We start from the raw sequence: 99,723 nt of genomic DNA on the forward strand, positions 1-99,723 counted from the left end.
ATCAATAAGAATTAGTAAATTCCATACCCGAGTTTGGAATTAGTAAGTTCCATGTCGTGTGTTAAAGGGGTGGAATTTAGTTTTACAAGTTACTTTAGATTGCTTTTATTTTGCTTGGACTTATGAGCAGGTTGACTTGGCCACATTATTGTGATATCGTATCCAAGTCTTAATTCATTGGTGGGGTCGCCAAATTATTCAAAAAACATCAAATATATAAACGTTCGGATATAGTGGCTTTTTGCCCTTTTTTCGAATAAAATATAAGGAGAAGAAATTTGATTAAAGATTTAGAAGAGTATGAACATTTAACAATTACAAATAACTTTATTTTCTGCAAAATTATGCAGTATTATCCTGATTTATGTAAGGAATTGGTTGAACTTATTTTAAACAGGAAAATTGGAAGCATAGTTAAGAATGACAGCGAGCATACTATAGAAACGAGCCCGGATGGCAAGGGTGTTCGCTTGGATGTGTATTTTGAAGATGATCTTTCTTGCATGTATGATATTGAAATGCAAGTGATCGATAATAAGGATTTGCCACGCAGATCAAGATTTTATCAAAGCATTATCGATAACAGAGATCTGGAAAAGGGGTATGATTACACACAGCTTAGAGATAGTTATGTGATATTTATATGTCCCTTTAACATCTTTGATGAGTATGGCTACCATATTTACACATTTCAGGCACGTGCAAAGGAAAACACAAACATTATTTTGGAAGATGGGACATCAAAAGTATTTGTTTGTGCAAAAGGATGCAGTGATGATGTTTCCGAGAATATGAAATTATTTTTGGATTATCTTTCCGGTGAACTTAGCGACAATAACTTAGTTAGAAAACTGGATGATGCTGTCAAGTTTGCCAGGAAAAGCAAAGAATGGAGGGCAGAATATATGCTTACACAGCAAGACAAATTGATAATGCAGCACGAATATGAAGCTCTTCTATCTGAGAAGGACGAAGCCTTGGCAGAGAAGAACGAAGCTTTAGCAGAGAAAGACAAAGCCATAGCAGAGAAGAATGCTGAGATTGCCAGGCTTAAAGCACTCTTGGATAAAAAAGAGTAAACTTAGTATAGTCCAAAAACTATAAAAATCAGGGTGTAACGGAAGGAATGAACCCTTCGCTACACCCTGCATTATTATATAAATACTTAGAGAGAAAACAGTTTATTTACCTTTCAGGATGCAAGAAATCATAGGTCACTTTTCCGTTTTTGCAAGCTATAAGATGTTCTTCGGGATCGGTCTCATCGAGAAGAATTACATATACATGCCTATCATATTTTTTATAAGCAGCATACAATGTTTCACTTATATCTCTCATTGCTTCAACCATGTAATCCCAGGTGGGCTGGTACTTTTCGTCTATTGCAGCCAGTTTTACAAGGTCGTTCATTCCGGTATACCACATCTCAACAACTATACGGTCATCATAGGTTCTGAGATTGTAGCCGCTGCTTTCATCATCATCACAGCTTGATTTAAGCAATTCGTCGGTATAAGCAACAAGTTCATCTAGAGTCATAGCGTCCACTTCAGGACTGATTTCCACAGTGGTTTCTTCTGTTACTGTCCCTGCAGCTGGCTCAGATGCGGATGTTTTTACAGTACCTGTCATTTGATTAGCGGCTAAAACCCTGACTGACGGAGCCATTACTAGTGACATCATTATTGCCAAAGCCGTAAATGTAGCAAGCTTCTTATTGATCTTAACCATAAAAAATCCTCCTAACGCCTAGTCTTTTTCCACGTTACTTATAAATCAATTATATTTTGCAAAGTCTTTTTTTAGCCATAAAAATCCTATTAAATACGCCTGAAAAAGATTTTATATATCAGTAAAAACACCAATAACTGAAACAAATTTTTTACTTTTGCTCTTTTTCCGAATAAAATAGGAGGAGAGGATTTTTTAGAAAACCAATAAAACACAAAAACTCAACTATGGATGTTGTATTTGGGAGCGATTAAGGAGTCGTTATGAGAGTAACCGGCGGACTTGTTTTTGATAATAATTTCAGATTTGTGGAAAAAGATATATTTACCGATGGCGAATTCTTTGTCGATGGGGCGGCTGCTGTGAAGGAATCAGAAGCAACTTATGATGATAAGGTTGTTGATGCATCCGGATGCTATGTTATTCCCGGTCTTGTGGATATTCATGTCCATGGATGTATGGGAAGTGATTTCTGTGATGGAAGTTTGCAGGCTATAGAAAAGCTTCTGATCTACGAGGCGTCCTGCGGAGTTACAGCGATTTGCCCGACAACCATGACTGTTTCAAAAGAGAAGCTCCTGAAGGTGGCTGATGCTACCCGGGAGTTCTTTTTGCATGCTGATTCAAAAGATAATACCGAAGAGTTTGCTAGGAAAAAATCACTTCAAAATATGGCGCATTTTATCGGAATAAACATGGAAGGTCCCTTCATTTCTCCTGAAAAGAAAGGTTCTCAGGAACTGTCCGATATTCTTGCTCCTGATGTAGATTTTGCCAGAGAAATGATAAGAAGAAGTGGTGAGAAAATTTCCCTGATCGACATCGCACCTGAAACCGAGGGAGCCATGGATTTCATAAGAGAACTCGCTGGGGAGGTGACAATCTCCATAGCCCACACGGATTGTGACTATAACACTGCTATGGAGGCGATGAAGCTTGGCGCTCATCATGTAACTCATCTCTATAATGCCATGAGACCATTTCTCCACAGGGCTCCGGGAGTTGTAGGAGCTGCAGCAGATGATCCTGAGTGTATGGTAGAACTCATAACAGATGGAGTTCATCATCATCACAGCGTGGATCGAAACACCTTCAGACTTATTGATAAGGGCAGAATCGTTCTTATAAGCGACAGCATGCGTGCAACCGGACTTCCGGACGGAAGCTACGAGCTAGGCGGTCATGAGGTGCATGTAGAGGGCAAGCGTGCCCTCCTTTCAGACGGAACCATCGCTGCCAGCGTAACTAATCTCTATGACTGTATGATTACTCTTGTTAAGGAGATAGGAATTCCGCTTGAGACAGCAGTGCAGTGCGCTACCATCAATCCCGCAAAATCAGTTCATGCTGATGACAAGCTTGGCAGCATAACTCCCGGAAAATATGCGGATTTTCTTCTTGTTGATAAGGACACACTTGAGCTTAAGGCTGCTTTCTGTAAGGGAAAATGTGTTATCTGATGTATTTAATATATGGATATAGGCACTAATTATGAGATAATTGCCAAGATGCAGCCTGCCTTTGCTATATATTGGTAGTATTCTACAGACAATAAACCAAGATAAAGCTGATTTCAGTTATATATTGGTATTATTTTTGCAAATCTGAACCAAGATATAACCGGTTTTAGAAATATCTTGGTATTACTATGATTGCTGTGAACCAAGATAATGCTGGCTTTAATAATATCTTGGTGCTATCAAAGTAATTCCATGCCAAGATAAATCTAGAAACACAAATATATTGGTTACCCCTCTAAAATCTCGTACCAAGAAAAAGTCTAAACTACAAAAATCTTGGCATGCGTGGCCCGGAGGCTCCTAGCAGGAATCGGTTTGTCACTTTTTACAGTGGGTATTCGTTCTTTTGGAGGCGGATATACAGAGGACTTTGGTTCAGTAACCAATCTTATTATCGGTACTTTTACCCTTGTTGTTTGCCTTGTCTGGCTAGCTTTTGTAAAGGGATATCTAAAACAGCTTTCTGTCTTCCTGATCTACCTCGTCTCAGTTGCAGAGACCATAGGTGATACATCTGCCATGGCTTCAGGCGGTTTAAATCGTGAGGCTACGCAGGATGAAGTTTCCGGATCTCTTGCAGTTGATGGATATGCTTCAGCTATATCTTCACTATTTGCATGTCCTCCTCTTTCATCTTATTCTCAGAATGATTCTTATTGCAGGTGTAGTAGCTATGATACTTAGTTATGTGCTTCCTGAAAATATGGAAATAAAAAATACAGAAAGCAAATAAATTAAAGCGAAAAAAACAGCAGCACAATATAGTATTTATACATAAATTCTTTATCGTTATTTAATATAATCACCAATTGATTTGATGTACCATATATTTATAGATATTATGCCCTCAGTGTCGGAACGACTCCTTTACAAGGAAGGTGAACGTCTTGAAAAATATGCGGAGATCAAGTCAAATCTTCATAGTTTTGCTATGCACCTTCATGGTGTTTATTAGCACTGCTATGTCTTCAAACAGCGTAGCGGCAGCTTCAAAGAAACCGCTTATCGTGGGTGTTCCGGCTGACCGCTGCCCTATGTTTTATGTTGATCATCGGACAAACGAAATTGTCGGTATAGGGGCTGATCTTCTGCGTGAAGCAGGAGATGCAGCCGGCTATGAAGTACAGTTTAAGGCAATGCAGGAAGGAAATATTAAGGCGGCCCTCGATAATGATAAGTATGACCTTGTCATGCCGCTTGGAAGTGCTATTTCAAGCGAGGGTGGTCTGCAAAGTGTCATAACGGATGCCTTGGTAGAGACGCCGATGACACTTGTTACTGTGAGTAATCCGGAACTTCCTGCATTTAACAAGTTAAGAGTAGGTATGCTTAAATCTCAGGCAGGTATTGCGGAGACACTCAAACAGACTGTACCGGGAATGGATATAACTTTATACGAAGATGTTTCTGAATGTGTGAGCGTGCTTAAGGCGGGAAAAGTTGATGCACTTTTGAATAATGCATATGTATGGAGCTACCTGTTTCAAAAGCCATCCTATTCGAATCTGAGGGTTTATCCGACGGAAGTCATTTCCATGGGAGTTTATGCAGGCGCGCCTGATACTTCAAATAGCCGTAAGATTATTGAGAAGCTGAACAAGGGAATAGCAACGATTCCAGATAGTGAAAAGCAGGCTATTATTCTTGATTACACGACAAGAAGGCTGTATAAATATAACCTTTTGGATTATATGTATGCGTACAGAGTGATTCTGGGAATATTCTTTATAGTTGTCGTGGTTGGAGTCATTATGTACTTCAGACTCAGAAAAGCCTACAAGGTCGCAGAGGAAGCTTCCAGGGCTAAGACTCTGTTTCTTGCAAATATGTCACATGAGATCAGAACACCCATAAATTCAATTATGGGTATGGGGGAACTTGTGCAGAGAGAGACGAACGACAAAAAAATCAAGCAGTACGCATTCAATATAAACAGTTCTGCCAATGCGCTTCTGTTCCTTGTGAATGATATTCTTGATTTTTCCAGGATGGAAGAGGACAAGTTAAAGATAAAAAAAGAGTCCTATCATTTATCGAGCATGATTCACGATGTCAATATGATGATTACAGAACGTGCAGAGAGCAAGGGACTTTTCTATAATCCAATAGTTAATCCGAATATTCCAGATGGGCTTATCGGCGATGAATCAAGGCTGAAGCAGGTCCTGATAAACCTTCTTACAAACGGTGTGAAGTACACCATGGCAGGCTTTGTGGAGCTGAATATAGACTTTACAAAGGTTGAAAATGATTGCATCGATTTGAAAATTCACGTCAAGGACTCAGGCATTGGAATGAAACCTGAGGAGCTTGATAAACTGTTTAGTACCTTGGAGAAAATTGAAGAAGGCAATAGAAGATCCCTTGAGGGGATAGGGTTGGGCTTGAGTATTGTCAAACAGATTCTTGATGGAATGGACAGCAAGCTTGAAATTAAGAGTTCGTATGGCGTAGGTAGTGAGTTTTCCTTTGTAGTAAGACAGAAGGTAGCCAACTGGGAGAAGATAGGGGCATATGACAAAATTGATGAGGAAGTTGCTACCGGACAGGGCAATTACAGTCCAAGCTTTATTGCTCCCAATGTAAAAATCCTGGCAGTTGATGATAATGAACTGAATCTTAAGGTTGTTACAGGGCTTCTGGAACGTACAAGGATGACAGTGGATACTGCCCTTAGTGGAAAGACGGCTCTGGATCTCCTTAGCAAAACGAAATATGACATTTTGCTGATAGACCACCGTATGCCCAAGATGGATGGTGTAGAGCTCCTGAAGCATATCAAATACGATGCAGATGGAATAAATTATTACAGCGTTTGCATAGTCCTTACAGCTAATGTTGTCAGCGGAGTAAGAGACATGTTTATTAAGGCCGGTTTTGATGATTATCTGGAAAAACCGGTTAACGGAAAACGTCTCGAGGATATGCTGAAGAAGTATATTCCGGCTGAGAAAATAATTACTCCGGGAAGCGCCGAGGCTAATGCTATTGAACAAAATATTGGTAATGGCTCGGAAGAAACTGAAGGCAGTGACGATAATAACGAAGAACCTCCGGTAGTCAGATCCGACACTAAAAAAGTGCTTAACAGTCTGGAGAAAGAGGGCTATATCGATATCGAAGCAGGAGTGGACTACGCCGGAACGGAGGAATTGTTTGTCGATACACTTCGTTTCTTCAGGGACAGCGTGGATAAGAAATCGGATGAAATAGAAGAGCTTTACTTTAAAGAAGAAATTGAGGATTACACAACAAAGGTTCATGCACTAAAGAGCTCCGCCAGAATAATCGGAGCGAGGGACCTGTCCGAAAAAGCAAGACTTCTTGAGGAAGCCGGAAATCGCGGAGACCTTGATTACATTAAAGATAACAATAGCGAATTGCTTGAAGATTATCGAAAGTACAAGGAGGTACTGGAGCAGTTGTAGTGTCTGTGAGAGGATAAGCAGTGAAGGCAAATACTTATCGGAACAAGAAATACAACCTGCTCGGAGTGGGAACCATTTCATTTGGTATTGCAGTCAATGTGATTATTTCCTATGTGTCCTATAAATTGGACTTACCCATTTTTCTCGATACAATAGGAACCATAATTGTTGCTGCAATGGGTGGACTGTTTCCCGGGATAGTGACAGCTGTAGTGACCAATTTGATCTGCACTGTATTTAATAACATTGCGGTTTATTTTGGATTTGTAAACACTCTGGTTGCTATCTATGTAGCATGGTTTGTAAGAAAAAGATCGTTTCGTAAAATTCAAAATATAATCCTGTTCATACTGGTTTCGGGAATTATAAGCGGCGGAATCAGCGTGCTTATTCAGTGGGGCCTTTTTGGAGGCCCTCAGCAGGACTACACTCTGAGAATCCTTTCTGCGATCGGTGCAGAAGATGAATTTTACAGGTTCTTTATGTCTCTTGTAATAAACATCTGCATGGATATTATTGACAAGAGCATTTCTATAGCAGCAGCGCTTGCAGTTATTCATTTTATTCCATCAAAAGCGCGGGCTATCATGCAGGAGATGGGATGGAGACAGCGGCCACTGTCGCCTGAAGAAATCCGGGAGATGGATGAGCATGCAGGTAAAACTCATCATTCCGTGAAAAGACGAATGACGCTTATGCTGCTGGCGATTTCTGTTGCTACTTTGATGAGAACAATGTCTATCACAGAGGACCCGGTTTTCTTGTGTGTTACATTGTTCCGGTAATATGCCCGATCATCCAGTACACAGCTGTAAGAATGTATAGAAAGAGGATAGCAAGACTTATTTACATTGCACTTACGGCATACATTTTTGTACCAATTGTAGTCGGGATTATTCAGATATTTGCGTATGGTGTTTCCATCGTAAACATGGCAATGGCTGTGGTATCAATACTCATGTATGTGTTCTCTTACCTTGACATTAACGATACGGTTGAGAAGGCACAGCGTGTTCAAATGCACGAACTGCGGGAGGAGAGACGGAGTATGAAGCGCCTCTTTGATCAGACAGCTACTGCGTTTGTGACAGCGGTTGAAAAGAAGGATTCTTTCTCTGTCGGAACTTCCGAGCGTGTTGCGGATTGTGCTAAAAGGATAGCGGAGATTTACGGGAAAAGTGCTGAGGAATGCGATGAGATATATTACGCAGCGCTTCTTCATGATGTCGGAAGAATAGGAATCGCGGATAATCTCATTGATAAGAATCCGATGTCCCGAATGTACAGGTAAACGGCTTCCGCAGCGCATCTACTCAGGGAATAAAGGTTGAAGACGGTCTTAATATCAAATTCCATAGCATGACACTTCCCGATGCGGGCCTTGTGTGGCATTGTCCTTACATAGTTCTTTTCTCCTCCGAGGATGGAAACGTAGGAGGAGGTGGATATAAAGAATATGCGCTTATTAAGATCAACGGCGAGGAAGAGGAAGCAGAGACAAATGCACGCAACAAATTTATTATGAAAAAGAAGGACACCTTCCCCGGGTGGGATACCTGGAAGTCTGAAAATAAGGCAGGAATAGAGAGTGAGATAAACTTTATTAAGCGGGGAAACAAGATTACAACAATCACTGAAAACCTTGGTATTTACATAGAAAACATTACCGAGGTATCGGGACTGGGAGAGAATGTTTACGCGGCTCTCACCGGCGACGAAGTCGCCCTGACTGACATCAGAATACGATAAAAAATATGGCACAGACACCTCTAAGCTAAGAGGAGCTGTGCCATTTCTGCTTTTATAAAAATCAGTTATCAAATGATACATCAAACAAACCACTAGTAATATCTGCTTTAATGTACTTTTCTTTATTATTGTCTGTTCTGAATTTGCGCTCTGTTATAGTGCCGCCAACCTTGATAGTTCCGGAAGTTGCATCTATATTAAAGTCGTAATCGTCTTTATTTCCGGCGATGCCAAGCTTCATATCACCTGAAGTAGACTGAAGATCAGCTTTGTTCACCTTGAATTTCTCAAAGACCATAAGACCGCTTGTCATATCGGCACTGAGTTCATCTGTTTCACAATCTGTAAGGTGCATATCTCCCGAGGTGAGTTCGAGGCTAAGTTTTTCAGTGATGACTTTATCGAGATTGATGTCACCTGAAGATGCGGATACCCTAAGATCTTCGGACTTTATGTTATCAAGCTTTACAACTCCTGAAGATACTTCAACTTTTCCCTTGATATCAACACTTTCGACAGCTATTGTACCGGAAGAAGCCTCGAGTTTGGTATCGATTATTCCGGCATTATCGGGAACAGTAATCTTGTAATACTGCTCACCATCTCTGTCAAAATTGAAGCTGAGAAGTATTCCGTTATGTGAAGGCTGATCAATCTTAAGCTTTTTACCTTTCTGATCCACCTTGGGAATGTTGTCCTTATAGGCGCAGTACTCAAGCTTATAGGAATCACCTCTTACCAGATATGTATTGATTGATGCTGTATCCACGTCCACCTCGTCAAATTCGGAAAGCTTTATAGTATCTTTTACCAGTTCTTTATTTGCTCTTGCGCTCGCGCCGTTTGAGCCGATTGCGATAATGGGGCTGGCACCAAGAAGGATCCCTGCGCCGAGGATTATCGCACCGAAAGCTACCATCACACCTGCTACCATAAATACAATTCTATTATTCATATCGCGTCTCCCTCACTTTCTTATTTCTAAAAATCGAACGGAAAAATGCTTTAACAAATATAATAAGTGCATAGGTAAGTGCTATTCCAAGACCTGCCATGATCAATCCTGCACCTATTGTGAAGAACTTCTGGCCTATTCCGGGAACCATCACGCCCCAGAATATGGAAGCAAAACCTGCTGCTGCAATTGCAACTGCTGTAATTACCAGTGATAAGAGTATGGCCAGTAATGCTATGCCAAGTGCAAACACAACCGCAACTGCTGCAATTCCAAGGGGCAGTGAGAGAGGGAGAGATATTATGCCAAGTATTGTGAGCCATAAAACTGTGGCCTTTCCCTTTACTGTCTTTTGCTCCTCGGTGTTCTCTATGTGCTTTTGCGTGCACTGTTCGATAATACTTTTGGCAACTTCCTTGGGAGTTCCGAGCTTTGCTACAACATCCTCGTCTCCGGTAAGTTCCATGTCGGAAATATATCCATCGTAATACTCGATAGCATCCAGCCTGTCGTCGACAGGGATGAGTCTTAATCTGTTATCGAGTTCATTTAAAAATTGTTCCTTGTTCATTCTGTCATCCCCTCCTCAGAACTCTTGGCGATGTCTGATCCTGTCCCCTTTATCAGACCGTCGATTTTGTCCTTGTACTCGTTCCATTCGCCTTCATAGAATCCAAGCATCTGCCTGCCTTCATCCGTGATTGCGTAATATCGTCTGTTTCGCCCCTGAAATGGAGCATCATAGGTTCTTAGGCACCCTGATTTCTGAAGTCTTCTGAGAACCGGATAGAGGGTAGATTCCGAAATATCCACCACCTGACGCACCTTTTGTGTCAAAGTGTAACCATATGAATCTTCACTTCTAACTATTCCCAGAACGCAGGCATCAAGTAGTGGTGCTGTTAATTGATACGTCATGCTTGTCGCTCCTTTCTATTTTTTTTGATTATACAATATTATATAGCGTATAGTATTATAAAAGTCAACACATTATATAAAAAATAATAATATAACAGGAATAAGGATGAACTGTTTTGGGAATGAAAATAATATGTTATTATATTGATAAGAGGCAAAGACGCTTACATCAGTGGCGTTCTTTGCCTTTTTGTTTTACATAGTGTTTTCTCGCATGGAGGGCTTCGTATGGCAGCATTTGACAGAATATTGTCCGGGATTCCGGAGATGGATAAGGCACTTGATAACATAAGACTTGGAGACAACGTGGTTTTCAGAGTTTCAGAACTCTCGGAGTTTAAGCTTTTCGTGGATCCATATATTGAGCAGGCAAAAAAGGATAATCGAAACATTATCTATTTTAGGTTTGCATCCCATGAGCCTTTAGTGGAGGAATGCCCGGAGGTCAAAACTATCCATATTCCGCTGTCGCATCGCTTTGAGACCTTCACTGTGGAGATACATAACATTATAGATAAAGAAGGTAAAGATGCCTTCTATGTGTTTGACTGTCTTTCAGAACTGCAGATTGCCTGGGCGACCGACCTTATGATGGGTAATTTTTTTAGAGTTACCTGCCCGTTTCTATTCATTCTTGATACAGTGGCCTTTTTCCCGATTATAAGAGGTAAACACTCCTATCATGCAGTTAATAAGATTCTCAATACTACTCAGCTTTTCCTAGATGTTTATTCTGATACCAGAAATGTTTACGTGAGGGCGGAGAAGGTCTGGAACCGCGACTCAGAGACAATGTTCCTTCCGCATATTTATAAAAAGGAGGATGGGACCTTCAGACCTATTCTGGATGGTGTCCAGTCAAGCCGGTTTTACCAGGTGCTTGATAATTTCCAGAGGCCCGGTGAAGATCAGTACATCGATTTCTGGGACAGATTTTTCAACATGGCCAAAATGCAGTTCGACAACCATATGGACATCGAGGAATCCTGCAACATGATGTGCAATATCATGATGACCCGCGATGAGAAGATGAGGCAGATGGTGAAAAAGCACTTTAGGCCGGAGGACTATTTCAACGTTCGAAGTCACATGATAGGAACCGGACTTATCGGAGGAAAAGCCTGTGGAATGCTGCTTTCAAGAGCAATCATAAGGAATATGGCTCCCGAAATTAACGAGGTATTGGAGCCCCATGATTCATTTTTTATAGGTTCTGATATCTATTACACCTACATCGTCGACAATGAATTCTGGGATATCCGCGTCAGACAGAGAACGGAAGAAGAGTACTTCTCCCTTGCGGAGGAATTTGCGGATAAACTTAAAATGGGAGTTTTTTCTGAGGATCTCAGAACTCAGTTCGGACATATTCTGGAGTATTACGGACAGGATCCGTTTATCGTAAGATCCAGCAGCATCCTTGAGGACGGCTTTGGCAATGCTTTTGCGGGAAAATATGAATCGGTATTCTGTGCCAACAGGGGTACTCTTGAGGAACGCCTGACGGAATTCGAGAATGCCATTAGGACTGTATATGCGAGCTCCATGAGTCTGTCAGCTCTTGATTACAGAAAAAGAAGAGGGCTTGATAAGAGAGATGAGCAGATGGCTTTGCTTGTTCAGAGAGTTTCAGGCTCCTATTATGGACAGTACTACATGCCCTGTGCGGCAGGAGTTGGCTATTCCTACAGTCCATACAAGTTCCTCTCGGGCATTGATCCTAAGGCCGGTATGCTGAGACTTGTCATGGGACTTGGTACCTCAGCTGTCGACAGAACCATGGGGTCCTATCCGCGCCTCGTTAGCCTTGATATGCCTGAAGCAACTTCATCTGTTACGATAGCGGAGAAGCACCAGTTTTCACAAAGGGCGGTCGAAGCAGTGGATGTGGGCGAGCATGCACTTAAGAGGCTTGAACTTCGCGAAATCGAGAGCAAGCTCCCGATGTATCTCATAAACACTCTCTTAGAGCACGACTTCGAGGTGGAGGATTCTCTAAAGGAGCGCGGAATCTACCGTGATGTGAGATTCATTTCCTGTAGGGGGCTTGTGAAAAAAGAACAGCTGATGACTCAGATGCAGCAGCTGATGCAGGTTATCCAGAAGGAATACGAGCACGCGGTGGACATCGAATTTACAATGAACCTCTCAGAGAATGGAGAATATTCGATAAACCTTTTGCAGTGCAGACCGCTGCAGATATTCAAGGATACAGCAGCAGTCGAGATCCCTGAGAATATTCCGAAGGAGAAGATCATCCTCGAGAGCGTCGGAGCTTCGATGGGACTTTCCAGAAGCGTTCAAATTGACCTTATCGTCTACGTGGACCCTAAGGCTTATTACAACATGCCCTACGCAGAGAAGTCCGGCATTGCGAACCTCATCGGGAAAGTCAACTGGACTTACAGAGAACAAGGCAGGCGCATGCTCCTCATCGTGCCCGGTCGAATCGGAACCTCCTCACCCGAGCTTGGCGTACCCACAACCTTCGCCGATATCAGTGAGTTTGAGGCTGTTTGCGAAGTTGAGGAAAAAGAAGTGGGCTACAATCCCGAGCTCTCCTACGGAAGCCACATCTTCCAGGATCTCGTCGAGGCTGACATCCTCTACACCGCTGTTTTTGCGAATGAAAAGACTCTTGCTTTCGCTCCGGATAAGCTCTCCGCATATAAAGATATCTCCTCTGATTTTATAAGTGATGAGAAAAATAAAGACATAGCCAGAGTCTACGATCTTAAAGGCAGCGAACTTACTCTGTACTACGACCTTGAGAACAACAAATTGCTATTGGTATAGGATAGTAAATAAAAATTTCATCCCCCGGTAAATAATTTGAACTTTTATTACGATATATAAGTATAGAACAAATTATGAGGGGGATCACATGTACAAGCACAGAATTACTTCACACATTTTATCAGTATGCTTTTCCTGCATGCTTGTTATTACTGCACTTTTCTCATCAAATATCACCGTTAGGGCCGACTCAGCGCCTACATCCTACAACCTCTGGATCGGCAGTACCCAGATCACAAGCGCCAATATGGCCTATATAAAATGCGGAACAGGAAGTGTTTCATTTGATCCTTCCACCAATACTCTTACCTTTAATAATGCAACGGCAATAAGCGGCACTTACAATGGGAAAATTGCTTCAAACTGCATGGTTTACACAGAAATCCCTCTTAAAATTCGCGGCAACGCAAAACTGCTGGCCCCCAATATCACAACTATGATAATCGGATCCTACATGGCTGCGCTCGACATACAAGGTAATTTTGATTTTAGCGGAGGAAAGAACGGCTTCTTCTCCACAGACAAAATTACTATTAGCGGTGGTAATACTTCTATTACAATAAAAAATGCTGACAAAGCGATATCAGGAAGAGGAGGAGTTCTGGTAGATGGCGGAACATTGGAATTCACCTCGGTCAATCAGGGAATCTATACGGATACAGGAGCGCTTGAACTTCTTAGCGGAAAAATAAGCATCAGTGCGAAAGAATCCGCGGTTCTTGCCTATGATAACAATGACATAAATATAGCTAGTGACCTTATATTTGAAACACCCAAAAACTTTACAATAAAAAACATAAAAGTCGGCGATAGCAGCTATAACGTGATTGCAGACGAAGCAGGGAACATTGCCAAAGAACTTCGCGCTGCATCAGCACAGCCTACTACCTATGGAGAATCGCCTGCTCCGGAGCCTGAACCTGAAACAAAACCGGAAGATAATACGAGTAAAACAGGATTGCAGCCCGTAGAGGAAGTAAAGAAAGTTGAAGAACCTGCACCGGAAGGAAAGCAGGAAGGGACAGTTTTTACTGCCACGGAAAAAGCGGCTGAGTTTGTAGTTACTTCCTCTGCACAGGAAAATCCTACGGTTGATTATAAATGTACTATTAATAAGAAAGCAAAAAGGATAACCATTCCCGAGACGGTTACTGTAGACGGAATTACATATAACGTTACGGGTATTGCAACCAAGGCATTTATCGGATGCAAGAACCTTAAGACTGTAACTATAGGGAACAACGTAATTAACATCAGAGCAAATGCATTTAAAGGTGCAAAGAACCTTAATACCATAAATGTCAAATCTACAAAATTGACCAAAGACTCTGTTGCTTCAAAAGCTTTTAAGGGCACACCGAAAAATGTGACAGTAAAGGTTCCGAAGAAACTGAAGAAGACCTATGAAAAGCTTTTCATAAAGAAGGGCTTGGCAAAAAACGCTAAGATCAGGTGATCTCTATGGATGATTCAAAAAGAAGCCATGACTTTTTATGGATAGTGTTATTTCTTATTGTATTCATCAACGGCTTTGAAGCAGGCGGATATCAGGCAAGTCTGTGGAACATCGGGAAAAACTACGACTTGTCGGTTACATCCATGGGCCTGTTTGCTTCTGTTGAGCTTTTTGCGACAATGCTTGCACCGTTGATTCTCGGAGGATGGGCAGACCGAACCGGAAAAGCGAAGTGCATTACAATTCTCTTAGCTCTTCAGATCACGGCAGCAACTTTGATATTCTTTACGGATGCGGAGAAATTCTTCATCGGAGGGGTGTTCTTCCTGGGACTTACCACCAGTGCGCTTCAATTCATTTCCATCGCAGCCCTGATTGATGCATATCCTATAAGCGGAAGTAAGAAGATAGGCTACATCACATCCATGTATGCCTTCGGTGCACTTACGTCGCCGCTTATCGTTAATTATTATCTTGGAAAAGGCCTAAGCTGGCGTACACTTTTCGCGCTTCTTGCAATAGGAAGCATCGTATCTCTGATTGGCCTGTTTAAAACTAAGAACACCGCGACTGAAACATTGGCAGCAGGAGATTCTACGCAAAGTAATAACTCTACCGGTGAGTTTATCATCGGCGGAATTCTGCTTTTGTGCACAATTATGTGTATCTATGTCGGCTTTGAAAACGGCTTTGCCTTCTTTGTAGATACACTGTTTACCGATGTATTAAAATCAGGAATCGGGAAGTACGCTCTGTCACTTTTCTGGGCTGTTATGATTCCTTCGAGAGTTATCGTCGGCCACTTCTCGAAGTATGCGCGGCAAATTCTCCTTACTGCCACTGCTGCAATTCCGATTATCACAATAATCCTCACTAATTCCGAAAACAGCATGCTTGTACTTTTACTTTGCATACCGCTTGGCTTTGCGAGCGGGGCAATCTATCCCTGCGTACTTAATATAATGAAAACTATGGCAGGGAAGAAGACAGCAACAGCAACCGGAATGATCACCACCGCTACAGGTATTGGCGGAGTAGTATTTACAGCCCTCACCGGAAAATTCGGGGATCTTTTTGGACTTCGCAAAGCAATCATGTGTCTTGCGGGCTTCTTTATAATATCTTTTTTGTCAGCATATTTCGCAGGGAAAATTCATAATAAGAATAATATGTAATTCTCATAAGCATTTCTATATGTAAATTTTTTGTAAACAATTTTTTTCTTGCCCTTTAAAATGCCGGTTCAATTATGCCGGTTTCCGCGCTATTTCTGCGCTAACAGAATTCATTTAACAAAAAAGCTCGATAATAAAAGAGGAAACTCATAAAATTCATGTATACTTGAACATATATGCAAAAAGCGCATGATTTTATTTTTGTATGTCTTAATAATTGTATAAAGTGATGAAATTACTAAAAATGCTTGCTATAATCATAGAAACATATTATATTGTAATCGTTTCGTGTAATTGTGATTGTGTTATGGAGAAGAAAAATGTTGAAGAGGTTTAGCAAAGTAATTTCATTCATGCTCGCTATCGCGCTTATGGTAGGAGCGTTCAATGTAAATTCCATCAGTGCTGAGGCAGCAACAATTCAGGGCTATGCAAAAATTAACCTTGTATGGTCCGGAGAAGCTGATCAGGCCGGTGAGACCAAGACATACAATAATAAAAGGAATGTTTGGTACAGATGGAACAGTAGTGATCAACAGAATGCTAGTTCTGTAAACTTTACTACACAGTATAAAGAGTATATTTTCGATCTTCAGGACTGGTATTATGGCTATGATGTTTACCAGATTAAAATTAAGCTTAATAGTCAGACTAAACCAATCGGTATTGTAATGCATGATGATAATACTCTTGGTGATGGAACTAATGATACTCATAAGAATAAGGAAAATCTGTATGATCAGAAAATGGATGAAAACGGCGAGATCGTTATTTATCCTGACTTTTCAGGTAAGTTCAGATATATTGGTTTTGTATCGCAGCAAGCAAATACAAAAATTAGTATTGATTCAGTTTCTATAGTAAAGAGGGCTGTTGGTAACCAGGCATCAACATATTCAGGAACAACAAATAAGAGCACTTACTCTGTACAAAATGGAAAATTGGTGTTCAAAAACATGTATCCGTATGCGGATAGTAAGTATTGGGGATACAAGAACGAAATAAGTGACGGATGCATATATTTTGGAAGAGATTATCAGGAATCCTATTTTAAACTTTATGATGATATTGATATAAGTAAGCTTGTAAATATCAATGTGAAATTTTACAGCTGGGACGCTGACTTAAAAACGCTTGCATTTATATTATATGATGAAAACTTCAATATAATATGGTGCAGATACAATATAACAGGAACCGGGGATTTTGGTGCTGACCCTAAAGCAGGAAAAGCAAGATATTTTGGCGTGATGTCAAATATCGGTGATTATGAGAAAAATTATTACTATACTACTAAAAAGGTAGCTATCAGTGATGTGGATTTTGTATTTGCAGATAAGGTGAATCCGCTTGTTGATCCTACCGATGCAATCAATGAAGCAAAAGAAGCATACGATGCTGCATATACAGCATATTTTAGTGCCGCAACTGCTACAACAAATGTTAATAACAGTCCTTCAGTAGAGACCATAAAAGCTGCCAAGGAAGCGGCAAAGACTGCTGAAAAAGCTGCTAACAGAGCTAATGAAGCAGCCAAGGCAATAAATAAAATATTAAAAAAGATATCTGATTCAAAACAAAAGACCGAGGCTAGTACATGGGCTTCTTATGCAAGTTATATTGCAGCTTATGCAGAAAACGCAGCTCTGGCAGCAAAGTCTGCTGCGGCATCTGCTCAGAAGAAGCTAGATGAAGCAGCAAATAAAGCAGCAATTGCAGCAAATGATGCAGCAACAAAAGCACAAAATGCGGCAAGTGTAGCTGATAGAGCAGCGGCTTCTGCTAATGCTGCTGCAACAATAGATACTATAAATGCGGCAGAAGAAGCAGCAAAAAATGCAAAATCAGCCGCAACTGCTGCAAAAACAGCAGCAACAAATGCGACAAATGCAGCAGATAATGCAACAGTTGGAAGCGATGCTAAGCTGGCAGCAGGTAATGCGGCAGCAGCAGCTACTACAGCATATAATATTGCTACTACAGCTGCGGATAACGCTGAGACTGCAGCTAAAAATGCAAAGAAGAAACTTACTGATGCGGCTGAGACAGCAACAATAGCAGCAACAAATGCTGCAGATGAAGCAAATACAGCAGCACAGAAAGCAAGAGATGCAGCTGCAGCAGCTAATGCAGAGTCCATGAAGGATGTTCCTTCTATAGAAGAGCTTGAAAAAGTAGCTAAGAATGCTGAAGATGCAGCAGAGGCAGCAATTAACAAAGCAAAAGCAGCAACAGATGCGGCTAAAGCGGCAACTGATGCAGCAAATACAACAGATTCTACAGTAAATAAGAATGCAACAGATGCAGCAACAGATGCAGTGAAAGCAGCGATGGCAGCTACAGTTTCTGCGGACGCAGCAAAGGCAGCAGTTGATGCAGCAAGAGCTGTAAAGGTGGCTAAGGAAGTAACTGACGCAGCTAATGCAGTAGGAGATAATCCTTCACCGGATGATGTAGCTGCAGCCAGCGCGGCAGTAAAGAAAGCCGAGGATGCAATTAAATCTGCAGAAGCAGCAAGAACCGCAGCAGATCAGGCAATAACTGATGCAACCGATGAAGACAGCAGGAAGGCAGCAGAAGACGCAAAAGCTGCAGCAGATAATGCTGTAACAAAAGCTACAGATGCTAAGGCTGCAGCAGAAGAAGCTGTAACAGTAGGCCAGCAGAAGCTTGATGATACAGCAAAGGCTGAAGCTCAAAAAGCAGAAGCTGCAACAAAGGCAGCAGACGAGGCAGAAGCAGCAGCAGAAAAAGCTAATAAGGCAGCAAAGGAAGCTGAGAATAAGGCGGCTGATGCCAAAAAAGATCCTACAGTAGAAAAGATTAAAGCAGCAGAGGATGCCAAGAAGGCCGCAGAGGATGCTAAGAGCGAAGCAGAGACAGCTAAAAAGGCCGCAGAGGATGCAGCCAAAGCTATAGCTGATGAGAATAATGCTTCAAGAAAAGATGCTGAAAATGCAGCCGGTTTGGCTGGTAAAGCAATGGATACTGTAGATACAGCACTTGGCGAAGCAGATAAAGACATAGCGGAAGCTAAGAGTGCTCTTGATAAAGCAGCAATGGACCAGGCTGATCAGGCAAAGAAAGCAGCTGATGCAGTTAAAGGTCAGGCAGATGAAGCAAGAGACGAAGCGATTGAAGCAAAGAAGGCAGTTGAAAAAACTGCTTCAGAAGGCAATATCAGTACAGCTAAATCAGTAGCAGATGCAACTGATGCAACTGCTGATATAACAGCTAAAACTGCAACTTCCGTGTCTAATATAGCTGACAGCATTTCGAAGAATCCTTATGTATCAGAAGATACAAAGAAAGCAGCAGAAGCAGCAAAGAAAGCAGCAGAAGCAGCAAATTCAGCTGCCGGAGAGGCAAGAACTGCAGCTCAGGGCGCAAGAGATGCAGCAGCCGATGCTCAGGGTAAATTAAATAAGAAGGCAGAAGAAGATCTTGCGAATGCACAGAAAGAAGCTGAGACAGCAAAAGAAAAGGCTAAAACAGCAGCAACCGGTGCTACTACAGCAGCAGAAGCAGCAAAGGCAGCGGCTGATAAAGCACAGGAGGCAGCAAAAGCAGCTCAGGAGAATCCTTCAGCTGAAACTATTACAGCAGCAAAAGAAGCTATAGACAATGCTAAAACAGCAGCTGATGAAGCAAAGAAAGCTGCTAATGATGCAGTAAACGAAGCAAAAATGGCAAAGGAAGCAGCAGAAGCAGCAAAGGAAGCAGCTGATGCAACCGGTGATCAGACAACAATAGATTCTGCTAAAGCAGCAGAAAACGATGCAGCAAAGGCAATTGCTGCAGCTAATGCAGCTAAGAAAGCAGCTGAAGCAGCAGATGCTGCAACAAGGGCAGCAGAAGCATCAATAGCAGCTTATGAAGCTAAGGCAGCTGTAGAGAATGCTTCTTCTCAGGCTGCAACGGAAGCAGCAATAGAAGCTGCAATAGAAGCAGCTCAGACAGCAGATAATGCGGCTCAGACAGCAAAAGAGGCTGCAAAGGCAGCAGGCGATGCAGCTACTGAGGCAGCCCGCTATACAGATGATAAGACTGCTATAGAGGCAGCAAAAGCAGCAGAGACAGCACAAACTGCAGCAAATACTGCAGCTGGCGCTGCAGAAACAGCAGCAGGAGCTGCAAGATCTGCGGTAGAAACTGCCAGGGCTAATCTTGAAGAAGCAGCAGCAAATGCAGCTAAGAAAGCAGCATCAGAAGCAACAGAGGCAGCAAAGAAAGCAAATGATGCAGCAGATGCAGCAAATGGCATAGTTAATGATCCTAAAGCGGGGTATACACCTGAAGCAGTAGAAGCAGCAAATAAAGCAGCATCAGATGCAGCTGCGGCAGCAAAAACAGCATATGAAAAGTCACAGGCAGCAACAGATGCAGCTGCTAAGACAAATAATGAAGAGGCTAAAAAGGCAGCAAATGACGCAGCAACAGATGCAAGAAAGGCAGCAAATGCAGCATCTCAGGCATCAACTGCAGCATCTCAGGAAGCGATGAGAGCTTCTGAAGGTGCAAAGATAAGAGAAGTAGTAAATAAGACAAAGGAAGCCGCAAACGCAGCCGATACAGCTAAGACAAAGGCTCAGGATGCTCAGAAAGTAGCAGAAGATGTGGCAAATAAGGATGACAATGATCTTACAGAGCAGGCGGTAAAGGATGCTGTCGATGCAGCAAAGACTGCAAGGGCGGAAGCTCAGACAGCTGCAGATAAGGCAAAGAAAGCAGAAGAATTAGAGAAAGAAGCAGCAAAGCTTATCGATTCAGCAAAAGAGGCAATCAAAAAGGCTGCAGAGGAAGCAGAGAACTATCCTGATAGTGATTCAAAGACAGCATGGATCACGAAGATTGGAAAGGCTCAGAAAGCAGCAGAAGCAGCAGCTACGGAAGCATCCGGTTATTTAACTAAGGCTCAGGAAGCAGCTAAGGCAGCAGAAGAAGCTGCCAAGGCAGCTGAAACAGCAGCTAACAGTGCAAATAATAAGTTTAACAAAAAGCTTGGCGAGGAAGCGGCTGCAGCAAGACAGGCAGCACAGGATGCAGCAGATGCAGCTAAAGATGCAGCTGATAACGCAAAGAAACTTGCTGATGATGCGGCTGCAAAGGCAGAGGCAGCTAAGGAAGATAATACAGCAGATAAAATAAAGGCAGCCCAGGATGCAATTGATGCAGCAGATGCAGCAAAGAAAGCAGCTGAGGATGCTAAGAAAGCAGCTGAGGATGCTAAGAAAACAGCTCAGGATGCCGGAAGCACTATTGCTAAGGGTACAGCTGATGAGGCAGCAAGCACAGCCCAGGATGCTATCGATGCAGCAGATGCAGCAAAGAAAGCAGCTGAGGATGCTAAGAAAGCAGCTGAAGAGGCAGCTAAGAAGGCAGCTGAGGAAGCAGCTCAGATAGCCGAGGATGAAAAGAAGGCAGGCGAGAATGGTCAGAATACTGATCCTTCCTCCAAAAATGATCCTGCAAATGGTGATAACGGAACAGGCGAGAATAGCACAGGTAACACCGGCGCAGGTGAGAACGGCACTGGTAACACCGAAACAGGTGAAAACGGAAACGGTCAGGGTGTAGACCCCGAAGGATTGGAAAACGGTGGTAACACCGAAACAGGTAATGGCACAGGTGCCGGAACCGGTGAAGCAGTAATTCCTCAGGATGTTGCCGGGAACAACGGTAATTCCGAAACAGTTCCCGAAAAATCTGAGAACTCAGAAAATGCTAATGAAAGTAATAACGGTCAAGCTAAGTCTGGAAGCAAATGGAGTACTTCTGATTATGAAGAAGATGATAATGAATTTGATCCCGATTTTGCTGACTGGGATGAGGACGAGAACTTCGAATTCAATGGAGTCCTTCCGGCAACTGTTACAATAAGAGGCATCACATACTATGTTGGTGCTGACGGAAGAGCTACAGTTACAAAGATTGGAAAGATTAAAAAGGCTTACATTAACGCTATTACATTAAATGGTGTTAAGTATCCTGTAGTTCAGATCAAGGCAAATGCCTGCAAGGGTAACAAGACTCTTAAGATTCTTAAGATTGGTAAGAACGTAAAGAAGATTGGTAACAAAGCATTCTTTAAGAATACAAAGCTTAAGAAGATAACAATTAAAGTTAACAAGTCCCTCAAGGTAGGAAAGGGCGCCTTTAAGAAGCTTGCCGGTGGTGCAACCATCAAGGTCAAGAGTGTTAAAGGAAAAGCTAAGGCTAAATTTATTAAGAAACTTAAGAAGCAGACAGATGCTAAGATAAAGTAATCATCTAAATAGCATAAGAAAAGACGCAGATAGAGAAATCTATGCTGCGTCTTTTTTATTTATCTTCATTCAAAGGAAAGGGAAAATCCTGAATCTCAGCGAGCGCGTCTGAGAAACGCTTTGTAAGGCTTGCCTCGTTATCGAGAATGTAACCAAGCCTCTGGCACCAGATCTCGTAAAGGATATTCACCATTTTTTCCGGATCATAGCCAAGATCATTTAAAATGGCACGCTCTTTATCGAGAGCATCGTGGTAGTGCTTAAACTGAGGATCATTCTGAAGATCGTCCTTTGCTATATTTATAAGAGAATTTATTTTTAATATATCCATATATTAGTCTCCTCGTTTCTCTATATCTATATTTTAACCCTTTTCATGCTGTGAAAATCTAAAAGTTATCTTAAAAATAGACCAAGTAATCTTTTGAAAAAAGGGCGCAAAAAGACTATAATTTGTATATTCGGTATAGAAAGAAAATACTATATGTAGTGGGAGGAAAAACAAAAATGTCTAAGACAATTACACTGACAATTAAAAAGCAGAAAAATATCGCGCTCATAGCTCACGATGGTAAAAAGGCTGAGCTTATCGAGTGGTGCAAGAATAATGCGGAACTGCTGAAGAAACACTTTTTATGCGGCACAGGAACCACAGCACGCATGATTACAGATGCGACTGATCTTCCTGTCAGAGGCTACAATTCGGGCCCTCTTGGCGGAGACCAGCAGATCGGAGCTAAAATCGTTGAGGGTAAGATCGATTTTGTAATATTCTTCTCTGATCCCCTGACAGCAGCGCCTCATGATCCCGATGTGAAGGCTCTCATGAGAATTGCCCAGGTGTATGACATACCTTTTGCAAACAACAAGGCAACAGCTGATTTCCTTATTCATTCAACACTTATGGATGAGGAGTATGATCACGACATTATAAATTTCAAGCAGAATATTGAGCATAGAGCAGAGACCTTGCTCTGATGCCCGGGAGGAGAAGGAAAAATGGCATCAGGTACACTTAGATATTATTCACTTGCCCAGGGGGGACAGGTTAACATCACTTATTCTATTCCGGCAGATACTCCGGACTTTATGGTGGCAGAGAATCCGAATTTCAAGCGCCCCATGAAGACTTTGTATCTTCTTCACGGCTATTCCGGAAATGAGAGCGACTGGATTTACAGCGGTGTCGCTGAGGATTTAGCTTCTACTTATAACCTTGCGGTTATCATGATTACAGCCGGCAATAATTTTTATCTGGACAGAAAGGCTACAGGTCACCAGTACTGCACCTTTGCAGGTAAGGAAGTGGTGGAATTTACAAGAAAACTGTTTGGCTTATCTGACAAAAAAGAGGACACTTTCATTGCAGGCCTTTCCATGGGAGGCTTCGGAGCTCTTCACACAGGACTTGATTTTCCTGAGACCTTTGGAGGAATTGTAGCACTGTCTTCCGCACTCATCATTCATGAGGTTGGAAACATGAAACCGGGAGAGGGCAATGATGTAGCAAACTACGAATATTACAGCGAGGTATTCGGGGATACCACCAAGGTGGTGGAATCCGATGCCAATCCGGAGGTTTTGTATAAGCGCCTCAAGGATGAGGGTAAGAGTATTCCTCCGATTTATATGGCAGTCGGAACAGAGGACTTCCTCTACGAGAACAATCAGGTGATGAGGAAATTCCTTGAAGACAATGATGCAAACATGAAATACGAAGAAGGTCCCGGAATCCATGATTGGAAGTTCTGGAACAAGTATATTTATAACGGAGTTGAGTGGGTCCTTAACACAGTCGGATAATTGGGGAAAAGTCTGTTGGGGGTTGTATGGAACTGTACTATAACATGATTGTTAATATCGGCTTTCTGATTCTGATTGCCAATATTTTAGTCAGGATTCCGGTAGTAACACAGATAATCTGCGAAGAAAAAAAGCACACGCTTTTAGCCAAGCTGGTACTTGGAGCAATCTTTGGCGGCTTTTGTATTTTTTCGACCTGTACCGGCGCCCAGGTTCAGGGCGCCATACCCAACACCCGTGTTTTGGGTGCCCTTGCGGGAGGTCTCTTATGCGGACCTACCGTGGGGATTCTTGCAGGGCTCATCGGCTCTGTTCATCGTATCCTTTTTGATATTCATGGTGTGACAACCTTCGCCTGCGCTCTGTCCACTTTTATGGAGGGCGTTCTTGGCGCTTTGATCTACACCTTTTTCCAGAAAAGAAATATTGACTTTGAGTGGTACTTCCTGGTGATGATAACCGCTGCCTGCGAGTGTCTTCACATGGTAAACCTTCTCATTTTCGTAAAGCCTTTCAGCCTTGCGGAGAGCATTGTTAAGGTTATAGCCATACCCATGGTGACATTCAACTCAGCCGGAATGGTCTGGTTTTTCTCTGTATTCGAGGATGTCTATACAAAGCAGAATCTGATAGCGGCAGACAAGATGAGGCTTGCTCTGAACATTGCGGACGCCTGCGTATTGAATATCAGGAAAAGTCGTATCACCGATGATGATTATAAGGAGATGGAGAAGACTATCAGCGGCTTTTCCAGGTGCAGAGACGTATTCTTCTTGCCTTACAGTCAGAAGAACAGGCTCTTTGAAAGTGAGTATGAGTTTGGTGAAAGCTTTGTGGAGGGGATGGAAAAAGAGTGTACCACTCAGCTTATCTACAGGAAGGAAAAGCGTCCCTTTGGCTTCAGGCAGGCACTGGTTGCTTCCGGCTGCCGAGTAACAATGGGAAATGAAACCTGGGGATACCTTGTTCTGGTATTTGAAAGACGATATTCATCTCCGGAGGCTGCGGAATGTCTGGTATCTGCTCTGGCAAAATTCTTTTCAACCAATTACGAAGCCTATCAGGTTGAGTACCAGAAGAAGATGAGAGAGCGCGCAGAGTTTAGGGTACTTCAGTCGCAGATAAATCCTCATTTTTTGTTTAACAGTTTAAATACTATCTCCTGTTTTTGCAGAGAAAAGCCTGACTATGCAAGAGAGCTGCTGCTGGCACTAAGCGTTTATTTCAGGCATAACCTTAATTCCAGTAACGATTACATGATAGATATCGCTGCGGAATTCGAGCAGGTGGATGCATATCTGATGCTTGAGAAGGCCCGTTTTGAGGATAGGCTCAGGATAGAGAAGAATATTGAGGAAGATATTCATATGCAGGTTCCAACGCTGATCCTCCAGCCAATTGTTGAGAATGCGATTAAGCACGGAGCTATGAAAAGAGAGATCGGAGAAGTCAGGATAGATGCCGGAATGGACGGCGAGGAGCTTCTGATAAAAATATCCGATAACGGTCACGGCATTCCCGATCAGGTACTCCGCGCTTTCAATGATAAAACGACCAAAGGTAAATACGGACTCCTTAATGTTGACGGAAGACTCCGCAGCATCTACGGAGAAAAGTACGGTCTCGCAATCGATTCATCACCTGAGGGCACAACCGTTACAATCCGTATCCCACCCAGGACACTAATTTGATTATATGCCTTCCCCCACTGGGGGCGCTCGACGTCCGGGGGACGTCGGTTCAGCGCGGACCGAAGCGGAGCGAAGACAGGTGTCTGCGAAGCAGACGGATGAGGGGAAAAAATGACACGAATCCTTATCGCCGACGACGAACGTCCGGCACGCAGCGAACTGCGGTTCCTGCTTGAAAAAATCATAAGACAGCTAAACCGTCCCGATGCCGAGATCCACGAAGCAGGAAGCGGAGCAGCAGTTCTGGAGCTGACAGAAAAAGTGAATTTTGATGTCTGTTTTCTTGATATTGAACTCGGGGACATGAAGGGAACAGAGCTTGTTTTGAAAATCCGAAAGAAAACACCGGATGCCGCAATCGTATTTGTGACGGCTTATGAAAGCTATGCCCTGAATGCATTTGAACTTGATGCCATTGACTATGTCATGAAGCCCTTTGATGAGGTGCGCATAAGGAAAGCTGTTGAGAAACTCATGCAAAGAAAAGTCGCGGTAAAAAAGATGCCGGGCCCCTTTGCGCTTCCGGCTGGAGATCACATGGAAGTGGTTATGGCTGACAGCATCAGTTATATTGAAGCGGTTCACAAGGGAGCTAAGGTTCACTGCCATAAGAGCGTTTACTTTACAGGAGATCCTCTTATTGAATGGGAGAAGAAGCTTTCCTCTGCAGGCGATCAGTTTGTCAGGGTTCATAAAAGCTTTATTGTAAACTTAAATGCCTGTGAAGCCCTTGTGCCCGATTACAATAACGGATATGCATGCAAACTTAAGGATTGCGGTGAGGAGACTATTCCTATAAGCCGCAATATGATCCATGAGATAAAAACTCATTTTGGAGTTTGATTATATAACTGATTTTTATAAGCATATACATTTTAGTACCCATTTTTTGCATTTGAATCCCGGAGCATTGCTTCGGGATTTTCTGCGACTATACTTAAAAGTAGGGAAGAAATGTCTTTCACTAAAGTATAGGAGGGGATTCATATGATCAGCTTTTTGGTATGTTTGTGTGTTTTGGTAGCAGGTTATTTTATCTACGGCGGCATTGTTGAAAAAGTATATGGGCCGGATGACAGACAGACTCCGGCAGTAAGAATCAATGATGATGTTGACTTTGTTGTAATGCCGAGATGGAAACTATTTTTGATTCAGCTCCTTAATATCGCAGGTCTCGGACCGATCTACGGTGCTCTTGCAGGAGCTCAGTGGGGAACATCCGTATTCCTCTGGATTACCCTCGGAACCTTACTTGCAGGTGGTGTACATGACTTCTCGGTAGGTTTCATGAGTATGCGTCATGACGGCGCAAGCGTATCTGAGCTTACAGGTATGTACCTTGGAAACATTATGAAAACCATAATGCGTGTATTCAGCGTAGTACTCCTTGTAATGGTTGGTACGGTTTTCGCAGTAGGACCGGCCGGACTTATTTCACTTCTTATTGGTAATCAGGGTGGTTCGGGACTTCTTACGAACACAACCTTCTGGCTTGCTCTTATCCTTGTTTATTACTTTATCGCAACCTTCGTTCCGATCGATAAGATTATCGGTAAGCTTTATCCCGTATTCGGTATCTGCCTTATAGTTATGGCAGTTGGTGTTGGCATTGGTATTTTCACACATGGATATACAATCCCTGAGATCGAATTATCCAATCTTCATCCCAGCAGTACACCTATATGGCCAATGATGTTCGTATCTGTTGCCTGCGGCGCTATTTCAGGATTCCATGCAACCCAGTCACCTCTGATGGCTCGCTGCTGCAAGACAGAAAAAGAAAGCCATATGGTATTCTACGGAGCAATGGTATGTGAAGGTATAATCGCCCTGGTTTGGGCTGCAGCAGGCAGTGCAGTTTATGCAAGAACCGGCGGCCTTACAGCAGGTCTTACAGAAATGCTTGGAAATGGCCAGGCAGCATGCGTATATGATATCTGCACAAAGACAATGGGCGGCTTTGGTATAGTTCTTGCAATGCTCGGTGTTATCGCTTGTCCTATCACATCAGGCGACACAGCTTTCCGTTCAGCAAGACTTGTTATTTCAGACTGGTTCAAGGTAGATCAGAAGCCTTATATGAAGAGACTTATCCTCTGTGTACCGCTTCTTCTTTCAGGCGCATTTATCAGCCAGCTTAACTACAATGTCATCTGGAGATACTTCAGCTGGTCGAATCAGACACTTGCTATGATAGCTCTTTGGACAGCATCAATGTACTTGTACAGAAATTCCAAGAACTACTGGATTACAGCAGTTCCCGCAACCTTTATGTCGGCAGTATCCGTTACATATTTCTTCTGCGCACCCGAGTGCCTGCATCTGTCGACAATGATTGCTTATCCTGTTGGAATTATCGCAGCGATTGCATTCCTGGGACTCTTCATTGTAAGCACAAGAAAACCGATGGTGAATGACGAAAAAAAAGATGATCACCATCAGCACCTACACACAGCCTGACAGCAGGTGGTGATTTACAGGCAAACTAAAACGGGAGCTTCGGCTCCCGTTTTTTATGCCTTCACCACCGGTATCATAAATTTCGCCAGAAAATAATTCCCTTCAACAGAGGTCTGGAAAATTCCATCGCACTTTGTTATCGTTTCCTCCACAATCTTCAGCCCCAGTCCGTGATTTTCACTGTCGGGCTTTGTGGTCTCGAGGTCCGGATTATTTATTATAGAATCTATATTCGCCTTGTTCCTGATCTCACAGCAAAGATAATTCTGAGAAATCTTCAAGAGAATATGTATGTCCGGAAAATCCACCTTTTCACATGCCTCCATGGCGTTGTTGAAAAGATTCAGGAAAACCGTACAAAAACTCTCATCATTGACCGTGAGGTCACTTGGCAGAGCTATCTCGGTGTAGATTTTTATGTGGTGCTTTCTTGCCTCGGAGATCTTCCTGTTAAGGATATAATCAATCATCAGGTTTCCGGTGGATACATCGGAAATATTGTCGAGTTTTTCACCTATTGAATTGTTAATATAATCGTTTAGCTCATCGTATTTTTTCTCATGAAGGAGAGTCTGAATGAAAAGGTAATTGTTCTTAAGTTCATGGCGCTCTTTTTTTATGCGCTCATCAATTTCCAGGGAATATCTGTACCTGTGGACCTGAGCCCTGGTTTCGGTAAGAGCGTTGTCGAGTTTTCTTCTCTCCTCATAGGCTTCCACCGTGGTTATGAAAAGATCGTAGAGCATGGGAAGTGCCGGAATGATAATAAGTGCCAGAATTGCATCACGAAATACATCAAAATAAGGTATTCCCATTAGATCAAGTGAGTAATAAACCAAAAGCCCCAGAGGAAAATAGGAGAGAAGAAGAAGCCTTCTTCCAACGCTGTTACTTATTATCGGTACTGATTTTCTGAAGATAAAAAAGAAAGCGTATAACAGCACAATGAGTAACACGAATGAAAAAATATCAAGGAATATGTACTTGGATTGTGAGATTACGCCTTCTGCCGAATAGAGAGGACTCCATACAATCTTGTAGAGCTGAAGAAGCGATACATAGAAAAGTGAATAAAGGAGCTTTCCCGCAAAATACCCCTGAAGAAAATATGTTGAGGTTGCAAGCGGAATCGCGAAAAGAATCAGCATGTTGTACCAGTAGTGGTGAGGGTGCGGGGAAATCGGCAACGCATAGGTGCCGTACTGAAGGAGCAGATACAAAGCTATATTCACAGCAAAATAAGTCAGGGTTTCTTTTTCCTGACTTTTGTCCCTGTAAATTATATAGAGGGAGATGAACAAAAAGCAGAATACAACAAAGCCATCGAATTCAGTTATTCTGAAAAGTGTATAGAGCATATTCCGACCTCATGACATCGAATGATTCAAAAAAGCCTGCTTTACGGTTTCGCGAAGATTCCTTGATAATGGCAGCTCGTGACCGTTTTTCAGTAAAACAGAATCCTTTTGTATCCTTGTTATTGCCGACATATTAACGAGAAAGCTTCGGTGGATCTTTATAAAATTACAGTTTTCCAAAGCTGACTCAAGAGACATCAGTTTTGAGCGGATCGTGGTCATGCCTCCGTCTGTTACGACTATGCATTCCTTTCGCTGAGCTTCCACATAGAGGATTGTTCTGACATCAAAGGAATAAACATCACCGCCGGAGGGTTCTTCGATTTTTATGATTTGCTGTTTTCTCTTTTCGAGTTCTGTGATAATTGAGGATACTAGTGATGGCGCCATTTGGGAAAGTTCACTTTTTCTTATGAACCTGAAGGGCTGCACTTCAAAGGTCTGAAAAACCAGAGCTTCTTTATTTGAGATAAAAACCACAAGTGCATCCGGAGCAATCTCTCTGATCCTTCTGCACACAGTGATTCCGTCCATTCCGGGCATCTCTATATCCAGAAAGATTATGTCATAGTGAAAATGCTGTTCGATCATGGGCAGAAATTCTGCGCCCGACATAAAGAAATCAAAAGCAACATCCACGTTTTTTTCGTTAAAGGTCGTGGCGAGAAGCTCCTTGGTACTTTTAAGGAGAACCTCCTCGTCCTCGACTATTGCTGCCTGATACATTTTTTTACACCCTCATAATGTTTATTGTTTACCATTTAATTATATAAAAAAAGACCTTGATTTACTATCATACAAATTTGTGCATTTCGTACCGTATTTTTACATTTCATACCAAAATCCTGAAATCGGGATTTTTTCTGATAGATTAAACTTACACAATTTAACGGGAAGAAAGTAGTCCCCAAGGAGGTAAGTTATGAGTACAAAGAAATTCACAAGAATTTGGACTGTAATAATCGCACTTGTTGCAGTTCTTGCAATTGTGGCAACATTTGTTCTGACCGGACCTTTATACACGGTTATGAACATGTATTTCGGTAAGGGTGATGCAGTAGTTAAAAAGAATCCCGAAGCCGAGGCTCTTGATGCTGAGTATTACAAGGCAGAGCACACAGATGCTGACAGCCTTCTCGCAGCAAGTCAGGAGATGGCGGAGAAGGTAGAGAGCGAAGGAATTGTCCTTTTGAAAAATGAAAACCAGACACTTCCGCTTTCATCATCTGAGACAAACATTTCAATGTTCGGACGTACATCTGTAGATCCTATCTACACAGGTGCAGGAAGTGCCGCAACAGAGAGTAAGCCGGTTGATTATAAGACAGCAATGGAAGCAAACGGCTTTTCAATCAACCAGGATCTGTTCGATTTCTATGCAAATCATGAGATTTCCACTAAGACAATTAAGGTTTCAATGCAGACAGGTATGGGACCTCAGGAAGTTGAGTACACAGGTAGAGGATTCATCTCTTCAATGGGTACAGCGCTTTTCACAGGTGACATCATCGCGGAGGTACCGCTTGCAGATTATCCTTCATCACTTGAGGATACTTATGTAAAGTACGGCGATGCAGCAATCGTATTCATCGGACGAGTTGGCGGCGAGGGCTGCGACCTTCCCACAAACATGAGTGAGTTTACAGATGTTGCAGAGGATAAGGACAAGACATACCTTGAGCTCGACAGCAGAGAAATCGATATGCTTAATTATGTAAAGGCTCAGAAAGATGCCGGAGCAATTAAGAAAATCGTAGTTGTTTTAAATACAGCTAACGCTCTTGAGATTGATTTCCTCAATGATGCTTCTTACGGAATTGATGCTGCTCTCTGGGTAAGCTGCATCGGTGACCAGGGTGCCAATGCTGTAGCTAAGGCGCTTAACGGTACAGTTAATCCTTCAGGTAGAACAGTTGATACTTATGTAACAGATCTCACCAAGGATCCCAGCTATGTAAACTTTGAAAATATCTATTATTCAAACGTTGACGGCGGTATCGGCGGATACGAGTCAGGCTGCTTCAACGAGTATGAGGAAGGCATTTATGTAGGTTACAGATATTATGAAACAGCAGCTGCTGAGGCAATGGATGGCAACTATGCCGGCTTTGACTATGACAGCGCAGTAGTATATCCCTTCGGATATGGTCTTTCTTATACAACTTTCGAAAAGACCTATGAGGGAACTCCTACATATAACAACGGAACTTATACATTCAATGTAAAGGTTACAAACACCGGAGATAAGGCAGGAAAAGATGTTGTAGAGATCTATGCCGAGGCTCCTTACACAAAGGGCGGAATTGAAAAGAGTAAGGTTGTTCTTGCAGGCTTTGCAAAGACAAGTGAGCTCGAGCCCGGTGCATCCGAGACAGTTACAATTACAGTAGCTGATGAGGACATCGCATCCTACGATTATAAGAACAATAAGTGCTACGTTCTTGACGCAGGCACATACGGATTCTACTTAAGTGACAATGCTCACAGCTGGGCAACAATCGATAAGGCTGACGCAGGAAAATTCTTCTCAAATGAGCTTGCAGGAGAAGTTTTCGGAGCAGATAACAAGAGAGATTCAGACCAGGTAGCAGCAACAAACCAGTTTGACGAGGTTTCAGCAGAGTTTGTTGATACTAAGACAGAGGGCAAGCCTCTTAACTTCAGCAGAAGCGATTTCGCGGGTACTTTCCCCACAGCTCCCACAGAGGCAGACATCGCTGCTGAGGATTATATCAAGACAGCACTTGAAACAGTTTTTGATGAGAATACAAATGAAAAGACCGGTAACGTAGAGGGCAGCCTTGTTTACACAGATCAGATGCCTGTAACAGGTGCCGACAACGGAATCCAGCTTGTAAATATGCGTGGTCTTTCCTACGATGATCCCGCTTGGGAACAGCTCCTCGATGAGCTTGATATGGACGGCGTTGCAAACATGCTTGCAAACGCAGGTTACAACACAGCAGAGCTTCTTAATATCGGTAAGCCTGCAACACTTGATTACGACGGTCCTATGGGATGGTCAACATGGGTATCCGCTAACGGAGCAGATGCTATCTGTATCGGATTCCCTGCAGAGGAACTTCTTGCAGCAACCTGGAATGTAGACCTAGCAAAAGAGGTTGGTGAAATCGTAGGTGAGCAGGGACTCTTCAACGGCTTCAACGGTTGGTATGCACCTGCCATGAACACACACAGAAATGCATTTGCAGGACGTAACTACGAGTACTATTCAGAGGATGGTCTCCTTGGCGGTAAGATTGCAGCAGGTGAGATCAGCGGAACAATGAAGTATGGTGTTTACACCTACATCAAGCACTTCGCAGTTAACGATAAGGAGAACGGAAGAAACGGTATCGCTACATGGCTCAACGAGCAGGCGCTCAGAGAGATCTACCTCCGTCCTTTCGAGGTTGCTGTTAAGGAAGCAAAGGCTGATGTTAACTACTATGATGAGAACAACCAGCTTCAGACAACTACAATAGGTGCTACAACAGCAATTATGAGTGCATACAACAGAATCGGTACTGTATGGGCAGGTGCTCAGTACGGTCTCCAGACTCAGATCCTCCGTAATGAGTGGGGCTTCAGAGGTGCTGTAGAATCCGATTACTTCGGTGGCTCAGCTTACATGGATCCTGATTCAGGACTTCGTGCTGGTAACGACCTTATGCTCAACACCTTTGCTGACGGTGGTCTTTCAGACAAGAGCACCGCAACAGGTGTAAACGCAATGAGAAACGCAGCTCACAATGTTCTTTACATGGTTGCTAACTCAAATGCTATGCAGGGTATCGTATCCGGTACAACCGTATCCTACAAGATGGCAGGCTGGCAGAAAGCTCTGCTTGCAGGTGACATCGTAGCAGCACTTATCATCTGCCTCGGAATCACACTTATTGTGAAGAAGAAAAAGGCAGCTAAGGAAGCATAAATAATTAAAAGCCTTCCCCCTCTGGGGGAAGGTGTCAGCGAAGCTGACGGATGAGGGTAATTCATGAAATACACTGACATCATATCCAAAATGACAATCGAAGAAAAAGCCGCTTTCCTTTCCGGAAAGGGCGAATGGCAGACAAGAGAAATCGAACGCCTGGGCATTCCTTCAATCTTCTGTTCTGACGGACCTCACGGGGTCCGCAAACAGGCAGGAGCCGGGGATCACTTGGGACTTAATGAATCACTTCCCGCAACCTGTTTTCCTACGGCAGCTACAGTAGCGAACAGCTGGGACGAAGAACTCGGTGAGACAATGGGAGAGGCTCTCGGGGAGGAGGCTATGGCACTTGGAGTTAACGTGCTCCTTGGCCCCGGTCTCAACATCAAGAGAAGCCCTCTTTGCGGTCGAAACTTTGAATACTTTTCAGAGGATCCTTATCTTGCCGGAAAAATGGCTGCTTCGTATGTCAGAGGTATACAGTCCAAGGGCGTTTACGCATGTCCAAAGCATTTTGCGGTTAACTCTCAGGAGCTTCGCAGAATGGCTATGAATGCAGTGGTGGACGAAAGAACACTTCGCGAGATCTATCTCACGGGCTTTGAAATCGCGGTTAAGGAAGGAAAGGCAAAGACCATCATGAGCGCCTACAACGAGGTGAACGGAGTCTATGCCAATGAGAACAAGCACCTTTTAAAGGACATCCTTCGCGATGAATGGGGCTTTGACGGAATCGTGATAACTGACTGGGGTGCATCAAATGATCACGCTCTCGGAGTTGCGGCAGGCTCTAATCTCGAGATGCCAAATCCTGGACTCGGCTCTGCGAGAGAGCTCATCGAGGCAGTGAAGTCCGGCAAGATATCCGAGACTGATGTTGATGAGAGGGTGGATGAACTCCTTGATGCGGTTATGACTTTGTATGTCAATGCTCAGGATAAGCCTGATACCTTTGATAAGGACGCACACCATGAACTTGCAAGAAGAGTATCGGCTGAGAGTTCTGTGCTTTTGAAAAATGAGAACGGAATTCTTCCTCTGAAGAAGGGAGCAAAGGTTGCTATTATTGGGGACTTTGCCTTTGATCCCAGATATCAGGGAGCGGGCTCTTCACTGGTGAATGTGACCAAACTTGAGACAGTTACCGGGATTGTAGGAGAATATGACCTTCAGGTAGTGGGCATGAGCCGCGGCTATAACAGAAGCGGTGAGGAAGATGCGGCTATGAAAAAAGAGGCCCTTGACCTTGCAGCAGGAGCCGATATTGTTCTTTATTTCTTCGGACTTAATGAAGACAGTGAGTCTGAGGGAATGGATAGAACTCACATGAGAATACCTCAGAATCAGATTACTCTTTTACAGGAGCTCGGACAGGCTAATCCCAATCTCGTAGGTGTTATCAGCGCAGGTTCTGCAATAGAGATGCCCTGGCACCACTATTTTAAAGCTATCCTGCACTGCTACTTAAACGGCCAGGCAGGCGCCGGTGCGGTGCTTGATATCCTGACAGGTAAAGTCAATCCTTCGGGAAAGCTTTCGGAGTCAATCCCCAGAAGACTTGAGGACACCTCCTGCTTCAGATACTATCCCAGCAGAGAGAGAACCTCAGAGTACAGGGAGGGGCTGTACGTCGGCTACAGATACTACGAGAAGAAGGGACTTCCGGTTCTGTACCCGTTTGGGTTCGGACTGTCCTACACCAATTTTTCATACAGTGATGCGGAGATTATTCCGGGTAAAAACGAGACTGCTGATTCTTCAGGTGGAATTCGCGTAACTGTAAAGAACGTTGGTGACACCGACGGCGCTGAGGTTGTTCAGGTATATGTGGGACTTCCCGGTGCAAAGGTGTTCAGACCTGAGAAGGAGCTTAAGGGCTTTAAGAAGGTTTTCCTGAAAGCAGGAGAGAGCAAAACGGTTACAATTCCGTTTGATGACAAGACCTTCCGCTATTTCAATGTAAAAACTGATAAATGGGAAATTGAAGAGGGGACTTATGAAATAAGGGTTGGCGCCAGCAGCGCTGACATAAAGCTGTTCCTGAAGTGCCATGTAGACGGCACTACTGATATACTTCCTTACGATATGGAAAAACTGCCTTCATATTACAGCGGGAATATCGAGAATGTTCCCGATACCGAATATGAGGAGCTTCTCGGAAGAGTAATTCCGGACGGCAGATGGAGCGGACAGCTTTCGGAAAATGATGCCTTTTGTCAGATGTATTACGCGAAGAGCGGACTTGCAAGGCTTGTTTACAAGAAGCTTACAAAGATGAAGAAGAAAGCCGATGAGAGCGGAAAACCGGATCTCAACACACTTTTCATCTACAACATGCCTTTCAGGGCTATGGCAAAGATGACAGGCGGTGCCGTGGACAAGGAGATGGTTCATGGAATTGTGAAAATGGTCAACGGACATTTCTTTAGCGGCCTCGGCAAGGTTATCGGCGGCTACTTCAGAAATAGCAGCAAGAACAAGGCATACGAGAAACTACTAAGTAACACTAAGTAAGGAGTACACATGTCAGACTATAGAAATATATGGGATGAGTTTTCATCCAAACATCCCGCAGCAGCAAAGTGGATAAGAGAGGGCGGACTTTTTGTAATAGTGTCCAATCTCATAACGGTTTTCAAATACCTGATGCTCCAGTTCCTGCCGGGATTATTCAAGGGACTTCCACTGGTGGACTTTGGCTGGCCGGGCAAGGAGATTACTCTTCTTGGTGAGACCTTCAAGTGGAACATTCTGGGATATGACGTTAATCACGGAGGACTTCCATACTTCTGCGCATACATGGTTGCGATGTTTATCGGTGAATGTGTAAACTTCCCTATTCAGAGAAACTGTGTATTTAGAAGTAAAGGAAATGTATTTTATCAGATTCTGTGGTACTTCATAGCTTTTTGCCTTATTACCTGCATCGTCAATTCCATCAACTGCATCTATGTTGCGGTTGCCGGAAAGTTCGTTCCGGATTTCGTTTACAACATCGGAACAACAGTACTTAACGGCGGTGTCAGCATGGTAATATTCTTCTTCGTGAATAAGGTAATTTTCCCGGAAGCAAAGGCTGAATAAAAATAAAGCATCCCCTCATCTGGCACTTCGTGCCGGATGAGGGGATTTTTTTAATTACTTTCAGTTAAGGCTTCAACGATTTTCGTGTAAGCCGGCTTAGGCTGGTAATACTTGTCAAAGAGCCTTGAGTTGGTTGTATCGCCCTCACGGTAATGATCGACAAGACCAAACACGGTGACATTGGTTATGTTTGCTGGACCGCCGTTGTCACTGTCAAGTCTGCAGAGCATTTTGAAAATGCGACCGTATTTATCAGCCTGTCTGTTAAACTGAGAGTCGGTTTCATCATCGACTCCCACTGAGAGTTCTGTTATCTGAATCTCAAGACCGAGCTCGGAGAATTTGCGGATTGCAGATTCTATAACGGCATCCGAAGGATAATCGATGCCCCAGTACCCCTGCATTCCAATGCCGTCTATTAGCCCTTTTTCTTTCAGAGATTCACAAAGTGTATAAATACCTTCAGTTTTGGGTGCCTGATAGGTATTGTAGTCATTGTAGAAAAGCTTAACATCATCTGCGACATATTTTCTTGCGTAGGTAAATGCCATTTCTACGTAGTCCTGGCCGATAGTCTTGTACCATGGATTATCGGCGTTTTCTATTTTGGTTCTGCACATGAAAGCACTGTCAGAGTCTGCGCTGTCGGGATCGACTGCCTCATTTACAACATCCCAGCAGTAAATAACTCCGGGATATTCATCCTGAACATGAGTTACTAGCTGGCGGATATAACTCTCCATTCTAAGGAGCATGGTATCCTTGGAAACATATTCGCCGTCATCTGTGTAACCCTCTCTGAAAAACCACTCAGGAGCCTGGGTGTGCCACACGAGGGTATGTCCTCGCATCTTCATGCCATTTTGCTTACACCAGGAAAGCGTGGGATCTATGGACATAAATGAAAGAGCAGGCTCTTTATTTCCCTCTTCCAGGTTTTTCTGTGATCCGACCTGATCCAGTATGTAGCAGCTTTTCATCAGGTTTGTCATTGTGCAGCTGTTAAAATGCTTCTTGGAGAGCTCCATATACTGCGGAATGTTTAAGGTCTGATTGTCCAAAGTACTTCCGTTTATACCCACGCCGATAGTGAAATAGTTTGCGCACAGATCCTTTAAAATCGCGTCATCCGTAGGTGCGGATTCTTCCTCAGTATCGTCTGTCTCTGTGGAAACCTCACTAACTGCTGTTCCGTTTGTGGTAGGATTGGTATTCCTTCCACACCCACTGAGAGATGAGATAATAAGGGCACTCATCACCAGAGTACAAATGCAATTTTTTCTCTTCATCTTAATTCCCTCACATAATAATGATTTAATATTCTCTTACTATATATGAACTTGACTCTGCTATCTAACCATTAGTTGCCATGATATATGTTCATATTGCGGGAACGACTAACTCCAAACGGAAAAAGGTAAACATTTTGTCCACGAAAACGTAAAAGAGAATTATAATGATTTTAATACAATAAAAAGATGAGGGGATTTTATGATAATTGCAAAGTATTTCGTGGAATTCTTGTTTTACAGTTTCCTTGGCTGGGTTTGGGAGTCAATCTATTGCACAGCTAAGGAGAAGAAGTGGGCGGACCGAGGCTTTTTGTTTGGACCGGTGTGTCCGATCTACGGCTCGTGCGTTGTGGCAACATCAGTAGTTTTTAGCTATTTCAAGGTGCTTTCTTCGCCTGATTTTCCTATATGGGGCATATTTATTATCTGTATGCTCGGAAGTGCTGTTGCCGAGTTTGCGACTTCCTGGGTACTTGAAAAAAGATTCCACGCCAGATGGTGGGATTACAGTACGATGCCTCTAAACATTCAGGGGCGCATATGCGTACCGGTAAGTATTGCGTTTGGAATAGCCGGAGTTTTGATAGTAAAATTCCTGATTCCTGTTGTGGAAGGTTTGCACTCTGTGGCCAATCCTCATATCTATGAGGTTCTGGCAATAGTTCTTGCGATGGTATTCGGAGCAGACTTTGCTCTCACCGAGGCCAGCCTTTCAGCACTTTTGAAGGATGTTGAGAGGATGCACGAAGAGTTCAACATTCGTGCCCAGACCAATTATGAGAAGATGGCCTCAGCTTCCAAAGCTATTGAGCAGAGAATCACGGAAGAGCGCGCGGCGGCCGAACTGCGAGTGGAAGCGCTCTCAAAGGCTTATGTTGAACAGCTCTCTTTGAACCAGAGACGAATACTTCTTGGAATAGAGAGCTTTACATCAAGGAAAAACGAAGAACTTGCGAATCTGAAACTGAAGAATAAGTTTGCGCAGGACCTTAAAAACAAGGTAAGAGAGCGCAGGGCAAAAAAATAATCATCCGGTATTTACAAAATTAAATATGTGTAATAAAATATAACCGACAGCTTGTCGGTTATATTTTTGTCATCAGGTAGTTCGGAAAATGAGAATAGTAAAAAGCGCTGAAGAGAGAAAAAATGAAATACTGGATGTTGCGGAGCAGCTCTTTGCGGAAAAAGGCTACGACAATGCAAGCACTAATGATATCATAGCCAGGATCGGAATTGCCCGCGGCACCTTGTATCATCATTTTGGATCAAAAGAAGAGATACTTGATGCGATAATTGACAGGATGACCCGGGAGGGTATAGCCAGAGCCGCTATGATAGTTAATAACAAAGATATGACAATTGACGAGAAGTTGGTGGGAGTCCTCGCTGCACTAAATGTGCAGAGCAATGTCAAGGATGAAGTCATGGAGCAGATTCATAAACCTCAAAATGCTCTATTACACCAGAAGATGCAGGAGAAGCTGCTTGGCGGTGTGGTTCCTTTGATGACAAAGCTCATAGAGGAAGGAATTTCAGAGGGGCTGTTTAATACTTCATATCCAAGCGAAGCGTCTGAGATGATAATGCTTTATGCAAATACCGCCTTTGATGAGAACGAGAATTTATCACCGGAGCAAAGGATAAATAAAGGAAAAGCTTTTATCTATCATGCGGAGAGAATCCTTGGGGCAAAGCAGGGGAGCATGCTGGAAACGCTGATGAGATTCTTTTAGAATTTACACGGGACTTACAAAAGTGAGTCCCATATATTTGAAACTTTGACCGACAATCTGTCGGTAAGGGCGAGGTGAAAAATGTATAAGAGACTTTTACTTAATGATTTAAAAAAGAATAAGCTTTCTGCTATGGCTACCTGTATCTTTATGGCCGTAAATGCGACGCTTTTGGGACTGTCGATACTTCTGTTTGCCAGTCTGTCAGGTGCCATAGATTCTCTTATGCGCGTTGCGATAACTCCTGATTTTTTGCAGATGCATACCGGAGAAATAAATGACGAGGAACTGAGAGCCTTTTCACATAACAGAAGTGATGTCAGTAAGTGGCAGGTGTGTGAATTTCTTAATCTCCCAAACAGTATGCTGCGTATCGGCGATAAAACCTTTGACACAAACATGCAGGATAACGGCCTTTGTTATCAGAGTGAGGAATTCGATTATCTTGTGGATATGGATAATAACATTATTGATCCCGGGGAGGGAGAGGTCTATGTGCCTGTCTGCTATAGAGATGAGTATGAAGTAAAAGTGGGAGATGTTCTCAGTATCGGCTCAGAGGAACTCACTGTCGCAGGCTTTCTAAGGGATTCTCAGATGAATTCTGTCATGGCTTCCTCCAAGAGATTTCTGGTGAGTAAAGCTGACTATGAGCGCCTGAGATTGATGGGAAGTGAAGAGTATCTGATTGAATACAAGCTTATTCTCGGAAATGATATCAATGCTTTTGCAACAGCCTATAAGGATGCAAATCTCCCGGATAACGGCCCTACGATTTCATATCCTCTTATCAGAATGATGAATGCTCTTTCGGACGGTTTAATGATCCTTATTATTCTGCTAGTCAGTGTGGTGGTGCTTTTTATATCAATGCTTTGTATCAGATGCATGCTGCTGACTCAGCTTGAAAGAGATAAAACGGAGATCGGAATGCTTAAGGCAATCGGAGTGTCGCGAAGAGGAATTCGCACTTTATATATGCGCAAATACATGATCCTTTCCGTGTTTGGATGTATCTTCGGAAGCATACTTGCGGTAGTGATATCGGAACCTCTTTCAGTCCAGATGAAGGCTTTGTATGGAGATGCAGGTGGAGTGGGGAAAATCGGCATTCTGATGATCATTGGAGAGATTTTTCTTCAGGCTATTATCCTGCTGTATGTGAGGTTGACACTTTCAAAAACCGAGAAAGCATCTGCTGTACTGGTTATGAACGGACAGGGGAGTTTCGTGAAAAAGAAGAACCTGTGGATTCCGATTGGAATAATAACCACATTCTCTGTTTTTATGATACTGATACCACTAAATATCAAGAGTACCCTGTGCGCACCCGATTTTGTTACCTATATGGGAATCGGCAAGAGCCAGATCCGCATAGATATAAGGCAGACAGATGGCGGTGATAGCCCGAAAGAACAGCTTCAAAGGAAAATCGGGACAGATGCTAGGGTTAGCGACTTTGTGCTGATGCAGACAAAATCCTATAAGACAGAGATGCCGGACGGAGCATCCTACAATCTTCTTATTGAAAACGGCGACCACGGGAGATTTCCGGTAAGCTACAGCAAGGGGACTTTTCCTTCAAAAGAGGGAGAGATAGCGCTCTCCGTACTAAATGCGGAGGAGATGAAAGTTGATGTTGGAGACACCGTCAAGGTTTTTACCGATAAAGACGGAAAAACGGATTCGGAGATATCCTGCAAAGTATGCGGTATTTACTCTGATGTGACAAACGGAGGGAAAACAGCGAAGGCGTGTATGCTTTCCGATAATGATAATCTTCCCGTGATGTGGAGCATCATATATGTCTCCTTAAAGGACGGACAGTCTTTGAAGGAATGGACAGAAGGATATCGAAACGCTTTTGCAAATTCGGGAGAGGGTATTAAGGTGACTCTCATCAGCGAATATCTGGATGGAGTTTACGGTCAGACCATTGAAAATATAAAACGTACTTCTGTTGTTGTTATGATATTTGCCAGTTTTGTTCTTTTTGTAGTGATTCTTTTGATGCTGCGTCTGCTCATCTGGAGAGAACGAGATAGTAACTCTTTTAAAAAGGCATTGGGATTTACGAGTGGGGATATCAGAAAGGAATATCTAAAACAAGCAGCAGCGGTTCTTGTCATAGGGATAGTGCTTGGAATCATAGCGGGAGTCTTTCCCGGAGAAGGAATGGCAGGAGCGGTACTTGGCATGATGGGAGCGAAGGGCTTTCGCTTTATCATGGATCCGTTTTATGTAGGAGCGGTTGTCCCTTTGCTGATTGTGATAACAGTTTTGGCTGCGGCATTTACGGCACTTCTGGAGATAAAAAATATTCGGGCAAAAGAGTGCCTGGGGGCCGGACAGGGAAGGTGAGATATCTATGGAGAAAATATTAAAGGTAAAAAATCTTAGAAAAGGGGCAATTCTAAACGGCATAAGTTTTGAAGTTCTGCCCGGTGAGCTCATAGCAATTATGGGGCCATCGGGTTCAGGGAAATCAACGCTTTTATACAGCGTATCCGGCATGGATACAGTAGATGGCGGAGAGATTTCATTTTGCGGGAAAAACGTAGAAGCATTAAGCGAAGATGAGAGAGCAGAGCTTCGGCTAAATCACATGGGCTTTGTGTTTCAGCAGATGAACAGCCTTTCAAATCTTAATATTGAGGATAATATAGTTTTCCCGGCGGTTCATTCGGATAAGAAAAACAGCAAGGCTCATTATGAGAAGGCGAGACTACTTATGGAAAAATTCCACATAGAAGATCTGGCCATGCGAGGGGTGAATGAAGTCTCCGGGGGACAGCTTCAAAGGTCATGCATCTGCAGAAGCATGATAATGGAGCCGGAGATAATTTTTGCGGATGAACCCACGGGAGCTCTGAACCAGTCTGCGTCAGCAGAAGTTATGGATGCATTTCTAAAGGCCAATCAGGACGGGACGACAATTCTGATGGTGACACATGACAGCAAGGTTGCGGGCATATGTGACAGGATATTGTACATTCTCGATGGCGAGATAAAGGGCGAGCTTAAGCTTGGAAAATATAAAGCGGAAAATAGAAAAGAAAGAGAACAAGAGACAGCTATGTGGCTGGAAAGTATGGGGTGGTAAATATGGAAAAAAAGAGTAATTTCGGAAAATTCTTACTTTTATGGGCAGGTGAACTTATATCATCTGTTGGCGGCGGACTGACCAGTTTTGGACTTGGAGTATATATTTTCAGACAGACGGGAAGTGCCGGGAGCATGGCAATGGTCACATTGCTTGGATTTCTTCCAACGCTGCTGCTCTCAGTTCCCGCAGGAGCGCTGGCAGATTGCTATGACAGGCGGCTACTCATGATGATAGGTGACGGGTGTTCTGCTCTCGGTGTGGCTTATATACTATTTTGCATGGCGAGAGGGAATGCATCGCTTTTACAGATATGTATCGGAGTTTTTGCAAGTGCATGCTTTTCAGCACTTCTTGAACCTTCGTTTCGTGCCACAATCACAGATCTTTTGACCAAGGAAGAATTCTCGAAAGCCAGCGGTCTTGTGTCGCTCGCGGGAAGTGCGAGATATTTACTCTCGCCGATAATAGCAGGTTTTCTGTTATCAATAAGTGATGTGAAACTCCTTCTCGAAATTGATATATGCACATTTTTTCTGACAGTAATAAGTGCAGCGGTGGTAAGGCGCGGAATCGGTGCTAAAGAGATAGAGAAGAAAGAACCGCTCCTTAAGAGCATAAAGGAGGGCTGGAATATACTCTGTGAAAAAAGAGGAGTTCTGACACTGGTGGCAATATCCTCTGTAATAACGCTTTTTATGGGAGTGCTTCAGATACTTGCGGAGCCGCTCATTCTGTCGTTTACGGATGCTAAAACCCTGGGAGTGTCTGAAAGCGTCTGCGCCTGCGGAATGCTTGTAAGCGGAGTGTTCCTGGGCATAAAAGGGATAAAGGGGTATTATGTCAAAACGCTTGGAATAGCCCTGATCTTTGCTGGAGTATTCATGTTTGGATTCGGACTCTGGGAGAATATTTTTATTATATGTATCTTCGGATTTTTGTTTTTTGCCACTCTTCCGTTTGCAAACAACTGCCTGGATTACCTTGTGAGAACTAATGTGCCTGATGGCGCGCAGGGAAGAGTGTGGGGCCTCATCGGCTTCATTTCTCAAATCGGATATGTTGTCGCTTACGGTGTTTCCGGAACAGCTGCCGATCTGCTTGGGCAAATCGACGGTCGGGGCGTTGGAAGAGGAGCCGCAATGGTTATTTTGATTGCAGGAATTTGTCTGTCACTGGCATCGGTATCCGTTTTGTTCTCAGGGGATATTAGAACGTTGGAGAATAGTTGAATATTTTTTATACAGATTTTAGATACTGTTCATAGCCTGCATGATTGCCTCGATATCAGAACAATAATATAATAAGGACATCGAAAGCCTCGATATTGCTGTCGAGGCTTTCATTTTTATTAGATGAAGGGACTAAAAATGACTAAAGCTGTTATATTTGACATGTTTGAAACGCTCGTTTCAATGTTTTCCGGTGATACTTATTTTAGCGAAGACATGGCGGCAGACTTAAAAATCGAGGTCGATACTTTCAAAAATGCATGGCATTCCACAGAACATGACAGAAGCTGCGGAAACTGCACAATAGAGGAAGGGATAAAAACAACACTTGAAATGCTGGGGGCTTACAGTGAGAAATCCGTAAAGCTTCTTGCAGATAAGCGAAGGAAGACCCTGGAAGGGATATTTGAACGAACTCCCGCGGAAACCATAGTTCTTTTGAAGGAGCTTAAGAGACGCGGCATAAAGATTGGCCTTATAAGCAACTGTTATTCTGATGAAGCTGAAGTTATTAGAAAAAGCTCTATTTTCCCATACTTAGATGCAGCAATGCTCTCATATGAGCAGGGAACATGTAAGCCTGAGCATGAAATATATGAAAAAGCAATGGAAAAGTTAGGCGTTACTGCTGAGGAATGCCTGTATGTCGGAGATGGTGGATCAAAAGAGCTTTTTGCTGCCAGAGACCTTGGAATGAAATGCCTTCAGGCACAGTATTTTGCTGATCTGGCTTTTGAGCCACATGTTCCATGCTACAAGCTTGATGACTTTGAACATGCATATACGCAGGATGATGTTTTGAAGATGATGGAAAAATAAGAATCAGATTTGTGAAAAAAGCCCTAATGTGGTAAACTCATTGTGCCTATTTGGGCTTTTTATTATGTTAATTATTTGTTTTAAAGGAGATAAATACCATGAAGCTTGGAATCGTCGGGCTCCCGAACGTCGGAAAGAGTACCCTTTTTAATTCACTTACAAATGCAGGAGCGCTTGCAGCGAACTATCCTTTCGCAACAATTGATCCTAATGTGGGAATCGTTGCTGTACCGGATAAGAGATTGCAGCTCCTCGGTGACCTTTATAATTCCAAGAAGGTAACACCTGCTACAATCGAGTTCGTTGATATAGCAGGTCTTGTAAAAGGCGCATCTAAGGGCGAGGGTCTTGGAAACCAGTTCCTTGCAAACATTCGTGAGACAGATGCAATTGTGCATGTCGTAAGATGCTTCGATGATCCCAATGTGGTTCATGTTGACGGTTCGGTTGACCCTGCAAGAGATATTGAGACTATCAACTTAGAGCTTGTTTTCGCTGATCTTGAGGTTTTGGAGAGAAGAATTGCAAAGACTACCAAGGCAGCAAGAATGGATAAGACAGCAGCCAAGGAACTTGAGCTTCTTAATAAAATTAAGGAAGCTCTCGAGGGCGGCAAGATGGCAAGAGAGCTCGAGCTTGATGATGAGGATGAGAAGGCACTTATGAATACCTACGACCTTCTTACCTGGAAACCGGTAATCTATGCAGCTAACGTTCTTGAGGATGATCTTGCTGACGACGGCGCTTCCAATAAATATGTAGCAGCAGTTCGCGAGCTTGCGGCAAAGTCCGGTAGTGAAGTTTTTGTGATCAGTGCTCAGATTGAAGCTGAGATTTCAGAGCTTGAGGCTGATGAGAAGGCTGAGTTCCTTGAGAGTATGGGACTTTCCGAGTCCGGTCTTGATAAGCTTATCGCAGCAAGCTACAGAACTCTCGGTCTTATGAGCTTCCTTACTTCCGGTGAGGATGAGACCAGAGCCTGGACCATCAAAATCGGAACCAAGGCTCTTCAGGCAGCAGGTAAGATCCACACAGACTTTGAGAGAGGTTTCATCAAGGCTGAAGTTATAAATTACGAGGATCTTCTTCGTGAAGGCTCACTTGCAGCAGCAAGAGAGAAGGGCCTTGTAAGAATGGAAGGAAAAGAATACGTCGTTCAGGACGGAGATGTAATACTATTTAGATTCAATGTATAAAAGGTAAGAGTTGTACAGCGGAAGAGGCGTGATGCGCCTCTTTTTATTTTGCCAAATCGGGAAGATAGATGTGTTGACTTTTGATGTATTAATGATATCATAATGATATCAGATAGATAAAAGGTTTTAATTCCGGTTCGTCGGAAACAATAAATGGAGGTATGTTATGGAAACTACTCAGTATAACAACAAGACATTATTTAAATACCTTCGATGGGTATTTATCATTGCCTGGGTGATGCAGGTTGCAATATGGATGCTCTATCAAAACGGTGGAGTACTGCCGGGACAGCTTCTTATGTCGGTTATGATGTATGTGCCGCTGCTTGCAGTCCTGATATCCGGAGTAAAGCTCAAAGGAATGGGCTGGAAACCTAAATTCAAAGGGAATATAGGAACACTTCTTTTTTCATGGTTTGGACCATTTATTCTCACGCTGATAGGTGCAGTTTTATACTTTGCGATTTTTCAAAAGCACCTTGATCTGACAGGGCAGTACGTAATGGCTGCGTCAGGAGAAGCCGGAGAAGCTGCTATGAAGGCGCTTGAAGCGCAGGGACTTACCTATTCAACTTATATGCTGATCACATCTGTCGCTGCCGCATTTTATGCGCCGCTTTTAAATATGCTTGCAGCAATTGGTGAGGAGGTAGGCTGGAGAGGATATATGAATCCGGTTCTCAAGGAGAAATACGGGAGAACAAAGGGGATCATCATCGGCGGTATAATTTGGGGCATATGGCACTGGCCGCTGATAGGTTTCATCGGATATGAATACGGGCCAAGCTATTTTGGATTCCCTGTTACAGGCATGCTTCTGTTTTGCGTATTCACAGTTGCTTTAGGAATCATGTGTGACATGGTTTATGAAAAGAGCGGATGTATTTGGTTTCCTGCAATTTTCCACGGATCAATAAATGCCGCAGCAACTATTCCGATAGCGTTATGTGTGCCGGATACCGGCAACTACAGGCTTTTAGGACCTGCACCAAATGGTGTTTTGGCCGGACTGCCAATAATTATCATTGCAATACTAATATTTCGATCAAGATACTCTTCAACAAGGACAGAATAATACAGGAGGTGAATATTATGAACGAAAATGTAAAAGAAAAAGTTATAACCGGACATAAAAATGGAATGGCAGTAATGATAACAGTTACTGTACTGTATTTACTTGCTATTGTGGTGCTTGTGTTTTCCGCAATGGGACTTGACGGCGCTTCGGTATACATAACTGCCGCATTGGGAGAAGGCGCTAATCTTTTGATTTTTATTATAAGCATAATTTACATAGCGATCGGCTGGTTCCCTTATCTTGGACTTAAGGCTATTAAGCCCGGTGAAGCGCTGGTGCTCACACTTTTTGGAAAATATGTCGGAACACTTAAAGAGGATGGATTCTACTTTGTAAATCCTTTCTGCACAGCTTTCAATCCTGCTGCTGATACAAAGCTTGGTCAGAGCGGAGATATCGCTGATAATAAGAAGATTGCAGGTATAACTATTAACAGCGGTGAAATGCAGCTCACAGGAGCAGGATCATCAAAGAAGATATCACTTAAGGTTATGACTCTCAGCAATTCCAGACAGAAGGTCAACGATCTTCTCGGTAATCCTGTTGAGGTTGCAGTTGCTGTTATGTGGAAGGTGACTGATACTGCAAAAGCAGTATTTGCGGTTGATAACTTCAAGGAATATCTCTCTCTTCAGAGTGATACGGCTGTAAGAAATGTGGTTAAACTTTATCCCTATGACATCACCGAAAATGTTGATACCACCGGTGACGGACTGGCTGATGACGGAAGTCTTCGCGGCTCCACGGAACTTGTTGCACGCCGTATCAGAGATGAGATTCAGGTAAAAGTTGCCGATGCCGGAATCGAGATAGTTGATGCAAGAATTACCTACCTTGCTTATGCTCCCGAGATTGCAGCTGCAATGCTTCAGAGACAGCAGGCAGCAGCAGTAGTGGATGCCAGAAAGCTCATTGTTGACGGCGCGGTTGGAATGGTTGAACTTGCTCTTGAGAGACTTAATGAAAAAGAGCTGGTTGAACTTGATGAGGAGAGAAAGGCAGCTATGGTATCCAATCTTCTCGTAGTTCTTTGCGGAAACCATGACGCACAGCCCGTTGTTAACTCAGGAAGTCTGTACTAATGGCAGAGAAAAAGCAGGTCCCGCTTCGCTTGAGTGCCAAGTTGTACGATGCCATCGCTGCCTGGGCAGAGGATGACTTCCGCTCGGTAAACGGACAGATCGAATATCTTCTTACGGAATGTGTGAAGCAGAGAAAAAAAGACGGCAAATATGTTTCAGAACATTTAGACGAGCCGCCGGAACTTGATATTTAAACAAAGCCTTCCTAAAGGGGGAGGATATATAAAAAAGCCTTCCTCCCAAGGGGGGAGGATATGTAAAAAAGCCTTCCCCCCAAGGGGGAAGGTGGCACGAAGTGCCGGATGAGGGGAACAGCCCCTCATTTTTTATAGTTTTGCTATATTGTACGCGTCCAGATCATGTCCCAGCAATTCCATAATTCTAAGCTCATCCATTGCATCTATTACTGCGTTGTGAGTTTCGCAGTAACTGGCATTTCCGCTGATCATTCTCAATATATTTTCAACGGAATATCCACTTTTCAGGCGGCCGCTTTTACATAAAGCGGCATTCGACGGAATGAAGCTGTTGAACTGCTTATATGCAGCCAGTCTCATGATATCGAACCAATCGAAATCCGAGAGCTCTTCCAAATGACCATAATCGAATTTTGCATTGTAAGCGTATAAACTTCCGACGCCATTTTCTCTCAGGTAATTACTGATGTCAGCCATTGCTTCCTGTCTTGAGGCTATTGCCTTCGGAATGTTTTTCGTAATATTCAGAACACCTGAATACATCCCGCCTTTTCTGTATTCGGGATCAATGATATAGTACTTTGCACCAATACACTTAAAAGTACTCGCATCCGCCAGTGCGATACCTATTGACATTACCTCGTTGTACCAGTTGGTTTCGGTGTCTATTACAGCGATGGTACTATGTGAGTTGGGAGCTTCTTTGGGAACTTCTTTTGGAACCGGAGCGGGGATGCTTTTTGGCGCGCCTTTTGCCATGTTATTTACTGTGGTGCTTCTGTTGGATGCTCCTGAACCTCGTTTATTTGATGCATTAGCAGAAGGGTTTTTTACCATATTTAAAAATTCAAGTGAAGTATTGTGACTCATTTTTTTAAAATCCTTTTGGTAAATTTGCATTACAGCATGTTATATCTTAAATGATTTTGGGTTAAGAGACAATGCCATGAGTAAGTGGCGAGGTTGACAGATACCTCTATGTGTGTTTCAATATCTACTATTATTTTTTCCATTTCTTCAATATGAATTCGTCATATTGTTTTTTCCATTTGTTTCATAATTTTTATATAGGGAAAGGAGGAGAACTGTTATATTCCCAAAGTATGATTTTTTATCACAATTACAGGAAAGAGAAGCGTTATTAAAGAGAGAGGTGAATAAGAGAAAAAAACGTATAGCAAATGCGCCGGAAGGCAGTCTTAGAATAGCTACAACGGGAGGGAAGAGCCACTACTATCTTGGGATAAAGGGGCATAGGAAGAGTGAATATATTAGAAGAGAAGATTCTGACCTGGTTAGCGAACTTGCGCAAAAGAGATATGATTTGAAATTTGTTAGTGAGGCTGAGAAGGAGCAGAAGAGGATTCATTCATTTTTGCGGGGCTATTCAGATAATATACCCGGCATTATTTCTGGATATCCTTCGGAATTAAAACAAAAACTCGATTTCGCAGATATGCCTGATGATGACTATGCCCGTGATTGGCAACAGTTTGAGTTTGTGCCGAAGAAATTTGATGAAGAAATGCCATATCATGTGACGGTAAGAGGAGAAAGAGTACGATCCAAATCCGAGGAGATGATAGCTAATGCGCTGTTTTCACGAGAAATTCCGTATAGATATGAGTGTCCGATAATTCTGAATAATGGGCAGGTGCGCTATCCGGACTTTACAATCTTAAAACCGGAGACTAGAGAGGAGATTTTCTTAGAGCATCTAGGGATGCTGGATAATCCCGAATATCTTGAAAAAAATATGAAGAAGTTCAGAGAATATGAGAATAACGGAATAATCCTAGGGCGGAATTTGCTTGTTACTTATGAAAGTTCAAAGCAACCGTTAAATTCACGAATAGTGGAGAATTTTATTGAGGCTCATTTTGGCAAGATATCTGTGCTTTGATTCAAAATGCATAAAGCATAGATACTTTTTGAAGGGGAATCTGTGTTTTAGATGTAAAGGTAGAAAACATAGAGGGTAATAGTGGGGAAAGTCTGTGTTTTTGACAGAAAAGTCAAAAGCACAGAAGACTATAGTAGCTTGAGTCTGTGTTTTGAAAGAAAATGATAAAAACATAGAAGGGCATAGCAGTAGGTGTCTGTGTTCTGAAAGAAAATGCTGAAAGCACAGAAGAGCATAGCAGTAGACATCTGTGTTTTGGAAGAAAATGCGGGAAACACAGATGACTACCAATAATGCATCTGTGCTTCGGATAAAAATGCCGAAAGCACAGACAGCCTTCGCAGAAAGAGTCTGTGAAATATAAGAAAATATATAAAACGCAGAACTCCTACAAATACGCCTCTGTGTAACAAAAGAAAATACAAAAAGCACAGATTTTGCACAAAAAAGAGTAGGCAGTAATGAAGCAGGCCGTAATGAAGCAGGCCGTAATGAAGCAGACAGTATAATGGAGTAGGCCATAATGGAGCAGGTCGTAAATAGCAGGATGTAATGGGCAGGTAGCCAATAATCCTCAATAAAAACATACTCTCAAATATTTAATAAAAATTTCCCAAATAACTCTAAAAGAACAATACGGACAAGATATAGCAAACAAGAAGCTAAAACCACAATATCTTGTATGGGCGAGCCTCCCACCGGACGGTGGGAGGCATTTTTGCGCCTAAATTCAGCGATAAAGCCCTCATACAGAGGTTGTTAAATGAAGAAAAAAGGTATATTATACATTTAGGTGGAGGAATGTGGTGCAGAGTGGGTGATTGTGGTGGAAAAATAAAACAGACCCGCCAAAAACAATTAATCACAAAAAAATAAGTTGACGAATCAGAACAATCCACCTTACCGGTGAAGAAGCTATGGGAAAGGCGTACAAAGGCGAATACAGCCATTCAATCGATGCAAAAGGACGACTGATCATCCCGGCCAAGTTTCGCGATCTGCTGGGAGAGCAGTTTGTGGTAACGAAGGGCTTTGATGGATGTCTTTTTGTGTTTGATCAGGAAGGTTGGGATGCCTTTGAGGAGAAACTCAAGGCGCTGCCTATGGATATACCCGGTGCAAGACAACTTGGAAGATTCTTCATGGCAGGAGCAGATGATGTCGAGCTTGATAAGCAGGGAAGAATACTTCTTAAAGCAAACTGGCTAAGCCACGCTTCTATAGAAAAGGATGCAATTGTTGCAGGTGTCGGCAATAGAGTTGAAATCTGGAGCAAGGAGAAGTGGGAAGAAGCAACAAGTTTTGATGATATCGATAGCATAGCAGCTAAAATGAGTGAATATGGCTTAAGCATCTAAGTCATGTGCCTGGTACAAGGAAAGAAAACAATATGGAATTCAAGCATTACTCAGTGCTTCTAAATGAAGTGATTGAAAACCTGAATATAAAGCCTAACGGCATATACGTTGACGGTACACTGGGCGGTGCGGGACATTCCTCACACATAGCCGAAAAACTCTCTGATAAAGGAAAACTCATTGGAATTGACCAGGACGAAGATGCAATTAAGGCGGCAACAAAGCGCCTCGAACCTTTTGGCGACAGAATCACCGTTATTCGTGACAACTATGAAAATGCAGTAAGCAGAGTAAGAGACCTTGGAATAGAGGGCGTTGACGGAATCCTCCTGGATCTAGGAGTATCATCCTTTCAGCTTGATAACGAGGAGCGCGGTTTTACCTACAGGTTTGACACACCTCTTGATATGAGAATGGACAGACGCCAGGAACTGACCGCGGGAACAATAGTGAATGAATTTTCCGAGATGGAAATATTTCATATTATAAGAAATTACGGCGAAGACAAATTTGCCAAGAACATTGCAAAGCATATAGTAGCGAGAAGAGCGGAAAAGCCTATAGAAACAACCTTTGAACTCAATGAGATTATAAAGGCTGCAATTCCCGCAAGGATGAGAGAAAAGGGAGGTCATCCTTCAAAGAGAACTTATCAGGCACTGAGAATTGCCTGTAACAGAGAGCTGGATGTTCTGGAGAATTCTCTGGACGGAATGATCGATTTTCTTAATCCCGGTGGAAGGATCTGTGTAATAACCTTCCACTCTCTTGAGGACAGAATAGTAAAGAACAACTTCAGGAAAAATGAAAATCCCTGTACATGCCCGCCGGAGATTCCAATCTGCGTATGCGGCAAGAAATCAAAAGGGAAGGTAATAACAAGAAAACCGATAATTCCTTCCGAAAAGGAACTTGAAGAAAACTCAAGAAGCGCCAGTGCAAAGCTGAGAGTTTTTGAAAAAATAGAATCATGAGGGTATATAGTAACGAGGAAATATATATGGAAAAGAGATATGTATACGGTAATACCGCAAGACAACTGAATGAGCCAAGAAGACAGACTCGAAGAGAGATGCCGCTCCATGAGGTTAAGCGCAAGGAGGCTAAGAAACGCGCATCTCACATGAGCCTTGGATATTTGTTGTTTTTGTCACTTGCAGTTTTGGCTACAGGGGTTATACTTACTTGGTATATAACTCTTCAGTCGGAAATAACTTCAAGTGTTAAGGAAGTGTCCACTTTGGAGGCACAGCTCAATACCTTGAAGCAGGACAATGATGAGGCTTATAACAAGGCTGTAAGCAGTCTTGATTTGGAGGAGATAAAGCGAATCGCTATAGGGGAGTACGGCATGACCTATGCTACGGACGGTCAGATCGTATCTTATTCCGGTGGCAGTGGCAATGATTATGTAAGACAGGTTGCACCTATACCGGATGGTAATTGAAAAAAGTTATGAGAACTAAAAGAAGTAAAGCACAAAAATTTACAATAGGGATGAAAAAGAAGCTGTTAGTGCTGTTCATAATAGTACTGACAGCTTTTGTTGGTTTGAGTATCAGACTGATCCTCATAAACAGGGACAACGGTAAGGAATATGAAAAGCAGGTTTTGTCCCAGCAAAAGTATGATTCCAGCACAATACCTTACAGACGCGGTGAGATACTTGATGCCAACGGGACAGTGCTGGCATACAGTGAGAAGGTTTACAATGTTGTTCTTGATGCCAAGCTTGTTTTGTCAGGAAAAGATAATAAGTATCTGGATCCCACGGTCAGTGCACTTGTGAGATGCTTTGGCTTTGATGAGGGAGAAATCAGAAACTATATTTCCGATAACCCTGAGTCGCAGTACTATGTCCTGTCAAAACAGCGTACCTATGATGAAATCAGCGAATTCCAGGGGCTTATTACAATAGGCAGCGAAACCTACGACGAAAATGTACAGGGTGTGTGGTTTGAGGAAAACTATATCAGAAAATACCCTAACGGCTCAATGGCATGCGATGTTGTCGGCTTTACAACAAGTGACAACAACGGCGTATTCGGACTTGAGGAATATTATAATGATGTCTTAAGCGGCAGTAACGGACGTACCTACGGCTACCTCGACGAGGATTCGAACCTTGAGAGAACAACAATCCCGCCTACGGACGGAAACAGCATAGTTACAACTATAGACGGTAACCTTCAGTCAATCGTCGAGAAGTACCTTCAGGAATTCAACGATACCTATAAGGATGCATTTCGCCAGGGAAACGGCGCGAACAATATCGGCTGTGTAATCATGGATGTCAACAACGGTGATGTCCTTGCGATGGCGAGCTATCCCAAATTTGATCTTAACGATACCAGAAACACTGACAACCTTATCGGAATGCCTAGGGTAGATGAGAGAGGTCTGAAAATAGCGGGCGAGAGTATATATGATTCCGGAGTTTACATTACGCAGGAGATGCTCGATGGCATGAGCGAAGAGGAAAAAATGTGGAACCTCAACGCTCTCTGGAGAAATTTCTGCATATCTGATACCTATGAGCCGGGTTCGGTCGCAAAGCCTTTCACAGTGGCAACGGGACTTGAAGCGGGCTGCATTACAGGCAATGAAGTATATGAATGTACCGGAAAAATGGATATCGGCGGACACGAGATTTACTGCCATAACAAGTACGGTGACGGTGCGGTTTCCGTTGAAAGAGGTATAGAGATTTCCTGTAACGTTGCTATGATGAAAATCGGCCAGACAATAGGTGCCAATACCTTCGCGAAGTTCCAGAAAAGCTTTGGTTTTGGCCTTAAGACCAATATAGACCTTGCCGGAGAAGCCAGGACGGAAGGACTCACCTACAGTGCAAACGATATGGGTTCCACCGAGCTTGCAACAGGCACGTTCGGACAGGGCTTTAACGTGGACATGATCGAGATGATCTCTGCGTTCAGTTCACTGGTAAATGGCGGCAATTTTTATGAGCCCCATGTTGTAAAGAAAATTCAGAATTCTTCAGGAGCTACGATTAAGAGCATTGAGCCTAAGATACTCAGACAGACAGTCTCGGAGTCGACTTCCAAGAAGGTTATAGAATTCTGTAATCAGGTTGTTGCAGGTGAAGAAGGTACCGGTAAGACTGCAAGACCTGCAGGATATATGATAGGTGGTAAAACAGGTACAGCGGAGACTATTCCCCGTAAGAATCAGCAGTATGTAGTATCTTTCATGGGATATGCTCCCGCTAATGATCCTAAGATTGCGATCTATGTTGTTGTAGACAGACCTAACGCAATGGATCAGGCTGATGCCAAGTTTGCAACAAGAGTTGTAAAAAAGGTGCTTACAGAGGCTCTTCCTTACCTGAACATACCTATGACTGAGCCTGTGACAGAAGAAGAACAGGCTGAGCTTGATGCTTTGAGAGAGAAGGAAATTATGATGGCAGCTGCCGAGAAGACAGAAGCCACAGTGGATGAGAATGGTAACCCGATTCTTGATGAGAACGGCAATCCGGTTACCGCAGAAGAGGGAACACCTCTTTTGGATGAGAACGGCAATCCGGTGCTGGATGAAAATGGTAATCCTGTTATGCAGAACACCGGCGATGAAGTTTCCGGAGGCGATGCCGAAGATGGAGACCTTGGTGAAGACAGTATCTGGGAGAAGATTCCGGAGGATGAGCTTCCAGAAAACACTGAACCTGTATGGAAGTCGTTTGAAATAGATGAGGAAACGGGGTATTATATTGACCCGGAAACAGGCGATCTGATTAATCCCGAGGATGGTCATTCTATCAGCGGTGACGGACTTCCGGACTATAACCCGCCTGAAACTGAAGATTCTGTGGGAGACTGATTTAATATTTGGAAGGAATAACTATGTTAGCTAAAGATATAATCGGCAAAAATGTACTTGTGATAGGAACCGGCATTTCCGGAATAGGAAGTGCGAAATTACTTGGAAAAGTAGGAGCAAAGCCTGTAATTTTTGATGAAAATACAAAGGTTACCGTGGGGGCTGTAAAGGAAAAGCTTGCGGGCTATGAAGGAACGGAGCCTGAGATAATTATCGGAGAGCTCTCTGATGAAGTGATAAAGGATTTGGTGCTTGTTGTTCCGAGCCCGGCAGTTCCGCTTGATTCGGCTCTTATTCTTCGTCTTAAGGAGGCGGGACTCCCTATCTGGAGTGAGATAGAACTCGCTTTCAATTTTGCCAGGGGAAGTCTCGTGGCTATAACCGGAACAAATGGTAAGACCACTACCACAACCCTTGTGGGCGAGATTATGAAGGCTCATTTTGCATCCACATATGTTGTGGGAAATATTGGCTATTCCTATGCGGAGAGAGCTCTTGAAATGACGGATGATACGGTTTCAATCGGAGAGATCAGTAGCTTTCAGCTTGAAGCTGTGGAGAATTTTCATGCGAAGGTTTCTGCAATTCTCAACGTTACTCCGGACCATTTGAACAGACATCACACTATGGAGTGTTATGCCTCCATGAAAGAAAATATTACAAATAATCAGACTAAGGACGACACCTGCGTGCTCAATTATGACAATGAGTATACCAGGGCTTTTGCCGAAAGATGTCCTGCAAAGGTGGTGTTCTTCTCATCATCGGGTAAGCTTGATGAAGGCTTTTTCCTTGACGGAGAGGATATAATGCTCGCCGAAAACGGTAAGGCCGAGAAAGTTATGAACGTTCATGAGATGAACCTTGTCGGAACCTGCAATTATGAAAATGTGATGGCTGCCATCGCAATGGGACTTGCGATGGGAGTTCCTATGGATACAATACTGGGCGTTGTACGCTCGTTCAAAGCGGTTGAACACCGTATCGAATTTGTTGCCACAAAAAACGGCGTTGATTACTACAACGATTCGAAGGGAACCAATCCCGATGCCGCAATTCAGGGAATAAAGGCTATGTGCAAGCCTACATATCTCATAGGCGGCGGATATGACAAGGGAAGCGAGTATGATGAATGGATAGAGGCTTTTGACGGCAAGGTTAAAAAGCTTGTTCTCATTGGTGTTACCAAGCAGAAGATAGCAGACTGTGCAAAAAAGCACGGTTTCAATGATTATGTATTTATGGAGACTTACGAGGAAGCACTTAAGTATTGCAGTGATAATGCTGTTTCGGGAGAAGCTGTGCTCCTTTCACCCGCCTGTGCGAGCTGGGATATGTTCCCCAGCTATGAGGTAAGAGGACAACAGTTCAAGGATTATGTGAATAATCTGTAAGTTTTAAAGGGGGATTTTGTATGGAGGCTGCAAGAATGGCAGGAGCTACAAGAACAGCAAGGTCTGGCGCGTTTGCCACTCGCGGTATGGATGGACCCGTATCTAAGAAAAAAGTTAAAAAAGAAGTCTATGTTGACTACAGCATGGTATTTGTTGTGCTCTTTTTGCTGGTGTTCGGCCTTGTTATGCTATATTCTACCAGCTCATATGAAGCAACTTTGAAAAAAGGCGATTCGGCATATTACCTGAAGCACCAGCTTATACCGACTGTTTTGGGAGTTGGTGTAATGATAGTGGTGTCGAGAATTCCCTATCAGATATATAAAAAATTTGCATCTATAGCTTATGTATTATCGATAGTTCTTGTCCTTCTGGTTAAAACACCTTTGGGAATGACAATTAACAAGGCATCCAGATGGATTAAGATAGGCGGAGTATCTGTTCAGCCCGCAGAGGCTGCAAAGCTGGCGATGATTATCGCGCTGGCAACATTTATCAGTAAGCTTCGCAGGAACATAACCAACCCTAAGGCATTCTGGATAGTACTGTCTGTGCCTCTTCCGGTATGCTTCCTGGTATGGAAGGTTACGAGTAACTTAAGTTCCGCAATTATTATTTTCTGTATCGCTTTTGCAATGCTCTTTATATCAACTCCGGGCTACAGGCGCTTTATTGCCATATCCGGATCGGTGGTCGGAGCAGCTGCCGGCGTGGTTTTCTTTGTTAAAAAAGCAGGCTTTAACAGCAGTATGAATTTCCGATTTGTCCGTATTCTTGCATGGCTTGATCCTGAAGCATATGTAAACGATAAGGGTTATCAGACACTTCAGTCCCTTTATGCAATTGGCTCAGGCGGCCTTTTTGGAAAAGGTCTGGGAGAGAGTATGCAGAAACTCGGATTTATTCCCGAGGCTCAGAACGACATGATTTTTTCAATCATTTGTGAGGAGCTGGGAATTGTCGGTGCGATAGCAGTTATGCTCATGTTTGTTATTCTGATATACAGAATGATGGTTATTGCCCAGAATGCACCGGATATGTACGGAGCTCTTCTGGTTATCGGAGTTATGGCTCATATTTCTATCCAGGTTATTCTGAATATAGCCGTTGTAACCAATACCATCCCCAATACGGGAATCACACTTCCTTTTATCAGCTACGGTGGAACCGCTGTGCTTTTCCTGCTTACAGAGATTGGAATCGTGTTTAATGTTGCAAGACATATAGACGTTTAAGGACTTTATGTAAATGGCAAGAAAGAGAAGACGAGTAAAAAGAAGAAGAACACATGCTCCTCGAATGAGCTTTGGGGAGCTGTTTTTTCTGCATAAGAGCCTTTTTATAATTGGAGCGATAATACTTATCGTTCTGATTGCGGCAATTTCGGCCCTTTCGTATTTTGCGCATAATTACACCATCACAAATGTCTATGTTGACGGTAATGTGCATTATACCGATGAAGAGATCATGAACATGGTCATGACAGACAAACTCGACAGAAATTCCATGTACTTATCGCTCAAATACAGGGACAAGGAGATAACCGGAGTTCCTTTTATCGAAAAGATGGACGTGGAGATACTCTCCCCTGACACGATAAGGATCAATGTTTATGAGAAGGCAATCGCGGGATATGTGAAGTACCTCGACAGATATATATTCTTCGACAGGGACGGAATAGTGGTGGAGACCTCTGAGCAGCCCTCGGACGATGTTCCGCTTGTGCTGGGGCTCAGTTTTGATTATATTGTTCTTCATGAAAAGCTGCCTGTTGAGAATGAAAACGTTTTTAAAGAGGTTCTTGATATCACTCAATTATTAAATAAATATGACCTGAAGGCCGATAAAATATTTTTTGACAGCGATTTTCATCTTTATATTTATTTTGATGAAGTGGAAGTTAGTCTCGGAACTAATGACAACATAGATGAAAAAGTGATACAATTACAATACATTTTGCCGGAACTCCAAGGAAAAAGTGGCATCCTGGAAATGTCAGAATATGATTCAAATACTCAGAACATTACATTTGAACAGAAAAATTAAAATTCTAGGTTGTAAATTATATAAAATAATTATAAAATGCTTTGTAGGAGTTTTAGGTTATGAAGGAGGAGCACTATCTTGCTTGAACTAAAGTCAAATGAGGCTGAATCCGGTGCCAAGATCATTGTTGTTGGGGTTGGTGGCGCAGGAAATAACGCTGTAAATAGAATGGTAGAGGAAAATATTTCCGGTGTAGAATTCATTGGAATTAATACAGATAAGCAGGCTTTGCAGCTTTGCAAAGCTCCCAAGCTGCTTCAGATCGGTGAGAAGCTCACCAAGGGTCTTGGTGCGGGAGCAAAGCCGGAAATCGGTCAGAAAGCTGCTGAGGAGAGCCAGGAAGAGATTTCCGCAGCTCTTAAGGGTGCTGACATGGTTTTCGTTACTTGCGGAATGGGTGGCGGTACCGGTACAGGTGCAGCTCCTGTTGTAGCTAAGCTTGCAAAGGATATGGGTATTCTTACTGTCGGTGTAGTTACCAAGCCTTTCGCTTTTGAGGCTCGCGTACGTATGCAGAACGCACTTGCCGGCATTAACACAATTAAGAACAACGTAGATACTCTTATCGTTATTCCTAACGATAAGTTACTTCAGATTGTTGACAGACGTACAACAATGCCCGATGCACTGAAGAAGGCTGATGAAGTTCTTCAGCAGGCAGTTCAGGGAATCACAGATCTGATCAACGTACCCGCTGTTATCAACCTTGACTTCGCTGACGTTCAGACAGTTATGAAGGACAAGGGAATCGCACACATCGGTATCGGTTCCGGTAAGGGCGATGATAAGGCTGCAGACGCAGTTAAGATGGCGGTTGAGTCTCCTCTTCTTGAGACTAAGATTGACGGAGCTTCCAATGTTATCATCAATGTATCCGGTGATATCACACTTATGGATGCTTCAACTGCATCAGACTATATCAGAAATCTTGCAGGAGATGATGTTAATATCATATTCGGTGCTATGTATGACGAATCAATGGCAGACACCTGCAATATTACTGTTATTGCTACAGGTATTGATGACAGAGCAAATAATGCTGCTGCATTGCAGAGAGCTCTTAATCGTAACGCTGAGAAAGCCGCAGCCGCTCAGGCAGCACAGGCTGCAGCTGCTGCATCACAGCAGGCTCAGGCACAGCCTCAGCCCCAGGTTCGGGTACAGCCTCAGGTTCAGGTTCAGCCGCAGGTACAGCCTGTTCCGGTTACTCCCGAGCCCATGATTGATACACTGACAGCGCGTTCAACTCAGACAATACCGACACAGAAGCCGGTTACTCCTCAGCCTACTCAGAGACCTTCATCAGGACTTAATCGTACTCCTGAAGTTAGAAGCTCTGTAGAAGCTAAGAGTCTTAAGATACCGGATTTCTTACAGAAAAAGTAATAATGACTTTCAAACAGTCACCTGAATAATCGGGTGACTGTTTTATTTTGCTTTTTTTTATAGTTTGAGCGAGATAATGCATTTTTTTGTAGATAATTCCGTTTCACAATGTTACAATAACTTGTGTGGGTATTCTTTTTAGACCCTAAATCTTGTAAAAGAATCAAAAGTTACAAATCTATAATTTTTTATGTGCGGTAAAGCACAGAAAGGTTATCATTATGAAGTGTCCTTTTTGCGGTAAAGACAACACTCGTGTAATTGATTCAAGACCTGCGGATGAGAATACATCCATCAGACGCAGACGTGTCTGCGATTCTTGCGGGAAGAGGTTTACGACCTATGAGAAGGTTGAGACTATCCCTCTTATTGTTATCAAGAAGGATAATAACCGTGAACCCTACAATCGTGCAAAGATCGAAGCAGGCGTGCTGAGAGCATGTCACAAGAGACCGGTAAGTGCTCAGCAGATTACACAGATTGTCGATGCTGTAGAGACTGAGGTTTTCAATCTTGAGCAAAAGGAAATCCCCAGCCGTATTATCGGTGAACTTTGCATGGATAAGATGAAGAATCTCGATCCTGTAGCTTATGTAAGATTTGCGTCTGTTTACCGTGAGTTTAAGGATGTAAATACCTTCATGGATGAGCTTAAGATAGTACTGGAGAAGGAAGAAGAGGGTGTTATAACCGATTCTACAGATAAGAACACACCCTTGCTGAAATAAACTGTCATCTGACCTTGGTTGTTGACATCTGCTACGTCTTTCCGTATAGTTTATGGTGCATCAAGACTTGATAATCAAATTGTTTTGGTGCGAAAACTAAATAAAGAAAGAAGGATTGTAACATGATGAAAAAAGGTATTGGAAGGAGAGGACTTTCCACACTTTTAGTTGTGTTAACGACACTGACTCTTACTATGAGCGGATGCTCAGGTAAAAAGGCAGAGGAATCTACGGCAGATGCGACCAATGCTACCGAGAATACCAGTTCAGGAAAGGACGGTAAAGCGGAGACAGCTGACAACACTGCAAGTTCAGATGATCTTTCAAAGATTACCATTGGTATTCCACAGGATATTGACAGTATGGACCCGCACATCGCACAGGCGGCGGGAACCAGAGAAGTACTGTTCAATGTTTACGAAGGACTTGTGAAGCCTGACCAGGATGGTAATCTGCAGCCTGCCATAGCCAGCGAGTACACAATTTCTGAGGATGGAAAAACTTATACCTTCACACTTAGAGAAGGCGTTAAGTTCCATGACGGTTCTACGGTTACGGCGGAGGATGTTAAATATTCAATCGAGCGTAATGCCGGTACCGATGGAACAGATCCGTTGATATCGGCATTTTCTAATATTGATAGTGTTGAGATTGCGGATGATTCCACAGTAGTAATGACACTTAAGGAAGCAAATACAGAGTTTCTGGCATATATGACAGTAGCTATTATTCCCGCTTCCAATGAGGATCCCGAAGGTAATCCTGTGGGAACAGGCCCTTATAAGTTTGTTTCACGTTCACCTCAGGAGAACGTAATACTTACCAAATTTGATGAATATTGGGGCGAACCCGCATACATCAAGGACATAACACTTAAGGTTGAGGCTAATGCTGATTCAATCGTTATGGATCTTGAAGGCGGCTCCATTGATATGTTTGCAAGAGTAACATCTGCACAGATGTCACAGCTTTCCGATAAGTTTGATGTATATGAAGGAACCATGAACCTTGTTCAGGCACTGTATCTAAACAATGCCGAGGAGCCCTTCAACAACGAACAGGTTCGTCAGGCTCTCTGCTATGCTATAAGCCCGCAGGAAATCATGGACTTTGTATCAGACGGAAAGGGAACCGAGATCGGAAGTAGTATGTTTCCTTCCTTCGGCAAGTATTTTGATGCAAGCCTTAGTGAGACCTATAACCAGGATATTGATAAGGCTAAGCAGCTGCTTGCAGAGGCAGGATATTCGAATGGTTTCGACTTTACAATAACCGTTCCCTCAAACTATACTCAGCACGTAGACACAGCACAGGTGCTTGTTGAGGAGTTTAAGGCTATCGGAGTTAACGCTACCATTCAGGAAGTTGAGTGGAATACATGGCTTGATGATGTATATACAAACCGCAACTTCCAGTCAACTGTTATCGGTGTTGATGCTTCAACACTTACAGCTTACGCACTTCTTAGCAGATTCAGATCTGATGCGCACAACAACTTCATCAACTACAATGATGCGTCCTACGATGCAGCATTTGATGCAGCTGTGAATGCAACTGATGATGCCGAGAAGACCAAGAACTACAAGGAATGTGAGAAGATTCTTTCTGAAACCGCAGCAAATGTATACATTCAGGATCTTCCCGAGTTTGTAGTATTAAATAAGAAGTTTACAGGTTATACTTTCTATCCGCTTTACGCACAGGATTTTTCAAAGATAAAACCTGCTAAATAAAATATTGAAAAAAGAGGAACACGCATATGAGATACGTATTGAAAAAAGTTTTGAGCATGGTGCTGACTTTATTCGTTGTATCTTTGTGCGTGTTCTTTGCATTTAGTCTTATACCGGGAGATCCGGTAACAAGAATGTTCGGAACAGAGGCTACACCTGAACTGATAGCGCAGTACAGAGCAAAAATGGGACTTAACGATCCCATTCTTGTCAGATATTTTCGCTGGTTTATAGCATTTTTACAGGGGGATATGGGAACCTCCTATGATTATAAGATTCCCGTAGCGGGAATGCTTGCAGAAAAAATCCCGATTACGCTTACACTTGCTATTATGTCTTTTGTGATCATGGTCATCATATCGATTCCGCTCGGCATTTACACTGCAAAGTACGAGAATGGAATAATTGATCATGTGATTTCTGTTATTAATCAGATAATTATGGCGGTACCGCCGTTTTTCTCAGGAATATTATTGACCTTCTTTTTTGGTGTGATTCTGAAAATATTCATGCCGGGAGGTTTTGTTTCATATACAAAGGATGTTCAGGGATTTCTTAAATACCTGATTTTGCCGGCTTTTGCCATAGCACTTCCCAAGGCAGCAATGGCGACGAAGCTTCTTAGAGGTTCTGTCATTGATGAGGCCGGGAAGGATTACACAAGAACGGCCTACAGTAGGGGAAATACCACAAACGGCGTTCTGTATCGTCACGTCTTGAAAAATGCCATGATTCCTGTAGTTACATTTATGGGAATGGCTCTCGCCGATATGGTTGCCGGAAGTATTGTAATTGAGCAGGTTTTCGGAATCCCCGGAATAAGCCGCATACTTTTAAGCTCAATCAACAACAGGGATTATCCCGTGGTAGAGGCAATCATCATGGGAATAGCAATCATGGTCCTTGTGATAAACCTGTTGGTTGATATCATTTACAGAATTATCAATCCCAGAATCGAGGTGGAGGAGTAATGAAGAAATTTCTTTCACTTTTCAAAAAGAATAAAGCCACAGGGCAGAGAAATACTTTTCTTCTCCTTGGAACAATACTTACGGGAATAATACTCCTTATGGTTATAGTGGGAGTATTCTATACTCCCTATAGCCCGACTAAGATGGATGCTTCGGCAAAGCTTCAGGGTATATCTCTTAAGCACATCATGGGCACTGATAACATGGGAAGAGATGTGTTCAGCAGAGTTCTATACGGAAGCAGGATTACTCTTATAATTGCGACGTTCACCATTTTGATCGGCGCGGGAGTGGGGACAGTTATCGGCGCTCTTGCCGGATATTTCGGAGGAATGTTTGGTGAGGTGACAATGAGAATTATTGATGCAATGCTGGCGTTTCCCAGTATTTTGCTTTCGCTGGTTTTTGTGAGCCTTTTCGGAACCGGAACCTATCAGGTTGCCGTAGCTCTCGGAATATCATTTGTACCAAGCTTTGCCCGCATAGTGCGAGGTGAATTCCTAAGATGCAGAAACATGGATTATGTGGAAGTTGCAAGGCTCCAGGGTGTTTCGAATATCAGAATAATATTTGTGCACATACTACCAAACACGGTAGGAGTATTGCTTTCATCAGTGATGATCGGCTTTAACAATGCTGTTCTTGCGGAGGCGGGACTCAGTTTCCTTGGAATAGGTGCGCAGCCGCCCTATGCAAGTCTCGGGAAAATGCTCTCGGATGCACAAGGGTATCTGTTTAGCAGACCCAGCTATGTAATAAGCATAGGCCTTGTGATTGTGCTTATGGTTTTGGGATTTTCGTTCCTTGGTGAAGGTATAAAGAGAATTCAATGATTTTTATAAGGAAAGCAGTTTATGGGAAATGTAATACTTGATGTTACTGATCTTCATATAGAATTTCATGATCATGACAAGCCAGAGACGGTTGTCGAGGACTTTGACCTTATGCTTGAAGAGGGCGAGATTGTCGGAATCGTCGGGGAATCCGGATCCGGGAAAAGCATGAGCGCCCTCGCAATTGCAGGACTTTTGAAAAGACACGCCCTCACGAAACAGGGAAGAATCATGTTCGACGGCGCCGATCTTTTGACCTGTGACAGACAAAAGCTGAGATCATATCAGGGTGATGAGATATCAATGATTTTTCAGGAACCGATGACTTCTCTTAATCCGGTGAAGAAGATTGGCTGGCAGGTGGAGGAATCACTTAGGATCCACCATCGCGAAATAGATAAAAAGGAAAGAAAACGCCGCGCCATCGAGATGATGGAGGCAGTAGGACTTCGGGAGCCGGAGCGTGTTTACAATATGTATCCGCATGAGCTGTCGGGCGGAATGCGCCAGAGAGTTATGATAGCTGCAGCTATGATAGGTGAGCCCAGGATATTGATTGCGGATGAGCCGACGACGGCGCTGGATGTCACAATCCAGGCTCAGATCGTGGAACTCCTTAGGAAAATGAACAGAGAAAAAGGAACCGCAATCATTTTTATCTCCCACGATCTATCACTCATCAGACAGCTTTGCAAAAGAGTTATAGTTATGCAAAAGGGGAACATAGTAGAGACTGGTGATGTGGAGAATGTTTTCAGAAGACCTCAGATGCTCTACACAAGAAAGCTTATAGCTGCGATTCCGCAGATAGATCTATCGTAAAAGGAATGTCCTATGGAACAGGAAAAGGTAATTCAGATCAAGGATCTGAAGGTTTACTACAAAGATCATAAAAAGAATCCGCTTAGCAGGGACCATAGAAGGCAGGTTTTAAAAGGAGTTTCTCTTGATATATATGAAGGAGAGATTCTCGGAATTGCCGGGGAGTCAGGATGCGGTAAATCCACCCTTGCTAAGGCCCTGGTTGGAATGAATAAGGATATCGAAGGAGAGCTTATTCAGAAATACAATGATGCGCAGATGGTTTTCCAGGATCCGTATTCATCCCTTAATCCCACAAAGAAAATCGGATGGCTTTTGGAAGAGCCCTTAAGGGCTGATAAAACAAGGAATTGGACTAAAGAGGAGAGACAAAAGCGGGCAAAGGAGATCATGCGTGCAATAGGCCTTCAGGAGAATATGATGGACAGATATCCGTCGCAGCTATCCGGAGGGCAGAGGCAGAGAGTCAGCATAGGCGTTGCTCTTATGAAATCGCCAAAGGTTTTGATTGCGGATGAACCTGTATCGGCTCTTGATGTTACGATTCAGGCTCAGATTCTGGAACTGTTACAGAAACTTCATCAGGATATGGGAATTACTATTCTTTTTATATCTCATGATCTGCGCGTTATATATCAGATATGTGACCATGTGGCTGTTATGCATGAGGGAATCATAGAGGAATACGGTGTTCCCAGAGCTGTTTATAAAGATCCCAAGAGCCCTTATACCATGCAGCTTTTGGAGGCTGCCGGAATAAGACAGCCCAAGGTATAAAGTTTTCGCCCCTATATGCCGATATAATACAAGATGATGTGAAATGATTGAAAAACGCCACAAGTTCGTGTATTATAACGATGTATGAAGAAAGGAGGGGCGTATGAGGATTGATGGGCTTGATAACTCATATATACGCGAAATATATCAGGACGCCATCGCTTCACCGGATAAGAGTTCGCAGGTAAGACCGGAGTCTGCACCCCAGAGCAATGTTAAGGAAAGCGATAATACTGAAAAGTCTGTTTCTGAGGAAGTTGTAAAAACTCCCCGCAGAAACTCAAATATAAGTGATGTCAGAGTGTCTTTGGGGAATAGAGACAGTTCACTTGTGGGACTTTCCAATCTCGGAGGAATTCAGTCGAGCGTTATGCGCAAGGCCGTTTCGGATATGCAGAAGGATTCAATACTTCATGAATATCAGTATTTTGTGGGAAGCGGAGCTGTAAGAAGAAAAGAAACTGCCGGTGACAGCAGTGTAGTGATGAATGATGAGGACGGACTTGTCGTTCGCAAGTGATTTGATAATTTAATGAAAATTAAGGGATAGGAAAGTGTTTTTCCTGTCCTTTTTTTATGTTATAGTTTTCTCTATGAGACACTTACTTTATCCGAGCGAGATCTCGGAATCAACCTATTTAATTCCATTTGACAGATTATATGATGAGGGCTACAGAGGGGTTATTTTCGATATAGATAATACCCTTGTTCCGCACGGAGCGCCGGCTGATGAGCGCGCTGTAGAGCTTTTTGATAAGCTTCATGAGCTGGGATATCAGACAATGCTGCTATCAAATAATAAAGAGCCCAGAGTAAGCCCTTTTGCAGATGCTGTGGAATCGGGATATATATACAAGGCAAACAAGCCCTTCCTTTCAGGCTATTTTAAGGCCATGGAGAAGATGGGAACCGGTCCGGATAATACTTTGTTTGTGGGTGATCAGATTTTTACTGATGTCTGGGGAGCAAACAGAGCGGGAATGCACACGATTCTTGTAAAGCAGATAGATAAGAAGGAAGAGATTCAGATCGTTATTAAAAGGTGGTTTGAAGCAATCGTTCTCTTCTTTTACAAAAAGCATGTAAAGCGCATGGAAAAATAGAGTACCACTTGGAGGCTGATATGGGAAAAGACATAAAGGGTACCACCAGAGTCTGCGGACTTATAGGTAATCCCGTTCATCATACGTTGTCGCCAGCTATTCATAATACATTGAACGAGCTTACGGATACGGATATGGTATACGTGCCCTTTGAGGTAAGGGGTGAAAATGTTGAGGCGGCAGTAAAGGGGGCATTGGCGCTTGATGTGCTGGGGCTAAATGTTACGATTCCGCATAAGAGTGCAGTTATTCCTTTTCTTAAGGAGATTGATCCTGTTGCAGAGAAAATAGGTGCTGTAAATACTCTTGTCAGAACTGAGGATAACACCGGTTTTAGGGGATATAACACGGACTATACAGGGCTTCTTAGATCTTTGAAGGAAGAAAATGTAAGCCTTTCGGGGCAGTCTGTTATTATTCTGGGAGCCGGAGGAGTTGCAAGACCGGCGGCATTTATGTGTGTAAATGAAGGAGCAGCTGAGGTTTATATTCTAAACAGAACCTTTGAGAGGGCAGCCGATCTGTGCGCTGATGTCAATGAATACGCCGGAAAAGATATTGCAATTCCGATGGAACTTTCGGCATATAATGAGCTTCCTTCGGACAAAAAGTACATTTGCATGCAGATGACTCAGGTTGGACTTTTTCCTGAATCGGATAAGGCGGTAATAGAGGATCCTTCTTTCTATGAAAAGCTGAGCACCGGATTTGATGCCGTTTACAGACCGCTTAATACACAGTTTTTGCAGAATTGTAAGAAGGCGGGAGCAAAGAGCATATCTGGACTTAGGATGCTTTTGTATCAGGGAATAGACGCCTATGAAAAGTGGGACGGCATAAAGATCACACGAAACCAGAGTGAGACAGTATACGGGAGACTTCTCGGGGAGCTTATGGATGGGCAGAATATTGTGCTCACCGGTTTTATGGGAAGCGGAAAAAGCACAGTCGCCAAGATGCTGTCAACAATGCTTGGATATGAGCTGCTTGATTCCGATTCAGAGATTGAACATCAGCAGAGAACCACGATCAGTTCGATTTTTGAGCATCAGGGTGAAGGTGCTTTCAGGGATATGGAGACAGAGTATATAAAGCAGCTCCTCGAAAGCGAAAAAAAGCGTTTTATTCTTTCGGTTGGAGGCGGACTTCCGCTTAAAGAAGTAAACAGAGAGTTCCTTAAAAAGATAGGTAAGGTCATTTTTCTAAAAGCAAAACCAGAGACTGTCTATGACAGGATCAAGGATGACAGAACCAGACCACTTCTTAAGTCCGATGATGTTTTACAGAAAATAAAAGACCTGCAGAATGAGAGAAGAGCGGTTTATGAGGATGCAAGTGACATCGAGATTGATACGGATGCGATAGATGCTTTGCAGGTTGCAAATGAGATAATAGAGAGACTGATTTGAGGATTACGAAAATGAAGCTACTAGTTATAAACGGACCCAATCTTAATTTTCTTGGCATAAGAGAGAAAGCGGTATACGGCAATGAGGATTACGATTATCTTGTTAAAATGATAGAGGATAAGGCATCTTCATGCGGAGCGGACGTTGAAGTATGGCAGTCGAATCACGAAGGAGCGATTATCGATAAGCTGCAGGAAGCATATTTTGACGGCACAGAGGGAATTGTCATAAACCCCGGAGCGTATACTCACTACAGTTACGCCATACATGATGCTCTAAAAAGCCTTGAAAATATCATCAAGGTGGAAGTGCACATCTCCAATATAAAGGAGAGAGAGGACTTCAGGGCGAATTCCGTCACCGCACCCGCCTGCGATAAACAGATATACGGACATGGACTTCAGGGATATCTGGAGGCAATTGATTACTGTATGAAAAAAAGTTGTTGAAAAAAATATAACATTAGTATAATATAATCTAGTTGTTTGATTTGTATTAATTAGGAGGATTTTTATGATTTCTGCAAGTGATTTCAGAAACGGTATGACCATCGAGATCGATGGCAATGTATGTCAGATTATAGAATTCCAGCATGTAAAACCCGGAAAGGGCGCAGCATTTGTAAGAACAAAGCTTAAGGATATTATCAATGGCGGTGTTAAGGAGACAACTTTCCGTCCTACAGAGAAGTTCCCTGCAGCACGTATCGATCGTAAGGATATGCAGTATCTTTATGCTGATGGTGATCTTTTCAACTTCATGGATAACGAATCCTATGAGCAGATCTCTCTTACAAAGGATCAGGTAGGCGATTCAATGAAATATGTTAAGGAGAATGAGACCGTTCAGGTTAACTCATATAACGGCAACGTATTTGCTATTGAGCCTCCGCTTTTCGTAGAACTCGCTATTACTGAGACAGAGCCCGGCTTCAAGGGTGATACAGCTACAGGTGCTACAAAGCCTGCTACTGTTGAAACAGGTGCTGTTGTTCAGGTTCCGCTTTTCGTTAACGAAGGCGATGTAATCAAGATCGACACAAGATCAGGAGAATACCTCTCCAGAGTATAATTACCGTTCATCTGAAAAAATTGTATTTATAGACTTGTAAGGCAATGAAAGAAAAATGATATCTTTCATTGCCTTTTTGAGTGTTTAGGTAAAAAAGGAGAAATAATGAATAAAAACAATTTTTTTAATGAGGTAAGAGACAAGGCAGCAGAGTATTATGAGGGAAAAGGAAAGGTTTCCATGCATGAGGTGGACAAAAATAACGGACTAAAGAAAATGGGAATTTGTGTAACTCTTGTTGGTGGGAACTGCGGACCTACAGTATATCTTGATGATTTTTATGAGGAGTTCCTGAAGGGAAAATCTTTTGGTAGCGTTTTTAATGATATAATAAGAGTGATTGACCAGCATCTTGTGGGTGAAGAGGTGGATTTTTCATTCTTTTCGGACTTCGACCTTGTTTGTGACAAGATTTGTTTCAGACTTGTCAGTTCGAAGAGAAATGAGGAAAAGCTTAAGGGAATTCCGCACAGGCTCATGGAGGATCTTGCAATAACCTATTTTGTTTCGCTCTCTGCAATGGGGATTGAGGGAAGCGTTGCTGTAAATAACGAGATTATGAAAATCTGGGATGCTACGGAAGAGAATCTCTTTGAGGCTGCTTTGGATAACACCCCAAGATTATATCCAGCTGAGATTGTACCTATATATGATTATTTGGAAAAGCAGGGAGGGCAGAGTTATTGTCCAGGTGATGTGTTCGGGTATGACTCTTATTTTGAAGGCTTACTGGTAGCAAGTAATGAAAAATTAACAAACGGAGCATCGGTAATTCTTTATCCGGAGCTTCTTAAAGAAGTGGCTGAGCACTTTGGATCGAATTTTTATATTCTTCCTTCATCAGTACACGAGGTAATCTTTGTTAAGGAACTATTATCACTGGATGAGCCCGGAACACTTGAAGATATGATAAAAACTGTAAACGCAACATGCGTTTCGCCGGAAGATGTGCTGTCGGACAGCCTCTATTACTACGACAGGACGCACGAAAATAATATAAAAAAGGTTGAACAGGTCAGAGATACTATGGTATTATAGTCGGGTACGTAATAAATCTGTAACAATTTTGCACCCGTAGTCTAATGGATAGAACGGAGGCCTCCGACGCCTTTAATGCAGGTTCGATTCCTGTCGGGTGCATCTTTTGTCACAGAAAGGATATAGAGTTTTATGAATTTTAAAGGTATGAATTTTAACAAAAAGAGTAGTAAGCCGGAGAATCCTTTCGCTGCTATGGATAAGCGTAATTTCTGGGAATTTATCTCTGATAATAAGAAGCTTGTAATGCCGCTGGTATTGGTAGTTGCAGTAATTATTACGATTGTTATTGCACTTGAGGCCAATAACAGAATTGTGCCGACAGAGGCAGAGGACGCGCAGGTTACAATCGATGAGAACGGAAGCTATATTGTTCCGGAGGTAGATCTTGAGAAGAATGCTCATGAGGATGTTAATGCTCTGATGAGCACATACTTTAACGCTTATGCAGCAGGAGATATGGAGACTATCAAGTCGGTTTATACAGGACTTGAATCCACAGAGGAGCTGAGACTCAAGGAGGTATCTAAGTATATCACCGGAATTCCTACCGTAGATGTTTATACCAAACCCGGCCCTGTTGACGGAAGCTATGTTGCTTACGTGTATACTGAGGTTTTATTTGACGGCTATGACACAGCACTTCCCGGTATGCAGACAATGTTTGTCTGTACCGATGAGAACGGTAAGCTCTACATCAATGGTGATGTAGTTGATGATAAGGTTACAGAGTATATCAGCAACATTTCTCTTCAGGCTGATGTTGTTGATCTCAACAATACTGTTGCTGATGATTACAATAAGATTATTGCTTCCAATGAGGCACTTGCTACTTTCCTTTCCGATATGAGTGCCAACATTCAGGTATCTGTAGGAGAGGCGCTTGCAGCTATTGAGTCCGGAGACACATCAATGCTTGAAGCTGCAAATCAGGAGAATCCTGAGGGGGCTGAAGCTGTAGCAGAGAATCCTGAAGGCGAAAATGCTGAAGGTGCTGAGGCCGGAGAAGCTACCGAAGGAGCTGAAGCTGCCCCGGCTGAGCAGGAGCAGCCAGCTGAGGAACAGCAGCAGGTGGTTAAGAAAATCAAGGCAACAGATGTAATCAATATCCGAAGCTCTGATTCCGAGACAGCCGATAAGATTGGCAAAACAGAAAAGGGACAGGAGTTCACACAGCTTGAAGCACTTGCTAATGGCTGGAGTAAGATTGAATATAATGGCGGAACAGCTTATGTTAAGACTGAGTACTTCGAGGAAGTAACTGAGAATCAGGCAGCTGCAGATACTCAGACCGAAGAGAATACAGAGACTCAGACTGAGGAAAAAAAGGAAGAACAGACAGAAGAAAAGACCGAGGAAAAGAAGGAAGAGAAGCAGGAAGAGCAGACAGAAAGCGCATCAGTCAGCGTCTATGATAAGGGTAAGATGCAGGTATCAGAGGCTGTTAAGCTCCGTAAGGGACAGGGAACAGATACTGATATCGTAACAACCATCTATGCCGGAGACTTTGTTGATGTTAAGGAACAGTATGCGAATGGCTGGGCAAAGGTTGAATATAACGGCAAGAGCGGTTATGTAAAGTCTGAATTCCTTAAAAAAGAATAAGGATATGGTATAATTAACATTGGCGCGTAGCACTGACAGTGCTGCGCGTTTTTTAAACAGAAGAATACCTCCGATGAGGAGCAGTTGGCACGAAGTGCCGGGCGAGGGAAATGGGAATGATATTTGATAAGAAAAAAGTCGGAATACTTGGAACAGGCGAGATTGCCAGAATTATGGCAAAGACACTTTCAGGAATGAGAGGCGTTACATGCTATGCCGTAGCATCGAGAACCAAGGAGAAGGCGGAGAGCTTTGCCAAGGAATTTAAGATTAAGCATTTTTATGGTTCGTATGAGGAACTTTGTCAGGATCCCAAAATCGATCTGATATATGTGGCAACTCCGCATTCTGCGCATTATGAGAATGTCAAGCTGGCTCTTGAGAACGGTAAGAATGTTCTTTGTGAGAAGGCATTTACCTTAAATGAAGAGCAGGCTAAGGAGCTATTTGATCTTGCAGCTAAGAAGGATGTTCTTCTTACGGAAGCTATGTGGACAAGATTCCTTCCTCTTGCGGGAAAGCTTAAGGAAGTTATTGCAAGTAACGTCATCGGGGAAATCTCGATGGTAATGGCTGACCTTAGCTATAACATAGCATGGAAACAGAGAATACAGGATCCTTCACTCGGAGGAGGAGCTCTTCTTGATCTTGGTGTATACGGACTTACTTTTGCTTCAATGATTCTGGGGGAAGATATAACTGATATACAGAGCCAGGCTGTGCTTGGTGATACAGGAGTTGATATCCAGGATACCGTGTCACTCAAATATCGCAGCGGGCAGATGGCGGTTGTTACCTGCTCGGCAACATCCTTTGGTCCATGTAAGGGAATAATATACGGTGCAAACGGACATATTGAAGTGCAGGATATTAACAACTTTTCAGAGATTGTTGTATATAACAATGCCGGGGAGACAATTGCGCATTATAAGAAAGAGAAGCAGATAACCGGCTATGAATATGAAATTGAGGCAGCGTTTAAGGCGCTTTCCGAAGGCTGGAAGGAGTGCCCGCAGATGCCTCATGCGCTTACTCTTAAGATAATGAATATGATGGATTTTATCAGGGACCAGACAGGTGTGAAGTTCCCGCAATAATATTTTTATCGGTTTAAAGCAATAAAGTGCTTGACGATTTTTAATCTCTGTGGAATAATACTTGTCAGACAGTGGTGTCTACGCAAGGGAGCGTAAAGACCTATAAATCTTTACGCTCTTTTTTTGTACACAATTTTAATTTTTAGGAGGAGCAAAAAAATGTCTTACGTTGATGAAGTCTACAATTATGTTGTTGAGAAAAACCCCGCACAGCCGGAATTCCATCAGGCTGTAAAGGAAGTACTTGATTCACTCAGAGTAGTTATCGATGCTCATGAGGATGAGTACAGAAAGGATGCTCTCCTTGAGAGACTTTGTACTCCCGAGAGACAGATTCTTTTCAGAGTTCCGTGGGTTGATGATAAGGGACAGGTTCAGGTTAATAACGGATTCCGTATTCAGTTTAATTCAGCAATCGGACCTTACAAGGGAGGACTTCGTTTCCATCCTTCAGTAAATCTTGGTATCATCAAGTTCCTTGGCTTTGAGCAGATCTTCAAGAATTCACTTACAGGTCTTCCGATCGGCGGCGGTAAGGGTGGTTCCGACTTCGATCCTAAGGGTAAGTCAGACAGAGAAATCATGGCATTCTGCCAGAGCTTTATGACAGAGCTTTTCAGACACATCGGTGCTGATACAGACGTTCCTGCAGGTGATATCGGTGTAGGCGGACGTGAGATTGGATTCATGTATGGTCAGTACAAGAGAATCCGTGATACATACGAAGGCGTTCTTACAGGTAAGGGCCTTACATACGGCGGATCACTTGCTCGTACACAGGCTACAGGCTATGGCCTTCTTTACCTTACAGAGGAGCTTCTTAAGTGCAACGGCTCTGATATCAAGGGTAAGACAGTAGTTGTTTCAGGTGCAGGTAACGTTGCTATCTACGCTATCGAGAAGGCACAGCAGCTCGGTGCTAAGGTTGTTACATGTTCTGATTCCACAGGCTGGATCTATGATCCCGAGGGAATCGATGTTGAGCTTCTTAAAGAGGTTAAGGAAGTTAAGAGAGCACGCCTTACAGATTATGCTGCAGCAAGAAAGTCTGCTGAGTACCATGAGGGCAGAGGCGTATGGAGCATCAAGTGTGATGTTGCTCTTCCTTGCGCAACACAGAACGAGCTTCTTCTTGAGGATGCTAAGCAGCTTGTTGCTAACGGATGTATCGCTGTTTGCGAAGGTGCTAACATGCCTACAACTATCGAGGCTACAGAGTACTTACAGCAGAACAAGGTTATGTTCGTAGGTGGTAAGGCTGCAAACGCAGGTGGTGTTGCTACATCAGCTCTTGAGATGAGCCAGAACTCCGAGAGACTTAGCTGGACCTTCGAAGAGGTTGATGCAAAGCTTAAGAGAATCATGGTTGACATCTATCACAACATTGACGATGCTGCTAAGAAGTATGGTCAGGAAGGCAATTATGTTGCAGGTGCTAACATCGCAGGCTTCCTTAAGGTTGCAGAAGCTATGAAGGCTCAGGGTATTGTTTAATAAAAAGAATGATATTGTAGCTTTTATACATTAAAGCGATATAGTATAATCAAATAAAGAAACATCGAATACCGCACCAGAGAGTTCTGCTGCGGTATTCGCATTATATATGAAAAAAGTGAAAATTTAAGGAGGAGGGGAGTAAAAATGTTTGTTAACAGTTTTTGGGCTCTTTTGCCGGCTATTATCGCGATAGCTCTGGCACTGATCACCAAGGAAGTTTATTCGTCACTATTCGTAGGAATTCTTGTGGGTGGTCTTCTCTACACCAATTTCAGTTTTACTGCTACAATGCAGCATGTTTTTGTGGATGGAATGATCGGACAGCTCTCCGATGGGTGGAATGTCGGTATTCTGATATTCCTTGTAGTTCTCGGAAGCATGGTAATGCTTATGAACAGAGCAGGCGGATCTGCAGCTTTTGGAAAATGGGCAACTACCCATGTGAAAACCAAGACAGGCGCGCAGCTGGCGACAATAGCACTTGGCTGTCTGATTTTCATCGATGACTATTTCAACTGCCTTACAGTTGGTTCTGTTATGAGACCGCTTACAGATAAGCACAAGATATCAAGGGAAAAGCTGGCATATCTAATTGATGCAACTGCAGCTCCCGTGTGTATTATTGCACCTATTTCTTCCTGGGCAGCCGCTGTAACTGGCTTCGTTGATGGTGCTAACGGACTTACACTTTTTGTAAGAGCTATTCCGTATAACTTCTATGCACTTTTGACAATAGTAATGATGCTTACTCTTACTTTTGGAAAAATAGAATTCGGTCCCATGAAAAAGGCTGAACTCAGAGTAGGCGGTGGCGCTGATAAGGACAGCGAGAAGAATAAAAGACACTCCAGTATGACAGGTGCGGAAGATCAGCCTACTCCGCCTGTGTCCGTGAATGGCCGGGTTATTCATCTGGTACTTCCCATCATTACACTGATTGTGTGCTGTGTTATCGGAATGATCTATACCGGTGGATTTTTTGAAGGTACAAACTTTGTTGATGCTTTTGCAGGATCAGATGCTTCTGTAGGTCTTGTGTATGGTTCGGTGGTAGCCCTTGTCATTACGATTATCTTTATGGTTGCTACAAAGGTACTCAGCTTTACAGAGTGCATGAATGCTATACCTGAAGGTTTTAAGAGCATGGTGCCCGCTATTATGATTCTGACCTTTGCATGGACACTTAAGTCAATGACAGACTCCCTTGGAGCTGCTGAGTATGTCGGAGGTCTTGTGGCCAATATCGCAGACAAGGATGCGCTTATGAGTTTGCTCCCTGCAATTGTTTTCATAATCGGAGCATTTCTTGCGTTTGCGACCGGAACATCATGGGGAACCTTTGGTATCCTTATTCCGATAGTTGCTAAGGTCTTCGGATCTGATATGGGCAATGAGCTTATGATCATCTCGATTTCAGCCTGCATGGCAGGAGCTGTTTGCGGAGATCACTGCTCACCGATTTCCGATACGACGATTATGGCGAGTGCAGGTGCTGAATGTAAACACATAAATCACGTTTCAACGCAGCTGCCTTACGCGATAACAGCAGCAATAGTATCCTGTGTTGCCTATATAATTGCAGGATTTGTACGCAACTGGATTGTATGCCTGATAGTTGGTATTGGACTCATGATTTTCACTGTATTTGGAATACACGCTGTTACAAAAGAATAAATGATATTTTGTTTCAATACTTCTTGAAATTTAAGAAATAAAATTTTAAGAATTTCTTAAGTTTTTGTTCCTTGATTGGAGGCGGCCAATACTTTAATATTAACCTTGCATCTGAAACACAGAAGTCTTTATCTGGGGGGAGAAAGTTCTGCAAATGTTTTTTCAGAACGCAGAAAAAGGCAGACAGGTATTCAGAATCTGATGGTGGGGACCTTCGGATTAGCAAGGAGAAAAGTATGGAATGGAAAAAAGCGTTTGACCGAATCATGGATCAGCTGTACAATCACCCGGAAGAAATGAGGACTAAACTTCTCGGAAAGTACAATACTCCTGCTGCGGCAGGACAGACAGAGGGGAAAACAGCAATTGAGTTATTGCAGAGCTTACAAAGAGGCTGAGTTTTAGGGCAGATTTGTAAGCAGATGAATATAGAAGAAGTACACCGGTCGGATTTCATAATTCGGCCGGTTTTTATTTTTGATTTTACTGAAAAAATAACTGTTACTGTCGGCGTATTTTTGATAAAATGTAATGTATGTGTGGCGACAGGTTTTGATTATAACCACATTAAATTATGCTGCATAAGGCAGATATTCTGCCAAAGATGATGTTTTTCAAGAGAGGATTTTTATAAGGTGAAATTTGGGAAATTAGCAGGACTTCTGGCTGTTGTCGGAGTTTCTGTGAGTTTATGTGCCTGCGGAGCAAAAAGTCAGCCTGATGAAGGCGATACCGCAGAGAACACATCTATTTTTCAGAAGATAGACAGTGAGAAGAGCGCCGCTGCAGAGGAATCTGGCAGCCCCGCGGAAGAGGTTTCCACTCAGATAGTCGTGGAAGCAGAAGAGGTTTCTTCTCAGGATACAGAGAAAACGAACGAGAGCACTGAAGAAATCAGTGCAGACGAGCAGGTCACTGATGATGCCGGTGAGGCTGTTAGCGGAGAAGAAACAGAGCAGGAAGGCAATGCCGCGAGTGAGGGCGGTGATGAAGTGGCTTCTGAGGGCTCTTCAGATGATGTTTCTGTGGATGTTGCGCCTGCAGATGATACTACTGCTGAGAATACTTTAGGAAGCGGATTTACTGCATCCTATGATCTGCAGACGCTTCAGAATATGCATTATTCTGATGAACAGATGGAACAGATCCGTCAGTTCTATGAAAATACGGTATTTGCGGGAGATTCGGTTCTTCTGGGATTTAGGAATTATTCGGCCAGGAGCTCTGATCCGATGCTTACACAGCTGCAGTTTCTTGCAGCAGGATCACTTTCACTTCATAACGCGTTCTGGCCTGTAAGTGAGAAAAGTGTACATCCGTTATATCAGGGAGCGCAGCATCCAATCTGGGAATCAATGCAGATGATGGGAGCGAAGAAGGCTTTCCTGTTTTTCGGAATAAATGATGTCAGCTATGACATTGATGAGTCTGTAGCACTCTATCCGCAGCTCGTTGATAAGATCAGGGAATTATCTCCCGATATGGAGATTAACATTATCAGCGCAACCTATACGCTCAAGGATTTGGGCAAAGGTAAACTGAATAATACGAATATCGCAGCCTTCAATCAGGCAGTTCATGAACTTGCAAATCAGAACGGTTGGGGCTATATTGACATGGCGACAGTTCTTTCCGACGGACAGGGCAATCTGTTACCCGAGTATTGCAGTGATGGATTCCTGCATGAGAGTAAGTCTGCATATAATGTCTGGACACAGATGCTTGTAAGATACGCGGCTGAGAGGCTCGGACTTCAGGAGACACCGGCAGAAACTACAGCGCAGTAATTTAGGAGGATATTATGAAAAAAAATTATCTTAAAGTTATAGGAGTGGCAGCACTCACAGCAATGCTTTGCATTACAGGATGCGGCGGCAATAGTACAGGAGCTTCAGGCGCCGATACTGAGGCAGGACAGGAGGCAGCTGCAACACCTCTTAAGGCATCAGAGATCTATGAGAAGATCAAGGGAGCTTATACACTTCCCGATATGTATGAAGCTGATGATGACTGGCTTATGAACTACTACGGAATTGATGCATCAATGCTTTCAGATTACGTTTTTGCTGAGGCTGATGAGGTTCATGCAGACCGCGTTATCATATTAAATGTTGCAGATGAGGCAAACGTTTCTACAGTTGAGGAGAAACTTGGAGCTGTCCTTGAGCAGCTTTCTTCACCTGAGATGCTCGACTATCTTCCGGATCAGGCAGACATCATTAAGGCTGCAAGCATCAAGAAACAGGGCAATGCATTATACCTTGTTATTTCTTCCGACGCCGATGGCATCGAGGAAATCATTAAAAATGGTCTCATGGGTAAATAAGAAAGTAGCGTTTTATGGTATTTAGTAGTCTTACATTTTTATTCTTTTTTTTACCGGCATTTTTGATTTTATATTATGTAATTCCCGGCAGGGCGAAGAATTTCGTCCTGCTCATTTTTAGTCTGCTTTTTTATGCATGGGGAGAACCAATCTATATTCTTCTGATGCTGTTTTCTTCATTTGTTGATTACACGGACGGACGACTTCAGGAGAGATTCGCTTCTTCTCTAGTGAAAAAGCGTGTATGTCTTGTGATAGCGCTTCTTATAAATTTTTCACTTCTTGGATATTTCAAATATGCTGATTTTTCCGTTGGCATCTGGAATGCGCTTACACCATTTGATGTAAAGCTCCCGGGCGTGGCGTTGCCTGTAGGTATAAGCTTTTATACCTTCCAGACTGTCAGCTATTCAATTGATGTATATAAGGGTCGTATTAAGGCTGAAAAGAACTATCTGGACTATCTTACATATGTATCAATGTTCCCGCAGCTTATTGCCGGTCCTATCGTGCGTTTTTCAACAGTTCAGCAGGAGATTCACAGTAGGGAGATATCAGAGTCCGGCTTCGTATCAGGTATGAAGCGTTTTATTCTGGGACTTCTTCGAAAGGTTTTGATCGCCAATCAGATCGGAGCTCTTTGGGATACTATTCGTGTGGCTGACGGCATTTCTATAGTTACGGCATGGCTTGGACTTTTGTGCTTTACACTTCAGCTTTATTACGACTTTAGTGCATACAGTGATATGGCTATAGGTCTTGGACAGATGCTGGGATTCCACTTCCCTGAGAACTTTATCTATCCGCTTAGCTCAGTTTCAGTTACGGACTTTTGGCGCCGCTGGCATGTGTCACTTTCAACCTGGTTCAGAGATTATGTGTATATTCCTCTTGGTGGAAATCGAGTAGGCATGGTCAAGCATTTTCGGAATATCTTTGTGGTATGGTTTTTGACAGGCTTATGGCACGGAGCTTCCTGGAACTTCGTCCTCTGGGGATTGTATCACGGAACACTTCTTACACTGGAGAAATTTATCTGGGGAAAATGGCTTAAGAAGCTTCCTATGGCGCTGCAGCATTTGTATGCAATTATTATAGTAATATTCGGCTTCGGTATTTTCACCTTTGATAATCTGTCTGAGATGGGAACCTATTTCGTTAAGCTTATAGGCATCCCCGGCAATCCGCTGTTCGGAACAGAGTTCTGGTGGTACACCGGAAATTATCTGCCGGTTTTACTTGCGGCAATAGTGCTTTCATTTCCTGTGTATCCCGCTTTTGTGAAAAAAGTGGAGGGAGCGGGAACCACTGCGGTGAATGTGGTGAAAACCGTTGGTACTGTACTTATGGCAGGTTTGTTTATTCTTGCAATATCCAGCCTTGTGAAGGATACCTACAATCCGTTCCTGTACTTCCGTTTTTAATTTAGAGGTATTGATGTGAGTAATAATTCAGATAAAAAAAAGATAGGCATTCTCGACCGCATTCCGGTATATCTTATATGTGTGGTGACCTTGTGCTTTATAATCGTGTTTTTTGTTTCAGAGAAAAAGACCTTTTCTCAGAATGAAAATCGCAAGCTGGCACAAATGCCCGAATTCAATTTTGAAAAGATAAAAAGCGGTGACTTTACCAGCGGCTTTGAAACCTTTGTGGCAGATCAATTTCCTGCACGTGATGCATTCATGCGTCTTATGGCTGAGGTTGAGAGGATAACCGGAAGGAAAGAGATTAACGATATTTATCTTGCGAAGGATGGCTCTCTTATTGAGAGGTACAAGTATCCTAAGAACACGGCAAAGCAGATTGATCAGTTTTCAAAGCTCGCTGTAAATGTAGAAAATGCCAGATGCATGCTGATGATGGTTCCGACTGCGGTATCGGTTTATTCTGACCTTCTGCCGGAAAATGCAAATGATCCCGATCTTCAGCAGCAGATTATTTCAGATATTTACTCGGCATCGTCTGATAAGCTTCAGAAAATTGATGTTTCGACAAGGCTTAAGGATGAAGCGAAGAAGACTGTTTCAGAGCCTCTTACAGAGGATATCACAGGTAACAGGCTGTTTTATCGAACAGACCACCACTGGACAACTTATGGAGCATATATAGGCTATGAGGCTTTCTGTGAAGCAGCAGGACTTACGCCTATTCCTCTTTCGGAGTACACCGGAGAGATAGTATCTGAGAATTTCAAGGGAACAATATATTCCAAACTTAATGATCCGTATTTTGGCGCAGACAGGATTGTTTCTTACAGCTATCCGGACTGGAAGCTTAGTGTGGAATATTCTGATACAGAAGAGGTGACAGATACTCCTTACAATAAGGAATATCTGTCAGAGAAGGACCAGTACTCCTACTTCCTTAACAACATTCATCCTTTGATCACCATCACCAATGATGCGGTGCAGGATGGGGCAATAGCCCTTGTCAAGGACAGCTATGCTAACAGCATTGTGCCGTTCCTCCTTGCGCATTATCATACCGTATATGTATTCGATACGCGCTATTATAAGGGCGGACCGTCCAAGTTTATAAATGAGCACCCTGAGATATCTGATGTGCTTATTCTGTACAATATGAACACGATTGATAATGATACAGGTATAGGCGGTATCTTCTAAGTATCAAAAAAAGCTCCCGTGAACTCTTTGAAGAGTTTACAGGAGCTTTTTTCGAAAGGAGATGTGACCTTGGAGTTTATTCCTTTGCAGCCTCTTTAAGTGCTGCAACTATATCTGCCTCAGTATCCATTGCCATAACCTTGTCTGCAAGAGTGTCTGCTTCGGCCTTACTCCACTTGGAGATGATGCAGCGGGCGGTTAATACAAGAACCGGATTAACGCTGTATTCATCAAGACCAAAGGACATAAGGAGCGGAATCATGAGAGGATCTGCAGCGGCTTCACCGCACATTCCAACTGGAATACCTGCCTTTTTACCACACTCAATAATATACTTTATTGAGCGGAGTACGGAGGGCTGGAAGGAGGAGTACAGGTAAGCAACCTTGGGATTTCCTCTGTCGACGCTCATCGTGTACTGCGTGAGGTCGTTGGTTCCGATTGAGAAGAAGTCAGCTTCCTTTGCAAGGAGATCTGCTATGAGAGAAGCAGAGGCTGTCTCTATCATGCAGCCGACTTCGATATTCTTATCATAATCTATTCCTTCTGATGAAAGGTTATCCTTTATCTCACCAACAAGTGCTTTTACGCTTCTTACCTCGTCAACAGTTGTAACGAGAGGTACCATGATCTTAACTTTTCCAAAGGCGCTGGCTCTTACAATGGCACGAAGCTGTGTCTTATACATATCCTGGTTTCCAAGACAGTAGCGGACAGCTCTGTAACCAAGGAAAGGATTCTCTTCCTTCTCAAGTCCAAGATAAGGAATGTCCTTGTCACCGCCTATGTCGAGAGTACGGATGATTACACATTTGCCATCCATTGTCTGAACAGCTTCCTTATACGCTTCAAATTGCTCATCCTCGGTAGGCAGGTGTGTGTTGTCCATGAAAAGGAACTCTGATCTGAAAAGACCGATTCCTTCACCGTCACATTCGACAGCTTTCTTCGCATCCTTGGGAGTACCGATGTTGCAGAATAGTTCAAGCTTTGTTCCGTCAGCGTTAACTGTTTCCTTGCCGATAAAGGTCTTAAGCTCTGACTGCTTACGGATGAATTCCTCACGCTTTAGCATGTATTTTGAAAGAACTTCTCCATCGGGATTTATGAAAACATCACCTTCGGTTCCATCGATTATAGCGGTATCCTTATCCTTTACCTCATCAACTATTCCGGGAACGGAGAGTACTGCAGGAATCTCAAGGGCTCTGGCAAGGATAGCGGAGTGGGAGGTCTTACCACCTATCTCCGTGATGATGCCGGTTACATTTTCCTTGACGATCTGTGATGTCATGGAAGGAGTAAGATCCTTGCAGACAAGAACAGTACCGGGTGCAACTTTGCTGATATCAATATCCTCAATGCCAAGGAGCTTTTTCAGGACGCTTACCTTGACATCGGAGATATCGGAAGCGCGCTGCTTCATCATCTCATCATCCATCTGTGAAAACATGTTAATAAACATATCGCAGACAGCAGTGAGAGCTGTCTCGGCGCACTGCCCCTGGTCGATCATTTTGTCCATCTCTCCGGACATGGCGGGATCGGAGATCATTACGGCATGTCCCTGAAGGATTTCTGCTTCCTTGGGACCGATGCGTTTTCTGACATCCTCAGCCATTGCGTTAGTTTCTTCTACGAAGTCAGCTATTGCTTTATGAAAACGTTCTTTCTCTGCAGCGGGATCGGCAACCTGCTTTGCCTCAAAAGAAAGATCATGCTCTATTATGCGGCATATACTGCCGATACCGATTCCTCTGGATGCAGCTATTCCTTTGTACATTGATGTTTAGTCCTCCATTTTTTCTTTGCCAGGTGATTACTTTTTAGTCACCCATACCGGATTCAATGAACTCAGAAAGCTCTGCGAGAGCCTTTTCCTCATCGGGACCTTCGCATACAAGCTCAATTTCGGAACCACACTTGATGCAAGCGCTCATAAGGAACATAACGCTCTTGCAATCATAGCTGTTGCCGTTAAACATGATTTTTACTGAGCTCTCAAAAGGAGTAGCCTTCTGTGAAAGAAGACTTGCGGGACGCATGTGCATGCCCTGTTCGTTTTTTACTGTGATGTTCTTTGATACCATAATGTATGTCCTTTCTTTACAAAACCTCATACCTTCCCCTAAAAGGGGAAGGCGATAGAATGAAAATTACTTAGTTACGTCCTTCTTGAGGATTCCAAGCAGCACTGCTGATACTACTGAACCAACAAGGAGTGCTACAAGATACATTGCTACATTACCTACAACAGGGAATACGAAGATTCCGCCGTGAGGAGCCATAAGTGTGCACTTAAATGCCATTGAGAGAGCGCCTGCTACAGCTGAACCAACCATAAGGGAAGGAATAACGTGGAGCGGGTCAGCAGCTGCAAACGGGATAGCACCTTCTGTGATAAAGCAAAGACCCATGATGAAGTTAACGGGACCGGACTTTCTCTCGCCCTCTGTGAACTTGTTCTTGAAAATAAGTGTTGCAATTGCTATAGCGATAGGAGGAGTCATACCACCAACCATAACTGCTGCCATGATCATCCAACCTGTCTGATCTGACTGGCTTGCTGTTGCAAGTGCTGCTGTACCGAATACATAAGCTGCCTTGTTGAGCGGGCCACCCATATCTGTTGCCATCATACCTCCGAGTATTGCACCAAGGACTACGATAGAACCGCTGCTCATTCCGTTAAGAACGCCTGTGATCCATGCATTGAGGGCACCAACCAGAGGGTTGATAGCGCACATTACAAGACCGATTACCAGGATACCGCAGAGCGGGTAGATGAGAACGGGCTTGATACCTTCAAGCGCAGCCGGAAGACCATCGGTGATCTTTCTGATTGCAAGTACGATATAACCTGCTGCAAAACCTGCCACGAGAGCTCCAAGGAATGCTGAAGGAATATCACCGCCGGGAGCTGCAAATGTAGCGCCTGTACTTGCAAGAGCACCGCCTACGAAACCAACTGCAAGACCGGGACGATCCGCTATACTCTGAGCAATGAATCCTGCAAGGATAGGAAGCATGAATCCGAATGCTGTTCCACCGATTGACTTAAACCATGCAGCAACAGGAGTGTTGGAACCAAAGTTCGAAGGATCAAGTGAGTAGTCATCCAAAAGGAATGCAATTGCGATAAGGATACCACCGCCGATAACGAAGGGAAGCATGTGTGATACACCGTTCATAAGGTGCTTGTATGCTTTTCTTCCTGCGCTTTCATTATCAAGAGAAGCGCTGCTTGTTACTGATCCTGAATGCTGATAAACGGGAGCGTCGCCCTTTACCGCACGTCCGATAAGATCTGAAGAGTGGTGGATTGCATCGGCTGTTGAAGCCTTGATAACCTTCTTACCATTGAATCTGCCCATCTCAACATTCTTATCTGCTGCGATGATAATAACATCAGCGTCCTTGATCTCAGCATCTGTGAGTACATTCTTTGCACCGCCTGAACCATCGGTCTCAACCTTCATTGAAAGCCCCTGGTCCTTTGCTGCCTGCTCGAGAGCTTCAGCTGCCATATATGTGTGAGCAATACCTGTGGGACATGCTGTTACACCGAGAAGCTTAATTCCTGATGATGTGGTAGCCGGAGCAGCTGCTTCAGCACCGGAACTCTTTTTATCACGCGCATCTTCCTGCTTATCAATGAGATCAATGAATTCTTCAGGTGTTTTTGCTTCGATAAGAGAGGATGTGAAAGACTGATCCATGAGCATTGTCATGAGCTTTGACAGTACCTCGAGATGTGTGTCTGCAGCTCCATCGGGTGCTGCGATCATAAACAGAAGCTTACTGGGCTGGCCGTCGAGTGATTTGTAATCTACTCCGGACGGAACAGTAATTGCAACAAGTCCTGCCTTGTTAGCTGCTGCTGTCTTTGCGTGCGGAACAGCGATCCCCATGCCTACCGCAGTTGAACCCTTTGCTTCTCTGGCAACAATCGCATCCTTGAATGCTGCCTTGTCATTAAGATTGCCTACTTTGTCGTGAAGCGCTACCATCAGGTCGATTGCGGCATTCTGATCCGCAGCGGTCTGATTTAAGCTTACCCCTTCTTTGCTTAAAAGATCTTTGATTTTCATGTTTCTCCCTTTCTATGCGTTAGCATCCTTGTTGGGGCTTTCCCCAATACATTTGTATTTATATTGACGAAACGTATTTACAGGTTTATGCCTGTTTATAATGTTTCGTAAATACTGTTAATCAGCTCGCCTGTTGCGAGATCGTCGGAAAAGGCTGTTGCGCTTCCGGCTGCGGTTCCCATGTTAAGGGCAACCTTGTAATCCTTTGTTTTCATATATCCTGCGACAAAACCGGCTACCATTGAATCACCGGCTCCTACGGAGTTCTTAACCTTGCCTTTCGGAACACCGACGCGGAATCTCTGTCCGTCCTCAGTTATAAGCATTGCGCCATCGCCGGCCATGGATATGAGAACATTTCTTGCGCCCATTTCCTGGAGCTTTTTGGCATGCTCTTCAATTTCGTCATCTGTTTTAAGTACGGTTCCGAACATCTCACCCAGTTCATGGTTGTTGGGTTTAATAAGGAAAGGATGGTATTTAAGGACATTCATGAGAAGATCCTTTGTTGCATCAACCACGAAGGTGACTCCCTTGTCCTTCAATCTGTCCAGAATGATTTCATATACATCGCTTGGAAGAGTGCTTGGAATGCTTCCCGCAAGGATTAGCATATCGCCTTCCTTAAGCGAATCGAGTTTGCAGAGAAGCTCGTTATAGGCTTCGTCTGTGATAACAGGTCCCTGAGCATTTATTTCTGTTTCCTGCTCGGATTTTATTTTTACGTTAATTCTTGAAATTCCATCCTTTAGCATAATGAAATCAGCTAGAATTCCTTTATTCTTGACACTTTCAACTATGGCCTCTCCTGTAAAACCTGCTGCGAAGCCAAGAGCTGTGTTCTCGATTCCGAGATTCTTTAATATGGTGGAAACATTGATTCCTTTTCCTCCGAAAAAGCAGTCCTCGGAAACTGAACGGTTGGTCATTCCCGGATCCAGTGGCTTATCCATTCTGACAATATAGTCAATTGCAGGGTTAAAAGTTACGGTATATATCATTTGCTTCTCCTTCCTTTTCAGTTGATGGCCTTGATAATGGTCTGATCCTTATATTTTTTGTCAGGCTCTTCATCTGTAATGATGCAGCAGTTCCTTAACTCAGAAAAAGTAACCGAGCTCACAACTCCGAATTTGGTGTGGTCTGCAAGAATGTAGGAGAGATAGGTGTGCTTTATTGCTTCGGCTTTAACAAGTGCTTCGTCTACATCGGGGGTGGTGAAACCTGCCTGAACCGAAATGCCGTTTGTTCCCATGAAAGCCTTTGTAAAATGGAATTTTTTCAGTGCTTCCACACAATCGGGACCAATGACTGCTTCGGTAACGGGCTTTATGCGGCCGCCAATTATCATGGTGGAGAGACCTCTCTCCAAAAGCCTCTTTGCATGAACAACGCCGTTTGTAATGTACTTCGCCTTTTTATTTGTTATGTGATCGATTAGATGAAGAGTAGTTGTACCTGAATCGATATAAACAAAATCGTTGTCCTGAATCAGTGAAGCAGCATATTCTGAAATGATGTCTTTTTCTTCGGTATTACGATGTGATTTCTCGGCAACAGAGGGCTCTGTTGTGGTCACGTCCTTTTTATTTAAAACAGTGGCACCGCCGAAAACCTTAAGAATGCGGCGCTCCTCGTGAAGAGCATTCAGATCGCGCCTGATTGTAGCCGCTGAAGAATCAAGAGCATCTACAAGCTCCTGAACAGTTGCTGCTTTATGTTCTTCAATATAGGAAACAATTGCTGATCGTCTTTCCTCGGTTAACATATGCTAAGTCTCCTTGAAAATTGATGATGGAATGTACCATCTGAGAAAAGAATAACATCAAGAATAATCAAAGTCAATCACATATAATCACGAATGCTCATGATAAATAAACAAAAATAATCAAGAATGATTGTGAATAATCACAAAAAATCACTTATAAGAAGTCCCGGGAAATGGTATCATTATGAATAGCACTTTTTATAAATAGAAGCGGGGAATGAAAAAATGGACATAAAGGCAGTATTATTCGACCTTGACGGAACGCTCATCGATACAGAAAAGTATTATCAGATAGTGTGGCCAAAGACAATTGAACATTTCGGATTTCGCATGACAAGAGAACAGGCGCTGCAGCTTAGAAGTCTCGGGAGACCCTTTGCTCCCGAACAGTTCAAAAAGTGGTACGGCGATGATTTTGACTATCATGAAGCGCGCGCCTACAGGAAAATTCTCTTTGAGGAGCTGGCTGCGAAGGAAGGGATAAATCTTAAGCCCGGAGCCAGGGAAATTCTTCAGTTTCTTAAGGAGAGAAATATCCTTATCGCTACAGCAACCGCGACGGATGAGGAGAGAACCACCAGGTATTTGACTAAAGTGGGACTTCTTTCTTATTTTGATAAGATTTGCTGTGCCACCATGGTTAAAGAGGGAAAGCCTAAGCCCGACATTTACCTGTATGCCTGTGAACAGGTTGGAGTACCCAAGGAAAACTGTATCGCTGTGGAGGATGCTCCAAACGGAGTAAGGTCAGCAGCTGCGGCAGGCATTAAAACTGTATATATCCCCGATCAGAACGATGACGAGGAAGAGGTAAAGGGACTTTATTATAAGAAAATGGAGTCACTTTATGAACTAAAAGGCCTTATAATTAAATAAAAAGGTTATAGAAAATTAAGAAATCACAGCCCCTTTCTTCCTTTACACAAAAAGTATGATGGCATAAAATAGTAGTATATCCGTGATATCTAGCGAAATGAAAGAAAAACTGATTATACAGAAGCGAGGGGTTCTTATGGATCAGGTACTTACAAACGAACAGATGGATACTTTAGGAGAAATTGCCAACATCAGTATGGGTAATTCCGCGACCACACTCAGCATGATGGTCAATAAAAAGGTGGATATAACCACACCTAATGTTTCCGTGATCAAGCGCAGCGAGACTCTCGATGATTATGAGAATACCTGCATTTTTGTTCAGATTCACTACGTTAAGGGACTGACCGGCAATAACGTTCTCATTCTCAAGGAGAATGATGTTAAGGTTATGACGGATCTTATGATGGGTGGAGACGGTACCAACACTAACTGTGAGATAACAGATCTTCATCTTTCCGCAGCTTCGGAGGCCATGAACCAGATGATGGGTGCTGCGGCTACGTCTCTTTCTATGATGCTCAGTGTTCCTACTGATATCAGTACTCCTGTTGTCAACAGAATAGATGTCGACAGTGTCAAGATTTTTGAAAAGAGTTTTGAAATCGAGTACGATAATTTTGTCAAGATAGCTTTCAAGATGACTATCGAAAATCTCATTGATTCAGTTATGGTTCAGCTATACCCTGTTCAGTTTGCCCGCGAGATGTGCGATAAATTTATAGCAAAGGAATAGTGTACTTGTGAAATAAGCACACCGGTAAATCAGCTCACATGAATAAAGCAGAAGTATTAGAAATAAGGAAACAATTTACACCCGACAGATGTACTATCGATCACATCTGCGGGTGTTATGTTGATGGCGAAAAATCAAAGCGCCTCGTATTTAAAAAAGCATTCGGAAGCATCCCCGATGAGGAGATGTTCAAGTATCTCGATATTTTCAAACACACACTCACAGGAGTATTCGGGAAAAGTCTTATAAATCTCGAATTCCCGCTTGACCAGGAAGAGCAGGGAGGAACTCAGGAGTTTTTACTGCGTCTTCGTGATTCCCATCTTGAGGATGACAGTCTTATTGATGAATTCTATGACAAGATTATTGCCAATCTTTTTATGGAAGAGAACTATTATATAATCCTCGTTCATGCTGTCTATGATATCCCCGGAATGACAAGGGACGGAATAGAGATGGAGGATGCATCGGAGAATATTTACGATTACATTCTCTGCAGTATTTGCCCTGTTAAGCTTTCCAAGGCAGGACTTGGCTATAATGAAAAGACCAACGAGATAGAGGACAGATACCGCGACTGGGTTGTGGATGCGCCTTCCAAGGGTTTCCTTTTCCCTGCATTTATTGAGAGAAATGCGGACATCCACAACATGCTCTATTTTTCAAAAAAGCCCGAGGACCTTCAGCCCGAGTTTATTCAGGCACTTTTCGGAGGAAGGGCACCTATGTCTGCACCGGAGCAGAAGAACCTCTTCCAGGCGCTGGTTGAGGAGACAATTGGGGAAGAGGCCGACTATGATGTGATGAGGAATATTCATGAAAATCTGAACACAATGCTCGAGGATCATGAGGAGGATGAGGTTCATTTCGAACTTTCAAAGGAAGATGTAAAGCATCTTCTCTCCGATAGCGGTGTTCCGGAGGAGCGAATGGACTACTTTGATCACAACTATAAGGAAATAGTCGGAGAGCAGGAGCAGCCGCTTCTTGTAACGAATATTGCAAACACCAGAAAGTTTGATATAGAAGCACCCAATGTAGTCATCAAGGTTAAGCCCGACAGAGCGGATCTTGTGGAATCCAGAATCATCGACGGCAGGCAGTGCCTTGTAATCGAGGTGGACGACCACATCGAAGTAAACGGGGTAAATGTACGCACTTTTATTAAGGAGTAAAGCCTTCCCCTTGGGGGAGAATAAAACAAAAGCCTTCCCCTTGGGGGGAAGGTGGCACGAAGTGCCGGATGAGGGGAAAATAAAAAACTCACAAATTGTATACAATTTATGTTAAGAATATCATATAATATTATAGAACGCTTCGGCGTTCTAATTTTTTCAGAGGATGGTGAATAAATGGTAAAGAAAATTCTTGGGGAATTACATGAATTCAAACTGCCAAGTATACTTACACCCCTGTGTATGATAGGAGAGGTTATCTGCGAGATGATCATCCCCGTCCTCATGGGTAGAATAGTAGACCTTGGAATTAACGGCGCTGACATGAACTACATCATCAGAGTAGGTTTGATGATGATAGTTGTGGCAATTTTAGGATTGCTCGCAGGTATCGGCGGCGCCTTCTACGGATCTAGGGCATCCACGGGACTTGCCAGAAACCTGCGAAAGAGAATGTTTGATAATATCCAGACCTTCTCCTTTGCAAATATAGACAAGTTCTCATCATCAGGTCTGGTAACAAGACTTACCACCGATGTTACGAATATTCAGAATGCCTACATGATGATACTCAGAATGGCAATGAGAGCACCGGCATCGATGATAATTGCTCTTGTTATGTCATTTATTATCTGCCCCAGGCTTGCGCTGGTATACCTGGTTGCGGTTATCTGCCTTGGAGCTTTCATCATTTTTATCATGAGCAAAGCCACCAAGTATTTCAGAGAAGTATTTGAAAAATATGACAGACTCAATGAGAGCGTACAGGAGAATGTATCCGCAATCCGCGTAGTTAAGGCTTATGTTCGCGAGGAGTATGAAAACAGTAAGTTTAAGACAGCCGCTCTTAATATCTATGAGATGTTTGTAAGAGCAGAGAAGGTTGTAACTTTGAACGGTCCTGTTATGACAGCAACAGTTTATGTTTGCATCCTTCTTATAAGCTGGATGGGTGCTCATATGATCGTTTCAAATGAGCTCACTACCGGCGCGATGATGAGTCTTCTCACCTACTGTATGAATATACTGATGAGTCTCATGATGCTCTCAATGATATTTGTTATGGTGACCATGTCATCTGCCAGCGCAAAGCGTATTGCAGAAGTTATCGATGAGGAGACAAGTATCTCCAATCCCGATCAGCCTGTTATGGAGGTAAAGGACGGAAGTATCAGATTTGATCATGTTGATTTCGCATATAACACCGAGTCCGAAGAACCTGTACTTAAGGATATCAACCTTGAGATCAAGTCCGGAGAAACCATCGGAATAATCGGTGGAACGGGTTCAGCGAAGTCTTCACTTGTTAATCTGATAAGCCGCCTCTACGATGTTGAGAAAGGCAGCGTAAGTGTTGGCGGAATCGACGTAAGAAAATACGATATGGAAGCCCTTAGAAATCAGGTTTCCGTTGTTTTACAGAAAAACGTGCTGTTTAGCGGAACCATCTATGAGAACCTCCGTTGGGGAGACAAGGAAGCAACTGATGAAGAAGTAAGGAGAGCCTGCGCATTGGCTTGTGCCGATGAGTTTATAGAAAAAATGCCCGAGGGTTATGATACCTTTATCGAGCAGGGCGGAACTAATGTTTCAGGTGGACAGAGACAGCGACTTTGTATTGCAAGAGCGCTTCTTAAAAAGCCCAAGATACTTATTCTGGATGACTCCACCAGCGCTGTTGATACCGCAACAGATGCGAAGATAAGAAAGGCCTTTGCCGAGGAGATCCCGAATACCACAAAGCTTATTATTGCTCAGAGAATATCCAGTGTTCAGGACTGTGACCGCATTATAGTTATGGATGATGGTAAGGTTGACGGCTTCGGAACACACGAAGAACTCCTTGCAAATAACACGATTTACCGCGAGGTTTATGAATCTCAGGTTGGTTCCAGCGGCGACGCTGATTTCGATGAAGGAGGGGATAACTGATGGCAGAAGAAAAAGTTAAAGAGGTACGAGGCCCCGGAAATCGTCATATGAGAGGCGGCCCGAAACCAAAGATAAAAAATCCCGGCAAGCTTTTCATGAGGCTTATGTCGTATGTATTTAAAGACTATGGAATTCACATGGTACTTGTTGTTATCAGTATCATCCTTTCCGTTATAGCGAGCGTTCAGGGAACGATGTTTACCAAGACTCTGATAGATACTTATATCACACCGCTTATCGGTCAGGCGAACCCGGATTACGGTCCCCTTGCAAAGGCAATCGGAAATGTGATCATTTTCTATGCAATTGGTGTTGTTGCAGCTTTTGTTCAGGCGAGACTGATGATTTATGTGGGGCAGGGAACCCTTCGAAATCTTCGAATCGAACTGTTTAACCACATGGAATCTCTTCCGATAAAGTACTTTGATACTCACGCTCACGGTGACATCATGTCAATATACACCAATGACATTGACACACTCAGACAGATGATCTCCATGAGTATTCCGCAGCTTTTAAACAGTGCGATCACTATTGTCAGCGTGTTTATTTCAATGATTGTATTAAGTGTTCCGCTTACTATTGTGACACTTATAATGGTTGCACTTATGATTTTCCTGTCTGCAAAGGCAACCGGAGCGTCAGGTAAAAACTTCGTTGCACAGCAGCAAAATCTTGGTGCGTTAAACGGCTACATCGAGGAGATGATGACAGGCCAGAAGGTTATCAAGGTGTTCTGTCATGAAGAGGATACTATAAAGAGATTCGATGAGCTCAATGAGGAGCTTTACCAGAGTGCCTACAAGGCAAATGCTTACTCAGGCATCCTTGGACCGATAAATGCACAGCTCGGAAACTTAAGCTACGTTGTATGCGCGATCGTAGGTGGTGCAATAGCTCTTAATCAGTATCTTGGCTTTACAGTAGGAGGACTTGCAAGCTTCCTTACATTTAACAAGAGCTTTTCAATGCCTATTAACCAGGTGTCCATGCAGTTTAACAGTATTATCATGGCACTTGCAGGAGCTGAGCGTATTTTCAATCTTCTTGATGAACAGTCAGAGACAGATGATGGCTATGTAATGCTTGTTAATGCCAAGGAAGAAAACGGACAGATTGTTGAATCTAAGGAATTTACAGGACGCTGGGCATGGAAGCACTATCACAAGGCTGAGGGTACAACAACCTTCCAGCCCATGGAAGGCGATGTTACCTTCAATGATGTTGACTTCGGCTACACAGATGATAAGATGGTTCTTCACAACATCCTTCTGCACGCAAAGCCGGGACAGAAGGTTGCGCTCGTTGGTTCTACCGGTGCAGGAAAGACCACAATTACAAATCTGATAAACCGTTTCTATGATATTCAGGATGGTAAGATCAGATATGATAACATCAACATCAACAAGATTAAGAAACCGGATCTGAGAAAGTCCCTTGGAATGGTTCTCCAGGATACACACCTGTTTACGGGAACAGTTGCAGAGAACATACGCTACGGTAAACTCGATGCAACTGATGAAGAGGTTAAGGCAGCAGCCAAGCTTGCCAATGCACACAGCTTCATCAAGAGACTTCCCGAGGGCTACAATACAATGCTTACAGGCGACGGAGCAAATCTTTCACAGGGTCAGCGCCAGCTCCTTGCCATCGCAAGAGCGGCAATTGCCAATCCGCCTGTACTTATCCTTGACGAGGCTACGAGCTCCATCGATACCCGTACAGAGAAAATTGTTCAGGATGGTATGGACAAGCTGATGCATGGTCGTACAACCTTCGTAATTGCCCACAGACTGTCCACTGTTAAGAACTCAGACTGTATCGTAGTTCTTGAGCAGGGCCGCATCGTGGAGATGGGTACTCACGACGAACTGCTTGAACTTAAGCAGAGATACTACCAGCTGTATACAGGTAATAAACCGGAAATGGTTACCGCATAATATTATTTAGATATGAAGATGGCCGAGCAGTTTTTGCTCGGCTGTTTTTTATATGCTAGCAATTATTAGCAATAAAATAAGGATAAAGGTAAAGATTTGTTGTATGCCAGAAGGGAGAAAGAAGGCCCATGAGGGTCAAATGAAGGCCAATGAGGGTCAAATGAAGGCCAATGAGGGTCAAACGAAGGCCAATGAAAAGGGAAACAACAAAAAGAGAAGAGATATATTAATTTGTTGAATGATAGAGAAAGGATGTGCAACAAAAGAAGACGTGATATAAAGATTTGTTGTATGCAAAGAAAGGATAGACAACAAAAGAAGATGTAACGCAATGATTTATTGTTTGCTAAAGAGTAGGCATACAATAAAGTGAGAAGGAAAGTAGAGATTTGTTGCATAGAGAAAAATGAGGAACAATAAAACGAGAAGAAATACAGAGATTTGTTGCATATAAAGAAATTGCTAACAACAAATCAAAAAGTAAAAATGATATTTGTTGCATGGCATAAGTTTATCTATCAATAGCAAAATTATTTATGATATGAAAAGGGCTACATATGAAAAAGGGCTACCAAAGTGGCTAAAAAGCTGATATATTGAAGAACAGTATGAGAAAAATATAAGGGCTTATGGCTTGGAAATAATAGATTGGGAGGATGAGAAAATTGAGAAGATTTACAAAACTATTTGTTATCTTGGGGATAAGTACTCTTATTGCAGGTTGCACTCCTACAGCGCAGGATGGAAGTGTGACAATTTCTGAGGGTAATGATGCAGTAAGCACTGCAGATGATCAGAACGTAGCCGATGATAGTGCTACTAACGAGGATAATATGAGCACTGAAGATACAGACGCTGCAGATAATACAAGTGATTTAGCTACATCTGAAGATGTCGAAAGCAAAGAAGATTCTCAAAGTGAAGGAGATGCGGAAGATAAAGAGAACAGTGATAATTCACAGGATGCTGACAATACCGCAGATGAGAAAAATGGCGAATCCGATCTCTACGACGCTTTTCTTGTAGGCGACAGCACCCTTAGTTTCGATTACTACATGAATAATGTATTCCAGGATTCCGAGTATCGTTCTTATGTGGATGATATTATTTCCTATGTTCCCACAGATAGGGAATACACGCTGAGTGAACTTAGAAATACACTCCAGGGTATTCTCAATAATGATGCGTATTACTTTGCTGGCGGCGACATTGAAACAATGGAGTATGCCTTCATCGATTGCGGAGCAGATGATGTAAGAGAGATGGCCCTGAAAATGGTAGGACCCTTTGTGGAACCCGGAAGCGAACTGACTTTGGTAATAAAAGAGCTTGAAGGAAAACTTCAGGTTATATATGCATTTGCATCCTGGTCCAGAAGTCAGACAGATATCTATGAATACGGCATTATATCCGGAGGAGGAAGTAACGGAGCATCCAACCATGGATGGGATGAAGCTTATATTAATGCTGACGGAAAATATCAGTTTGGCTACTACGAAGAGCAGGAAATGGACTTCGAGATGTTTGCAAACTACAAAGACCATGCCAATTTTGACTTATCAGATATTGAGGGAAGCATGACTATCTATAATCTTCAGCTTGAGGAATGGAGCAAAGACAAAAAGATAGAACAGTATTATTCCTTCGAGGTCTATGATAATGAGACCTATGAAACCATGAACATTCCGAATCTCTATACCGACAGCAAATACAAAGATGTTGTGGATTCCTTCAAGGATTGTAAGTTTGTATCAATGGATGAACTCTATAAAATCGAAGCAGATAAAATGGAATCCATCGGTGTTACAGATAAAATCAAGAACGGAAAAATGCCGACCTATAGCAACATAAATCTTTATATGCTTGATAGTAATACTTCAGGGGAGACTGATAATAAGAAAGCGGAAACAGATAACAAGTCTTCAGAGACTATTGTAGATGATGGCACTCTTCAGTCAGAGCTTGCAAAGGTAGAAGCAAAGTACCAGGAATACGAAAATCTGGATTGGGCATCCATGCCTCAGCAGCCGGCGAATGTGACTACATATGAGATGTATACCCTTTGGGATGAAGAGCTTAACTCTCTTTGGAGCAGACTCATTGAAAAGGTAACTCCCGAGGAAAAAGAGGAACTTCTTAATGATCAGCGCGCATGGATTAAGCGTAAGGAAGCAGCTGTTAAGGAAGCGGGAAACGAAGCACTCGGCGGAACCCTCCAGCCCCAGCTTGAAAACGGTACAGCCTGCGTCTATACAAGAAAGAGAACCTACTATCTTGCAACTGTTCTTGCAAAGGCACTCGGCGAGGACTTTGAGATTCCGAGCAAAGTTGAAAAGAGCTATTCAGACGTAGATACGGAACAATAACAACAAGCTCGAATTTAAACGTGAATATAAAATAAAAAGTAGAAGCGGAGGCATTCAAATGCCTCCGCTTCTACTCTACCCTCAAATCAAAATATGTATTCGGGTAGGGCTCATTAGCAAGAGTGAAGTGCCACCATTCGTTTTCATAAGGCTCAAAGCCGGCATGCAACATGATATCTCGTAATAAGGCGCGGCCTGCGCGCTGAGCATCTGTAAGATCCGGGTGATCATAATGGCTGATATCACCGAAAAAGTCAAAGTATCCACCCATATCAACATCACATCCGCGGGACATGTCAAAGAGAGTAAGGTCTACAGTGCTTCCCCTGCTGTGACCGGAGTGCTCTGCGATAAAGCCGAGCGTAAAGAGTTTTTCCTTAGGCACTTCCGGATAGAAGACTTTCTTCATTCGCTGGTCCTCTAAATCCTTTGCCCATCTCACGAAATGATCCACGGCTCTCTGAGGTCTGTAAGCATCATATATCTTAAGACGATACCCCTGATTAATTGCTTCATCACTGGCAGCCTTAAGAGCTGCAGCAGCTTCCTTTGTCAAAAGAGCTGTCGGCTGAGTGTACCCGTCTATTCTGTCACCTATAAAATTAAAAGTTGAATAGTAACGTATTTCCAGAATTACATCACCTGCTACATCAGGAATTTTCACAAAGCCTGATGAATCCTGATTTTCTGAATGATTTTTCATATCTTTCATATCTTTCATATTAAGCTCCTAAAATTGAACCAATAATAATACCAAGCCATGTGCCTATAACATAGCCAAAAGTTCCCACCAGCATACAAGGACCAACCAGCTTTGTCCAACCGAGTGAAATAGCCATTCCTGCAGCGGTGGTGGGGCCACCGATGTTGGCGTTGGAAGCCAGGATGATGTCCTCGAGATCTATTCGCAATAGTTTACCGAATCCAAAACAGAAAATCATATTAAATACCACTAGGATAAAGCAGAACAGTAAGAGTAGAGGCGCGTTCTGAATGATCATGATGATGGAAGCCGGTACACCGATAACGAAGTAGAACAGATAGATAAGCCAGGTTCCAATCTCCTTGGCGCCATGCATTTCTTTAGCTTTGCTCTCGAAGCAGGAAGCGAACACCATGGAAACGTTGGTAATCCAAACATACTGGCTTCCGAAGAAGGTGTTCAGCATCTTTAAAAATCCGTTGCTGTCGGGGATAATTCCCGATAGGAATCCGGCAATAAGTTTTGAAACAGTCACAACTATTACTGCGTATGCCAGAGAAGCAGCTATGTCTTTTAATGAGATATCGTGTCGCTCCCAGTAGCTTGCAGCAAGAGTCTCACCTGCCTTATCAGATCCGGCCTTTTCCACTTCGTCGATGTGAGGATGAGTGTAATGTTTTTTGAAAAAGGCGCTTGAAGCGATGCCGAGAAGAATCATAAAGTATACTGCCATGTTCAGGTTATCTGCCACGGTGGCAGCAGAGATTAGACCTCCGCTGACGTGAAAAGCGTCGGCGACGGCAGTAAAGTTTACTCCTCCGCCAATGTAAGAACCGGTCATCATGGCTGCGACTCCGGGGAGCCCTTCCACAAGCCCTGACAAAAGCATTGTTCCAACAAGAGCACCGGCAAAGGTACCGGCGGCACCAACGAGAAATATCACCATAAATTTGCCGGTTTCCCGCCATATTTTTATGACGTTGGCATCCAGAAGGAGCAGTGGTATCGCCAACGGAACGGCATATCCCCATACGATGTCATCAAAGACAGGGGCACTGGTAGGGATAACGCCAAGGTTTGTAAGAACAACTGCTATGAGTAGGGTGATTATGGCGCCGGAGATTCTTGAAGCCCATTTATATGTCTGTTCAAGATAGATGGCAAGAAAGGTTGAAAAAAACAATATTGATAAAAGTGGCCAGTTATTATCCGGTGATATAAGTGTGTTCATAAAAATTGTCTCTTTCTATTTTGATATTTTTATTACTGCATATATTTATTATCTAACAAATTTCTATGGATGAATATAGAGATTATTCTTCATTTTAACTCTTGTTAGGAGGTGGTTCCTTTTATGGTAAAAAAGTTGTCTAATCTATTATTATTATTTGTCGCGTTATCCCTAATAGTTTGTCTTTGTTGTCCAAGCAGTGTTTATGCAGCATCTAAAGAAGATTAAGCAAAAAATGCAAATTCTTATGTCAAGAGTAGTGCGTCTCCAATGTTTGGAAGAAACGGGTACAAGTGGGATGCTTCTTATAAGAAGACAGGAAAAGGTTATAAATTTACTGTTAATATGACGGGAGATACCGCACGTGGATATAAAATGTATTCATATTTTCATTCTTATAGCTATAACCACATAGGAATGCTGATGAACAAACTCTCGAGGAAACTCCGGAGCAATGTACAAAAGAAATACAAATTAAAGAATGCAAATGTAGTAGTTGTACTGAAATCAAAAGACGGAAAGATTATAAAGAAATCCCAAAATGGATCCATTGTATATGATAAATACTGATCATTTGAATTATTGAATAGCAGAAGAAAATATATTGAATATGCCGCCCCAGTAATGGGGTGGCATTGCTTTTGAACTGAATTCTTCCCGCATTGCTAAATGTTTACAGGAAAAAAAGATAATGTTTATACACATTTAAGAAAAACCAATAAGGCGCATTGCTATAATATTCATAAGAATCTGTTTTCGGGAAAAAGTAGCTGTTTTACTGTGCATTATCAATTTGAAACAGTTAATACTATTGCTTTATCCCGCTCTGGAAGGAGGTCCTTATGCAGAATAAAACCGGTACAAGATTTTTGAATTATCTGTCATGTCTGATGCTTTCAATTATTGCCGCGTTTATTTTTTTACCGGCAGGAAAGGTCTATGCAGATGGTGAAGAGCTTTGGGTTAATGGTATACAAGTATCGGAAGCTAATGCCGAAAATGTTTTAGGAGATCCCCATACTCCGCATGATGTTATCTATAGTGCAGGTGCTAACACACTGTATCTAAATAACAATGTTGAGATTACTCAGGGGCATTCAATGCCATTTACGGATGGGTCAAATAAGACTATCGGAATTGCCAGCAGTCTTTCTACATTGGATATTGTCGGGAGTGCGACAATATCCGGCTGTGACATCGGAATAGGTATGATGGGCAACGAAGCTTATCGAATAGAAGGAACTGAAACCGGTATTGTTATAACCCTAAAGTCGTAAATTAGATACTCAAAACGATTATTTACTCATTTTTATTGCTTGGCCATATGGCGCAAATCCTTGAAAATACTGACATTTAAGCGCTTTTTGTATTGACTTTTATTTGAGTATATATTATAATAAATATATACTCAAATAAGGAGAGTGCCTTATGCCAGCAAAACCATCAGGAGAGATCAAAACAAAAATAGTACGTCAGCCTCAGAAGAACGGTGATATCTACATTCTGGAGAGGCAAACCATCTATGATCCCGACAAAAAATACAACAAAGTACTAAGCAGCAAGCTGATAGCCAAAATCCCAAAAGGGGAAAAAGATCCAGTT

General features: G+C 43.0%; 82 protein-coding genes, 1 tRNA gene and 1 pseudogene. 68 read left to right on the top strand and 16 right to left on the bottom strand.

Features of this window, described 5'->3' with window-relative positions:
- Nucleotides 1-278 precede the first annotated feature (278 nt).
- Nucleotides 279-1,079 (top strand): Rpn family recombination-promoting nuclease/putative transposase, encoded by an 801-nt coding sequence (locus tag BLR42_RS07935; RefSeq protein WP_022760669.1) that lies wholly within the window; start codon nucleotides 279-281, stop codon nucleotides 1,077-1,079.
- A 106-nt stretch (nucleotides 1,080-1,185) separates the two neighbouring features.
- Here BLR42_RS07935 and BLR42_RS07940 read toward each other — a convergent pair whose 3' ends face one another.
- A complete protein-coding gene (locus BLR42_RS07940; RefSeq protein WP_091868086.1) occupies nucleotides 1,186-1,731 on the bottom strand; it encodes a hypothetical protein in 546 nt (181 codons plus the stop codon).
- A 263-nt stretch (nucleotides 1,732-1,994) separates the two neighbouring features.
- Between BLR42_RS07940 and nagA the strand changes: the two genes are divergently transcribed.
- The 6 genes and pseudogenes from nagA to BLR42_RS07970 all read left to right on the top strand — a co-directional run bounded on the left by nagA (nucleotide 1,995) and on the right by BLR42_RS07970 (nucleotide 8,428).
- On the top strand, nucleotides 1,995-3,191 hold the full coding sequence (nagA, locus tag BLR42_RS07945; RefSeq protein WP_091868088.1) for an N-acetylglucosamine-6-phosphate deacetylase: 1,197 nt from the start codon (nucleotides 1,995-1,997) through the stop codon (nucleotides 3,189-3,191).
- 345 nt (nucleotides 3,192-3,536) lie between these two features.
- Nucleotides 3,537-3,899, top strand: a pseudogene (locus BLR42_RS07950) (solute carrier family 23 protein); the annotation flags it as partial.
- 248 nt (nucleotides 3,900-4,147) lie between these two features.
- Nucleotides 4,148-6,679 (top strand): response regulator, encoded by a 2,532-nt coding sequence (locus BLR42_RS07955; RefSeq protein ID WP_170832684.1) that lies wholly within the window; start codon nucleotides 4,148-4,150, stop codon nucleotides 6,677-6,679.
- Nucleotides 6,680-6,699: 20 nt separating this feature from the next.
- Nucleotides 6,700-7,464, top strand: a complete 765-nt coding sequence (locus BLR42_RS07960; protein ID WP_091868095.1) for a hypothetical protein — start codon at nucleotides 6,700-6,702, stop codon at nucleotides 7,462-7,464.
- Nucleotides 7,443-7,970, top strand: coding sequence for an HD-GYP domain-containing protein (locus tag BLR42_RS07965; protein WP_091868097.1), 528 nt, complete (start codon nucleotides 7,443-7,445; stop codon nucleotides 7,968-7,970). The genes BLR42_RS07960 and BLR42_RS07965 overlap by 22 nt, the downstream gene beginning before the upstream one ends.
- Before the next feature lie 68 nt (nucleotides 7,971-8,038).
- Complete coding sequence (locus BLR42_RS07970; RefSeq protein WP_091868099.1) at nucleotides 8,039-8,428, top strand: hypothetical protein; 390 nt, start codon at nucleotides 8,039-8,041, stop codon at nucleotides 8,426-8,428.
- 61 nt (nucleotides 8,429-8,489) lie between these two features.
- On the opposite strand, the gene BLR42_RS07975 is transcribed toward BLR42_RS07970, so the two are convergent.
- The 3 genes from BLR42_RS07975 to BLR42_RS07985 are packed head-to-tail and all read right to left on the bottom strand — an operon-like array spanning nucleotide 8,490 to nucleotide 10,301.
- Nucleotides 8,490-9,383 (bottom strand): DUF4097 family beta strand repeat-containing protein, encoded by an 894-nt coding sequence (locus BLR42_RS07975; protein WP_091868101.1) that lies wholly within the window; start codon nucleotides 9,381-9,383, stop codon nucleotides 8,490-8,492.
- Nucleotides 9,376-9,954, bottom strand: a complete 579-nt coding sequence (locus BLR42_RS07980) for a DUF1700 domain-containing protein (RefSeq protein WP_022760660.1) — start codon at nucleotides 9,952-9,954, stop codon at nucleotides 9,376-9,378. Before BLR42_RS07980 ends, BLR42_RS07975 begins: the two co-directional genes overlap by 8 nt.
- The gene (locus tag BLR42_RS07985; RefSeq protein WP_022760659.1) at nucleotides 9,951-10,301 is read right to left on the bottom strand and encodes a PadR family transcriptional regulator; all 351 of its coding nucleotides are present in this window, start codon (nucleotides 10,299-10,301) and stop codon (nucleotides 9,951-9,953) included. The genes BLR42_RS07980 and BLR42_RS07985 overlap by 4 nt, the downstream gene beginning before the upstream one ends.
- A gap of 228 nt (nucleotides 10,302-10,529) precedes the next feature.
- On the opposite strand from BLR42_RS07985, the gene BLR42_RS07990 reads away from it, so the two are divergent.
- The 4 genes from BLR42_RS07990 (at nucleotide 10,530) to BLR42_RS08005 (ending at nucleotide 21,994) form a co-directional block, all read left to right on the top strand.
- A complete protein-coding gene (locus tag BLR42_RS07990) occupies nucleotides 10,530-13,097 on the top strand; it encodes a PEP/pyruvate-binding domain-containing protein (RefSeq protein ID WP_091868103.1) in 2,568 nt (855 codons plus the stop codon).
- 88 nt (nucleotides 13,098-13,185) lie between these two features.
- Nucleotides 13,186-14,553, top strand: coding sequence for a leucine-rich repeat protein (locus BLR42_RS07995; RefSeq protein ID WP_091868105.1), 1,368 nt, complete (start codon nucleotides 13,186-13,188; stop codon nucleotides 14,551-14,553).
- Nucleotides 14,554-14,558: 5 nt separating this feature from the next.
- Complete coding sequence (locus tag BLR42_RS08000; RefSeq protein WP_091868107.1) at nucleotides 14,559-15,728, top strand: MFS transporter; 1,170 nt, start codon at nucleotides 14,559-14,561, stop codon at nucleotides 15,726-15,728.
- Between the two features lie 320 nt (nucleotides 15,729-16,048).
- Nucleotides 16,049-21,994: a leucine-rich repeat protein gene (locus BLR42_RS08005; protein WP_091868110.1), complete on the top strand. Its 5,946-nt coding sequence runs from the start codon at nucleotides 16,049-16,051 to the stop codon at nucleotides 21,992-21,994.
- 55 nt (nucleotides 21,995-22,049) lie between these two features.
- Here the strand turns inward: BLR42_RS08005 and BLR42_RS08010 are convergent, their stop codons facing one another.
- Nucleotides 22,050-22,325, bottom strand: a complete 276-nt coding sequence (locus tag BLR42_RS08010) for a hypothetical protein (protein ID WP_091868113.1) — start codon at nucleotides 22,323-22,325, stop codon at nucleotides 22,050-22,052.
- Between the two features lie 176 nt (nucleotides 22,326-22,501).
- Between BLR42_RS08010 and BLR42_RS08015 the strand changes: the two genes are divergently transcribed.
- From BLR42_RS08015 to BLR42_RS08035, 5 genes are all read left to right on the top strand, one after another.
- Nucleotides 22,502-22,972, top strand: a complete 471-nt coding sequence (locus BLR42_RS08015; RefSeq protein ID WP_022760652.1) for a methylglyoxal synthase — start codon at nucleotides 22,502-22,504, stop codon at nucleotides 22,970-22,972.
- 21 nt (nucleotides 22,973-22,993) lie between these two features.
- Nucleotides 22,994-23,797, top strand: a complete 804-nt coding sequence (locus BLR42_RS08020; RefSeq protein WP_091868115.1) for an alpha/beta hydrolase — start codon at nucleotides 22,994-22,996, stop codon at nucleotides 23,795-23,797.
- Between the two features lie 26 nt (nucleotides 23,798-23,823).
- On the top strand, nucleotides 23,824-25,488 hold the full coding sequence (locus BLR42_RS08025) for a LytS/YhcK type 5TM receptor domain-containing protein (RefSeq protein WP_091868117.1): 1,665 nt from the start codon (nucleotides 23,824-23,826) through the stop codon (nucleotides 25,486-25,488).
- 111 nt (nucleotides 25,489-25,599) lie between these two features.
- A complete protein-coding gene (locus BLR42_RS08030; RefSeq protein WP_091868119.1) occupies nucleotides 25,600-26,331 on the top strand; it encodes a LytR/AlgR family response regulator transcription factor in 732 nt (243 codons plus the stop codon).
- 144 nt (nucleotides 26,332-26,475) lie between these two features.
- A complete protein-coding gene (locus tag BLR42_RS08035; RefSeq protein WP_091868122.1) occupies nucleotides 26,476-27,948 on the top strand; it encodes a carbon starvation CstA family protein in 1,473 nt (490 codons plus the stop codon).
- Between the two features lie 53 nt (nucleotides 27,949-28,001).
- On the opposite strand, the gene BLR42_RS08040 is transcribed toward BLR42_RS08035, so the two are convergent.
- Together BLR42_RS08040 and BLR42_RS08045 are read right to left on the bottom strand one after the other, a co-directional pair.
- Entirely contained in the window at nucleotides 28,002-29,306 is a 1,305-nt protein-coding gene (locus tag BLR42_RS08040; RefSeq protein WP_091868124.1) for a sensor histidine kinase, read from the bottom strand.
- Nucleotides 29,307-29,315: 9 nt separating this feature from the next.
- Nucleotides 29,316-30,032, bottom strand: coding sequence for a LytR/AlgR family response regulator transcription factor (locus tag BLR42_RS08045; RefSeq protein ID WP_091868126.1), 717 nt, complete (start codon nucleotides 30,030-30,032; stop codon nucleotides 29,316-29,318).
- A gap of 196 nt (nucleotides 30,033-30,228) precedes the next feature.
- On the opposite strand from BLR42_RS08045, the gene BLR42_RS08050 reads away from it, so the two are divergent.
- The 3 genes from BLR42_RS08050 (at nucleotide 30,229) to BLR42_RS08060 (ending at nucleotide 36,327) form a co-directional block, all read left to right on the top strand.
- Nucleotides 30,229-33,240 carry a glycoside hydrolase family 3 C-terminal domain-containing protein gene (locus tag BLR42_RS08050; RefSeq protein ID WP_091868128.1) on the top strand — a complete coding sequence of 1,004 codons (3,012 nt, stop codon included), beginning with the start codon at nucleotides 30,229-30,231 and terminating at the stop codon, nucleotides 33,238-33,240.
- A gap of 63 nt (nucleotides 33,241-33,303) precedes the next feature.
- The gene (locus tag BLR42_RS08055) at nucleotides 33,304-35,757 is read left to right on the top strand and encodes a glycoside hydrolase family 3 C-terminal domain-containing protein (RefSeq protein WP_091868130.1); all 2,454 of its coding nucleotides are present in this window, start codon (nucleotides 33,304-33,306) and stop codon (nucleotides 35,755-35,757) included.
- A 9-nt stretch (nucleotides 35,758-35,766) separates the two neighbouring features.
- A complete protein-coding gene (locus BLR42_RS08060; protein ID WP_091868133.1) occupies nucleotides 35,767-36,327 on the top strand; it encodes a hypothetical protein in 561 nt (186 codons plus the stop codon).
- 50 nt (nucleotides 36,328-36,377) lie between these two features.
- Here the strand turns inward: BLR42_RS08060 and BLR42_RS08065 are convergent, their stop codons facing one another.
- Entirely contained in the window at nucleotides 36,378-37,616 is a 1,239-nt protein-coding gene (locus BLR42_RS08065; protein ID WP_091868135.1) for an endo-1,4-beta-xylanase, read from the bottom strand.
- Between the two features lie 202 nt (nucleotides 37,617-37,818).
- On the opposite strand from BLR42_RS08065, the gene BLR42_RS08070 reads away from it, so the two are divergent.
- The 10 genes from BLR42_RS08070 (at nucleotide 37,819) to BLR42_RS08115 (ending at nucleotide 48,059) form a co-directional block, all read left to right on the top strand.
- Nucleotides 37,819-38,646, top strand: coding sequence for a putative ABC transporter permease (locus BLR42_RS08070; RefSeq protein ID WP_091868136.1), 828 nt, complete (start codon nucleotides 37,819-37,821; stop codon nucleotides 38,644-38,646).
- Between the two features lie 88 nt (nucleotides 38,647-38,734).
- Nucleotides 38,735-39,355 carry a TetR/AcrR family transcriptional regulator gene (locus BLR42_RS08075; protein ID WP_091868138.1) on the top strand — a complete coding sequence of 207 codons (621 nt, stop codon included), beginning with the start codon at nucleotides 38,735-38,737 and terminating at the stop codon, nucleotides 39,353-39,355.
- An 81-nt stretch (nucleotides 39,356-39,436) separates the two neighbouring features.
- Nucleotides 39,437-41,716 (top strand): ABC transporter permease, encoded by a 2,280-nt coding sequence (locus BLR42_RS08080; protein ID WP_091868141.1) that lies wholly within the window; start codon nucleotides 39,437-39,439, stop codon nucleotides 41,714-41,716.
- A 7-nt stretch (nucleotides 41,717-41,723) separates the two neighbouring features.
- Nucleotides 41,724-42,458, top strand: a complete 735-nt coding sequence (locus BLR42_RS08085) for an ABC transporter ATP-binding protein (RefSeq protein ID WP_091868144.1) — start codon at nucleotides 41,724-41,726, stop codon at nucleotides 42,456-42,458.
- Nucleotides 42,459-42,460: 2 nt separating this feature from the next.
- A complete protein-coding gene (locus BLR42_RS08090; RefSeq protein ID WP_091868146.1) occupies nucleotides 42,461-43,690 on the top strand; it encodes an MFS transporter in 1,230 nt (409 codons plus the stop codon).
- A gap of 138 nt (nucleotides 43,691-43,828) precedes the next feature.
- Nucleotides 43,829-44,509 (top strand): HAD family hydrolase, encoded by a 681-nt coding sequence (locus BLR42_RS08095; protein ID WP_091868148.1) that lies wholly within the window; start codon nucleotides 43,829-43,831, stop codon nucleotides 44,507-44,509.
- 98 nt (nucleotides 44,510-44,607) lie between these two features.
- Complete coding sequence (gene ychF, locus BLR42_RS08100; protein ID WP_091868150.1) at nucleotides 44,608-45,705, top strand: redox-regulated ATPase YchF; 1,098 nt, start codon at nucleotides 44,608-44,610, stop codon at nucleotides 45,703-45,705.
- A 166-nt stretch (nucleotides 45,706-45,871) separates the two neighbouring features.
- Nucleotides 45,872-46,780, top strand: coding sequence for a CPBP family intramembrane glutamic endopeptidase (locus BLR42_RS08105; RefSeq protein WP_091868152.1), 909 nt, complete (start codon nucleotides 45,872-45,874; stop codon nucleotides 46,778-46,780).
- 17 nt (nucleotides 46,781-46,797) lie between these two features.
- Nucleotides 46,798-47,865, top strand: a complete 1,068-nt coding sequence (locus BLR42_RS08110) for an SPFH domain-containing protein (protein ID WP_022761689.1) — start codon at nucleotides 46,798-46,800, stop codon at nucleotides 47,863-47,865.
- Nucleotides 47,865-48,059 (top strand): type II toxin-antitoxin system antitoxin, encoded by a 195-nt coding sequence (locus BLR42_RS08115; protein ID WP_022761688.1) that lies wholly within the window; start codon nucleotides 47,865-47,867, stop codon nucleotides 48,057-48,059. Before BLR42_RS08110 ends, BLR42_RS08115 begins: the two co-directional genes overlap by 1 nt.
- Nucleotides 48,060-48,191: 132 nt before the next feature.
- On the opposite strand, the gene BLR42_RS08120 is transcribed toward BLR42_RS08115, so the two are convergent.
- Nucleotides 48,192-48,932 carry a 3'-5' exonuclease family protein gene (locus BLR42_RS08120; protein WP_242879266.1) on the bottom strand — a complete coding sequence of 247 codons (741 nt, stop codon included), beginning with the start codon at nucleotides 48,930-48,932 and terminating at the stop codon, nucleotides 48,192-48,194.
- A 283-nt stretch (nucleotides 48,933-49,215) separates the two neighbouring features.
- Here BLR42_RS08120 and BLR42_RS08125 point away from each other — a divergent pair, with 283 nt between their 5' ends.
- The 31 genes from BLR42_RS08125 to BLR42_RS08270 all read left to right on the top strand — a co-directional run bounded on the left by BLR42_RS08125 (nucleotide 49,216) and on the right by BLR42_RS08270 (nucleotide 81,303).
- A complete protein-coding gene (locus BLR42_RS08125; RefSeq protein WP_091868154.1) occupies nucleotides 49,216-49,965 on the top strand; it encodes a hypothetical protein in 750 nt (249 codons plus the stop codon).
- 917 nt (nucleotides 49,966-50,882) lie between these two features.
- Nucleotides 50,883-51,323, top strand: a complete 441-nt coding sequence (mraZ, locus tag BLR42_RS08130; RefSeq protein ID WP_022761685.1) for a division/cell wall cluster transcriptional repressor MraZ — start codon at nucleotides 50,883-50,885, stop codon at nucleotides 51,321-51,323.
- A 32-nt stretch (nucleotides 51,324-51,355) separates the two neighbouring features.
- Nucleotides 51,356-52,297: a 16S rRNA (cytosine(1402)-N(4))-methyltransferase RsmH gene (gene rsmH / locus BLR42_RS08135; protein ID WP_026497835.1), complete on the top strand. Its 942-nt coding sequence runs from the start codon at nucleotides 51,356-51,358 to the stop codon at nucleotides 52,295-52,297.
- A gap of 26 nt (nucleotides 52,298-52,323) precedes the next feature.
- Nucleotides 52,324-52,770, top strand: coding sequence for an FtsB/FtsL family cell division protein (locus BLR42_RS08140; protein ID WP_022761683.1), 447 nt, complete (start codon nucleotides 52,324-52,326; stop codon nucleotides 52,768-52,770).
- Between the two features lie 8 nt (nucleotides 52,771-52,778).
- A complete protein-coding gene (locus BLR42_RS08145; protein WP_091868211.1) occupies nucleotides 52,779-55,166 on the top strand; it encodes a peptidoglycan D,D-transpeptidase FtsI family protein in 2,388 nt (795 codons plus the stop codon).
- Nucleotides 55,167-55,189: 23 nt separating this feature from the next.
- Nucleotides 55,190-56,560: a UDP-N-acetylmuramoyl-L-alanine--D-glutamate ligase gene (gene murD, locus BLR42_RS08150; protein WP_091868156.1), complete on the top strand. Its 1,371-nt coding sequence runs from the start codon at nucleotides 55,190-55,192 to the stop codon at nucleotides 56,558-56,560.
- A gap of 20 nt (nucleotides 56,561-56,580) precedes the next feature.
- On the top strand, nucleotides 56,581-57,795 hold the full coding sequence (locus BLR42_RS08155; RefSeq protein ID WP_330387328.1) for an FtsW/RodA/SpoVE family cell cycle protein: 1,215 nt from the start codon (nucleotides 56,581-56,583) through the stop codon (nucleotides 57,793-57,795).
- A 13-nt stretch (nucleotides 57,796-57,808) separates the two neighbouring features.
- Nucleotides 57,809-58,606, top strand: coding sequence for a cell division protein FtsQ/DivIB (locus tag BLR42_RS08160; protein ID WP_022761679.1), 798 nt, complete (start codon nucleotides 57,809-57,811; stop codon nucleotides 58,604-58,606).
- A 78-nt stretch (nucleotides 58,607-58,684) separates the two neighbouring features.
- A complete protein-coding gene (gene ftsZ, locus BLR42_RS08165) occupies nucleotides 58,685-59,992 on the top strand; it encodes a cell division protein FtsZ (protein WP_242879267.1) in 1,308 nt (435 codons plus the stop codon).
- A gap of 221 nt (nucleotides 59,993-60,213) precedes the next feature.
- Nucleotides 60,214-60,720 carry a transcriptional regulator NrdR gene (gene nrdR, locus BLR42_RS08170; RefSeq protein ID WP_022761677.1) on the top strand — a complete coding sequence of 169 codons (507 nt, stop codon included), beginning with the start codon at nucleotides 60,214-60,216 and terminating at the stop codon, nucleotides 60,718-60,720.
- Nucleotides 60,721-60,842: 122 nt separating this feature from the next.
- A complete protein-coding gene (locus tag BLR42_RS08175) occupies nucleotides 60,843-62,453 on the top strand; it encodes an ABC transporter substrate-binding protein (protein WP_170832686.1) in 1,611 nt (536 codons plus the stop codon).
- A 26-nt stretch (nucleotides 62,454-62,479) separates the two neighbouring features.
- On the top strand, nucleotides 62,480-63,424 hold the full coding sequence (locus BLR42_RS08180; protein ID WP_091868158.1) for an ABC transporter permease: 945 nt from the start codon (nucleotides 62,480-62,482) through the stop codon (nucleotides 63,422-63,424).
- Nucleotides 63,424-64,257, top strand: a complete 834-nt coding sequence (locus tag BLR42_RS08185; RefSeq protein ID WP_091868160.1) for an ABC transporter permease — start codon at nucleotides 63,424-63,426, stop codon at nucleotides 64,255-64,257. The genes BLR42_RS08180 and BLR42_RS08185 overlap by 1 nt, the downstream gene beginning before the upstream one ends.
- A 21-nt stretch (nucleotides 64,258-64,278) precedes the next feature.
- Nucleotides 64,279-65,079 carry an ABC transporter ATP-binding protein gene (locus BLR42_RS08190; RefSeq protein WP_091868162.1) on the top strand — a complete coding sequence of 267 codons (801 nt, stop codon included), beginning with the start codon at nucleotides 64,279-64,281 and terminating at the stop codon, nucleotides 65,077-65,079.
- A 12-nt stretch (nucleotides 65,080-65,091) separates the two neighbouring features.
- Nucleotides 65,092-65,856, top strand: a complete 765-nt coding sequence (locus tag BLR42_RS08195; RefSeq protein ID WP_026497830.1) for an ABC transporter ATP-binding protein — start codon at nucleotides 65,092-65,094, stop codon at nucleotides 65,854-65,856.
- Nucleotides 65,857-65,959: 103 nt separating this feature from the next.
- Nucleotides 65,960-66,376 carry a hypothetical protein gene (locus BLR42_RS08200; protein ID WP_091868165.1) on the top strand — a complete coding sequence of 139 codons (417 nt, stop codon included), beginning with the start codon at nucleotides 65,960-65,962 and terminating at the stop codon, nucleotides 66,374-66,376.
- Nucleotides 66,377-66,449: 73 nt separating this feature from the next.
- A complete protein-coding gene (locus BLR42_RS08205; protein WP_026671277.1) occupies nucleotides 66,450-66,959 on the top strand; it encodes a YqeG family HAD IIIA-type phosphatase in 510 nt (169 codons plus the stop codon).
- A 20-nt stretch (nucleotides 66,960-66,979) separates the two neighbouring features.
- Entirely contained in the window at nucleotides 66,980-68,368 is a 1,389-nt protein-coding gene (gene aroE, locus BLR42_RS08210) for a shikimate dehydrogenase (protein WP_091868168.1), read from the top strand.
- Nucleotides 68,369-68,379: 11 nt separating this feature from the next.
- Complete coding sequence (locus BLR42_RS08215; protein ID WP_022761670.1) at nucleotides 68,380-68,817, top strand: type II 3-dehydroquinate dehydratase; 438 nt, start codon at nucleotides 68,380-68,382, stop codon at nucleotides 68,815-68,817.
- A gap of 64 nt (nucleotides 68,818-68,881) precedes the next feature.
- Complete coding sequence (efp, locus tag BLR42_RS08220) at nucleotides 68,882-69,439, top strand: elongation factor P (protein WP_022761669.1); 558 nt, start codon at nucleotides 68,882-68,884, stop codon at nucleotides 69,437-69,439.
- 105 nt (nucleotides 69,440-69,544) lie between these two features.
- Nucleotides 69,545-70,477, top strand: coding sequence for a DUF5688 family protein (locus tag BLR42_RS08225; protein WP_091868170.1), 933 nt, complete (start codon nucleotides 69,545-69,547; stop codon nucleotides 70,475-70,477).
- A gap of 30 nt (nucleotides 70,478-70,507) precedes the next feature.
- Nucleotides 70,508-70,579, top strand: a tRNA-Arg gene (locus BLR42_RS08230).
- Nucleotides 70,580-70,609: 30 nt separating this feature from the next.
- Nucleotides 70,610-72,082 (top strand): SH3 domain-containing protein, encoded by a 1,473-nt coding sequence (locus BLR42_RS08235; protein WP_091868172.1) that lies wholly within the window; start codon nucleotides 70,610-70,612, stop codon nucleotides 72,080-72,082.
- 110 nt (nucleotides 72,083-72,192) lie between these two features.
- A complete protein-coding gene (locus BLR42_RS08240; protein WP_242879269.1) occupies nucleotides 72,193-73,179 on the top strand; it encodes a Gfo/Idh/MocA family protein in 987 nt (328 codons plus the stop codon).
- Nucleotides 73,180-73,338: 159 nt separating this feature from the next.
- The gene (gene gdhA, locus BLR42_RS08245; protein ID WP_022761665.1) at nucleotides 73,339-74,673 is read left to right on the top strand and encodes an NADP-specific glutamate dehydrogenase; all 1,335 of its coding nucleotides are present in this window, start codon (nucleotides 73,339-73,341) and stop codon (nucleotides 74,671-74,673) included.
- A 147-nt stretch (nucleotides 74,674-74,820) separates the two neighbouring features.
- Entirely contained in the window at nucleotides 74,821-76,350 is a 1,530-nt protein-coding gene (locus BLR42_RS08250; RefSeq protein WP_091823736.1) for a Na+/H+ antiporter NhaC family protein, read from the top strand.
- A gap of 236 nt (nucleotides 76,351-76,586) precedes the next feature.
- Nucleotides 76,587-76,748, top strand: coding sequence for a hypothetical protein (locus BLR42_RS22670; RefSeq protein ID WP_022761663.1), 162 nt, complete (start codon nucleotides 76,587-76,589; stop codon nucleotides 76,746-76,748).
- A 237-nt stretch (nucleotides 76,749-76,985) separates the two neighbouring features.
- Entirely contained in the window at nucleotides 76,986-78,137 is a 1,152-nt protein-coding gene (locus BLR42_RS08255) for a GDSL-type esterase/lipase family protein (RefSeq protein ID WP_091868174.1), read from the top strand.
- A gap of 14 nt (nucleotides 78,138-78,151) precedes the next feature.
- Nucleotides 78,152-78,676, top strand: a complete 525-nt coding sequence (locus BLR42_RS08260; RefSeq protein WP_091868177.1) for a DUF4358 domain-containing protein — start codon at nucleotides 78,152-78,154, stop codon at nucleotides 78,674-78,676.
- Nucleotides 78,677-78,690: 14 nt separating this feature from the next.
- Entirely contained in the window at nucleotides 78,691-80,100 is a 1,410-nt protein-coding gene (locus BLR42_RS08265; RefSeq protein WP_091868179.1) for an MBOAT family O-acyltransferase, read from the top strand.
- 15 nt (nucleotides 80,101-80,115) lie between these two features.
- Nucleotides 80,116-81,303, top strand: coding sequence for a DHHW family protein (locus BLR42_RS08270; protein WP_091868181.1), 1,188 nt, complete (start codon nucleotides 80,116-80,118; stop codon nucleotides 81,301-81,303).
- Nucleotides 81,304-81,379: 76 nt separating this feature from the next.
- Here the strand turns inward: BLR42_RS08270 and ptsP are convergent, their stop codons facing one another.
- The 5 genes from ptsP to BLR42_RS08295 form a co-directional block, all read right to left on the bottom strand.
- Nucleotides 81,380-83,086 (bottom strand): phosphoenolpyruvate--protein phosphotransferase, encoded by a 1,707-nt coding sequence (gene ptsP, locus BLR42_RS08275; RefSeq protein ID WP_091868183.1) that lies wholly within the window; start codon nucleotides 83,084-83,086, stop codon nucleotides 81,380-81,382.
- A 43-nt stretch (nucleotides 83,087-83,129) separates the two neighbouring features.
- On the bottom strand, nucleotides 83,130-83,393 hold the full coding sequence (locus BLR42_RS08280) for an HPr family phosphocarrier protein (RefSeq protein WP_022761657.1): 264 nt from the start codon (nucleotides 83,391-83,393) through the stop codon (nucleotides 83,130-83,132).
- 66 nt (nucleotides 83,394-83,459) lie between these two features.
- Complete coding sequence (locus BLR42_RS08285; RefSeq protein ID WP_091868185.1) at nucleotides 83,460-85,394, bottom strand: PTS fructose transporter subunit IIABC; 1,935 nt, start codon at nucleotides 85,392-85,394, stop codon at nucleotides 83,460-83,462.
- A 95-nt stretch (nucleotides 85,395-85,489) separates the two neighbouring features.
- Nucleotides 85,490-86,395 carry a 1-phosphofructokinase gene (pfkB, locus tag BLR42_RS08290; RefSeq protein WP_091868187.1) on the bottom strand — a complete coding sequence of 302 codons (906 nt, stop codon included), beginning with the start codon at nucleotides 86,393-86,395 and terminating at the stop codon, nucleotides 85,490-85,492.
- A gap of 17 nt (nucleotides 86,396-86,412) precedes the next feature.
- On the bottom strand, nucleotides 86,413-87,162 hold the full coding sequence (locus BLR42_RS08295; RefSeq protein WP_091868189.1) for a DeoR/GlpR family DNA-binding transcription regulator: 750 nt from the start codon (nucleotides 87,160-87,162) through the stop codon (nucleotides 86,413-86,415).
- A 225-nt stretch (nucleotides 87,163-87,387) separates the two neighbouring features.
- On the opposite strand from BLR42_RS08295, the gene BLR42_RS08300 reads away from it, so the two are divergent.
- The 6 genes from BLR42_RS08300 (at nucleotide 87,388) to BLR42_RS08330 (ending at nucleotide 96,187) form a co-directional block, all read left to right on the top strand.
- Nucleotides 87,388-88,038 (top strand): HAD family hydrolase, encoded by a 651-nt coding sequence (locus tag BLR42_RS08300; RefSeq protein ID WP_091868191.1) that lies wholly within the window; start codon nucleotides 87,388-87,390, stop codon nucleotides 88,036-88,038.
- Nucleotides 88,039-88,174: 136 nt separating this feature from the next.
- Complete coding sequence (gene fliY, locus BLR42_RS08305; RefSeq protein ID WP_091868193.1) at nucleotides 88,175-88,774, top strand: flagellar motor switch phosphatase FliY; 600 nt, start codon at nucleotides 88,175-88,177, stop codon at nucleotides 88,772-88,774.
- A 38-nt stretch (nucleotides 88,775-88,812) separates the two neighbouring features.
- Entirely contained in the window at nucleotides 88,813-89,949 is a 1,137-nt protein-coding gene (locus BLR42_RS08310) for a DUF4317 domain-containing protein (RefSeq protein WP_022761639.1), read from the top strand.
- Nucleotides 89,950-90,126: 177 nt separating this feature from the next.
- Nucleotides 90,127-91,881: an ABC transporter ATP-binding protein gene (locus BLR42_RS08315; RefSeq protein WP_091868195.1), complete on the top strand. Its 1,755-nt coding sequence runs from the start codon at nucleotides 90,127-90,129 to the stop codon at nucleotides 91,879-91,881.
- Nucleotides 91,881-93,821 (top strand): ABC transporter ATP-binding protein, encoded by a 1,941-nt coding sequence (locus BLR42_RS08320; RefSeq protein WP_091868197.1) that lies wholly within the window; start codon nucleotides 91,881-91,883, stop codon nucleotides 93,819-93,821. The genes BLR42_RS08315 and BLR42_RS08320 overlap by 1 nt, the downstream gene beginning before the upstream one ends.
- 665 nt (nucleotides 93,822-94,486) lie before the next feature.
- A complete protein-coding gene (locus tag BLR42_RS08330; RefSeq protein ID WP_170832688.1) occupies nucleotides 94,487-96,187 on the top strand; it encodes a lysozyme inhibitor LprI family protein in 1,701 nt (566 codons plus the stop codon).
- A gap of 70 nt (nucleotides 96,188-96,257) precedes the next feature.
- On the opposite strand, the gene BLR42_RS08335 is transcribed toward BLR42_RS08330, so the two are convergent.
- Nucleotides 96,258-96,908: a M15 family metallopeptidase gene (locus tag BLR42_RS08335; protein WP_242879271.1), complete on the bottom strand. Its 651-nt coding sequence runs from the start codon at nucleotides 96,906-96,908 to the stop codon at nucleotides 96,258-96,260.
- Between the two features lies 1 nt (nucleotide 96,909).
- On the bottom strand, nucleotides 96,910-98,121 hold the full coding sequence (locus tag BLR42_RS08340) for a DUF819 family protein (RefSeq protein WP_091868203.1): 1,212 nt from the start codon (nucleotides 98,119-98,121) through the stop codon (nucleotides 96,910-96,912).
- Nucleotides 98,122-98,391: 270 nt separating this feature from the next.
- On the opposite strand from BLR42_RS08340, the gene BLR42_RS08345 reads away from it, so the two are divergent.
- Together BLR42_RS08345 and BLR42_RS08350 are read left to right on the top strand one after the other, a co-directional pair.
- The gene (locus BLR42_RS08345; protein WP_091868205.1) at nucleotides 98,392-98,691 is read left to right on the top strand and encodes a hypothetical protein; all 300 of its coding nucleotides are present in this window, start codon (nucleotides 98,392-98,394) and stop codon (nucleotides 98,689-98,691) included.
- Between the two features lie 272 nt (nucleotides 98,692-98,963).
- On the top strand, nucleotides 98,964-99,398 hold the full coding sequence (locus tag BLR42_RS08350; protein WP_091868207.1) for a hypothetical protein: 435 nt from the start codon (nucleotides 98,964-98,966) through the stop codon (nucleotides 99,396-99,398).
- Nucleotides 99,399-99,723: the final 325 nt, after the last annotated feature.

It is taken from the genome of Butyrivibrio sp. INlla16, from assembly GCF_900104155.1.
In the GTDB taxonomy this organism is placed as follows: Bacteria; Bacillota; Clostridia; order Lachnospirales; family Lachnospiraceae; genus Butyrivibrio.

Excerpts from the sequence above, each read along its gene's own strand:
- BLR42_RS08060 (WP_091868133.1), top strand. The coding sequence starts at position 35,767 with ATGTCAGACTATAGAAATATATGGGATGAGTTTTCATCCAAACATCCC.
- BLR42_RS08000 (WP_091868107.1), top strand. The coding sequence starts at position 14,559 with ATGGATGATTCAAAAAGAAGCCATGACTTTTTATGGATAGTGTTATTT.
- BLR42_RS08075 (WP_091868138.1), top strand. The coding sequence starts at position 38,735 with ATGAGAATAGTAAAAAGCGCTGAAGAGAGAAAAAATGAAATACTGGAT.
- BLR42_RS07975 (WP_091868101.1), bottom strand. The coding sequence starts at position 9,383 with ATGAATAATAGAATTGTATTTATGGTAGCAGGTGTGATGGTAGCTTTC.
- BLR42_RS08310 (WP_022761639.1), top strand. The coding sequence starts at position 88,813 with ATGAATAAAGCAGAAGTATTAGAAATAAGGAAACAATTTACACCCGAC.
- aroE (WP_091868168.1), top strand. The coding sequence starts at position 66,980 with ATGGGAAAAGACATAAAGGGTACCACCAGAGTCTGCGGACTTATAGGT.
- BLR42_RS08215 (WP_022761670.1), top strand. The coding sequence starts at position 68,380 with ATGAAGCTACTAGTTATAAACGGACCCAATCTTAATTTTCTTGGCATA.
- BLR42_RS08160 (WP_022761679.1), top strand. The coding sequence starts at position 57,809 with ATGGCAAGAAAGAGAAGACGAGTAAAAAGAAGAAGAACACATGCTCCT.
- BLR42_RS07980 (WP_022760660.1), bottom strand. The coding sequence starts at position 9,954 with ATGAACAAGGAACAATTTTTAAATGAACTCGATAACAGATTAAGACTC.
- BLR42_RS08235 (WP_091868172.1), top strand. The coding sequence starts at position 70,610 with ATGAATTTTAAAGGTATGAATTTTAACAAAAAGAGTAGTAAGCCGGAG.
- rsmH (WP_026497835.1), top strand. The coding sequence starts at position 51,356 with ATGGAATTCAAGCATTACTCAGTGCTTCTAAATGAAGTGATTGAAAAC.
- BLR42_RS08345 (WP_091868205.1), top strand. The coding sequence starts at position 98,392 with ATGTTTGGAAGAAACGGGTACAAGTGGGATGCTTCTTATAAGAAGACA.
- BLR42_RS07940 (WP_091868086.1), bottom strand. The coding sequence starts at position 1,731 with ATGGTTAAGATCAATAAGAAGCTTGCTACATTTACGGCTTTGGCAATA.
- gdhA (WP_022761665.1), top strand. The coding sequence starts at position 73,339 with ATGTCTTACGTTGATGAAGTCTACAATTATGTTGTTGAGAAAAACCCC.
- BLR42_RS08185 (WP_091868160.1), top strand. The coding sequence starts at position 63,424 with ATGAAGAAATTTCTTTCACTTTTCAAAAAGAATAAAGCCACAGGGCAG.
- BLR42_RS08050 (WP_091868128.1), top strand. The coding sequence starts at position 30,229 with ATGAGTACAAAGAAATTCACAAGAATTTGGACTGTAATAATCGCACTT.
- BLR42_RS08340 (WP_091868203.1), bottom strand. The coding sequence starts at position 98,121 with ATGAACACACTTATATCACCGGATAATAACTGGCCACTTTTATCAATA.
- BLR42_RS08085 (WP_091868144.1), top strand. The coding sequence starts at position 41,724 with ATGGAGAAAATATTAAAGGTAAAAAATCTTAGAAAAGGGGCAATTCTA.
- BLR42_RS08190 (WP_091868162.1), top strand. The coding sequence starts at position 64,279 with ATGGGAAATGTAATACTTGATGTTACTGATCTTCATATAGAATTTCAT.
- BLR42_RS08200 (WP_091868165.1), top strand. The coding sequence starts at position 65,960 with ATGAGGATTGATGGGCTTGATAACTCATATATACGCGAAATATATCAG.
- BLR42_RS08280 (WP_022761657.1), bottom strand. The coding sequence starts at position 83,393 with ATGGTATCAAAGAACATCACAGTAAAAAACGAACAGGGCATGCACATG.
- BLR42_RS08030 (WP_091868119.1), top strand. The coding sequence starts at position 25,600 with ATGACACGAATCCTTATCGCCGACGACGAACGTCCGGCACGCAGCGAA.
- BLR42_RS08010 (WP_091868113.1), bottom strand. The coding sequence starts at position 22,325 with ATGGATATATTAAAAATAAATTCTCTTATAAATATAGCAAAGGACGAT.
- BLR42_RS08040 (WP_091868124.1), bottom strand. The coding sequence starts at position 29,306 with ATGCTCTATACACTTTTCAGAATAACTGAATTCGATGGCTTTGTTGTA.
- BLR42_RS08285 (WP_091868185.1), bottom strand. The coding sequence starts at position 85,394 with ATGAAAATCAAAGATCTTTTAAGCAAAGAAGGGGTAAGCTTAAATCAG.
- mraZ (WP_022761685.1), top strand. The coding sequence starts at position 50,883 with ATGGGAAAGGCGTACAAAGGCGAATACAGCCATTCAATCGATGCAAAA.
- BLR42_RS08110 (WP_022761689.1), top strand. The coding sequence starts at position 46,798 with ATGAACGAAAATGTAAAAGAAAAAGTTATAACCGGACATAAAAATGGA.
- ptsP (WP_091868183.1), bottom strand. The coding sequence starts at position 83,086 with ATGTACAAAGGAATAGCTGCATCCAGAGGAATCGGTATCGGCAGTATA.
- BLR42_RS08045 (WP_091868126.1), bottom strand. The coding sequence starts at position 30,032 with ATGTATCAGGCAGCAATAGTCGAGGACGAGGAGGTTCTCCTTAAAAGT.
- BLR42_RS08195 (WP_026497830.1), top strand. The coding sequence starts at position 65,092 with ATGGAACAGGAAAAGGTAATTCAGATCAAGGATCTGAAGGTTTACTAC.
- ychF (WP_091868150.1), top strand. The coding sequence starts at position 44,608 with ATGAAGCTTGGAATCGTCGGGCTCCCGAACGTCGGAAAGAGTACCCTT.
- BLR42_RS08295 (WP_091868189.1), bottom strand. The coding sequence starts at position 87,162 with ATGTTAACCGAGGAAAGACGATCAGCAATTGTTTCCTATATTGAAGAA.
- BLR42_RS08265 (WP_091868179.1), top strand. The coding sequence starts at position 78,691 with ATGGTATTTAGTAGTCTTACATTTTTATTCTTTTTTTTACCGGCATTT.
- BLR42_RS08205 (WP_026671277.1), top strand. The coding sequence starts at position 66,450 with ATGAGACACTTACTTTATCCGAGCGAGATCTCGGAATCAACCTATTTA.
- BLR42_RS22670 (WP_022761663.1), top strand. The coding sequence starts at position 76,587 with ATGGAATGGAAAAAAGCGTTTGACCGAATCATGGATCAGCTGTACAAT.
- BLR42_RS08080 (WP_091868141.1), top strand. The coding sequence starts at position 39,437 with ATGTATAAGAGACTTTTACTTAATGATTTAAAAAAGAATAAGCTTTCT.
- BLR42_RS08095 (WP_091868148.1), top strand. The coding sequence starts at position 43,829 with ATGACTAAAGCTGTTATATTTGACATGTTTGAAACGCTCGTTTCAATG.
- nrdR (WP_022761677.1), top strand. The coding sequence starts at position 60,214 with ATGAAGTGTCCTTTTTGCGGTAAAGACAACACTCGTGTAATTGATTCA.
- BLR42_RS08090 (WP_091868146.1), top strand. The coding sequence starts at position 42,461 with ATGGAAAAAAAGAGTAATTTCGGAAAATTCTTACTTTTATGGGCAGGT.
- BLR42_RS08300 (WP_091868191.1), top strand. The coding sequence starts at position 87,388 with ATGGACATAAAGGCAGTATTATTCGACCTTGACGGAACGCTCATCGAT.
- efp (WP_022761669.1), top strand. The coding sequence starts at position 68,882 with ATGATTTCTGCAAGTGATTTCAGAAACGGTATGACCATCGAGATCGAT.
- BLR42_RS08035 (WP_091868122.1), top strand. The coding sequence starts at position 26,476 with ATGATCAGCTTTTTGGTATGTTTGTGTGTTTTGGTAGCAGGTTATTTT.
- BLR42_RS08350 (WP_091868207.1), top strand. The coding sequence starts at position 98,964 with ATGCAGAATAAAACCGGTACAAGATTTTTGAATTATCTGTCATGTCTG.
- BLR42_RS08155 (WP_330387328.1), top strand. The coding sequence starts at position 56,581 with ATGGAGGCTGCAAGAATGGCAGGAGCTACAAGAACAGCAAGGTCTGGC.
- BLR42_RS08055 (WP_091868130.1), top strand. The coding sequence starts at position 33,304 with ATGAAATACACTGACATCATATCCAAAATGACAATCGAAGAAAAAGCC.
- BLR42_RS08065 (WP_091868135.1), bottom strand. The coding sequence starts at position 37,616 with ATGAAGAGAAAAAATTGCATTTGTACTCTGGTGATGAGTGCCCTTATT.
- BLR42_RS08120 (WP_242879266.1), bottom strand. The coding sequence starts at position 48,932 with ATGAGTCACAATACTTCACTTGAATTTTTAAATATGGTAAAAAACCCT.
- BLR42_RS08145 (WP_091868211.1), top strand. The coding sequence starts at position 52,779 with ATGAGAACTAAAAGAAGTAAAGCACAAAAATTTACAATAGGGATGAAA.
- BLR42_RS08315 (WP_091868195.1), top strand. The coding sequence starts at position 90,127 with ATGGTAAAGAAAATTCTTGGGGAATTACATGAATTCAAACTGCCAAGT.
- BLR42_RS08260 (WP_091868177.1), top strand. The coding sequence starts at position 78,152 with ATGAAAAAAAATTATCTTAAAGTTATAGGAGTGGCAGCACTCACAGCA.
- BLR42_RS08320 (WP_091868197.1), top strand. The coding sequence starts at position 91,881 with ATGGCAGAAGAAAAAGTTAAAGAGGTACGAGGCCCCGGAAATCGTCAT.
- BLR42_RS08140 (WP_022761683.1), top strand. The coding sequence starts at position 52,324 with ATGGAAAAGAGATATGTATACGGTAATACCGCAAGACAACTGAATGAG.
- BLR42_RS08180 (WP_091868158.1), top strand. The coding sequence starts at position 62,480 with ATGAGATACGTATTGAAAAAAGTTTTGAGCATGGTGCTGACTTTATTC.
- BLR42_RS08225 (WP_091868170.1), top strand. The coding sequence starts at position 69,545 with ATGAATAAAAACAATTTTTTTAATGAGGTAAGAGACAAGGCAGCAGAG.
- BLR42_RS08070 (WP_091868136.1), top strand. The coding sequence starts at position 37,819 with ATGATAATTGCAAAGTATTTCGTGGAATTCTTGTTTTACAGTTTCCTT.
- fliY (WP_091868193.1), top strand. The coding sequence starts at position 88,175 with ATGGATCAGGTACTTACAAACGAACAGATGGATACTTTAGGAGAAATT.
- BLR42_RS08335 (WP_242879271.1), bottom strand. The coding sequence starts at position 96,908 with ATGAAAGATATGAAAGATATGAAAAATCATTCAGAAAATCAGGATTCA.
- BLR42_RS08250 (WP_091823736.1), top strand. The coding sequence starts at position 74,821 with ATGTTTGTTAACAGTTTTTGGGCTCTTTTGCCGGCTATTATCGCGATA.
- BLR42_RS07985 (WP_022760659.1), bottom strand. The coding sequence starts at position 10,301 with ATGACGTATCAATTAACAGCACCACTACTTGATGCCTGCGTTCTGGGA.
- BLR42_RS08020 (WP_091868115.1), top strand. The coding sequence starts at position 22,994 with ATGGCATCAGGTACACTTAGATATTATTCACTTGCCCAGGGGGGACAG.
- BLR42_RS08175 (WP_170832686.1), top strand. The coding sequence starts at position 60,843 with ATGATGAAAAAAGGTATTGGAAGGAGAGGACTTTCCACACTTTTAGTT.
- BLR42_RS07990 (WP_091868103.1), top strand. The coding sequence starts at position 10,530 with ATGGCAGCATTTGACAGAATATTGTCCGGGATTCCGGAGATGGATAAG.
- BLR42_RS07970 (WP_091868099.1), top strand. The coding sequence starts at position 8,039 with ATGACACTTCCCGATGCGGGCCTTGTGTGGCATTGTCCTTACATAGTT.
- BLR42_RS08240 (WP_242879269.1), top strand. The coding sequence starts at position 72,193 with ATGGGAATGATATTTGATAAGAAAAAAGTCGGAATACTTGGAACAGGC.
- BLR42_RS08025 (WP_091868117.1), top strand. The coding sequence starts at position 23,824 with ATGGAACTGTACTATAACATGATTGTTAATATCGGCTTTCTGATTCTG.
- BLR42_RS08115 (WP_022761688.1), top strand. The coding sequence starts at position 47,865 with ATGGCAGAGAAAAAGCAGGTCCCGCTTCGCTTGAGTGCCAAGTTGTAC.
- murD (WP_091868156.1), top strand. The coding sequence starts at position 55,190 with ATGTTAGCTAAAGATATAATCGGCAAAAATGTACTTGTGATAGGAACC.
- nagA (WP_091868088.1), top strand. The coding sequence starts at position 1,995 with ATGAGAGTAACCGGCGGACTTGTTTTTGATAATAATTTCAGATTTGTG.
- BLR42_RS07995 (WP_091868105.1), top strand. The coding sequence starts at position 13,186 with ATGTACAAGCACAGAATTACTTCACACATTTTATCAGTATGCTTTTCC.
- BLR42_RS08015 (WP_022760652.1), top strand. The coding sequence starts at position 22,502 with ATGTCTAAGACAATTACACTGACAATTAAAAAGCAGAAAAATATCGCG.
- BLR42_RS08005 (WP_091868110.1), top strand. The coding sequence starts at position 16,049 with ATGTTGAAGAGGTTTAGCAAAGTAATTTCATTCATGCTCGCTATCGCG.
- BLR42_RS07955 (WP_170832684.1), top strand. The coding sequence starts at position 4,148 with ATGCGGAGATCAAGTCAAATCTTCATAGTTTTGCTATGCACCTTCATG.
- pfkB (WP_091868187.1), bottom strand. The coding sequence starts at position 86,395 with ATGATATATACCGTAACTTTTAACCCTGCAATTGACTATATTGTCAGA.
- BLR42_RS08105 (WP_091868152.1), top strand. The coding sequence starts at position 45,872 with ATGGAAACTACTCAGTATAACAACAAGACATTATTTAAATACCTTCGA.